Below are 115,343 nucleotides of genomic sequence, written 5' to 3'. Positions count from 1 at the left end.
TTACCATCCGGGCGTACTGACTAATTTCAGTGAAGATGGCTGTATGGCCGACATCACCAAGAAATTGGGCTACCGTTTTGAAATGAAATCGGGAACTTACCCACAGACTGCGGCTTCAGGTGCCAATTTCACCTTCTCGTTCAAACTCTACAACCGCGGTTTCGCCACACCTTACAACGAAAGAAAAGCATACCTCGTACTCAAGAATACAGTGACCAACCAAGTCGTTTCGGTACAATTGGCTGCCGATCCGAGACAATGGTTCGGCCCGAATGAAATCACGGTAAATGAAACGGTACAGTTGCCGGCCAACCTGGCTGCAGGCAGTTACAAATTGTACCTAAGCCTTCCGGATGCCGCACCATCATTGGCCACCAGACCAGAATATGCGGTACAGATGGCCAACCAATCCATGTGGGAAGCCACCACCGGATACAACAACCTGAACCATACCTTGACGGTTACCACTACGCTTGGCGTGGCAGAAAACACCAAATTGAACCTGACCGTTTATCCGGTTCCAACCGCAGAAACATTGACCGTTGAAATGGAAGGCATCGGCGATTTCTCGACCAAAGTCTACAACGCCATCGGCCAGGACGTAAAAGTTTCTTCGAATGCCGAATTGAACAAGGTGGTTTTTGAAACTTCGCATTTGAGCGACGGAATTTATTTTGTGGAATTCACCAAAGGCAACATCCGCGACGTCAGGAAATTTGTCGTGCAGCACTAAGAAAAACATTTAGTTAGTTATATCAGAGAAAAGGGACGATACGTTTGGTATCGTCCATTTTTGGTTAGAAGCCCTTTTTCCCTATTTTCTCCTAACTTTTTTCTTGAGGTTGTATTTGACTCCGAGCTGTACCGAGTTCGAATAGTATTTGTCTTGGGCAAAGAATTCGAAGTTCAGTATCAAGGCCGTATAATCAAACAATTGGTATTGTACAGTTCCGGAATAACGTTGGAAGCTCTTGCTGTAATCGTCAAGGAAATAAGCGCCTTCGAGTCGGGTCTTGAAATCACCCAGTCCATACGCCCAGCCCAATCCGGCTCCGCCATAGAGTCTTTCCTTGATCATCCAATACGGATAACCGATGGACTGCTCAAGCGATCCCTGTGAGTATTGGCCCTCGAGATACGGGATGAACTTGGATTTTTTCTCCTCTCCACCATCCCATTCCAGTCGCAAAGTGGCGGCGGCATCAAGCGCATCGTCGTATTCGTTGATCGTATAGCTCCAGTCGCTGATTTTTTGGAAATGCGTCCTTCTTGCATTCGGATCGCTTTCGGCCGGACGCTCATTGTTCACCGGCGGTTGTACTGTAACGGTATCGATTGACAACAGGCCATTCGTGTAATAGTTTCCTTCCACGGTAATACTCGCGTGGATTTTCTTGAAGAAATAACGGTCATGCGTCAAGCTCAATCGCGCATCGTAAATGTTCTGGTTCATCCCCGCTGCAGTTTCCACTGGGAAAATATTGAACTCAGCCGAACTGTAATGCTTGTTTTTCGCACGGCTCGCCCCCAATCCGAATTGGTAATACGGCTTGGCGTTGTTGTCCATTTCAAAACGGGCACGCGACCAATATTGGATGCGCCCTTCCACATCCGGATTGTCGTAATTCTGGAATTTGTATTCAAGTCCTTTTAACGAATTGTCCTTGTTGCTTTTGTAATTATCCCTGATGATATCCAGTTTATAATATTGGCTGTACGTCAAACCAAGCGAGTGGATATTGCCTTTCTTGTCATAATGATTGTAAGAAATACGGTTCTTGAACATCTGTGGATCGGCCTGGTTGGTTTCGATTGAACTGTCCAGATCGAGGAAATCCCCACGGGTCAAACGATCTTGCTTGACCAGTGTTTTGAGGATGTTCGGATAGAACAATTCCGAATGGTTGTTGATCAAATCCTGCTGCAATTCTGGTTTTTCAAATACCACATCGGTGTTGAGTGTTTTGCGCAACTCCTCTTTCTCCGGGCTTTCCGGTAATGAATTGGCCAAAACCCACGCATCCTTGAAACGGCCCAATTCATGGTAAACCGAAGCCATCAAAGCCTTGGCCTTGTAATCTTCCGGATGTTCAGCGATGTACGCCAGGTAATCTTCTTCCAATTGTTTCCAGTCCTTGAGTTCGATGAGCCAGTTCATTTTGGTCTCAAAATCAATATCCTTGGCAAAAGCCGACCATTCGTAAGCCTTGCGGAAATTGTTGTCGTCGGCAAACAGCCATACGATCTGTGTCGCGATTTCTTCCCCAAAATCACCCGAGGCTTTCTTGTCGCTGAGTTCCTGTCGCGCCGCCGGCGGATCGTATTGCAGCAAATGCTGGATGTAATTCTTGTAATTGGCCTGCGAAGTATCGAGCGAGAGCAATTGCTTGAGCGCATTGCGGATGTTCTCCTGGTTTTCGTCGGTATAGAAATTGGCCACATAACTGTTGAGCAAATCCTTGTCGTTTGGTGTGACGAGCATTTGCGCACGCATCCATTTCTCCTTGGTCATGTCGTTCGGGTAACCGATTACACGGTCGAGTTCCTTCGAATACATTACGTTTTCGGCAGTCGGGTATTTCATCACGTGCTCATCGAGCATTTTCCAGACTTCTTCTCCCCGATCTTCCCAAGACAAATATTTGGCATATTTGTTCCAGGCCACCGAATCGATTTTCGGTTCGTTGAGCATCCTTTTCTTCAAGGCCGCCAATTCGAGCTTGAGTTTGGCTTCGGAATCGTCCACCCACATCTGCCCGGTCGCATATTTGTTGACCAAATCCTTGTATTTGATAAAATCGGCTTTGACCATGGCCAAAAGTTTGGCGTTCTCGGCTTTTTTCTCGGGCGCTTTGTACAACAAGTCGATCGAAGTAAGCCTTTGCTTGTTCGTGTAAGCCGAATAGAGGTAACCGTCCATGAAAGGCGTTTTCGAATACAAGGCGTTCTGGCCTTTGAGTTGGGCTTCGATTTTGCCCGCATTCTGAGGGCTTCCGTACATGAACCAGTATTGCTTTCCATTGTCATCGGGACTGATTTCGCTTACGCTGTACAAACCGTCCTTGGCTTTGTGCGTGTAACGCGAGGCCCGCCACTTGATGGTCAGCTTGCCGCCTTCCCCACCGGTCACGAAACGCAATTGCGGGAAAGTCGTCGTCATTTCCTGCAGGTATTTGCGGAATTCCGGGAACATCGCCTTGTCTTTTCCTTTGGTTTTGTACCAACCGTAAGACAAACGGTTGCGCAGGTCAAAGTGTCCGGCGCTCGCATTGGCAGTCGCTGGAATCTGGAAAACGTCGTCCGGGTGCACGAAGTGGTTCCAGATACCGGTTAGCAAATATTCCGAATGCAGGATGTATTTTTCCTCGTTGTTCATGTAAAAACCGCTCGAAATCCTCGGATAATCGAACATATCCTTATTGAATGGATCGTAATCGAATTCACGCGCGCCGCCTTCGTGCAATTCACCCATGTAAAGGCTGCACATGTATTTGATCGACGGCATGCCTTTCTTCAAGGCATTGACGCCTTTGTTGTCGATGATGTTGGACGGCGGAACGTAGGTCACCGGCATCGGGCCGAAGTTTCCGGCTTCCCATTTCTTCTGTACCGATTTGAGTGCGAGCCCAATGAATTCCTGATTCTTCCAATCTTTGACGGTAAATTCGACGTGGTCGTACCCGTGCAACGACAATTCGTGTCCGTTCTTGGCCACGTCGCGCATGAGCCAGTCGCTGATCGGTTCTACCTTGTCCTTGGTTTTGATTTTGGTCGAGTTCCATTGGTCGAACACAAACGGCGGTACGGTCTTGTTCTTGTAATCGAACGCGATCATCGCCGAGTATTTGAGGTTGAACTCCTTGGCGAGTTTTTTCATATCGGGCCACCAAACCTTGGTCACATAGTCGTTCATGTTCAGGTTCATCTCCGATGCGATCGGCTCGGCCTTGATGTTGTACAAAGGCGAAGGAAAATCGTCGAGGAACATCGTGCTCACGTTCGCAATCGGATACGGAATGCCTTCCAAACCTTTGAGCACACCTGCAAAGATGAATCCGCGGTCTTGCTTGGAGGCGTAAACCGAAGTGTTGTACAAAATGACACGCCCCTTCCCTATGCTATTCTCCACAACCGCAGGGTATTTCGGGTTGTTGTAGGCGGTCGCCAAAATCTTTACTTTACTCGAAAAATTCTGTCCTGAAAAACCATAAAACGGAACCGTTTCGTAGTTCGACAAATTCTTGATCGTCGGCAACATCGGTGTGATGTAACGGTACCCCATCGATTTGGTATCGGTATCGAATTCTGCATCGGGCTTGAAACCGTACAGATAAGCCATACGGTGGTCTTCCGAAGCAAACGGCAAAAACAAAGTTCCGCCATTGGCCACAAAGTCGAGCAATTTGGACACGGCCGCATCACTGAGTTTCTTAGTGTCGAGCAAACTCACGATACGCGTCGTTGGAGACGGTGCCACGAAAGACTTGATGTTGGTCGCACGGAAAGGCATTTTGGTATAGTCACAGGCTTTCTGGATGTTCGCACAATATGCCTTGCTCTGTACGTGGTTGTCGAGCAGGAATTCCACGACAGGGGTTCCACTCATGCCCACTTCGGCATAACGGATGAATTCACCTTCACCTTTGGGGTTGTCATCGGCATCGTCATTGAGCAAATCGCCCACATTCTTGAGGTCTGACCAATCGTCGAGTCCTTCGCATCCAGCCATACTGAGGACCAGCAGCGCCGCCACGAATGTCCTGAAGTATTTGTTAGTATGTAATTGAATCTTTGTCATAACCTAGAATATTAGATCAGTAATTTTGCTTTCTCCCGGCTCGTTGACGACTTCATAGACCTTGAGGATTTTGCTGTCGTAGAAAAGCGTGATTTTGCGGCCTCTTTGGCGCAGCAGCTCGAGTTCTTTTTTGAGCTCGGCCGAGAGGTATTTGTTCTCCGAGAAAATGTTCTTTTCTGCTTTGCTGTTTTCGTTGAGCACAAATACCAATACGCTTTTGGTCAAGGCATACTGAGGGTTTTTGATTAAAAATTTAGGGTCTTTCTTATTCTTGAAATACACCGAATCGACTTTCGCATAATCCTCCAGGAAATAATCGTAATTCATGAAGAAATGCTTGTTCGTACTGATGACCTGCGTGGCCGGGTCGTTGACGATCGAATACGAAAACGGGAAATACGTTTTGGTAATCTTGTCGTAGGCATCGAGGATGTGCTTCGGTGTCTGGTCCGATTCGGTGAGCTTGTTGATGTTGTTCTGCTGGTAATAAATCGAGGCATAAATCAACCCACCGATCAACAAAATGGCCGTATATGGTGTGAATCTTTCGAGTTTATACAACGCCAGGTTGAAGAAACGAATGACCAAGGCCGCATTCAATCCGAAGATTACCGGCAAGAAAACCGCCAGGGAATTGTTGATCATGTCACGGTCGATCCACTGGTTGTGCACCGTGGTCAGGAATACGAGGAAATTGAAGAACAGGAAAAACACGATCGTCGAACTCCAGTTTTCCCTTTTCACGATCAGGAACAACAGGATCAAGACCGCCCCGCCCAAAGTGCTGTACTGGAAGTAACGGATCAGTTCCTCGTACGGCAAAATCAACTGCGGCACATAGGTATAAGAGGTCACCGACAACAAATTGGTGTGGAAAAACTCCCAGAAATCGGCCTTGAGGTAGTAACACGAAATCGTGTACACGAGGAATAAAATGCCTAGTGCCGTGAGGTAAGCCCCAATGGCAATCAGGTTGAGTACCTTAACCTTGAATCGGCTGAATACCAAACCGATGATCAAAAACGGCGGCAACAACAAACAAAGCGTAAAGAAGTCGACGAGTCCGACGGCACAGAATGCCAATACGAAACTCAGGAAATAACTCAGCTTCCCGGTCTTAAGCAATTCCGGTCTCAAGTAAAAAACCATGACCGGGAGTCCGAACGTGAGCGCCATAAAAGTCGGATCGTTCTCCAGCAGATAATACACGTTCAACGGTGTCAATACATACACCAAGGCGAACGAGAACGAACCGATGATCGGCGCAAGGAATTTCGAAGGCGTCAATTTGTTGATGAGCCAGAAAATCACGACGGCGAGCAATGTGGCCTCGAGGATTGAAATTACCTGGAGCGCGATCTCTGGGCTGACGTCGGTGATTTTCCCGTACAGGTTGACAAATGCAAATTCGCCATCCACGGTCACTTCGTTGTAGAACCAACGCTGGAAATCGAACTGGATTACTTTGTCCAAGTCGGCGATCCACGCATCGGACAGCGAATAATTGTCGTAACGGATAAAATAATAACGGCTGATGAATGTGATGCCGCCGATCAAAATGGTCAGCACCAGGATCAAGGCGTTGTTTTTCTTCTTGCCCTTTTTCTTGCCGCTGATCGAAATCCAGTACCAAAACGACTTCTTGTTTTCTACATTGCGCAGGAATTGCAAAAGCGAAGCCTTGATGTGCATGTTGAAATATTCGCGCGGTCTCCTGAGGTTACTGATGCCGATCAGGTCGATCCCGATAATCACGATCAACAAGGTAAATACGTTGAAAAGGTTGTAGGCATTGACCTGTACGAGCGCGAAAACGATGACCAAAATGGCACTTCCGTACTTGAACCAGTTGTTGGTGATGAAGTCCAAAAAGCTGACCGAACGCTTCACATTGACAAATTTCCTGTTCAGATAATACAGGAAAAGCACGATGAAGCCGAGCCTGATGAAACCTAATAATATGGAACTTTCTAAAAACATCCTATTTCAATTTGGGCAAAGTCTGCAGGTCGATATTTCCGATGAAATACTGGAAACCCGAAGGCTTGATCCGGTCAATGATTTTGTCGTTTAATTTTTTGGTGTCGGCGTATTCGATCAGGATTACCGGAACCTTATACGTCGTATTGATGGTCTTGAGCCGCGCCATCGTTTCCTCGAATTGCTTCTGGTCGCGCAGCGCATACTTCTTGTCCTTGAAATTGTAAAGGCTCGCCACCGATTCGATTGCGATGCCGTCTACATAATCGGACGTCTCCCCGATCAAATCCAGTGCGGCGTTTTGCAGGAACAGGTTCTTCGGATACTTCTCGCGGATGTTGCGCAGCAGGGTCACGAGTTCCTTTCGCTGGTCTTTTTGCGGTCCGTGGATCGTGTAATTGTCGATATTGTCGAGGAACATGCCGTCGTAGCCTTTGGCCAAGGTCTTGTCGATGATGCTCATCAAAACCGTCACGGTCTTTTCTTCCCTGAGGTTCAGGTAATAGCTGTTCCAGATTTCATTCTTGCCCAGGGTCACGTTCTTGAGTTGCTTGTAATGCGCCGCATGTGCGTTGACTTCACCCAGGCTGATGTAGGCAAAAACCTTCTCGTTCTGTTCCTTGATGATCTTGATGTCCTTTTCCGAATAGTGTTTGGATTCGAGGATTACATAGCCATAGCCCTTGATCGATTCGGCACTCAATTTCCCATAGCAGACCAGGACGGTGTTCTTCTTGACACCGGTCGCGAAGAAATTCGTAACCAAAACCGAAGGCAGGATATAAAGGAAGAAATTAATAAGCCGCATAATAATAGTAATCCAGGTTTTTGAAATAATTGATATTCGCCCGCACGGTCAGCGCCACGAAAAGCAACGCTCCGCAAAGCATTCCCACAACGCTGTACTCATAAGCAAAAAATCGACTTAAAACAAAACCTACTACCAGATTGAGCATGCAGGCATACATGATCGCTTTGAGCGGCTTGATGGCCTGCCCCAGCGTAAAAAGGTACAAAGCGTTTAACATTCCCCAGGCCAGCAGCATGTAACCGAGTCCACCGATCAGGCAAACCTTGATGCTGAGCCTCAAAAGCGGTTCCTTAAACTGTCCTTCAAATCCCCATGATGCATTGATGATGAAGTAGATGAACAGGAAAGCCAGGGCGCTGGTCACAAACAACAGTAAAATCTGCTGCCAGTACATCTTGCGCAACGAATTGTTGAACACTTCCGGGGTATTGTGGCTTGTATTTTTTTGTCCAATGTCGATAAATCTTGTGAATGACGCGATGCTGTATTCGAGAACACCGGCGAGTAATAAAAAGACCAAAATAGCCAAATCCATTCCCAATTCATAATTTTTTTCAAAATAGACCAAAAAAGGCAGCGGGCCATTGGCTCCTGAAGACCAAGCCAATATGCGGTCGATAAAGATAAAAATGTAGATAAAAATACCGTAAAAGAAATATTGGTAGTTGTGGTACAAGATCACCGGAACCTTGATTTTATGGTTCGTCTGCGATTTGTTTTTCTTGATCAGTCGGTTGAAATACAACACCAGGAACAACTTTGAAATGACAATGGCCACCCCGATGCCTACCCAGTGTGTGATGTAAACCATCAAACCCAGTGACTGTTTGAGGAAAATGGCTACTGCGGTACCTGCCAAAACAGCCACGGTGATCACCCAACGCTGTTTGATCGTATGCAACGGTGCCAAAAGCAACAACAGTAACCCGATCAGGAATGCATAGGCGAAAACGACAAACAATACTTCGTAAGGATACAGGTGAAAAAAGAAATTCGCGATGAAAATCACACCCAACACCAAGAAAATGGACAAAATCCCCACTTTGTGCAGGTAATTGATCGTTTGCTTGGTCATCTGGTAATCTTCGTAATTCCAGTAAAAGGATGCCTGGCGGCCAATCACCTGAACAAATCCACCGGTTGCGATGAGTCCGACGATCACCCCCAGAACGACCGCAGTCGACTGGATCTGGTTAAAACCCACATACGTCCACAAGGAATATCCAAAAAGGACAATCGCGGCGATCTGGATCAAGACCGGCAAAAGATGGAAAATACCAAGCGAATAATATTCGGCGAAGATTTTGGTCTTGACGCGAAGGTAATCCGAAACCTGGATGGTCTTGGGCTGGGTCGCGTCGACTTCTCTTTCCTTGGCGTTCTTGACGCCGAGATGGACCGGATCGGTGGTCAATTCGTAGTAAACCAAATCGGCCAGATCTTGTATAGATAGGAATCCAAAGTCCTGCATAGTATCCTTTTCGCGGATACCGAAGGATTCGATCGTGGCCGCAACAACCTGGCTGCTTACGGGCTTACCGATCTTGTCTTTAGTATTCTCTATTAAAGACTTAATGTTTTTGTAGTGATTTTCCATAGTAGATTGGGGTTTCTAGTTTTGGTGTATTGTGTGGGCTTTACGAGGCCTCCATAGCTTCTTGTAAGTTGGTATTGAGGTAAATAGGTTCTACAATTTGTGCTTTTCTGTTGATTACGTAATCGTAGGCAATTTCGTATTCTTTGATGAATTTATCAATAGTAAAATTATCGATTACTTTTTTTCTCGCATACGCGCCCATTTCTTTTCTCATGGATTCGTTTTGCAACAAGGTCACCACGCTCTGTCCGAGTGCTTCGTGGTCTCTTGGCTTGCAGATGAATCCGCATTTCTCGTCCAAGGCTTCGGTTACACCACCTACATCGGTAGCCACTACCGGGATGCCGCAGCTCATCGATTCCAATACGGTGTATGGGAAACCTTCAGAAATCGAAGTCAAGATAGAAATATCGCCTTCGCAGAACAACTGGTGCGGCTTGTCGTGGTATCCGGCCAGGAAGAAATTGCTTTCCAAGCCCAATTCCTTGATCAGGTTTTCGCACTCCTTGGTGTATTCCGGCACGGCATTGTTGTCGCCATACACGAGGTATTTTACATTCGGGATGGTTCTTTTGGCCACGGCGCAAGAGCGGATCATGGTCAAGACGTCCTTCAATTCGAAAATTCGGGCAGCCGCGACAACGGTTGGCGTATTTTGCAAATGCGCCGGCTTGGCCATCGGCACGAACAATTCGTGGTCGATTCCGTTATAGATCACATCGATCTTGCTTGGATTGGCACCGTACATCTTTTCCCATGACATGTTGAACTTGTTCACAGACAAGATGATATCGGCTTTGTAATAAACCAATTTGGTAATCGCTTCCGAGAAACGGATCAGCAAATTCTTCAAGAAAAACGAATATTCAGAAGAATTGATCGCAATCAAACGCTCGCGGATGAACACCCCATGCTCAGTCGCAATGATCGGTGTCCCGTGCTTATATTTGTTGACCAATGCTGGAATCACCGGAAAACCAGACAAAGTCAGGTGTGAAATGTCCACTTTCGGTACTTCGATCGAAATCGGCAACAAGAAACGGTAGATCCATCTCATTCCCACGGTCAAGTCGTATAAAGTCGCTTCGTAGTGGTTGTCTTCGGCAACGATGTCAGTGACCATGTCGCAGAAGGTTTTCCATACTGCTTTGCTTCGCATTGTTTTTTTGTAATCGTGCTTTTGGAAGAAGTTCCACATTTCGAAGATCACATCGTCCATTTCCTCCACATCTACATTGTTGGTGAAGATGTTGTTGACGAGTTTTCTGAAAATCGGAAGAAATTGCTCCACTACGGCTTGGTCGTCTTCCTGCTCCTTGCGGTTGACGCTCTTGTAGAATTTTTTGCCGTAGCTCAAGATTTCCTGTGGCTCCAGTGGCGACCACAACGGAACCTGGATCACGTTCTTTACGTTATCGCTGAGTTCGTATTTGGATTTGGATTCAAAATCGGCATTGATCGAATAAAGCGAGTAATTGACATTCTTCACTTTATTGCATAACATGTGTGCCCATGTAGAAACGCCTCCGCCGTTGAACGGATAAGTTCCTTCTAAAATTAACATTACATCGTACTTCTGTTCCATAATCCTGATGTGTTTTAGTTCACGCTCAAATAGTTCAATAAAAAATTTGTAATCATTTATCAAATCCATTTAGTGTGGTGGTATCGAAAAAGAGAGGCATTTTGTTCTCTTTTTTGTCAAACTAAATAGCAGCTTTAAAAATTAAATTCTGACGTTTTTTAAAGTTGATTTACAGGACAAAGATATTTTCAATGGTTATAACCACAAAAAAAAAGCCTCTAAATCAGTTGTAAACACTCATATTTCCGATGAAATGCACATTTTTGCGCAGAACGACTACGCACAAAAAAAATGTTAAAATAAATTTGGAGAGTACGTCGATAAAATGATGTATTTCATCGAGTTGAACAAAAAACGTTCGTCGATTAAAAGTGCTTTTCGCGGAATTTCTTCCCAATCAGGAGAATCAGTTTGGTCTTGTAGTCTTCGATCAACCAAAGGCGGTAATTTTTGCTCGAATTGCTCAGGCAGGTCACGTATTTTTTGACACGGCTTTCGATGTCGTCGTTGAGTTCCTTGGCCAACTGCTTGGCGCCCTGCAAATCCTCGCTATTGTCCACGCACATCTGCGCATGCTGGTCGAGCGATTTCTCAAAAACCACCTTCGAACGCAGGTTCTGCGCCATCGCGATTTTGTGTTCTTCCTCTACATCGAAAGACACATCGGCGGTTTTGGCAAACTTCGCGCGCAACTCGGCCGGCATCTGGTACTTGAAATGCAATTCGATCTCGGCGTCATCGCGCAAACTCTCGAGATAGAATTCGGGCGCTTTGAAGATGTGCTGCCAATCGACCGGCGCATCCCAAAGCCCGAAACGGGCGGCATTGTTGCCCAAATCGATTACAATGAATTTGTCCTTGCCCGGCAATTTGCGCGAACCACGGCCAATCATCTGGAAATACAGCGTAAGCGACTTGGTCGCGCGGTTCAGGATGATGCTTTCCACGGTCGGTTCATCGAATCCGGTCGTCAAAATCCCCACCGAGGTCAGGATGGCATCAGGCGTTTTCTTGAACCAGTGCAGGATTTCCTTGCGGTCCTCGGCCGAACTGGTGTTGTCAAGGTGCCGGATCGGAAAACCGGCTTCGCGAAACGTATCGTAAACGTATAAAGAAGTATTGATCCCGTTGTTGAAAATGAGCGTTTTCTTCCCAAGCGATTTCTCGGTGTAGGCATGCAGCAATTTCTCCTGCATGATCATGTTCGAATACAGATCATCCGAAGATTTTACGGTATAATCGCCATTGATGCCGACTTTCAAAGAAGTCAGGCCCACATCGTAACTGTAAGTCGTCGCCTCGGCGAGGAATCCTTTTTCGATGAGCGAACGGATGGTGTCGCCCACGATGAGTTCGTCGTAATTCTGGTTCATCGGCAGCTTGATGTTCGAACTCAGCGGCGTAGCGGTCACGCCGAGGATAAAAGAATTCTTGAACGAATTGAGCAATTTGCGGAACGAATTGTAATGCGCCTCGTCGATGATGACCAAACCGATGTTGTCCAGGTGCAGTTTCTCGTCGTTGATGCGGTTCTTGAGCGTTTCGACCATCGCCACGAAGCACGAATAATCGTTCTGGTCGGGCAATTCCTTGACCTTGCTGTTGATGATTTTGTTCTTGACATCGAAACCGGTCAGCATTTTGGAAGTCTGCTTGCACAATTCGATCCGGTGTGTCAAAACCACCACTTTTTTGTCGTGTTTGGACAGATAGCGGCGTACAATCTCGGAGAAAATCACCGTCTTTCCACCGCCTGTCGGCAATTGGTACAGCAAATGATGGTTCGGCGCAGCATTGTCCAGACGCTTAAAAATAGCGTCAATATCGCCCTGCTGGTAGCCGTAAAGCTCCTTCCTCTCCTCTATTTCCAGTTCCAGATCTCGGTTTTGCATGACGATTTTTAGAATTTTGCAAAAGTACGTCTAAAAAGCAGTTGTCCGACATTTGGAAAGTTAAATTTAAGATTTCACTACAACGATTGCGTTTCCGGCCGATTTTTGGCGAAACATTGGCAATTGAGGCGATGGCATTTTCCTACGAAATCGTAATTTTGAAACTACTTCCCTCTACTATGCTTACTTACGACACTCTTTCGATCGGTGAAGCCACCCAACTGCAAAATGAAATGCGCGAACATATCGTGTTGCAACCCTTGCAAAAGGAAATTAAAACCATAGCGGGTGCCGACATTTCCTTCAATAAATACGAAACAAAAGTCTACGCCGGAATTGTCGTTTTGGATTATCCACAAATGACGGTCAAACATTACGCCTTGGCCGAATTCGAAACTACCTTTCCTTATGTTTCGGGCTATCTCGCTTTTCGGGAAATCCCAGCCTTGTTGCAAGCCTGGCAATTGCTGCCGCAGAAACCCGATGTCGTGGTACTCGATGGGCAAGGCATTACCCATCCGCGCAGAATGGGCATCGCGTCGCATTTCGGGGTGCTCGAAAATTGGCCTACCATCGGCTGCGCCAAAAGCATGTTGTTCGGGAAATTCGACCCATTGGAAGAAAGCAAATTTAGCACGCAGCCCATTTACGGCAAAGGCGAATTGATGGGCCATGCCTTGCGCACCAAAGACAAGGTGCAGCCGGTCTACGTCTCGCCTGGCCATCTGGTCACCGCCGAACAAAGCCTCGAAATCATCAAGCATTGCGTAGGCAAATACCGCATTCCCGAACCCACGCGGCGCGCACATGAAAAAGTCAATGAATTCCGTACCGGAAAATTAAAAGCCGGATTCCATTTGGGAAATGAGCATCCGACTTTGTTTGGTTAGGCCGCCTGAATATCGTTCTTTTCGACCGTCTGCGGCAGAATGCGAATCGCAATATCGATGTTAGGTTATGTTGGTTCAGGCTACTTGGGCACCGGTATTTGGTTTTTCCTTGGCATCGAGCATTTTGAGCGCGATTTCGATATAGCTCGTGTGCTGCGATTCGCTTAAGACCGAAGAATCAAAGCGCATGATGTTCTTGACATTGTCAAGCGCCTTGGCAAAAATCAGCCTCGGATTTCTGAGCTCGCTTTTCTTGAACGAACCGCCGCTGAGCTTCAATGAAATGATCGCGCAGTCTTCCAGATTGCTGTTTTCGAATTCGGCTTTTCCGGTGGACTGGATTTCCTTGAAATAGCCGTTGCGCAACAATTCGGCGATTACTTTGCGCATGATCTTGATCTTGTTCCAGTTGTCTTTGTAGACCAACAACAGCGAAACATCGGGAATCATCAACGTCAGGGTCAAATTCAACTTTTCCATCTCTCAAAATTTTATACCTTAAAATTGGAGATTAAAAGCAAGCGGTACTTTATAATTTAAGCGCCGACTGTTCTACAATTCCTGCAATCGCATTACGCGAAGTCAAGTTTTTCAAGGGTTCGCGCGAAATCATCGCTGTTCTCCCACCGCTGTTTTTGGGTTTCCAGCACAATGGCCGAAAGCCGTGGTTTGAAGTCGGGAACCACACCATTGGCAATCGCATAATTGACCGCCTGCTCGAACGAATTGTGCATACTTTTGTAAAAAGACGCATACCGCATTTCCCGCCGGGCCGCGTATTTCTGCGCGACTTCTATCGCAAACAACATCACGTCGGCAACGGCAAACGGATCGACGCCAAGCAGCAGGAAATGCTTGATGATTTTTTGTGCGGTCGAACGCCGGAGTTTGGCTCGCTTGGTCTTGACGGGGAAGTATTCGTTTGAGATTTTGGCCTTGGCCTCGCCCACCAGCTTGTCTTCTTTGGGGTTGAAAATGAAATCATAATAGGTCTTGACTTCACTGAATTTATCGTAAAGTTCGAGAAGTTGCTCCTCGATCTGCTCCTTGTCTAAACCAGACAGGTATTTTTTTAAATCGCGTTTGCTCATACGGTAAAAATATCGGCAAAAGTACGTGCTATTTTGGTGCAAAAACCGAAGTGTTTCCCTAATTTTGCAGCACGCACGATTTGCCATTCAAACCTAAAAATACAAATTATAATGCTTCGGATTTTTAAAATTGTCGCCTTGCTCGAAGGCGTTTCCTACCTGGCGCTGTTTGCCAACATGTTATTGATTAAACCCAACAACATCGATTTGTACAAAACCTTGCTTTTCCCGGTCGGGATGGCGCACGGGCTTTTGTTCATCGGTTATATCATTTTGGCCATCATGCTCAAGATTGAACTCAACTGGGATTGGAAGAAATTCGGCATCATCCTGATCGCTTCGGTTTTGCCTTTCGGTACTTTTTATATAGAGCAGAAATACCTCAAAAATGCATAAAACGCTTGAGAAAATATTCGGCTGGTGCTATCCGCTGTTCCGCAAAATGGGACTCGGAGACACCATTGCCGCCTACTCAAGCCTGATCATCAACATCATCATCCTGGCCTTTTTGGCGTACTGGATCTACATCATTTTCAGAATGATACTCGTCACGGCGATGGTCATCGTGGCGCGCAGGACCAAGACGCGCTTCGACGATTTGCTCGTGTCGAACAAAACGGCGAAATACATTGCGCATTTAATTCCGCTGCTGTTCATCTACAAATCGGTTCCGGTGATCCTCGATGCCTATGTGTATTGGGAAACGGTGTTCGGCAAACTCGTCGGCATCTACATTATATTATTGAGCCTTTGGATTGTGCGGACGATTTTCAATGCACTGCGCGACCACCTCAAACAGATCCCCAAATACAGCGACAAGCCGATCGACAGTTACATCCAGGTCGTGATGATTGTCCTTTGGATGATCGGGATTTTCGTGATCATTTCGGAATTGTTCAACGTCAAGCCGAATACACTTTTTGCTACATTTGGAGCGATTTCGGCGATCATCATCTTGATTTTCCGCGATACGATTTTGGGTTTCGTGGCCAGCGTACAGGTTTCATTGAACGACATGGTGCGCATCGGCGACTGGATCACGTTCGATAAATTCGGTGCCGACGGCGATGTGATCGAAATCAACCTGGCCACCGTCAAGGTCCGCAATTTCGACAACACCACGACGACGATTCCAACTTACAGCATGATTTCGGATTCGTTCCGCAACTGGCGCGGCATGCTCAATTCGGATGGGCGCCGCATCAAGCGTTACGTCAACATCAAGACCAAAAGCATCCGTTTCCTTGACGAGGCCGAACTGGAAAAAATGAAGAAAATCCAATTGCTTACATCTTATATAGAGGAACGCCAGCGCGAGATCAACAAATTCAACGATGCGCACGACATCGACAAATCGATCCCGATCAATGGGCGCAACATGACCAATTTTGGCCTGTTCCGCAAATACATCACGCAGTATTTGCAGAACCATCCCGCGCTCAACAAGGACATGTTGCTGTTGTGCCGCCAATTGCAGCCCACGCAATATGGGATTCCGCTTGAAATCTATACGTTTACGAGCGACAAGCGTTTCGAGAATTACGAATACATCATGGCCGATATTTTCGACCACATCTTTGCGGCCGTCGGTTATTTTGATTTGGAAATTTTCGAACTGCCGAGCGAAGGCAAGAAAGCTTTTGATAATTAGTCAATGTACCAATTAGAAAATGAGACAATATGATTCCGAACGTCATATCCTAATTTTCTAATTATCTAATTTTCTAATTGGCTAATTTTCTAATTGCCCCATTAATCCTTACTCTCAATTTTCCGGAAACGGTCATCTAACTTTTCCAATTGGGTTTTTCCATGTGGTTTGGGTTTGCCTTCGTCATCGAGTCCTACCATCGTAATCGAATCGATCGTGATGATGCGTTCGCGCGTCATGATGTTGCGCACCTCGCATTTGAGCGTGATCGAGGTGTTCCCGAATTTGACCGCATCGATGCCGATCTCAATAATGTCGCCCTGTCGGGCCGAACTCCTGAAATTGATTTCGGACATGTGCTTGGTGACAATCCTTGTATTTTCGAGTTGGATGATCGAGAACAGCGCGAGCTCCTCGTCGATCCAGGCCAATAGTTTCCCGCCGAACAACGTACCATTCGGATTGAGGTCTTCGGGTTTGACCCATTTTCTGGTGTGGAAAAGCATGTTCATCTTTTGGTCAAGGCATAACTGATGATTTCATCGTGATCGAAGGCGAGCTGCGGCAATTGATTCACCGAAAACCATTGCGCATCGGCGGCATCGTCGCCTGCCTGAGCGGCCAATTTTTCATCGGTGACCACATACAGGTAAGCCACCGAAACGGTATGCCCACGCGGGTCGCGGTGTGGTTTCCCGAACGTTTTGAGTTGATCGAGGTGACGCACATTGATGCCGGTTTCTTCGGCCAATTCGCGTCGTGCGGCATCGGCCAGGTCTTCATTCTCATCGACAAAACCGCCCGGCAAGGCCCAGCTTTCGCGAAAAGGTTCGTTCTTTCTTTGGATCAAAAGGACTTCGCCTCCGGAGATGTTCTGCCGCAGCAGCACAATGTCGACAGTGACAAATATTTTGGGAGTTCTCATGGGAAATTGAATATTATTTTGGAATGTTTATAAAATACCGATTAAAAGCGCATTTATTCCGTTAAAGGTTGAATTTTAAATCTAAACTATTATATTTGCAAAGACTAAATGTAAAAAAATTACAGCGACCATCGTATAATTCCTGACCTAATTATGAAAAAAAATTTACTATTATTATCATTTTCGCTACTGACTTTTGCGACTGTTTCTGCCCAGGACAACAGTAAGAAAGACGACAAAAAGGACGCTAGCGATGCGGTAATTGAGCACAACACGTACAACAAATGGACGGTTGAGGCGGTTGCCGGACAAAGTAAAGGAACCAAGCCATACAGTACAGGATATTATTCCAGCAACCCTGATAAAGTTTTGGGGTCGTTCAACTTCAACTCTTTCGGATTGGGCGTTCGCTATATGTTTAGCCCTAAATTCGGTTTGAAGCTCGATGGAGTCTACGAAAAATTCGAAAACAACGAAAAAACCGACAGCAAACCCTTTGAGACCCAACAATTGCGTTTCGGAATCCAGGGTGTGATCAATGCGGCGCGTTTGTTCAACATCGAAGAACAAATTGGCCGTTTGGGACTTTTGATCCACGGTGGTTTTTCTTATGCGCGTTTTACGCCCAAACTCGATTCTGGGATCGATCCAGATTTGAACCAGGTGGGCGAATCAGGTGGTGTATCCAACGTAGACCGTACCGAAAACAACCTCGGGGTCATGTTCGGTGTTTCTCCAGAATTCCGTGTAACGAAAAGAATTTCGATCATTGGCGACTTCACTACGGTGGCCAACTTCCGCCAGCACTTTGCTTGGGACGGACACTATTCCAAACAAGACAACAACTTGGCCGGTCAATTGGTCAGCGGTTCTATCGGACTCACCTACTCTTTCGGAAGCGAAGACCTTCACGGAGACTGGGCGATCATCGAAGACAAACGCCTCGATGAAATCGACGAACTCGATAAACGCATCGGTGACCTCGAGAGCATGATGAACGATGCCGATAAAGACGGCGTACCGGATTACCTCGACGTAGAAAACAACTCGATTGCCGGTGTGGCGGTGGATACCAAAGGAAGAATGGTCGACATCAACAAAAATGGTATTCCGGATGAGTTAGAAAGCTTCCTCCAAACCAATTATGCAACAAAAGAAACCGTTACACAGGCTGCAGCCAGCGCGAACGAAGAAATGATCAAACGCTTGATCAACGAAGGTTATGTAACGACTTATTTCGACACCAACAAAACCAAGCCAACCAATGTTTCTACGGAAGGCATCGACTTTATGTTGACTTACCTCAGAAACAACCCGTCGGCATCCATCGACATCATTGGAAATGCGGATGAAATCGGCAAGACCGAATACAATAACAATTTGGCCAACAAACGTGCGGAAAGCGTCAAAGCGATCTTGGTTAAAGCCGGCATCAATCCTAACCGCCTCAACGTAGTCTCTAAAGGAGAAGACACTTCGGTAGATAAAGACTCAGACGGCGCTAGAAAATTAGTAAGACGCGTTACTTTCAAAGTCAAATAATTAACAACGCATTCTTGATAAGTATAAATCATCCCCTGTCAGTCGGCAGGGGATTTTTTTTAACTTTAAAATAAAAATGGAAACAAGAGATGTTTTTATCCGAGACTTCCGCGGTGAAACTTTAGGAAACATTACCGCCCAATCTTCCTCCGAAGAGATTTTCCAGAACCAAACCCTGCGCCCCATCCTCAAACTGCAGAACGATTTGTTCCTTGCGGTTTTTGCCAACCAGATCAGCAAGCACAAAAATGACTTCTACAAGCTTTCTGTCGAAAAGAAACTGCACTATATAGAGAATGTGATCCAGAAAGACATCAAGTTCCGAAACGCGCTCAAAGGAATGGTCATCAGCCTGTTCAGCCTCGACGAATACGCCGAATACATCCAGAATTCCTCAAGCCTCAATAAACGCATGATGAATATGCTCATCGAGCGGCTCAAAAGCCAGGTACAACTGTTTGAAATGCCGGAAGAATGATTTTCCGGCATTCTTTTTTTGACAAAATGCTAACCAGCGCCTTTATTTAAAGGATTAATTACAATTTTGTTAATATATCCATCTTATTGTATAGATAACAATAAATATTCATCAAATCGCCAATAAAACAACGAAGTTCGCGATATTTTTATTATAATTGTTAGATAATAAAGATTTCATGAAAGAAGAATACTTCAAATGGTACTCGCATAATTTGAGCGGGGAAACCGAGATGTTGATTTTTGGGCATGCGGGCTATCCGGTGATCGTCTTCCCCACCTCGATGGGGAGTTACCACGAAAACAAAGACATGGGATTGATCGAATCGGCGCGCTGGTTTATCGAACAAGGCTTGATCAAGATTTATTGTCCGTCGAGCATCGACAAGGAAAGTTTCTACAACAAGAAAATCCATCCCGTACACCGCATCCAGAACCACGTGTGGTACGACAAGATGATTTGCCACGAAATCGTCGAAAAAATCAGGAACAATACCGGTTCGGGAAAAGTCGCCGTGGCCGGATGCAGTTTCGGCGGTTACCATGCAGCCAACTTTGCGTTCCGCCATCCCGGTTACGTCAGCCATTTGTTTTCGATGAGCGGCGCCTTCAGCATCAAGAGTTTTATGGATGGTTTCCACAACGACGACGTTTATTTCAACAGCCCTGAAGATTATTTATTTGGGCTCGAAGACCGCGAACTCTGGAATATGGACATCGTCCTGGGCACATCCGATGGCGACATCTGCCTGCACGACAACCTGAACATGAGCAAAATCCTGAGCCATAAACATGTCGACCATTGGCTCGACATCCGACAGGGGCAGCACGACTGGCCGGTTTGGAAAGGCATGTTCCCGCATTATTTATCACGAATCAAATTCTAATCACTGTCAACTATAAACTAAAAGAAATGAAGAAAATCGGAATATTATTCGGCATGGAAGACACCTACCCGCAAGCGTTCATCGACAGGGTCAATTCCAAAAACGAAAAAGGCATCATTGCCGAGGCGGTCACGATTGACAAGGTCGTACAGAACAGAGGCGGCGAATATGCCGTGATCATCGACCGCATTTCGCAGGACGTGCCGTTCTACCGCGCCTACCTCAAGAATATGGCATTGACCGGAACCAACGTCATCAACAACCCATTTTGGTGGAGCGCCGACGACAAATTCTTCAACAACTGCCTGGCCGATGTGTTGGGCGTGCCGTTACCGAATACGGTCATTTTGCCTTCGGCCGAGCATCCTACCGATACGACTTCGAAATCGTTCCGCAACCTCAAATTCCCGATGGATTGGGACGCCATGTTCGAATACGTTGGTTTTCCAGCCTATATGAAACCCTATGCAGGCGGCGGCTGGAAAAACGTCTACCGACTCGAAAACAAGGAAGAATTCTGGGACAAGCACCGCGAAACCGGACAGCTTGTGATGTTGTTGCAGGAAGAAATTGTTTTTGAGGAATATTTCCGCGTGTATTGCCTCGGGAGAAAAGCCGTACGCATCATGCCGTACGAGCCGCGTAATCCGCACCATTTACGGTATGTAGTCGAAAATCCGACGAAAGACAAAAAGTTATTGGCCACGGTTAAAGATTATACCTTGAAATTGTGTGAAGGCTTGGGCTACGATTTCAATACGGTTGAGTTTGCGGTCCGCGACGGAATCCCCTATGCGATCGATTTCGGAAATCCGGCGCCGGATGCCGAGGTGACTTCGGTGGGCGAGGAAAATTTCGAATGGGTCGTCGAAGAATCGGCGAAAATGGCGATTGCCATGGCCAAGAAACACAAGCCTGGAAAAATGAACCTGACCTGGGGAACGTTTATGCAGGATTCGGTGGCACAAATGAATAAGTAATTAGGGAATGAGAAAATTAGAAAATTAGAAAATTCACACAGTACAGGAATTACCTAATTGTCTAATTGTCTAATTGACACATTAACAATATGAGAAAATTACCCGTTTTCACACTCGGTGTAGAAGAAGAATACCAAATTATTGATCCCGAAACTCGCGATCTGCGGTCGCATTTGTCCAAGATTGTCGATGGCGCCAAGGTGTTCCTCAACGAACAGGTCAAGGCCGAAATGCACCAGTCGGTCGTAGAGGTCGGCACCAACATCTGCAACAATGTCAAGGAAGCCAACGATGAACTGGTTTTCCTGCGACGCCAGATTGTCGATTTGGCGCAAAAACAAAACCTGATCGTGGGCGGCGCCGGGACGCATCCGTTCTCGAAATGGCAGGACCAGCCCATCACCGATGACCCGCGCTACCACAACATCGTCAACGAGTTGCAGGATGCGGCGCGTTCGAACTTGATTTTCGGGATGCATTGCCACGTTGGGATTGAGAACCGTGAGATTGGCTTGCAATTGATGAACCAGGCGTGTTATTTCCTGCCGCATATTTTCGCATTGTCTACGAATTCGCCTTTTTGGGAAGGAAGACAAACGGGCTACAAATCGTTCCGCACCAAGGTTTTTGATAAATTTCCGCGAACTGGCTTACCTGAATATTTCGATCACGTTGCATCGTATGACAATTACCTCGAGACTTTGGTCAAGACGAATTGCATCGATAACCCAAAGAAAATCTGGTGGGATTTGCGCCTGCATCCGTTTTACAACACGATTGAATTCCGCATTTGCGATATGAGCCTGACCGTTGAAGAAACGATGTGCATCGTCGCGATTATCCAGGCGATTGTGGCCAAATTGTACAAACTGACGATGCAGAACACGAGTTTCAACATTTACCGATTGGCATTGATCAAAGAGAATAAATTCCGCGCCGCACGTTACGGCATCGACAACCACATGATCGATTTCGGTTTGCAGAAGGAAGTCGAAACCAAATGCCTGATTGTCGAATTGCTCGATTTCATTGATGATGTCGTCGATGAACTCGGCAGCCGCGAACAGATTTCGTATGTACACCAAATCATGAAAAACGGTACGGGCGCCGACAAGCAATTGGCGGTTTTTGAACGCACGGGCGATTTAAGAAGCGTAGTCGATTTCATCACCGGCGAATTCACCAAAGGGTTATAGTTACAAATAATTAATATCTTTGTAACCGAAATTTAACCTACTAACATTACAGCAGATGAGCCAATACCCTATCAAGCTTGCCATCCTGGACATGTACAACGGCGAACCCAATCAAGGGATGCGCTGTATCATTGACATCATCGGACGTTTCAACCACATGCTCGAGTTCAAGATTTTTGACGTGCGCGGCCAATCGGAGTTTCCCAAAATAGAGGAATACGACATCTATATTTCGACCGGAGGTCCCGGCAATCCATTGATCGGCGACGGCAAATGGGATTTGAAATACTATGACTTCATCGACGCTTTGGTCAAATGGAACGATACAAAAGAAATCAAGAAGCATGTGCTGTTCATCTGCCATTCGTTCCAGATGGCGTGCAAACACTTCGGATTGGCCGAAATCACCAAACGCAACGACACCTCATTTGGCGTGATGGCCGTACACAAAACCGTAGCCGGGCAGGAAGATCCATTGTTCAGCGGACTTAACGACCCGTATTATGCAGTCGATTCGCGCGATTACCAAGTGGTGCAACCGAATTTAAAAGTGTTCGCCGATAAAGGCGCGACCATCCTGTCGCTCGAAAAAATCCGCGACCATGTGAAGTACGAAAGGGCCATCATGGCGGTGCGTTTCAACGATTATTTTGTGGGGACACAATTCCATCCCGAAGCCGACCCGATTAGCTTTATTGCCAACCTCAGAAAAAAAGAAACACGCGAGAAAATCCGTGCAATGAAAGGCAAACGCAAATTCCGCGACATGCTCGAGGCGCTGCTCGACAACGATACGATTTACAAGACCAATGAGACGTTGATCCCGAATTTTCTCAGGATTGCCATCAACGATTTGATCCAGACGAGAAAAATCCTTTCAAATTAGACCGCTGCGCTGCAAGACCACTCCGTTTCGAGAACCAAGACCGCTGCGCTGCAAGAGAAAAGACATTCATCATTCACCACTCTTAATTCACAATTCCTATGGTTCCAAAACTCCGCCAAGCGTTCAACAGCCATTTTTCTGAACAACGATACCAATGGATGCAGGACGACATCGCCGCGGATTTTGATTACCGGCCGACTTTCCGTATCGGCGAAACGCCGTTTATTATTTCAAAGGAATTGCAGGCGCAACTGATCGAAGGTTGTGAACAGGTAATCCAACTGATCCAGCGCCCAGATTTCAAGCCACTCACCGAAAAATCTTTGGAACTCAACACCAAAGTCCCGAACGAAGACGCGCACACGACTTTTCTCGCGATTGATTTCGGCATCTGCGAAGAAAACGGCGAAACCGTCCCGAAACTGATTGAAGTGCAAGGATTTCCCTCGTTGTTCAATTACCAATACAACCTGTATTACAAATTCCTCAAGTATTACCCGTTCCTGACGGAGACCACACCGTTTCTAGGCGGACTCAATTACCGCGATTATCTGACGGTTCTTGAAAACGCCATTTGCAATGGTCATCCAAAGGAAAATGTCATTTTGCTCGAGATTGAACCCGAGAAACAAAACACCAAGATCGATTTCTATTACTGCCGACGCGACATCGGGATTCCGATTGTGTGCGTGACAGAATTGACCAAAAAAGGGAAACAACTGTTCTACAAAAATGAAAACGGCGAAGAAATTCTGGTCAAGAGGATTTACAACCGCGTCATTTTCGACGAACTGGAATTGCGCAAGGATTTGAATCTGAAATTTAGCTTTAGTGACGAACTCGATGTGGAATGGGCCGGGCATCCGAACTGGTTTTTCAGGATCAGCAAATACATACTGCCGATGCTCAAGGGCAAATATTTTATCGAAACAACTTTGCTTTCTGATTTAGACAAAATACCGCAAGACCTTGAAAAATACGTTCTTAAGCCTTTGTTTTCCTTTTCAGGAAGCGGAGTGGTTTTCCACGTCAAAAAAGAAGACATCGAAGCCGTCAAGGAAAAGGATTTGTACATCCTGCAGAAGAAAGTCCACTACCAACCCATCGTGCAATCACCCGACGGAAAAGTCAAGGCCGAAGTCCGTATACTTTACATTTGGGAAAAAGGAAAAGACCATCCAACACCGGTGAGCAACCTCGTTCGTTTGAGCCGCGGCGAAATGATCGGCGTCAAATACAATAAGGACAAGGATTGGGTCGGCGGTACGCTTGGCCTATTTGAAAAGAATTAGATAATTAGAAAATTAAATAACGTTCACAATTCGGTCATTTTCTAATTTTCTAATTGGCACATTAATGCAGATGCTTCACTTCTGGTTGCGCAGCCACCGTAGCAAAATCCCTTACCAAACGATCGGCGTAATTATCAAGCAATTCCAGTACTTTTTCGTGCTTGTCCGAATTGACGATCAGTCCCGCATGGTAATCCAATGGCACGCGAAAACACACTTCATTATCGTCAAAACAAGACAGATCCGGATTTTCGAATTTGGATAAGGTCAGTACAATTCCGGCGTAATCCTTTTTGACTTTGGGCAATTTGTAATCGATTCCTTTGGCCAAGGCGTTTTCAATAGCCGCCCATTCGGCCCAAAGGTTGATTCCGGAAGCCGCGGCGACCATTTCGGCCAAATGCGCCCCACCCACCCGCGAAGAAGTTTCGAGGAAATAAATGCGCCCGTTTTCCTTGCACTTGATGTATTCGGAATGCGCAGCGCCGTGTTTGAGCCCGAATCCCTTGATGACTTCCTCGTTGATTTTCTTGATGGCCTTGTCGTCTTCGGAATTGTACGGAATATTGGCGCTTCGGAAAATACCGCCGCCCTGCGAAATTTCCATCGGTGTGGCCAAGTAACGCGAAGTGATGCTAAAGATGATTTTCCCGTTCAGGATCAAACTGTCGCAATGGTACACATCGCCTGGACGGAATTGCTCCACCAAATATTTAAATCGGTTGTTCCCCATTTCATTGATGTGCATCCACAGACTTTCCTTGTCATAAACTTTGATAATCCCGTTGGCCGAAGCCTCCGAGCGCGGTTTCAACACCCAGGGCGGCGCAACCGTATCGGCGAATGTATTGATGTCGTGGTCGTTGAACAGCGAACAGAATTGCGGATTCGAGATACCACAACTTTTGGCACGCATGCGCATGGCCAGTTTGTCCCTGAAATAACGTCCAGTGGTTTGCCCCATACCCGGAATTCGCAGGTTTTCGCGTAAGTATGTTGCCTTTTCGACATCGAAATCATCAAGCGCCACGACGGCATCGACCTGCGTCGATTTCATGAGGTTGCTCACGCCCAGCAGCAGGTGTTCCAGGTTCCAATCGGTGTCCTGTCCTTCCATATAAAACACTTCGTCTAGGTATTCGAACGGCCAGGGCTTGTCGCGCAGTTTCTCGGTCGTAACCAGAAAAACAGTATTGCCCAATTGCTTGAGGTTGATCAGGAAATCATTCCCTTTAAAAAAGTTCGAAATACAAACGAAGGTTTTCTGTTGGTCCATAACTTAAAGATTTTCAATAAATTTAGTCAATAAATGTACACCATAAGCGGTTGCATGTTTGCTTTTTGCAAATTCGTCATCGCCAAAAGCCACGCCTGCAATGTCGAGGTGTGCCCAAGCCTTGTGGTCTTCGGTAAAATATTCGAGGAATTTGGCCGCGGTAATTGCTCCGGCCAACGGTTTGCCACTCCAGTTCTTGACATCGGCGATGTCGCTTTCGATATCGGGTTTGTAGGCATCCCAAAGCGGCAATGGCCAGGACTTCTCTCCTATTTCATTGCCGGCCTGCGTGATTTTCTGCACCATCTCATCGTTGTTCGAAAACAAGGCGGCGCATTCATAACCAAAAGTCCCTACGGCGCTTCCGGTCAAGGTCGCCAAATCGACTACCACTTCGGGTTTGTAATTCTTGATCAGGTACGATAAGCCATCGGCCAGGATCAAACGGCCTTCGGCATCGGTATCGATAATTTCGATTGTACTGCCATTGTAGCTTCCGATCACGTCGCTCGGCAAAAAGGAATTCGCATCGACTGCGCTTTCACAGGCCGGGACAATCGCGGTGACCTTGACGGGCAGTTTCAAATCGGCGATCAATTGCATCGCACCCAAAACCGCGGCTCCTCCGGCCATGTCGCTTTTCATGTGCACCATCGCGGCGACCTTGATGTTGAGTCCGCCGGTATCGAAGGTGATGCCTTTGCCGACCAAGCCCACATGTTTGGTTTTGGGGTTGGCATTTTCAGACGTATACTGCATGATGATGAATTGCGGTTCATGCTGGCTGCCTTTCCCGACGGCCAAAAAAGCATCGAGCCCCTTTTCCCTACAGGCTTCCCTGCCTAAAACTTCGGTCTTAAAACCGTACTGTTTTCCGGTTTCGGTTGCCCAATTGGCCAAGTATTTTGGTGTAGCCACATTCGGAGGCGAATCGACCAGGCGCAAGGTTTCACTTTGGGCTTTGGCAATCTTGATTCCTTTCCCGGCAGTGGCGGCCACGTCTTTTTTGGCAAACAATTGCAGGGCAAACCCTTCATTCAGGAAAGGATGCTTTTCATTTTTCTTGAAATGTCCGAGGTCGTAAGTCCCGAGATACAAGCCCGAAATCATCGCTTCGGTCTGGGCCGCAGAGCAATTGGCAGGAACCACCAAAGCCGTATTCGCGGCAAATACCTCCTTTTGCTTGGCTGAAATCCGGCGAAAAATAGTCCCCAATGCTTTATAGTCGGGCGCCTTGCCGATCCCGATAAAAACATGCGTACAATCGTATTTTTCAACCAGGTAAACCGTGTCTTTTTTTCCGTAGAAAACTTTGGACGGCACTGAAACGCCGTGAAATTCGGTCGGCAACAGATGCTGTGCGCTGGTTTCAAACACCGGAATCAATAAAGTTCCCGTGAAATGGTCGAGGGTGTGTATGTTTGTTGTGGTCATCAGTCTTTGGTATTAAAATAGAGCCATTCGATTGCTTTCGGAAATTCGTCGCTCCAGTAGGTTTCGTTGTGCTTGCCTTCGTTGTTGATGCTCAGCTTGATCTTCATCTTGTCGGAAATAAATTCATTCTTGAGCAGGTTGTTCTTGAATTGCTTGACGTGCTTGATCATCGTCGCGCTTTCGTCCCCGCCGGCATACAGGTAAATCTTGGTGTCGGCCGGTTCGGAAAAATCGACGCCGCTAAAATCTATTTTGGGCACCACCCAAAGCGAAGGCGAGAAAATCATCAGTTTACCGTATACTTCCGGATACAGCAATCCACTGAAGATGCTCACGAGTCCGCCCATCGAACTGCCACCGATGCCGGTGTGTTCGCGTTCGGGTTTGGTGCGGAATTTCTTGTCTACGAACGGCTTTAAAGTATCGGTGATGAAGCGGATGTATTTTTTTCCCTGGCCCACGCCGAGCACGGTCTTGCCGACATTGTATTCCTTGATTCGGTCCTGTTCGGCATGTTCGACCGCGATGATGATGATCTTACCGATTTTGTATTCGGACATCACGGCGAGCTTTTTATCGATTTCCCAATTGCCGAACTGCGCATTTTCGTTGAACAGGTTCTGTGCATCCTGCAAATACAGCACAGGATAATGCTCGGAAGATTGGTCGTAATCATGCGGCAAAAGCGCCCATATCTTGCGTTTCTTGTTGAGTTGCGGCATCTCGAATTCATCCGAAATGAGTTGGATCTGCGGCAGGAAATTTTTCCTAAACGGCAGCCAGTTCTTGCGCCAACGTTCCACGTGTTCCTTGCGGATGCCTTTGTGTTGGCGGCACGAACGGTTTTCGGTCCGGTTGCCGTATTGGTCGATCTCGACCTCGCTCCAGTCGCCCTTGGTGAATTTGTACAGCAGTTCGTCAGGGTAATTGAAATCTGCGGCGAATTTGTAATGGTACAAACCGTTGCCGATCTTTTCCATTTCATAACGCTTGTCCTGGGTGTGCCACTGGTTGAAATTGCCCGAGAGGTAAACGGGGCGCGCGTCGTCGTCGTCAGTAGTGAGCAGGATATTGAGCTGCGGCTCGGTCAAATCGGTCACATCCGGCACTATGGTATTCTTTTGGGCATTCATCTAATTAAAAAACGGGTTGGGTAAATATAGTCGATTGACTCTTGAAATAAAAGCAAAGTGGTGCCAATTCATTCAGAATTAGCGATTTTTGAAAAATGGATGCGATTTATTGGAAAAAACGAAATTATCCCTTGCGTACCGCGCGCAATTTGGCAATGTACTGTTGTGGCGTCTCGTTGTTGTAAGTACCGAGTTGGCCCACGATTTTCGCATTTTTGTTGATCATCACGAGCAACGGGAAAAAACCATCCTTGTTGTATTTTTCCACAATCAGCAGGTTTTCTTCGAGGTTGGAATCGTTCGACTGGAAATCCTGCTTGACCAGTATGAAGTTCTCATCGGCAAAGCTTTGGAATTCGGCCGACTGCAGCACTTTCTTGTCAAGGTTTGCGCAGCTCTCGCAATTGTCCGGTACCGAGAAAAACAGCAACACTTCCTTACCCGATGCCGAGGCTTCCTTGAGCGCTTCATTGAGGTTCGTTTTCCATTCCTGCGAATAGCCAGCCACACTGCCTGCCAGCAATAGCAATACAATACTTACATTTTTCATAGCGCGTAGATTTGGAGATAAATGTATCAAAATAATCGGAACGGCAAGCGCAAATCGGTGGAAAAATACGAACCGTTCTCCATAAAAAAAGCAGCCCTTTCAGACTGCTTCCTTTCGTATAAAATAGTGTAATTATTGGCGTTGGAAAACGTAGCGTTTCACTTTGCTTACGCCGTTTACGGTAACGGTTTTCTCGAAGTAGAATTTGTTGTTGGCTTCGGTAAAGGTCACGTTGATCGATTCGTTGCTGTCGGAATACGTCAGGTGGTAAGTGTTCAAGCCTGATTTTACCCAGTAAGCCAATTTTTGGGTCGTCAAGGTGCAAGTTGCTGCCATCAAGCGATCACCATCTTCGTCATCGTCATCGTCGTCATCGTCGTCATCGTCGTCATCGTCGTCATCATCGTCATCATCATCGTCATCATCGTCATCATCGTCGTCATCATCGTCGTCATCATCGTCATCATCATCGTCATCATCATCGTCATCGTCATCATCATCGTCATCGTCGTCACTTCCGGTATAGACTTCATGCGTCAATTGCTGCGCGCCGAAGATGTACGTTTCTTCTTTTTCGCACGAACTGAGGTTTCTTTCGACCCCGTCGGTCATTTCGGCCACGAGTTTCCAGGTTCCGATGATCGATTCTGTGGCATTGTACGTTACGATGTCATCGTCGTTCTTGTTACAGCTAAATGTAAAGACAAGAACCAAAAGCAAAAGGGTTATTTTCTTCATTTTGTTTATAATTGGTTTTAAATTGATACTCTTTATTGGACAAATTTGAGCCCGACCGTGACAATATTCGCGCTGAGCTTGTCGTTGCGCTCGTAATGGTTGTAGCGCAGGTCTACATTCTTGAGTCCCATGCGCAGTAGCCTGATCGGTGTCATCGCATCCGAATAACCGATGCCCGCACCGTATTGGTGGCTGTCGAAAGCCGACAAATCGTAATCCGAAGTGTAATAAGTCTCAAACGAATAATGCCTGTCGATCGGCTTGAAATAATCGGCTGCCGATTGCGTATAAAAACGGTACATCGGGAACACGGTGAACAAAGAAGTCAGCTTGACCGGCACTTCGATGTTGGCCGTATGCGAGACGATTCCCCAGTCGTCGCTGTAGAAACGGTAATAGGTACGCAAGGTCATCACATCGTTCAGGTAGTAATTCAAACGCGCACCGATCGGGAATTTGACGCGTGTATCGGGCAAGCGTTCCACATCATCCGCCAGACGGAAAACGCCCGTGTTCTTTTTGGTTTCATACACCGGAATGTCGCGTGTCTGTCCAATGTAGTAATTGCCTTTGTCGGCGAAATAAATGCGGTGGTACGGCGTGGACAGCAAACCTTCCTGGTAAAGCAAATCGGCGAAAACCGAGACCTGCAATTTTTGGGTCAGAATCTGTGAAAAACCAAGTGAAAAGGCGTACGAATTGCGCTTTACATTGGTGTGCTCCTTGAATTTGACCGGGCGGTAATCGGTGTTGGTTTCCCCGAACTGGTTCACGACGGTCACGCCCGAGAAATAACCTGCATTGAGGAAATTGTCGCCATTGAGTGAATACTCGTGCAGTTCGGTCGGGTAAATCGGTTTCCATTTGTCGAGATAAGCACTGGCCTTGATATTCAACTCCGAATTCTTCTGGTTGAACAGCCATGCATAACCCGCGCCGAAACCCAGTGAAGTATAATCGTATTCGCTCGAATAATACACGTTGGCATTCCAGATGCGGTTGCGGTCATCCGAGCTGTGGCTGTAGGTCATGCCATAAGTCGTCAGCACATCTTTCTTCGACGCACCCGTCGATTCGAGCCAAGGCGTTCCTACCGGCGTTTTCTTGGCCGTGTTGCCATAATCGTCATCGTCGTCATCGTCATCATCGGCTTCGTATTGGCCACGCGTACTGTAATTCTTCCAAAAGCCCCTCGAGGCTCCGGTCGTGCTCGGGTTGGCGACATTGCCATTCTGGAACGGATTGATGTTGCTCGAAGAAGCCGAAGTGTAAGCCGAAAGCCCCAAATCGAGCGTCAACACGTCATCGTCGTTGAGCGGAATCGCAATGACGAGATTCGCCGCTTTGTCGTCGAGCTTTTCGGTACCGATCCCGCCGTTGACCGCAGAATGACTGCCATCCTGCCTGTAATAGGAAGCGATGAAATCGACCTCGGTGGTTTCGAGCACGCGTTTTTTGAATACGGCCGTCGAATCGGTCTGCTGTGCCGAAACCGTAAAAATGGATGCGAATAAAAAGAACAGGGCTTTTTTCATGATCAGTTGCAACCACAGCCTCCGCCTGTCTTTCCGCCATTGGCACCCGAAGCCGCCTCGCGGTACACCTGGAAATTGGTTTCGTGTCTTTCTGCCGTCTTGGCCGAAAGCTTCATCTCTGGATCGTTAAGGTATTGTTTTTCATATTCCTTGACATTGGCACAAGAAGCCGCCGTCAGCACAGAAAAAGCAAAAAATAGGCGCGTAATGTTATTCACTTTTGAATGTTTTTAAATCGATGTTTTTGGATGTCGTCACTTTTCCGTTGTCGTCGACCATCACACAGCGGATGCCGGGCAACTGGTTGACGAGGTTCATACCTACCTCCTGGCCCATGACGATGATCGCCGTCGAAAGCCCGTTGGCCAGTTCGGCACTGGGCGCAAAAACGGTCACGCTCGAAAGTCCGCTGGCCGGATAACCGGTTCGCGTATCGATGATGTGCGAGTAGCGTTTGCCGTTGAGCACCACGAATTTCTCGTACGTTCCCGAAGTCACCACCGCATTGTCCTCGAGCGGAAAATAGCCAAATACCTTGTCCTTGTCCATCGGGTTGGTAATGCCGACCGTCCAGGGCTGGCCATCGGGTTGCTTGCCCCAGGTATTCATGTCGCCAGAAGCGTTGACGATTCCTGCAATGACGCCTTTTTGTCGCATCAACTCCTTGGTTTTATCAGCGGCGTAACCTTTGCCGATCGAGCCAAAACCGATGCGCATACCCGGCAGCTTTAAGAATATGGTTTGGTTTTCTTTGTCGAGGATGATATTCTTATAGCCTACTTTCGCTACCGATTGCTTGACCGCTTCAGGCGAAGGCATTTGGGTCATCGTGCCGTCGAATTTCCAGATTTTTTCCATCGAGGCCCAACTGATGTCAAAGGCGCCGTCGGTCAGTTTGGAGAATTCGATGCCGCGCGCGGTCAAATCAAACAACTCCTTGTCTACCTTGACTGGCTTGATGCCGGCATTGCGGTTGATTTCGGAAACCTGTGTCGCCGGGATCCATTCGGAAATGAGGTTTTCGATCCGGGTAATTTCGGTGACTGCCGTATCGATGTAAGCCTCGGCTGATGCTTCATCCTTGGCCACCATGGTGATGTCGAAACGGCTGCCCATGAGTTTGACGACGCGTTTGCGCGCCACCTGAGCCATAGCCAACGTGCCGTAAAGCAACACCAAGATGACGATCGTTTTTTTCATGAACCGGTTTTCGCAAAAGATTGGAGTTCGGCGATGTAGGCTTCGGCCGCAAGGTCTTTGTAAGCGGTCCGGCCCAGGATTTTGCCGTTGCTGTCCAGCACAAGCACGAACGGAAAATTGCCTTCGCGGTTGTATTTCTCGGCGAGTTGTTCGTTCTGAATCCTTACATTTTCAGGCAAGGCGTGCGCTTTCTTCTTTGGAAAATCGGCTTTGACCAGAATCCAGTTTCGTGCAGCCGCCGAACGGAAAGCCCCGGTAGCAAATACATTCTTTTCGAGCTTGATGCAGGGCGCGCACCAATCCGATCCCGAAAAAACCAGTAAAATATTTTTGTGTTGCGCCTTGGCTTCTACCTGGGCGGCGGCCAAATCGGTTGTCCATTCCTGTGCCTGGGCAGTGAATGCAAACAGCAATGCAAGGGCTTGAAATAAAAGTTTCACTTGTTAAAATTTTCACAAAAGTATATCTTAAGATTATTTAGAACAAATAAAAATAAGATAAATTTTAAGAAATTTTCAACTTGCTGAAAATCAGAAAATAAGATTACAACATGCCGTGGTATTTGCGTAAGAACCACTCGGTTGCGAGTGAAATCGCAATTAAAACGAGCAGCCAAACCCAATCCACCAAAGGTGATTTTTTAACGATTGCTTTTTGAATGGCTTTGTAGTTTTCGTTTTCAAGTAGGCTTTTGATCAATTCATCCGTTTGGTTCGGCATAAAGACTTTGCCTTGCGTTTGCGTCGCCAATTGATTTAGTTTTGCCAAATCAGGATTGACAAATTGCTTCTCGATATCGAAATCCAGAATTTCAAAATAACCGTTGTAAATCGTTTTGGAATTGAGCTCCTGAACCCTGAAATTGTACTGTCCGGCAGCCAGCCCATCTAGATTCACCTTATAAGAATTGCTGCCTTTGAGCAGGTCGTAATTCTTGGTTTGTTTCGTATGCTTGTTCGTTACCGAAATCGCCAGTCTCGCCTTCTCGTCAAATTCATAATTCTTGTTGAAGTATTGGGCGTTGATCTCGATCGCTTCTCCCGAGTTGTAAAAGCTTTCATGGTTCACGACCAGTGACTTCCTTGCATTGTTGGAAGCCAGGAATTGGATGATCTTGTCGGCAAACAGATCGAATTTCTCGAATGATTTATTGTCGACGTGGGTTTGCAGGCGCCACTTCCAAATGTTCTCCCCTAGCAGGAACGCGGTTCTCTTGCCCTGGTTTTCCGAAAAAGCCAGCAAAGGCGCGTTGGTAGAAATATTCCTGATCCTCGAGGACAACAACACCTCCATATTGCCTTTGACGTTGACCGTCCCGAAGGCATTGAGCAGCGGCGGCAGGTTTTCGAAACCGATGTTGTCGAGTGCAAAAAGGTTGAATTGCGAATCGAATTCGGCCAGGTAATCCTCGCTTTGCGCGCTCATGCGAAAAACGAGCTGGTCCTGGTTCATGTTCAGGAACTGGAAATCGGTATTGATCCCGGTGATGACAAACGTATTGACCCCGGCTGTTTTGGCCTTATCGAAAACCGATTTGAAATCGGCGTTGGGTTGGTACAAAATCAAAACATTATAATCAGATAACGAATTGATTTCACGTGGTTTGACTATCGTTACCTTTCGTTGTGGATTGCTTTCGATCGACCGTTTCAAGGCCGCAATATCGGGATGCGCAATCGAGGATACAATCGCAATTTCGGTCTTCTGGTCGATGACTTCCACGGCAAAATTCTTGACGTTGTTGTAGCTGTTCTTCTCGCTTTCCTTGGATTGGATCGTAGCTTTGAAAACCTGCAACCCGATTTTATCCGCCGGGAGCAAAACCGAAATGACGGCCGATTTCTTTGAAGGTGAAAACGCGACGGACTGCTTGTTGTAAACCGTGCCGCCCTGTACAATGCTGAAATCGGCGTTGATGCTTTTGGTTCCCGAATATTGCAGGAATACCTCGACTGGAAACTTGTTCTTGTGAAACGCGTATTTATTGACGTTGAGCTGGCTGATGCGCAAATCCAGAAAAGTCGTCGTATCGCCTACCACCAAAGGAAAAACCTTGTTGTTCGGATCAAACCCGTAGACGTAATCGTTACCCGAGGTTTGGTTGCCGTCGGTAATCAGGACCGTCGGGAACGTCTTGTTCTTGTGGATGCTTTTGAGGTTTTTGGCTGCCAGGTCGATGTTGGTCTGGTGCCCTTTGAAATCGAATTGGGCCGACGCCTCGAATTCGGAATCGAATTGGTACGACTGAACATCGAATTTCTCTTGGAGTTCTTTATTGGTGGCCAGCTTTTGATAAACGTCCAATGCGGCTTGATTGGCCTTGAGATCGACAATCGACGCGGAATTGTCCATGACGATTGGCAAAGGCGTTTTCTGGACTTCGTAGGTACTTCTGGAGACAATCGGGTTGATCAGCAAAAGTAAAATCCCGAAAATGGTCACAAAACGCAACAAAGCCAGCCACAGGTTTATTTTGTTCCTGTGCCCGGCCCTGTAAAAATATTGGTAAAATGACAATCCTGCTGCTACGACCAGCGAAAGGAGGATAAACAGGATGGTGGATGTTGTCATTATTTAATTCAAAATTCGTTATTCAATATTCGACATTCGAAATTCTTCAAATCGAACATTGCGTTTCAAAATGCTGTTTTGGATGATAGCCCCTAGCCCGGATAGAAGCGGTTATCCTTTTACGGTGCAGCGATAGCGGAGCTGTAAAAGGTAAAAGCGGATAGCCGGAATATGCTTCAAAAAAATATCGAATGTCGATTAACGAACAACGAATTTTGAAGTTTTACGTCAGCATACCGCCGTCTACGTTCATGACCTGCCCGGTCACATACGCACTCATGTCGGAAGCCAGGAACAAGCAGGCATTGGCGACATCTTCGGTCGTGCCTCCGCGTTTGAGCGGAATGCTGTCCCTCCAGCCCTGCACCACATCTTCGTTGAGTTTGCCCGTCATTTCGGTCTCGATGAAGCCCGGCGCAATCGCGTTGCAACGGATGTTCCTGGAACCCAATTCGAGCGCCACCGATTTGGTGAAACCGATCACACCGGCTTTGGAAGCCGCATAATTGGTTTGCCCGGCGTTGCCCTTCACCCCTACCACCGAACTCATGTTGATGATCGAGCCAGCGCGGTTTTTGAGCATGGTTTTTTGTACGGCCTTGGTCATGTTGAACACCGATTTGAGGTTGACGTCGATGACCTGGTCGAAATCTTCCTCGGACATGCGCATGAGCAGGTTGTCTTTGGTGATTCCGGCATTGTTGATCAGGATGTCGATGGTTCCGAATTCGGCAAGCACGTCATCGATTAATTGGTGGGCCTGCTCGTAATCGGCGGCATTGGATTGGTAGCCTTTGGCCTTGATGCCCGCGCCGTTGAGCTCATTTTCGAGTTCCTGGGCAGAAGCGGCCGACGAACTGTAGGTGAATGCAATGTTGGCGCCGTGTTTGGCGAAAACTTCGGCAATTCCCCTCCCGATTCCACGGCTTGCACCGGTGATGATCGCCACTTTTCCTTCTAAAATCTTCATATTGAGTTGGTTTGTTAGTTTTTGCTGTTTTTGAAGCTTCAAATATAGCAATATTTGGTTGCAATGGAAACACAGCTACAGGAACTTTTAACATGATCGGCATGCATAATTTCAAATTTCAGGTGTACCTTTAAAGGGCAAAAAAGAAGTTATGTGCGCGCATTTAAAAAAGGAATTGCTGACGGCAAGGAAACAGGTCCCGCAAGAAAAAGTACTTTCGGAAGTGGCGGCGATCCTGGCCGAACACGAGCAACGACGGCTTGCGATTTTGGAGACACTCCACGGCGGAAATTCGGATGTGGTGAATGCCCTAGACTTTGACCTGCTGGAAAGCGACCGCATTTTTTCGCTCGACAACATCAAGAAAGTCTGTATCGATTATCGTTTGCGGTTTCTGGAGAGCGGCCGGTTCAAGAACGGTTTTCCCGAGGAAGCGCTGGCCGAAATCCGAAAGCTCGAAAACCAGCACGGTACGCGTTTGGCCCATTTCAAGATCATGGCGCCAACCAAGGCTTTCAAACTGGACAACTACGATGACCCGCTGCTGTTTGTCCCGATCGGCAACCATTACTTCTACCTCGTACACCAATGGGGCAACGACATCAATCCGTGGCGCAAATGGAAAGTGCTGCCGTTTCGCAATTTGGGCTGGTTTACGGTCTTTTGCGTATTACTGAGTTTGGCATTGACCTGGATGATTCCGCTCAACCAATTGGGCAAGCAGGTCCACATGGCCTCGGTAATCGTATTCCTGTTCCTGTTCAAGTCGGTTTTTGCCGTGGCGATGTACGGTTTTTTCATGCGCGGACGCAGTTTTAGTTCGTCGATGTGGAACAGCCGGTTTTACAACCAATAACTCCGCGCGCAATATACGGTTGGTTCTTGGCAATCATTTTCTCGAATATGCTTATATTTGTTTGAGTCAATCTATTAAAAAACAGCCGATTATGAAAGCAAACTACCTTCTACTACTTTTGATTGCCGCCCCTTTTACTATCTTGAATGCCCAAACCGTTGGCTTGAACCAACACGATCCGCAAAGCCTCGACGATGGCTATGTCTTATTTGCCCCGCTGTCAAGCACGACCACTTACCTGATCGACAAATGCGGCCGACAAGTCAAAAACTGGAGCAGTGCCTACACACCCGGTTGTTCCACCTATATCCTGCCCGATGGCACCCTATTGCGCACAGGCAAAGCCAACAACCCGATCTTTACCGCAGGCGGTACCGGCGGCATCATTGAGAAGATCGACTGGGATGGCAATGTCATTTGGACCTACACGGTATCGGATGCGACCAAATGCCAACACCACGACGTCAAGGCCATGCCCAATGGCAACATATTGCTGATTGCCTGGGATTCCAGACCTCAGGCCGAAGCCATTGCTGCCGGACGCGATCCCAATGCTGTTCCCGAAAATTTATGGAGCGAGCAAATTCTCGAGATACAACCTGTCGGCGCCACAGGCGGAAATGTGGTCTGGGAATGGCACCTTTGGGACCATCTTGTCCAGGATTTTGACGATACCAAATCGAATTACGGAAGTGTCATCGATAACCCGCAGTTGGTCAACATCAATTACAATGCATGGCCGCAATCGGATTGGATCCACCTGAATTCCATCGACTACAACCCCGTACTGGATCAAATCGTACTCAGTTCCTTTAGCTGTAGCGAGATCTGGATCATTGACCACAGCACCTCGACAGCCGAAGCGGCAAGCCACAGCGGAGGAAATTCAGGCAAAGGCGGCGATTTGCTGTACCGCTATGGCAATCCGGCAGTTTACAATGGCAGCACCGCAGGCACCGTGCTCTTCAACGGGCAGCACAACGCCCATTGGATACAAAATGGTCTTCCGTTTGCCAACCAGATCATCATCCACAACAATGGCAACGGCAGGATTGGCGGCAATTATTCTTCTATTGAAATCATCAACCCGCCTTCGGATGGATTCACCTACAACATGACCCTTCCGATCGCACCGGCTGCAAGCTCCTGGTCCTACAACAACGGGAATCCCGACAATTACTATGCGCCCTTTATCTCAGGGGCAGAACAATTGCCCAACGGAAATGTATTGATTTGCAATGGTCCAGCGGGTATTTTTTTCGAAGTGAGCACATCGGGCGAAACGGTATGGAAATACACCAATCCAGTCAATGGCTCGGGGGTGGTTACCCAAGGTGAAACCCCAATCGATACTTTTACCTTCAGGTGCAGTTATTACCCATTCGATTACAGCGGTTTTGATGGCCATACACTGACGGCGGGAAATATCATCGAAAACGCCAACATCATATCCGAGAATTGTACCCTGAACCTGAAAGTGGCCGATTATACCGCAGATGCCGGTGTGTCGGTTTACCCCAACCCGGCCAACGACATCCTGAACATCAACTGGCCCAATCCTCCCGCAAATGGAACTATAAGCCTGACCAACAGTCTAGGGCAAACGGTGTATGCCGCCAGAATGAATTCCAGCCCCTTTTCGATCGACACCAATGCATTTGCCACAGGGTTGTATTACCTGAAAATCAGTGCCGACGGCAGTCAATTTGACAAGAAAATAATAATCGAGTAGCGCAATAAAAAAAGCCCTGCGAGATGCAAGGCTTTTTTTATTTTAAGACAACGGAAAAATTATCCCATCACTTCTTTTACTTTCTTACCGATCTCAGCCGGCGAATCCACTACGTGGATGCCATTTTCGCGCATGATGCGTTTTTTGGCTTCGGCCGTATCGTCAGAACCACCCACGATGGCTCCGGCGTGTCCCATTGTTCTTCCTTTCGGAGCGGTTTCTCCTGCAATGAATCCGATGACTGGTTTGCGGTTGCCATCGGCCTTGATCCATTTTGCGGCATCGGCTTCAAGTTGGCCACCGATTTCACCGATCATCACGATGCATTTGGTTTCCGGATCGTTCATGAGCATTTCAACAGCCGCTTTGGTAGTGGTCCCGATGATTGGGTCACCACCAATTCCGATGGCTGTGGTGATTCCCATTCCTTGTTTCACAACCTGATCGGCTGCTTCATAAGTCAAAGTTCCCGATTTGGAAACGATTCCAACGGTTCCTTTCTTGAAAACGAAGCCCGGCATGATGCCTACTTTTGCTTCTTCCGGTGTAATGACACCTGGGCAGTTTGGCCCGATCAATACGCAATTTCTTCCTTTGATGTAATCATTGGCTTTAATCATATCGGCTACCGGAATCCCTTCAGTAATGGTGATGATTACCTTGATTCCTGCATCGGCGGCTTCCATGATCGCATCGGCAGCAAAGGCCGGCGGTACAAAAATAATTGTCGTATCGGCGCCCGCTTTTTCCACGGCGTCTTTGACGGTGTTGAAAACCGGACGGTTCAAATGCTCGGTCCCGCCTTTTCCTGGCGTCACACCACCAACGACGTTGGTTCCGTACTCGATCATTTGCGAAGCGTGGAAGGTTCCTTCACTTCCGGTAAAACCCTGAACAATAATTTTTGAATCTTTATTGACTAAAACACTCATGATTTATTTTTTATGTTGTTTTTAAAATTGCTATGCAAAAATAAGGTTTTAGTTAGAATATCTACCACCTTTCCCAAAAGAATTATTCAATTTCGCGAACGTCTGATTCGCGGTACGGATAATCGAATAAAATGTAGGTAATGTCGTCCTTGCGCTGCTTTTCCGAACAGCGTTGCTTGAAGGCTTTGTAGGCATGTTCGGCCGGATACATCGGCACTTTCAACTCCTTGAACGACCAATTGATCACGCTCACGGTCACGTTTCCTGGGCCGCACGGATTTTTGGATGCCGCATAAGGCCGCAGCATTTTGGGTTTGTGGTTTTCATCGTAACAGGCATAGATTTTTTCAACCTTACCCGAATACAACGAAAACGACAGGTAGTCGTCCCAGAGCCCGACGAAGTTCAACAACGGACAGATGCCAATCAGCACCAAGACGGCCTTATTGAAAACCGGACGGACAATCGCTTTGGTAAGAACAACCGGCTGCTTGTAAAAAACAGTCCAGACGAGCAAAATCATCGCGATGTTCCAAGGCCAGACCACTTCGTTGAAATTGATTCCCAACGGCCCGAGCATGTACAACAACGCCAAATGCATCCCGAAGCACAAATACACAAAAGGTCTTTTGTTCTTGAAAAACAATAATCCGACGCCCACTGCGCATTCGACCGCCGCCAAAAAATAACCCGAATAAAACAGTAATCCCGATTGGCCAGGCACCAAATTCAGCAACCTCCTGAGAATATTCTCCCAGATTTCCGACAAAAATGCTTCGTTGAATTTGTGCAAACCGCTAAAAAAATAAGTCAAAGCCAACAAGGCACCAAAGATTTCGAGAAAGGCTTTGGGATTCCTGTAATAGTAAACGAAGAAAACCAATGTCAACAGGTATTGGTATTCCCAAGGCTGCCAACGCATCTGGTCGAAAATACAAGCGACCAATTCTACGGCAATAGCCACGAAATACAATATTTTTTTATACGGAAACAACACCAGCCCCAAGATGGCCGTGACCGATAAAACACATAAAACCAACGACGCAGTCGCCGGCAAAACAGGAAGAAAATCAAAAATGGGAAGTTCCGGAAACAAACGACCGGTCGGAAGCCACAGTTTCCAACTGATGACTTTGGATACCAGCCACGCCAAACAGCTAATCCTGATTATGGCAGTTTCTTTGGGTCCGGCTGTCATTACGCAATTTAGCTCAATTGGCTCATTTGGAAACCACGGAAAAGCTTGTCGTCCTTGAGTTCCCAGATGACAAAGAAATGCGCCAAAAGCATTTCCTCACGTGGGTTTTCGACAGTTTTGATGAAGTGGGAATATCGTACACAAACCTGGTTGCCGTCCTGCACCATATGGCTCACGCGCGCTTTGGAGCGGATGTACGAACGTTCCATTTGCGAAGTCAAATCGATGATGTCCTTGTATTTGAGTTGGAGAAAACCCTTGCTGCTGTTCCAGTCGAGGATTACCTCGGGATGCAGGTAATTCTTCATGATTTCGCTGTTGATCAGCGCATCGGATTTGTAAAATTCCTGTACGATTTTTTTGGCCGACATTTTATTTGAGTTTGTTTAGTATCTCGGGAATCTTCTTGATGTTCGCGAGCTGTTTGAGTTTTTCACGTGATTCTTCGATTGGCGTACCAAAATAAGTTTTGCCGCCCTCGACCGATTTGGTCACACCGGTCTGTCCCATGACGACCGCCTTCGACCCAATGGTAATGCCGCTCGTCGTACCGACCTGGCCCCAAAGCGTCACTTCGTCCTCAATGACCACACAGCCCGCGATTCCGGTCTGCGAAGCGATTAGGCATTTTTTGCCGATAACCGTGTCGTGGCCTACATGGACCTGGTTGTCGATTTTGGTTCCGGCACCAATAGTCGTGTCACCGGTCACGCCTTTGTCGATCGTACACAAAGCACCGATACCGACGTTGTCTTCGATGACCACGCGCCCACCCGACAGCAACTGGTCGAATCCTTCAGGACGTTTTTTGTAATAGAATGCATCGGCGCCCAAAACAGTCCCGGCGTGGACGATGACATTGTCGCCAATGATCGTGTTGTCGTAAATCGCACAGTTCGAATGGATGATGCAATTCTTCCCGATGCGCACATGATGCCCGACAAAGGTATTGGGCTGGATCATCGTGCCTTCGCCAATGACAGCCAGCTCAGAAATCGCCGCGCTCGCATAACGGAACGGACGGAAATGATGCGTCAGTTTATTGAAATCGCGGAACGGATCGTCCGAAATGAGCAGTGCTTTCCCTTCGGGACATTCCACTTCCTTGTTGATCAGGATAATTGTCGCCGCCGACTGCAATGCCTTGTCGTAATATTTCGGATGGTCGACAAACACAATATCGCCGGGCTCTACGACATGAATTTCATTCATACCATGAACCGGAAAATTGTTGTCGCCTACGTAAGGGCAATTGATCAGCGCAGCGATTTCCTGCAGCGGAAAAACCTTTGGGAATTTCATTTCAATTAGAAAATGTGAAAATTAGAAAATTAGAAAATGAGCGCAACAAAGGCATTATCTCATTTTCTAATTGACCAATTATCTAATTATTACTCTTTTACGCGCTCCATGTATTTTCCGGTAGCAGTTTCGATCTTGATCCTGTCGCCTTCGTTGATGAACAATGGAACGTTGATGTTTGCTCCCGTTTCAACCGTAGCCGATTTGGTCGCGTTGGTGGCGGTGTTTCCTTTTACTCCTGGCTCTGCATAAGTCACTTCGAGGATGACCGATGCCGGCATGTCCACAGACAAAGGCAAATCGGTTTCGGTGTTGATCTGTACCATAACCTCCGAACCTTCTTTCATCAATTCAGGCGCGTCGAGCGCATTCTTGTTGATCGTGATCTGCTCGAAAGTCTCCGTGTTCATAAAGTTGAACTGATCACCCTCGGCGTATAAATATTGGAATTTATGCGTCTCCACCCGGATTTCCTCAATCTTGTGCCCGGCAGAAAAAGTGTTGTCGATTACTTTCCCGTTGGTCACGCTTTTGAGTTTGGTACGAACGAAAGCTGGGCCTTTACCCGGTTTTACGTGAAGAAATTCGATAATCTTGTAGATGTCGTGGTTGAACTTGATGCACAATCCATTTTTAATATCTGATGTAGATGCCATTATTGTTATTTGTTAATTTGTTTAATCGTTTAATCGGGAAAACCGTCGACTACTTCTATTTTTATGTTCTTGATGTCTTGCAGCTAAATGATCTTTGCCTCTAGCAGCGAAGCGGTCTTTCTTCTAATAATTTCCAGTATAGCCTTTCATCACGCCGCGTGACGAATTGCGGATGAAATCGAGGATCTCGTCGCGCTCCGGTGTCGCTTCCATTTCGGCTTCGATGATACTCACGGCCTGCGAAGTGTTGTAATTTTTCTGGTACAGGATTCTGTAAATGTCTTGTACTTCGCGAATTTTCTCGGTCGAGAAACCACGTCTGCGGAGCCCAACCGAATTGATCCCGACATACGACAAAGGCTCTTTCGCAGCCTTGGTATACGGCGGTACATCTTTCCTGACGAGCGATCCACCCGAAACCATCGCATGATCCCCGATGTGGATGAACTGGTGTACAGCCGCCAAACCGCCAATCACGGCATGGTTGCCGATCACCACGTGTCCGGCCAAGGCCACTCCGTTGACGATGATCGAATTGTTCCCGATCACGCAATCGTGCGCCACGTGGGCATAGGCCATGATGAGGCAATTGTTCCCAACGACAGTCTGACCCGATGCCACGGTACCGCGGTTGATGGTCACGCATTCGCGGATTGTACAGTTGTCACCGATGATGGCCAGCGATTCCTCACCACCAAATTTCAAATCCTGCGGAACCGCCGAAATAACGGCTCCCGGAAAAATATTACAGTTCTTCCCTATTCGTGCACCTTCCATGATGGTCACGTTCGATCCGATCCAGGTTCCGTCACCGATCACCACATTGTTGTGGATGGTCGTAAACGGCTCGATCACGACATTCTTGGCGATTTTGGCGCCGGGGTGCACATAAGCTAAAGGTTGATTCATATATCTTGTTTAATCGGTTAATTGTTTAACCGTTTAATCGTTCTTCGGTTCACCGGTTAAACGATTCAACGGTTAAACAAAATTATTGGTTTTTGGCAATCTGCGCCATCAATTCGGCTTCGGCCACCAATTTTCCGTTGGCGTACGCATTGGCCTGCATGTGGCAGATTCCACGTCTGATTGGTGAAATCAAGTCGCATTTGAATACGAGCGAATCGCCCGGCAATACTTTGTGCTTGAATTTCACATTGTCTATTTTCATGAAATACGTCAGGTAATTTTCTGGATCCGGAACCGTGCTCAAAATGAGGATTCCGCCCGTTTGCGCCATCGCCTCGATGATCAAGACGCCCGGCATGACTGGTGCGCCCGGGAAGTGGCCCACGAAAAACGGTTCGTTCATCGTCACGTTTTTCAAACCAACAACATGCGAATCCGACAATTCGAAGATTTTATCCACGAGCAAGAACGGCGGACGGTGCGGCAACATCGACATGATCTTGTGGATGTCCATGAGCGGCTCCTGGTTCAAATCGTACACCGGAACCTGGTTTCTTTGTTCGATCTTGATGATCTTGGCCATTTTCTTGGCAAACTGGGTGTTGACGAAATGGCCCGGTTTATTGGCTATGATTTTCCCTTTGATGCGGGTGCCGATCAAAGCCAAATCGCCTACCACATCAAGCAGCTTGTGGCGTGCGGCTTCGTTTGGATAATGCAAGGTCAGGTTGTCGAGGATGCCATTGGGCTTGACTGAAATCTTGTCCTTGCCAAAAGCGGTGCGCAGGTTTTCCATCGTGCTCGGTGAAATTTCCTTGTCGACATAAACAATGGCATTGTTGAGATCGCCGCCTTTGATGAGCCCGTTTTCGAGCAACGATTCGAGTTCGTGCAAAAAGCTGAATGTACGCGCATCGGCAATTTCCGACTTGAATTCGGAGATATTTTTCATTGTCGCGTTCTGCGTGCCCAAAACTTTCGTACCAAAATCGACCATCGTCGTTACTTGGTAGTCGTCGCTCGGCATGACCAGGATTTCGCTTCCGGTGGCTTCATCGGTGAATGAAATGACTTCTTTGACGACATAGTATTTTCTTTCGGCTTCTTGCTCGACGATTCCAGCTTTTTCAATCGCCTCGACGAAATATTTCGAAGAACCGTCCATGATCGGCGGCTCGGAAGCATCGAGTTCGATGATCACATTGTCCACGTCACAACCGACGAAAGCGGCCAATACGTGCTCTGAAGTCTGGATTTTGACGCCCAATTTCTCGAGGTTGGTCCCGCGTTGGGTGTTCACCACATAATTGGCGTCGGCTTCGATGATCGGCTGTCCTTCGAGGTCAACCCGTACAAAGGTAAATCCGTTGTTTACCGGTGCCGGCTTGAAAGTCATGTTTACTTCCTTTCCGGTGTGCAATCCGACTCCGGTCAGGGAAATCTCATTCTTTATGGTCGTTTGTTTAACCATTGCTTATTTATTTTGGTTTATTGTTTTTTTCAATTCCTCGAGTTCGGCGATGATTTTCGGCAGGTTGCGGAAATGCACGTACGATTTGTTGTAGTCGCCATAACCGAAAGCCGGGCTTCCCTGGATGACTTCGTCGTCCTTGATGTTCTTGCCGATTCCGGACTGTGCCTGGATCTTGACATTGTTGCCGATGGTCAAATGTCCGGCGATGCCAACCTGTCCGCCGATGACGCAATGCTGCCCGATCTTGGTCGAACCTGCCACACCGGTCTGTGCCGCAATGACAGTGTGCTCCCCGATCTCGACATTGTGCGCGATCTGGATCTGGTTGTCGAGCTTGACGCCTTTGCGGATGATGGTCGAGCCCATGGTCGCGCGATCGATGGTCGTTCCGGCACCGATATCGACTGAATCCTCGAGAATCACGTTGCCGATCTGCGGCACCTTATTGTAGCTGCCTTCCTTGTTCGGTGCAAAACCAAAACCGTCCGCCCCGATGATGACCCCGGAATGGATGACGCAATCGTTCCCGATTACCGTATCCGAGTAAATCTTGGCCCCGGCGAAAATCGTTACGTTGTTGCCGATCACGACATTGTCGCCGATGTAGACGTTCGGATAAATCTTGACATGGTTGCCCATCTTGACATTGGCCCCAACATAACTGAAACTGCCGAGGTAAAAACCTTCGCCATAATTCACGTTGTTGGAGATGACCGTATGCGCCTCGATGCCGTTCTTGCTCGCCTTGCGCGCCTGGTCGTAAAATTCGAGCAGTTTGGAAAACGACATATAGGCGTCTTCGACCTTGATCAAGGTTGTCGTGATGTCGGATTCAGGCACAAACGAACTGTTGACGATCGTAATAGTGGCCTGTGTCGAATAGATAAAATGCGTGTATTTTGGGTTGGCCAGAAACGTCAGCGAGCCGTCGCTTCCCTCCTCGATCTTGGAAAGCTTGTAGACTTCGGCATTGGGATTTCCGACGACTTCGCCTTCTAAAATGCCTGCTATTTGTTCTGCTGTAAACTTCATTGTGCGTGTTTAAAATGTTCCGCTGAAAATGGAACTGCCGACAAAAATATAAAAATTTGACGATGCGCGTTAATTTTCTTTGAGGTGTTTTGGAAAACAGATGTAATATTTGGTGACGGGCTTCGAGAGCGCTTTCAGATTCAATTGGTCCGAGGCTTCGACCACGTCCTCGATCGATTTGTCTTTCTTTAAAATATGGATCGGTTCGGCGGTTTTGTTGTACGCCTGGTTCTTAATTTTTCCCTTGAAGATGAAATAGGATGCGTCGGCCATCGACACCTCGCCTTTCTTGATGAGGTCTTCGATCAGTTTCGTGATTTCTTCCTTGGCGAATTTTTCGCTGCTGAGTTTGATTTTCAATAAATCTCGGTTGATGATCATCTTGCAGAGTTTGCTCAAAATCACATCGTCCTGGTGCTGCCACGATTTGAGTGCGCCTACAATGTCGAAATCGTCGAGCTGTGCGAATTGGTCGAGCACATTGTCGTTGAAATCTTCGCGCTCGATCTTGTTTTTCATGAAGAAACGCAACGGTTCGCTACACGGCAACACAACTCCTTTTTGTGTGAGTTCTTTGGCGCGTTTGAGTACTTTGGTCAAAATCAATTCGGCCACTAAAGAGGTTTTGTGCAGATAAGCCTGCCAATACATCAGGCGGCGCGCCATCAGGAATTTCTCGATCGAATAGATGCCTTTTTCTTCCAAGACCAACACATCGTCGACCACGTTCATCATCTGGATCAAGCGGTCCGAATTGATGTTGCCCTCGGCCACGCCCGTGTAAAAACTGTCGCGTTTGAGGTAATCCATACGATCCATGTCGAGTTGGCTCGAAATCAATTGCAACATAAATTTTCTATTATAATCACCTTTAAAGACTTTAATAGCAAGCGACAATTTCCCGTCGAAATCGGCGTTGAGTTTGTCCATAAACAACAACGAGATCGCTTCGTGGTTGACGTTCTCGACGATGCTGTGTTCCATCGCGTGCGAAAACGGCCCATGCCCGATGTCGTGCAGCAGGATCGCGATGTAGAGTGCATTTTCCTCGTCTGGCGAAATCGAAACGCCTTTGAAACGCAACACCTCAATGGCTTTCTGCATGATGTGCATGCAGCCCAACGCATGGTGAAATCGCGTGTGGTGCGCGCCCGGATAAACCAGGTACGACAAACCCATTTGGGAAATTCGGCGCAAACGCTGGAAATAAGGATGCTGGATCAGGTCGTAAATGAGCGGATTGGGAATCGTGATGAATCCGTAGATCGGATCGTTTAATATCTTGAGTTTGTTGATTTGTGACACTTTCAGAATTTTGGATAACAAAGATAGCAAATAATTCAAGGCCGCTGCAACTCAAAATATTATAACATTAACACCGTAAACTATAAGGAAAACCTTTATAAAATCGAGCAACTTTACACCTTGGATAATTGTGCGCCCGATTAGGATTTTAGGCCGAATTGGATTACATTAGTTAAAAAAACAAACAGACTTGGATTATAAAAAGTACATCAGGAAAACTGCAAAGGTATTGCTTTGGATTATCGGCTCGTTGATCGGGCTTTTTCTTCTCGTAGTTTTGCTGATCCAGGTGCCGGCCATCCAGAATGTCATCAAGAACAAAGCCGTCACTTATCTCGAAGGAAAAATACACACCAAGGTCGTGATCGGCCGGATTGAAATCGGGTTGCCCAAAAAAGTCATCCTCGAGGATTTCTATTTCGAAGACCAACAAAAAGACACTTTGCTCGCCGGGGAAAAACTTGCCGTCGACATCAGCCTGTTCAAACTCATCAGCAACGAGGTCGAAATCAATTCGGTCGACCTCAAGGGCATCACGGCCAATGTGTCGCGCAACCAAGATTCGGTGTTCAATTTCGATTACATCATCCAGGCGTTTGCCTCCAAGGAAGAAAAGGAAGAACCTTCGCAGCCGATGAAGATTTCAGTCAAAAAAATCAACCTCGACCGCGTACACGCCAAGTTTGACGATAAAATCTCGAAGAACGACCTCAAGGTTTACCTCGCGCATTTCGATACGCAAATCGACCAATTCGATCTCGACAAACTCGAATTCGATGTCCCGAAAATCAAGCTCGACGGACTCGACCTCAAACTCAAGCAAGGCCAACTCGTACAAGAAGTCGCGGTAAAAACACGCGAAGTCACCGATTCTTTGGCACAGCAACCCAACCTCAAACTCAAGCTCGGCACGATCGATTTGAACAAAATCAAGATCGGTTACGACAACGAAGGCACCAAAATGAACACCGGCGTGGCGTTCCACAAAATGCTCATCCGCGTCAACAACCTTGACATCCAGAAACAAATCATCGATCTGGAAAGCCTTGACATCCGCTCGCTCAAAGGCGCGTTGACCGTCGGCAAATTCGAGCGCGCACTGGCCCAAAAAGTCGCCAATGCCAAACAGGAACCCGAAACTGCGCCTGGAATGCCATGGAAAATCAAGCTCAATCAAGCCGATTTCAAACGGGTCGCTTTCCGCTACAACGATCAGAATGCCGCGCCGGTCCAAAAAGGCATCGATTACCAACACCTCGACATCAAGAACCTCAATCTCGTGGGTGAAAAATTCGGGTATGATGGCCAAACCGCTGCGGGAAATATTTATGCATTTACCGTTCAGGATAAAAGCGGACTCGACATCCAATCGCTCAAGACCGAATTTTATTACGGCCAGAAAAATGCCTACCTCAAAAAACTGTATTTAAAAACGCCGCAAACGTTGCTCAAAGATCAAATTATTGTAGGTTATCCGTCGATTGAATCGTTGGGCAAAGACATCGGTGCGCTCGATGTCAATGCCAATGTTTCGGGCAGCCACATCGGGTTCAAGGACATCTTGATTTTTGTACCGGCGCTGGCCGACACCAACCCGTTCAAAAGTAATCCCGACGCCATCATGCAGATCGACAGCCGCATCACGGGCAAAGTCGGCAACCTGCAGATCCCGAAACTGCAGATCAGCGGCATCGGCAATACGGTGGTCAACGCCAGCGGACGCATCATCGGTTTACCGGATGCAGAAAAGGCTTATTTCAACCTGGCAATCCACAACATCCAGTCGACGGCACGTGACATCCAGAATTTTGTCCCGAAGGGCACGATTCCGAACAACATCCAACTGCCTTCGCAGCTTGCATTGAATGGGACTTTTGTCGGCTATATCAATGATTTCGATACGAATTTGAATTTGCGCAGCAGTTTCGGCAATGCCAAGGTCAAGGCACAATTCGACCAACGCCGCAAGAACCAAGAAAAATACAAGGCCGATGTCGACATCCAAAATTTCAACGTCGGTAAATTGCTCAAAAATGATACGATCGGCCGTGTGACACTCAAGGCAAAAGTAAGCGGGACCGGACTCGATCCCAAAACGGCCAATGCCGTGGTCAAAGGCCATGTCTACAAAGCCGAATACAACAATTACACCTTCCGTGACTTGGTTCTTAACGGCAACATCCAGCACGGCGAGTTCGTGGCCGAAGCCAAAATGAAAGACCCGAACCTGACTTTTGACCTGGCCTCGAGCGGTGATTTCGGCGGCAAATATCCCGCGGTCAAGCTTAAATTGAACATGGACATCGCAGACCTCGAAAAGCTCAACCTGCATGCCGGTCCGATGAAAATACGTGGAAACGTAGATGCTGATATTCAAACCTTGGACGCGGATTACTTAAATGGAAATCTCAGTTTGCACCACATCATGTTTGCCAATGAAAATGGCGAATTCATCCTTGACTCGATCAATGTCGAATCGACCGCGATGGACAACCAGAATGCCATCTCGCTGCGTTCGCAATTTGCCGACGCCGATGTAGTCGGAAGGTTCCAGGTGACCAAAGTCGGGACTGCGCTGATGAATTCGGTCGCGAAATACTACAATACCAGTCCGAAAAAGGCACTGGCCAAAACCGATCCGCAACAATTCGACTATGCGATCAAGGTCAAGCCAAGTCCGCTCCTGCTGCGTATGATTCCCGATCTCAAGGAACTCGATTCGATTGCGATTGCCGGTCATTACAATTCGGTGGGCGACACCATTGTGATGAACGCCCTGATCCCGAAACTGGCCTACGCCGACAATACGATTACCAATGCCGTGGTCAACATCGGGACCGAAAACGAAAGCCTGGTCTATGCGGTGATCGTAGACGACATCCACAATCCTTCGTTCCAATTGCCGTATGCAAGCGTTTCGGGTTCGGTCAAGGACAATACGGTCGCTTATGTGCTGCAGACGCGCGACGCCAAGGATGTCGAGCGCTATTTGATTGCCGGAATCCTCAAGGCCGAAAACAACCAGACCATCATCCATTTGGTTCCCGATGGCTTGCGGCTCAATTATGACAATTGGACGGTCAATCCCGAAAATGAGGTGCGGCTCGGCGAATCGGTTTATGTCAACCAATTCGAATTGGGCAAAGACGGCAGTTCGATTAAAATCCAATCGCAATCTGAAGCGCCCGATGCGCCAATGGCCGTCGATTTCAAGGAATTCAAGATCGAAACGATCACGAGCATGGTGCAACAGGATTCGTTGCTTTTGGGCGGACGCATCAACGGGAACGCCATCCTCAAAAACCTGCAAAAATCCCCGACTTTTACCGCCGATATGAACATCGACGATTTCAGTTATAAAAAAGACACGGTCGGCAACATCAACATCAAGGTCAACAACGAAATCGCCAATACCTATGACGCCAAAGTCGCGATTACAGGCAACGGCAACCAGGTCAACCTCGACGGGATTTACCGTTCGGACAACAGCAGTTTCGACCTCAATCTCGACATGCAGCATCTCGAAATGAAAAGCATCCAACCGTTTACGGCCGGAAACCTGCGTAAAAGCAGCGGTTACGTCAACGGCAAACTCAAGGTAACCGGAACCGTCGACGACCCGAATGTCATCGGCGAGGTCAAGTTCAACGACGGGGCGTTTACGGTCGTACCGATCAATTCGGCTTTCCATCTGATCAACGACAAGATTTTGTTTACCGAGAATGGAATCGTATTCGAGAAATTCTCGCTCTCGGATGAAAACGACAACGAACTGATCGTCATCGGCCACATCGACACGCCCAACTACCGCGATTATGCGTTCAACCTGAACATCAATGCCGACAATTTCCGTGCGATGAATTCGAAGGAAAAAGATAACGATTTGTATTACGGACAAGTGTTCCTGGACACCAAACTGCGTGTGCGCGGCGATTTGAACAAACCGGTTATCGACGGCAACATCAAGCTCAACGGAGACACCAAGCTGACCGTCGTGCTGCCTTCTTCGAACCCATCGATCGAAGACCGTGAAGGCATCGTCGAGTTCATCGACCAGGACAACGACGACCTCAAGAAAATCCAGATCGCGAACGATTCGCTGGGCAAAACCAAGTTCAGGGGCATCGACGCCTCGGTCAACATCGAGATCGACAAGGAAGCCGAGCTCAACCTGATCATCGACAAAGGCAACGGCGATTACCTCAAACTCAAAGGCGAAGCGCGACTCACCGGTGGCATCGACCCATCGGGAAAAACCACGCTGACCGGGCGTTACGAATTCCAGGAAGGAACCTATGAGATGACGTTCAACGTACTCAAACGCAAATTCGAGATCAAACAGGGCAGTTATATTTTATGGACCGGCGAACCGACGCAGGCCGACGTGAACATCACCGCGATCTACAAATCGAATACGGCCCCGATTGATTTGGTGGGCGACCAACTTGGTGGCGTACCCGATGAAGTGCGCAACCAATACAAACAACGCATTCCGTTTGAAACCAACCTGATCATGAAAGGCGCGCTGCTCAAACCCGAAATCACGTTTGACATCCAGCTTGAGGAGGGCAACAACTCGGTTTCTACGACCGTCACCAACACCACCGAAACCAAACTGGCCCAATTGCGCCAGGATCCGTCGGAGCTCAACAAACAGGTTTTTGCCCTGCTCCTGCTCAACCGTTTCATCAGCGAGAACCCGTTTGCGAGTGAAGCCGGCGGGACTTCGGCCGAATCGTTTGCCAGACAGAGCGCGAGCAAATTGTTGTCGCAACAGCTCAATAACCTGGCGGCCGATCTGATCCAGGGCGTCGAGATCAATTTTGACCTCGAATCGACCGACGATTACACTTCGGGATCCAAACAAAACCGTACCGATTTGAATGTGGGCGTCTCGAGAAGATTTATGAATGACCGATTGAAAGTGACCGTCGGCAGTTCGTTTGGGCTTGAAGGCCAGCAACAGGCCGGTGAAGAAACCACCAATATTGCGGGCGATCTCGCCGCCGATTACCAACTGACCAAGGACGGTCGTTACCGTGTGCGCGTGTACCGCAAAAACCAGTACCAGGTCGCGCTGCAGGGACAAGTCATCGAAACCGGCGTGGGCTTTATCATTACGATGGATTACAACAAATTCCGCGAATTGTTCCACCGCTCTGAAAAGGAAAGAGAAATCGAGGCCGAACTCAAGGCCAAAAAGGAAAAAGCCAAAGCACAAAAAGCAAAAGACCAGAAATGATGAAAACATCCCATTTTATATACGGCTTATCTGCGTTGCTTTTTATGTATTCTTGCAGCAACACCAAATATTTGGCCGAGGGCGAACTGCTGTACACCGGCGCCGATGTAAAAGTCGATGCGAAGGAACTGCCCAAAAAACAACGCAAGGAACTCGAAAAACAGATCAATGATTTGCCGCGTCCGATCCCGAACAAAAAGATTTTGGGGTTGCGCCCGAAACTCTACATCTACAACAATACAAAAGAACCCAAGAAAGACAAAGGGTTCCGGCATTGGCTCAAATACAAAGTCGGCGAACCGCCGGTGACCTTCGCCAAGGTCGACCTCAAATACAACGCCGACGTAATCCAGAGTTTTGCCGAAAACAAAGGCTATTTCCAGGCATTGACCACTTCCGACTCTACGCGAAGCGGCAAGAAAGCCTCGGCGCAATACGTCATCAAACCCGGAAAACAGTGGAAAATTCGCAAGGTCATTTACCCATCCGATTCGACGAGCCAACTCGACAAAGCCATTACGCGCACCCTCGGAAAAAGTGGCAAGCGCGGCTTACTCAAACCAGGCGATCCGTATGACCTAGATGTGATCAAGGCCGAGCGCGAACGCATCGACGGACGACTCAAGGAACGTGGCTATTATTTCTTCAGTGCCGATTACCTCAAGATCCAGGTCGACAGTACGGTGGGGAAATACGAGGTCGATCTGCTGGTCAAAGTCAAGGACGAAACGCCCGAAAATGCGCGCGAGACTTATAAAATCAACAACATCATCGTCTACCCGAATTATTCAATCACCAAGGAAAATAAAATCACCAAACCCGATTCAATCCAAGTATATAAAGACCTTACGATCATCGATACGGCCGAGACGTTCAATCCGCGCATTTACGACCGGACGCTGTATTTCCACAAAGGCGATTTGTACAACCGCAGCGACCACAATTTGTCATTGAATCGATTGGTCAACCTTGGGACTTTTAAGTTTGTCAAGAACCAGTTCAAGGTGTCGAACAAATTCGAAAACACGCTCGACGCCTACTATTATTTAACGCCGCTTCCGAAGAAATCAATCCGTTTCGAAATACTCGGCAAAACCAACACGGCCAATTACAGCGGTAGCGAGATCAACGTCAACTGGAGCAACCGCAATACTTTCAAAGGCGCGGAATTGTTGACCATTTCGGCTTTCGGCGGTATGGAAATCCAGGTTTCGGGACAAAACAAAGGCTACAATGTGTACCGCGTCGGGGGCGAAACGAGTTTGTATTGGCCAAGGATCATCGCACCGTTCAAGTTTGAGACTTCGGGCGGATTTGTCCCCAAGACCAAGGTGACCATTGGGTATGAATTCCAAAAAAGAATCAAGCTGTACGGGCTCAATACGTTCAGGGGTTCGTTCGGCTACCAGTTCAAGGAAAATGTGCGCAAGGAGCATTTGCTCAATGTGACCGAAATTACCTATGTGAGCCCGACCAATGTTTCCGAACTGTACAAACAGCAAATGGCCGCCGTCCCGGCTTTGGAAAAAGTCATCGAAAAACAATTGATTTTCGGGCCGACCTATACGTATACCTACACCAATACGATGCAGAAGCGCAAAAAACATACGTTTTATTTCGAAGGCAATCTCGAGGAATCGGCCATGATTACGGGATTGGTTACCGGCGCCAACATCAAGAAGGGCGATACGATCAGCGTACTCAACGTCCCGTTCAGCCAATTCGTCAAAGCCGAAGCCGATTTCAGGCATTACATGAAAGTGGGCGAAAATTCCCAGATCGCGAGCCGTGTCATTGTGGGCGCCGGCGTGCCGTTTGGCAATTCGCGCGATCTGCCGTTCATCAAGCAATTCTTCAGCGGTGGCGCGAGCAGCCTCAGGGCGTTCAGGGCACGCGCCGTCGGACCTGGAACGTTCAAGCCCGAAGTCGACGAGAATACCTTTCTTCCCGACCAATCGGGTGATCTCAAATTTGAATTCAACACCGAGTTCCGGACCAAACTCGTCAGCGTCATCAACGGCGCCCTATTTGTAGATGCCGGAAATGTGTGGCTCTTTAATGACAATCCCGAAAAACCGGGCGGGAAATTCTCGGGCGATTTTCTCAACGAACTGGCCGTGGGAGCCGGAGCCGGATTGCGCATCGATATTTCGATCCTGATTTTGCGGCTTGATTTTGCCTTTCCGTTGCGCAAACCTTACCTGGCCGACGGGCAGCGATGGGTCATGGACAAGATCGAATTTGGCAGCGGCAGTTGGAAACGCGAAAATTTGATTTTCAACCTGGCGATTGGTTATCCTTTTTAATTCCTAAATTGCTATTCGTTTCAATTTGGATTGTTGAATTTTAGCTTCGCTCTCCCGAAATGCGGGACGGCCTTTGCTTCGCCTGTTCGCTTCGCTCGGGTGGGCGTTTCCCTTCGGGCAGTCGGCTTCCAGCCTCGTGTCCCTTCGGGCCGCGCTCTCGCCTGCACGCGGTGCCTGGCTCGATCGCTAACGCGGACGCCGTTCCATCACCAACATTTGTAATCGTATGAAAATCATCACCTGGAATTGCAATATGGTCTTCCGCAAAAAAGCCGGGTACATCCTCGCGCACCGGCCCGATATTTTGGTCGTCCCCGAATGCGAGCATCCCGACAAGCTGAAATTTCCCGATGGCATTCCCTTACCGACCGATGTGATCTGGCATGGCGACAATGCACACAAGGGGCTGGGTGTTTTCTCGTACAGCGATTATCGTTTCAAACTGCTCGATTGCCACAACCCCGCCTTCAAGAACATTTTACCGATTCAGGTGTCCAATGGGAAAATCGATTTCCTCTTGTTTGCCGTCTGGGCCAACAACCCGCAGGACAAAGAAGGCGCTTATGTGACACAGGTCTGGAAGGCTTTTCACCATTATGAAAATTTGCTGGCCGGTAAGGATTCGATATGGATCGGTGATTTCAACAGCAACACGATCTGGGACAAGCCGCGACGCGAGGGCAATCATTCGGCCTTGGTCAAAAAACTCGAAACGCATCAGGTTTTCAGTACTTACCATACTTTCCACCATCAGGTTCAGGGCCAGGAAACCGATCCTACCTTTTTCCTGTACCGACACCGGGACAAATCCTATCACATGGATTATTGTTTTGCATCGGCTGCCTTGCTTCAAAAATTAAAGCAGGTTGAAATTGGTGCCTACGAGCATTGGTCGATGTACAGCGACCACAAACCTTTGATTGCAGAATTCGATCTATAAAAAAAGCCCCTCCGTTTCCGAAGGGGCTTTCTATTAAAGATAATTTAGATTTTATCTCTTGATCACGCGAAGCGTCTTCACGACATTATCCTGCGTCACAATCACATTGTACACGCCCGATGGATAGTTCGATCCGATTTTCTCCACGCTCAGGTCCTCGAGCTTGACTTCCCTCGACTCGATCAACTTGCCGAGCATGTCGTACACCATCAACTGCACGTTGCCCTTGTTCGATGTCGTGACATCGATGCCAAAGTCGGCAGTGAATGGGTTCGGCATCGCCTGGGCCCTGAACAGATCAGATGAGGTCTGTCCTGTTCCCGCAGCCACCTTGGCCGTTCCGCCTGGGGCCGTGATCTCGCAGGCATCACCGAACGGCGACCAGGTACCGGTAGTCATCACCGCAACACGTACGGTATACAGTGCGCCGGCCGTGAAGGCTGAAGACGGAACTGCATTGAAGACGAAGTAGTTGGTACTTCTGTCGATCGTGGTCGATGCGTTGTCTGACTGTCTGGTGATCTGGAAGCGGTACTGGGTAGCACCCGATACGCTCGTGGCGGCAATGGTCTGTGTTCCGGAAGTCGCAACACCACCACAGTTCACCAGTGAAGGCACCGCTGGAGAGGAAACCTCGCATGGAGATCCGTATCCGCCATAGGTTCCCGTGGTCTTCACGGCCACCTCGATGCGATAGGTCGTACCGTAGTTGTAACGGGTCAGCATCTGAAGGCTGAACCAGTTCTGCGTACGGTCGATCGTCTGCACCGCGTTAGGGCCAGAAACGTCGGTCAGGTTGGTCACGCGAAAACGGTATCCGGTAACGCCCTGGATGCTCGTGGTCGCGATCAAGGTATTGATCTTAGGCAATGTGATGCCACACTGCGAAGGAGATACCGCCGCCGCTCCGCCTTCCTCGAGGATGGCTGGGGTAGACACGAAACAGTTCGGGCCGTAGTAGCCCAGCCACACGCCGTTGCGCTGCAGTTCGATCGCGATGGTATACGTGGTCGCATACGCATACGATGGGAACTGAGGCATGGTGAAGTGCGGCACGTTGGTCTCTATGGTCTGTACCTGTGCTCCGTTGGTCGCACGGATTCTCCATCTGGTGATGGTCGAGGCCGGTGCGATCGTCTGGATACCGATCAGTGAACCGATAGAGGTCAAGGTCGCCCCGCAAGAGGCCGCCAATAACTGGGTCACCAGTTGGTTGCCCTCGTCGAGGTTGCCGTCGCAGTTGTCGTCCACTCCGTTGTACAATACCTCGGCATGGCCTGGGTTGATCGCAGCAACGGCGTCGTTACAGTCGCCGCCTACGGCTGCACGGCCAGATGGTTGTGTACATGCCAGGATGGTTGGCAAAGTAGAATCGCCGTATCCGTCACCGTCAGCATCCACATACCAAGGAGTGGCAATGGCTACCGTTACAGTAACCGAAGCTGAAGTCGTACAAGTAGCGGCACTCGTAGCCGTTGCCATATAAGGCGTGGTCGAGGCTGGTTTGGCGTACACTACATTTGTAGCTGTTCCTGTATAAGGAACCAATCCGGCAGCATCGGTAAACAATCCTGCTGTTGGCGACCAGGTAACCGGAGCCACTTCTTCACAGGCTACTGTACGTGCCCTGTTTACGGCATCGGATCCGCAAGAAACAGAAGTCAAATGGGTGTAAACCCTCACCTCGCCTGATGAATCAGATACCCAAACCACCGTTCCCAAAGCAGAAGCCAAGACGGTAGTACCGGCAGCGTTGCTAACCGTTACTTTATCGCCAGCCAAGGCAGAGGTAAATGTGTATCGGGTGTTGGCGTTCACTGCTACTACCGAGTATTCCCCGGCAAAACAGTTGGCTGCCATTACTTCGGCCGGTCCGCCGCATGTTGGTACGAATGTACCCGAAGGCCATTGTCCGTTCGGCGCAGTCAAACAGCCGCCCGCAGTTCCTGAAACGCCAGTCTGGCTAGCGGTCAGCATCACCGGTGCGTCTGAAGTACAAGATGTTGCAGATGAAGGACTGATGGCAATAGCCACAGGCAAAGGATTCACGGTCACGGTATAAGGAACCGCATTGGCACATCCTGTAGAAGTGTTCGTAGCCGTCAAAATATACTCGGTGGTAATCGAAGGATTGAAAATATATCCTGAAGTCGGATTACCGCTCACCCCTGCTGGAGGCGACCAAACATAAGTATCAAAATCGGCTACAGTAGACGTAACTGTCACCGGAACTGTTGTCGATTGGCCAACGCAGATTGCAGTACTGCTTCCGCTGATGGTCAATGCAGGCGGTGCATTTACCGTAGCAACAACCGCGCTTCTAGCAGAAGTACATCCTACAGAGATATTCCAGTCATAGAAATAATACCTCGTTCCTGTTGGAGAGAGGTTGTTTCCATCGATGGTGTTTCCAGTAATCGAGAAACCGTTTGATGAAGCAGGATAAGGATAAGTCGCTGCCCCACGGTTCAATCCGATGACCTCATAGAACAATGACCAACCGGTTGATCCGGCAGGAACGGTAAAGCCCAGCGGTACTGTTTTCAATACCGTGGTACTGATTTCGCCCGCAGCGATGGTAATGTTTCTGCTGTCAACTGTAGTGCCTGCAGTATTTCTCAACGAAATGGTCATGGTTCCCGCAGTCGAAGGGTAGATCTTCACACTGTTGATCGTAGATTCAGAAACCGACGCAAAGTACATTCCGAAACCGGCGATAGCGGCCGAAAGGTTGATGGCCGGATCTGAAGCCGTACCGAGATTGAAATCGGTGCCGCCCAAAACATTGGCTACATAATACGTAGTGGTTCCGTTGATGATCGGCGTGGTAAAGTTTGGACCTGTATACAAGGCCGTACCACCCGAAGCGGCATCATACCATTTCAGGTCGCCCGAAGCGGCAGTAGCAGACAATGCGACTGTACCGGTTCCGCAACGCGTTCCCGGTGTAGTTGAAACGACTGCCGGATTGTTTATACCGATTGTCACCGAATTCGAATCGCTGAATCCGCCACCATTTTCACAAGTTACCCTCAAGAAATAAGTTTCAGGAGCCGACAATACCGGCGTTGTGTACGTTGGATTGGTTGCCAAAGCGATCGGTCCGCCTGAATTGTGCCACTGCAAGCTGATGCCTGCCAAACCGGTTGAATAACCTGTGGCGGTTAAGGTTGCCGAACCAGAAACACAAACATTGGCGAGGTTCGATGCAATCGTGCCCGCTGTCGGCGTACCGGTACATCCCGGAGGCGGTACCAAAGTCAAGATGTAATCTTCGGCCTCTCCCCAAGATGAGTTGCCCGCACCACAGAATTGGGTTGATGTATTGCCCGGAGAAGTATCCGAGGAACGAAGTCTGAGACGGACGTTTCCTGTTGCGGCACTTATTGGAATCAACCAGTTGGTGGTCAAATTGACTTGTGTAGATGCTCCTGCATTTGGCGAAGCGCCGATGTATTCTGCTGCCGTAAAGACACCATCGTTGTTGTAATCGGCCCAGGCTGAAATATAGCAACTGCTGAATGTTCCACCCCTTACCGAAAGCGTATAGACGCTTCCTTTGGTCAAGGTTGCCGTTGTAGTTCCCGATTGGGGGAATACAGTATAATAAGGACTTGCCGCACCTGTAGAAGTGCTGTTGAGCGTGGTCGTTGGAATGGTTACATTCGAAATGTAATCGCCTTCCACGGTTCCGTCCGCATAGGTTGGCGCACAGAAATTGGCAATGCTCAATTGTGCCCCGTTCGAATTGACCGAACAGCCAACCGGTGAAGAAACCACCGCCCTGTAATAACGGGCATTGCTGGCCACAGCCGCACCTGAAGTGCTTACCGTCAAGCTCGCGGTAGTCGCATTGGTGTAAGTCACCCCTGCCGGCGTACCATTGACCACGTTGCTGTATGGTCCACCCACGGCCGTTGCGTATTGCCATTGGTAAACCGGTGAACTGGCAGCAGTCGACACTGTAAACGAAGCGCTGTTACCCGCCACAACCGAAGCATTGGTCGGCTGTCCGCTCACTGTTGGGTTGTTGATGAGCAATTGTGCACCTTGTGAAGGCATGCTCGCGCAAGGCGCCGTTGCATTGACCATTGCACGGTACAGGTAATTGCCTGCCGGCGGAGTCGCCACGGTAGTATTGACCGTCAAATTAGCAGACAAGGCACCTGAATAGGTTGCCCCTACTGGTGTTCCGTTGACAACAGGATTCCAGCTTCCACCACCATTGGTAGATAATTGCCATTGGTAAGAAGCGATTCCTCCTGTAGCGGCCACGCTGAATACCGAAGCACCACCTGAATAACAAACCGTTTGCGCCGATGGATCGGTATTGATCGCCACCGATTGTACAACAGTCAAAGTCGCTGCATTGGATTCAGCCATGCCGTTGCCGGTTACTTTACACCTGTATCTCCAGCCGCTCATGCTCGGCGTAACCCCAGACAGCAATAAAGTTGCCGAATCTACACCAGAATAAACACCCGCATTGGAAAGATTCTGCCAGTTATCCCCTCCTTGGTCTTCCTGCCATTGGTAGACAGTCACATCTGGAGAAGCGACAACAGTAAAGCTGGCTTCGCCGCTTCCTGAATCACAAACAGTAGCATTTACAGGCTGCTCAACGATTCCGGTTTCCCCGACCACCAAGATGGCAAGGTCAGAAATTACCGTGTTACAAGCACCCGTAACCACACACTGGTAGAAGTAGTCATTGAAAGACGCAGGCACGTCGGTCAATGACAAGGTGGCCTCATTGGCCCCATCGTAAATTCCGCCGTCAACCACATCCACGAAAGTATCTCCAGTCCCATCGGTATTGACTTGCCATTGGTAAGTCAGGTTTGGTGTACCGGTACCTGTGGCCACTACCGAGAAGGAAGTATTGCCACCGATTGTTGTCGTTTGTGTAGGCGTACTCGAAGTGATTTCGACCGGTTCGTTTACCTGCAAGGCATAAGTCACTACAGTTGTACATCCGGTCACGCCGTCGGTCACGGTGTAAGAAATCAACACACTACCCTCCATAACCGGGGTTACCACACCCGAAGAACTCACGGTAGCCACATCGAGGTCAGATGAACTCCAGGTTCCCGTTGGTGTGATGTTGGACAAAGTGATGGTATCCGGCAAACAAACGCTGTCTGCTCCACCAGGCGCCGTGATGTCGGCCACCGTTGGCGGATCGTTTACCTCAAACTCCGTTGCGCTGGCACCCGAAGTAATCGCGCTGTACACGGTAAACAAGCCGGTTGCAGGGCTATCGGAAAGCGTCACGGTGATTTGTGTATCGCTGTCGATCACGAAATCCTGTTCAATACCGCCGAGTTGTACGCTGGTGGCTCCGGTAAAGTTGGAACCGCTGAGGACTACTTGCGAATTCAAGACCGTATCCGAACAACCTTTTTCAGGAGAGAAACTGTCCACTACGATTGGCGGCGGTGTCAAGCTCCAGCTAATGCTGTAAGAACCCGAACCAGTCGAATAGCCGTCTTGCACGTAATACAATGTCATCGGTGAACCCGAAGTATTGGTATAAGTCATCGGTGCCGTGTTCGGATCATCGCCGCAGGTCACCTGGGTAAGGCTACCGCAAGCACCTGTATACAAGGCACGTCCGGAATCATAGGCATCTGCCGTATCGGCAATGGTCAACGTATAAGTCGCCGGAACGGTAATCGTATAGAAGACATCCGGTCCGCCTGACAGCGCCACGCATGATGGCAAAATATTGTCGGCCAAACCAGAAGTGGATCCGGTCACCGGTGAAGTCAACGCATCGAGCGAGATGGCTGTCGTACAGATGTCTCCCGGAGGTACTTCGGTGGTAAAGCTGAACTCGGCACAACCGGTCGCCATTCCGAAACTGTTTTTTGGAACGATGCTCCAGTAATAGGTAGTACCGGTCAAGACGTTGGTGATGTTTACCTGGTCTCCACCGATCGTACCCAAATTGGTCAATACGCCCGGCGCAGTGCCCCAATACACATCATAAGAAGTTGCACCCGGAGATGGTGCCCAGTCGAGTGAAATTTGCGGCACACCGGCCACGACAGTCACAGGAACGTTGGTTTGCCCGTTGGTTGGACTGAGCAAAGCAGAACAAGCCGGAGCTGTAAAAATAAACGGTCCGGTCCACAAGCTCACGCCATCCACCAAACCACAATTCGCTCTTACATAGAATTCATAAACTGCACCAGCGGTCAATCCTGAAGCCGGATAAGTGGTAGAACCCCAAGTTGTTCCTGAAGTCGGAACCCCAGAACCCGCCAATTGCACGGCCACTTCCCAAGAAGTCTCCGCACAACCAATCGTCCAATGCAAATCGGCACTTGTGGCCGTTACATTGCTAGCGCCGAGCGCCGATGGCTGCGGACAAGCGGCCGCTTCGGTAATGGTGATGATGTAATCCTCGATTTCACCATATTGGTTGACCGTACAAGGTGTTACCTGAGCACCCGAAGTCGCCTGAACACCGCCTACATCATACATTGCCCTTACACGTAAACGGTGCGGTCCTGTTGGTGGATTACAAGCAATCGCAATAGGAAAAGAAGCCGACGAACCCAATTGGCCCGCTACACCACTACCCGTTACGAGTCCCAGCGAGTAGCCGATGCGTTCGGTCGCGTTGTCGAAGAAACCGTCATCGTTGTAATCGATCCATGCGGCGTAAGCCTCCGAATATTGTCCCGCAAAAACGGTACAGCTATAGGCAGAACCCGCCTGAAGTTCGGTAGTCAATGCACCATTGCTGGTGTAATCAGAATAACCGGCACCCGCACTAGGACAGCCGGTACCCGAATTGTTATCGAGCGTATTCAATTGTACCCGGGCGATTACGTCGCCATCGGTACAACCAAAGGAACTCGTCGGTACACAATATACAATATTGGCATTGGTCGTAAACGAACGCTCCAAGCATCCAATGGCATCACCATTCGGATTCTTGGCAACGATTTTCCAATAATAAGTGGTGTTCGCCGCCAAAGCCGGAGCGAAATTGTAAGTCAAAGCGGTAGTCGTGCTTGCGTAATAGGCCGGTGAAGGCGATGTCCCGAAATACAGATCGTACCCCGTCGCGCCGTTTGCCGCCGCCCAGGACAGGGTCACATTTCGGTTGACTGTTGCCAAATCGGCAGGGGAAGAAAGCACGGCACAATCCGGCGGTGAAGTATTGAGTGTCACCGCGACATTGTCGATCCCGAGGTCGGTCACGCCCCAGTCGCCTACGCCTTCAAATCGGATAACCGTAGTGGCCGAAGTGGAAGCGCCCAGAATAATGGTCTTGGTCGCCCAGGTTGCCTGAATCGTATAAGTAGCCAAGGCCGCGCCGAAAGTAGCACCGCCGTCAGAAGACATATAAACCCTCAATTGGTCAGGCGTGGCATTGGCGTCCACGTTGATGTAATCGAAAGCCAATTGCTTCAATCCCGGGGTAGAAAAATCGACATGGTAATCGAGATAACCCACAGAACCGGCCGTACAACCGTAAGTATGCCAACGTGCCGTACCGCCCGAAGCCGGTGCCGCAACCGTATAACCGCCAAAGGTTGGGTCAGACCATCCTACCGATGAGGTGACCACATCGTTCCTTCTCCAGGCGCGGTCGCCGTAAACCGGCCAAGACCGCCAGTTGGCAGTGTTTGGCAAATCGGCAGTGGCATTCCCGTTGGGCCAAGGCGTCGTATTGAAATTCTCCGTGGCTGGAATGCTCGCATAAGTGGGAGCGCCCAATGCCGCAGCCGGTGGGGTAAACGTAAAAATCCTTCCCGAGACCGGAGCCGCCGGGTTGGTCGTATTCGAAGTAAACCGGAGTGTGGAAGTAGAAGCCGCAGTTCCCGCCGTAGCCTGGCTCGTCGGGGTTGTCCATGCGGCAGAAGTCGTTCCGGCGAGATTGCGCCAATCGTAAAAGCTCGCACCGCGCAAACCTACCTGAGGGAATGGCGTTGTGGCAGTAGTGGCCGTACAAGTCCCATAAACAAATGTAATGACATTGGTGGACTGCGTCAGACGGATCTGGAAATTGATTCGGTCTGCCGTATTCCCCGTCCGGGCCATATCGGCGTATTGGATCACGAAATCACTTCCATCAGCGCCATAACGAATCGAAGGCGTTCCGGTCGAAGCAACAAGGTCGCATCCAAATCCTGAAATCGTACCATCCATCTTGTTTGTGGCCGTACCGGAGCTACTGGTTTGTGAAATCGGGGTAATTACACCGACAGCAGGAAGATCAGTGCCGAGCACGATGTATCCGTTGTTGGATATCACAATGCTTGTGTAATTTTTGTGGTTGTACCGGAAGGTAAAACCCAGTGGAATTTGAGAGGAGAGCGCATTGGTGGTTACCGTAGCGCCACTCTGCCATACGGTGCCTGTAATCGGGGTATAAGTCCCGTTGCTACCGGCAAAGGTATAGCTTGATACTTGGGCTTGCGTGCCGATTCCTGTCAACAGACAGAGCAGCACCATCAACCCCGTAAGCCCCGTTCGGGCTTTGCCGACGGTATGCAACAGGGCGTCACATAGGCAGTCGACCTCTCTTTTGAGCCAGGTATCCCTACCACAGCCCAAATAATAGGAGTGTTTGATCATAAATAAATTGAATTGAGTTAATAATACTCTCTCAATTTACTCAAATTCCCTTTATGCTTTTTTTAACAATTCATTCAAATCGTTAAAGTGCTGTATTTTTTCGATGAAATGTGTTAATTGTTTAGACGTAGTTTAAAAATTACCTATTTTTATTACAAATCATAAAATGAAAAATGTTGCTTTTGAACCAAAAGCCAAAAACTATTCCCTTGCTTTTCACCATATTAGGAAATCCAAAAGCGCAGGATCCGATCAATATTTTTTGGGATACGGCAAATAGATGAAAAACGAAGCGCCTTTCCCCTGCTCGCTTTGTGCCGTAATGAAACCCGAATGGTTTTCGATGATTTTCTTGCACAACGCCAAACCTATTCCGGTTCCCGAATAACTCATCCGGTCGTTGAGGCGTTGGAAAATCGTAAAGATCTTGCCCAAGTATTTCTGCTCAAAACCAATCCCTTCGTCGCTGAACACCATTTCGAGGTACTGGTTGTCCGGCGACAGGTTCGATTCGAATGGAATCTGGGCCAGCGAAAGGATTCTTGAAGTAATCGTAATCTTTGGCGCCGATTCGGCAAACTTGAGCGAGTTGCCGATCAAATTCGAAAACAATTGATTGATCTGCAACGGAATGGCCTCGACGACCGGCAATGGTTCGTAACGCACCACCGCCTGCTTCTCCTCGATCAGCAATTCAAAATCGACCAGCACATTTTCGAGTATGGCGCTGAGATCGACCACCTCTACCTGCTGGTCGCTGCGTGAAAGACGGCTATAATTCAGCACGGCCTTGATCAACTCGCTCATGCGTTCGGCGGTAAGGTTCATTTTCGACAGGTATTTCTGTGCAGCTTCCTCATTGTTGATGTTCTGCTCGAGCAACCCCGTAAACATCTGAATTTTGCGCAGCGGCTCCTGCAAATCGTGCGAGGCCACATAGGCGAACTGCTCGAGTTCCTTGTTCTGGAATTCCAGTTCGGAATTGTATTTCTGCATTTTGTCCTCGGCCATTTTGCGTTCGGTAAGGTCGCGCGTCACCTTCGAAAAACCAATGATGTTGTTGTCCTTGTCGTGCAGGGCCGTAATGGCCACACTGCCCCAAAAGGTCGTCCCGTCCTTGCGAACGCGATACCCTTCGTTCATGGCACGGCCCGTATCCACGGCTTCCTGCAGCAAACGGTCCGGGAGTTTGGAGTCAAGGTCTTCCTGGCGGTAAAAAATCCTAAAATTCTTGCCCAGGATTTCCTGCTCATTATACCCTTTTATCTTCTGTGCGCCTTTGTTCCAGTTCAGGATCGTGCCGTCCTTGTCAAGCATGATGATGACATAATCCTGGACTTCATCGGTCATCCTTTGGTAACGTTCCTCGCTTTCGCGCAGTTCGCGGTTCCTGACCTGTAGCACACGGGTACGCTGCTCGACTTTTTCTTCGAGTATCTGCGACTGGATTTTGTGTTCGGTGATGTCGAGCGTCGTGCCGTACATCTTGGCCGGCTCATGGTTGCCGTCGTAAATGACCTTGCCGTTGAACCGGATCCAATGTTCGGAACCATCGCGCCAGATCACACGCGCCTCATAAAACAAAACACCGGTCTCAAGCGCTTTTTGGTGCGCCTCCAGCCGCAATTGGCGGTCATCTGGATGGATGCGTTCCTTGAAATCGGGATGTTTCGGATTTTCATCCGGTTCATAGCCGAACATGTGCGCCAGGCGATCGGAAAAAATAAATTCCGACTGGACGATATCCCATTCGAAATGCCCCATTTCAGCAGCTTCTATGGCCAATTTCTGGCGCGTTTCACTGACTTCGATGCGACGGCGCACCTCCACCTGTTCGGTGATTTCATCAGCCAGCGCCATGATTCCCGAAATACTGCCGTCTTCATCGTGCAACGGTTCGAAAACAAATTTGACGAATATCTTCTCGGGCACGCCGTTGCGCACCAATTCGATCGATTGTTCCTGGGCCGAAAACGTCTGTCCCGTGGTAAAAACGGTTTCGAGCAATTGTTCATACCCTTGTGCCTGGGCATCGGGCATGCCTTCGAAAACGGGTTTGTTCATGACCTGGCTTGCGCTTTTGCCCCACAATTCGAGCATTTTCGCATTGGCCATTTCCACGATAAATTCGGATCCGCGGAAAATGCAAATCGCAATCGGTGCCTGCTGAAAAAGGCTGTGCAACTGTGTATCGATATGGTTCCTGCTTTTCGAAAGACGGATCTGCGACTGTACGCGCGCAAACAATTCCTTGGCCGAAAACGGCTTGACCAGATAATCATCGGCGCCCAAATCATAACCCTCGATGCGCGATTCTTCTCCAGCCCTGGCCGAAAGCAACAACACCGGAATGCGTTTGGTCTGCGGGTCATTCTTTAGAATCTTAAGCATCTCGATTCCGTCCATGACCGGCATCATCACGTCGCTCAACACCAAGTCAGGTGCCGAAGCAGCGATGCTTTGAAGCGCTTCCTTGCCGTTCGAGGCCATCGAGACGCGGTAGTCTTTTTCGAGTAATTTCCCGATGTATTCCTGCATGTCGGCATTGTCATCAACGACCAATATTTTGGGTTTTCGGTTTTCTTGATCGGCGGAACGCTTTGTTTTTGATTTGAGCATGATCTGCGCTTCCTCGGTAAAAACATTGGGCAAGATCGCCTCCTGCAAGGCAGTTTCCTTTTGGATTTCGGATTCGGACAAATGGGCTTTCCCTACCGGAATACTTACCGTAAATGTCGTTCCTTGTCCTAAAGCACTCTCGGCCGTGATCGTCCCGTGGTGCAGCTTGACGAGTTCCTTGACCAGCGAAAGTCCGATTCCAGTCCCTTCATAACTGCGGCCATTGGCATTTTTGACCCTATGGAAGCGCTCAAAGAGCCGTGGCATTTCATTTTCGGGAATCCCGATACCGGTATCCTTGACCTGGAGCACAGCCTGGCCATCAGCTTCGGTGAGCGACACGGCGATTTTACCGTGATGGGTATATTTGAAGGCATTCGACATGAGGTTGAGCACAATTTTCTCCCACATGTCTTTGTCTACATAAACTGGCGATGGCACATGGGTTTCGACTTCGAGTTGCAATCCGGCATTTTCGGTAACCGAACGGAATGAACTCACGAGATTGGCCGTAAACCCGGCCAGGCAGACCGGCTGGAACTGCGCCTGCATCCTACCCGACTCAATCCGGCTGAAATCGAGCAATGAATTGACCAAACGCAGCAGGCGCATGGCATTGCGGTGCGTGATGCTGATGTTTTCTTTGTCGGTGGCCGAATAGGAATCGTTGTTCTTGAGCATTTCTTCCAAAGGCCCGAGCATCAAGGTAAGCGGCGTACGGAATTCGTGGCTGATGTTGCTGAAGAAAATGGTTTTGGCCTTGTCGATTTCGGCCAGCGATTCCGCACGCTTGCGCTCCTGCTTGAATGCATAGGCATTGGTGAGCGCGGTGGCAATCTGGTCGGCGACCAGGGTAAAGAAACTCAGGTATTTTTCATCGGGCAAGCGGTACGGGTTCAAGCCCACGCACATCATCGCAAACGGAAATTCGTGGTTGCTTTGGGTGATCGGAATCAACAAGGCTTTATCGGGAGAATCCTGCCAAAACCCAGACGGCAATTCGCCAAAACGCTTCCTGATGTGGTCGACCTGCTGGACGGTTCCGGTTTGCAACGCCAGCTTGAGTTCGTACAATTCCATGCCGCGGTCTTCCATGTCGATCGATAGCGGCGCCATCGGTTCGGGCATTTGGTCGGGAATTTTGTTGACCAGGCGAAGCTGTTTTCCATCGTCGCTGACCTCATACAATACGACAAACGGAAAGTCCTGCGGATTCTCACGCAAGGCTTCCAGCGCACGATTGTAAATTTCATCGTTGGTCTTGAGGTCGATGATGTTCTTGGCAAGTTCCTTGAGCGTATGGAGCTGGCGTTCGCCAATGATGCGTTGCGTATCGTCGGTGTTGGCGCAAATGATGCCTTGCGTCGTGCCGTCGTCGCCCGGGACCGGACTGTACGAAAAAGTATAATAGGTTTCCTCGGTGTAACCGTTGCGTTCCATGAGCAACAACAAGGCTTCATCATAAGTCCCGGTATTTTCATTCATCACGACCGACGCCCTCGCGCCTGCCTCATGCCAGATTTCCTTCCAGACTTCCGAAGCCGGCTGTCCCAGGGCTTCGGGATGTTTGCCGCCCACGATCGAGATGTAGGCGTCGTTGTAGATATTGATCAGCTCCGGTCCCCACCACACGAACATCGGTTGCTGCGAAGTGAGCACGATCCGCACACAGGTCTTGAGGCTTTGCGGCCAAAGTGCAGGATGTCCCAAAGGCGTTTGGGTCCAGTCCTTTTCCCGGATCAGCGCCCCCATAAGTCCGCCGCCCTCGAGAAACAATTCTGTGGTCAGGGTATTCTTTTGCATCATTAAATCACTATTCGTCTGAGCAATTGCTCGAGCGCGTTCATGCTGGTGGGTTTGATCAGGAATTCCTTGGCTCCCATTTGGAGCACCTCGTCAATGAGCTTTGGGGCGCCCGAGGTCGAATACAGGTAAACCGGCACCTGATCGAGCCGGTCAATCTCGCGGATGGCGGCCAGGCATTGCTTGCCATCCATCAGCGGCATATTCATATCGATAAAAATATAGTCGGGAACCATTTCTGGCGAAGCGACCAACTGGTCGATGGCTTCGGTTCCGTCTTTGGCAAATAGGCATTCGATTTCGGGATTGATGTTTTGCAAGGCGGTGCAAAAAAAATCCCTGTCGTCCTCATCATCGTCAATAAAAAAACATCTTTTTGGAGTAGACATAGTATGTGGTGTGGCAATTGGGCATTATCAGTCGGTATAGCGTGCAAATAAAATGGCCTTTCCCAATAGCATTTTATTGAAAAAAGCCAGTTGATAACTCAGCGTTTGAAAAAATCGGCAAGCACCCATTTGAATCGCCAGAAAGACAACTTACCCGTTATCCGTATTTTCGAGGCAATTCCTTTGATGGGGTTATAATTACTCATTCTGCATCAGTTATAGTTCAAGGCAAATTTCGCTTTTTACGCCGCGGTGAGCCTTACAGAATTACACGCTGTGTGTTACATGATTAGCACATTTGGGCAATAATATAAACTTTAACCAAAGTCGTATAAGCCACTTACACCCAACGGCCCCGAAATTTGTCAGATAAAAACCAACCTTATGAAAGCACTCTGGAAAGGCGGCATCAGCTTCGGGCTTGTCAACATCCCGGTCAAGTTGTACAGCGGCGCGATGACCCACCGCATCGATCTCGACATGATCCGCAAGAAAGACCACTGCGCCATCGAATACGTGCGCGTATGCAAGAAAGACGGCAAGGAAGTGCCCTGGGACGAGATCGCCAAAGGATACCGCAAGGAAAATGGCGATTACATCGTGCTGGACAAAGATGAAATCGCCAAGGCCATGCCCGAAAAGACCCAAACGATCGACATTTTCGAATTTGTTTTGGAAGACGAAATTCCGTCGCAATACCTCGAGAAACCCTATCTGGTCGAACCCGAAAAGGCAGCCGCCAAAACCTATTCGTTGTTGCGTGCGGCCCTGAAAAAGTCAGGAAAAGTCGGTTTGTGCAAATTCATCCTGCGGCAATCCGAGCATTTGGGGATTTTAAAAGCAGAAGACAATGCGATATTGCTGATCCAGATTCGGTTCGACCAGGATTTGCGCGATCCTTCCGAAATCAAGTTGCCCAAAGGCGTCACGATCCAAAAGAAAGAGCTCGATATGGCGCTGACGATCATCGACCAGCTCACCGATAAATTTGAACCCGGGAAATACAAAGACACCTACAAAGACGAACTGCTCAAGCTCATCCAGAAAAAATCGAAGCAGCCCGCCAAGAAATTGCCGGTTACCGCCCAGCGCCGCAAAGCGAAAACCAAGGAAAAGGGCGACGATCTGCTCGAGCAACTCAAGGCCAGCCTCCAAGCGATGAAAAACTAAGCCATGACATTAGCGAAGTACAACCAGAAACGGGATTTCAAGAAAACCGCCGAACCCAAAGGCATCCCAAAAACCTCCAAAGGGCAATTGCGCTTTGTAGTGCAAAAACATGCGGCCTCGCACCTGCACTACGATTTCCGTTTGGAGATTGGTGGCGTTTTGGTGAGTTGGGCGATTCCGAAAGGTCCGTCCGCCAATCCTTCCGACAAGCGTCTGGCGATGCACGTCGAGGACCACCCGATGGATTACATCGATTTTGAAGGAACGATTCCCAAAGGCGAATACGGCGGCGGAACCGTCATGGTCTGGGACATCGGCACTTATGAACCCGAAGGCGAAATTGCATTGGGCAGGCAAAACGCCGAGATGAAAAAACAGCACAAAGCGGGATCGATCAAGATTGTATTGCACGGCAAAAAACTCAAAGGTTCCTGGGCATTGGTCGAAATGCATGGCCGTGGCGAAAACCAATGGCTGCTGATCAAACACAAGGATGAATTTTCGGGAACCGACATCGACTACAATCCGTACTCGATCCTGACCAAGCGCGATTTCGAGGCGATTGCCAAAGGAAACGACGAATGGAAAAGCAACCGCTTGCAAAAAGTAAAAACTTCGGATACAAAAGCCGAAACCCCCAAAGGCGAACAGATCCAAAGCAAATCCAATCGCGTTTTTAGAAACCATTCCGCCAATGGATCCGATGAATTCTCCGCGGATGATTTGGCCGAAGCCAAAAAACGCAAAAGATTCCCTTCGGGTTGGCGACCACAATTGGCCACACTCACAGATGAACCTTTCGACAATCCGGAATGGCTTTTTGAAAACAAATGGGATGGCTATCGTGCATTGGCCAAAATCAAAAACAATATGGTCGAATTGGTCTCACGCAACGGCATTTCGTTCAATCAGAAATACCCAGAAATTGTCCAAACGCTTCAAGAAATTAATAGCGACATGATTCTCGATGGCGAAATTGTAGTCGAGGATTCGAAAGGAAAAAGTCATTTCCAGTGGTTGCAGCATTTGGACGATAATCCGAAGCGCGGCAACTTGAAGTTTTACGTCTTCGATATTTTGTATTTTCAAGGGTTTGATTTGCGGGCACTCGAATTGATCCAAAGAAAAAAAATCCTAAAGGCCGTTTTACCGAAAGAAAAGAACATCGTCTATTCCGAACATATTTTGGAACATGGCATTAAATTATTCAAAACCATCGAGAACAAAGGCGGTGAAGGTTTGATCGCCAAGAAAATCCATTCAACCTACCACACCGACAAACGATCGAAGGACTGGCTCAAGATCAAAACCCAGCAACAACAGGAAATGGTCATCGGCGGTTTTACCGAACCCAGCGGCAGCCGGACGGGAATCGGCGCCTTGTTGTGCGGCTATTACGACGGAAAGGATTTGGTTTATACGGGCAAAGTCGGCTCTGGCTATACCGAAGCGATGCTCGAGGAATTGCGGCAGAAATTGGACAAACTCGAACGCAAGACCTGCCCGTTTTCTACGATTCCGAAAGAGAAAAACGTCCATTGGGTGAAACCGGAAATGATCGCACAGGTCAAATTTTCAGAAATCACCGAATCGGGCAGCATGCGGCATCCGGTGTATTTGGGTTTGCGCGAAGACAAGAAATCAGCCGCAGTGCAATTGGAAAAACCGATGATTGAATCGAATGACATCGGAAAAACGCAAACCAAAAAGAAAATGGCCAAAGATTCTAAAAGCAAAACAGAAAACGAAAATGGATTCGGGCGTGTCACCTTTACCAACACCGACAAAATATACTTTCCCAACCAAAAGATCACCAAGGGCGACGTCATTGCCTATTACGACCGCATTGCCGATTACATCCTTCCCTACCTCAAGGACCGACCGGAATCGCTGCGGCGTACCCCCGACGGCCTCAAAAGCGAAGGATTTTTTCAAAAGAATGTAGCCGGTACAGTCCCGAAATGGATCAAGACACGCAAAATCAAATCGGGATCGAAAGCCGAATCGATCGAATATTTGCTGTGCCAGGACAAAGAGACCTTACTGTTTCTGGCCAATTACGGCTGCATCGAACTCAATCCGTGGAGCAGCCGTGTGGGCTCGCTCAACCATCCGGATCACATCATCTTTGACCTGGATCCCAAAGGCGCACCGATCAAGAATATCGTAGCGACCGCAATCAAACTAAAAGAAATACTGGACTCGCTTAAAGTTCCGGCTTATGTCAAGACTTCGGGCGGAAACGGGCTACATGTGTTCATTCCGGTCGAGCCCAAATACACCTATGACCAAACCCGCGAATTTTCGCATTTAGTGAGCCAGATGGTGCACCGCGACCTGCCCAAAATCACGAGCCTCGAGCGCATGCCCGACAAACGCAAAGGCAAGGTCTACCTCGATTTCCTGCAAAACGGCAAAGGCAAAACCATGGCGAGTATTTATTCGCTCAGGCCACGCGAAGGTGCCGGCGTGAGTACGCCGCTCCAGTGGGATGAGGTCAATGACAAGCTCGATCTTAAAAAATTCAACATCAAAACGCTTCCGAAGCGACTCGAAGAAAAAGGCGACCTGTGGAAAGACTTCTTTAGGGACGCGATCGACCTGAAACAAATCCTCCAGCAGCTCGGCGATTAGAAAATGTGGTAGCCTGCGGTAAATTTGAAATGTCCGTTGTACAATTCGTTATTGCCCCAATAATCGCCGTATTCGATGACCGGCTGCAAACCGCTGTATCCGCCGAGTTCAAAAAACCAATCCTTTACGGTAAAGCCTACGCCCAGATTGACGCCCACTTCTGCTTTCTTGCTGGCCTCGAAATCGCAATTGCAGGTATTGTTGACCAATACGCCCACTTGCGGGCCCACGAGCAAATAAATGCGGTTCCAGAATTTGAAATCGAGCGAAGCGTTGATGTAATTGAGACGGATGTCGAAGTTGGAATAGCTGTTTTGATACGGGCCATATTGGTGGGATATATTTTCCCCAAACTGCGCATACCCTAATTTGGGACGGAAACTGATGGTATGGTTGAGCGGGATGTTGTAAAGCACCCCGAAATGTGGCTTGACCCCCGAATCGAACGACATCGTCCCCAACGGTTTGTTTTCGGAGAAAAAGGAATTGCTGACCCCAAAATATACGGCAAATCGTTTGGGTTTGACCGGTTGTTCTTGTGCAAAAGTATGCAGCGACAATGCAAGCGCCGCCATGAGGAGAATTTTGTTCATGTTATTCAGTTTGTTTGGTTTGGCCGACTAAAATAAACTTTTTGTTAAAAACTATTGCAGGATTTCCGCAACCTTTTTGAAAGTCTGTCATCTCCAAATACAAACCATTGAAAACAAACGCATTGATGATGAAAAAAATTACACTGACTTTCTTTTTGCTCTTGGCATTCGCGCTGCACGCGCAGACATTCGAATGGCTCAAGACTCCGCCGATTACCTTTAGCTCCAACCCGGACATGATCGGTTATGCGACGGCGCACGATCCTTCGGGGAATGTCTATCTTTCTGGCTTCAAGGAAAATTCGTTCAACTACAGCGAAATTTTTGGCGATGTGTTCTACAACAAATACGATGACCAGGGCAACCTGCAGTTTTCAAAGACTTTTACCGGACACGTCACGGTGTACGACATGGTTTCCGATTTTGAGGGAAACATCATTGTCGTGGCGGGATTCGTCAATCTTTTCTCGGTCGATGATTGGGCAATCGATACCGTCGAGCAAGGCATCCAGAACCTCATTCTCAAATTCGACGCCAGCGGTGCGTTGCTCTGGCACAGACAGATGACGATCGACGATTCGTTCGAATGCCGCGCACATACTGCAACCGTTGATACCACTGGAAATGTATATATTGGCTATTACGACTTTATGCATTCCTTCATCAAAAAGTTATCCCCTGACGGCGATACCCTAATGACCATCACGCAAGCCAATGCGCGTTCCGTGCAATCGATCAGCATCGACAACCAAGGAAACATCTATGCCGCCGGTTCCTGTGCCGACCCGGGCGCTACCTTTGCCGGCGTTACCGTTTCGCCTTCGCTGCTGTACAATACGTTTATCGTCAAATATTCAGCAGAAGGGACCTACCAATGGGTGCGTTATGTAGAAGACATCACCTGCCCGGAGCCGCAAGTCGTGGCACACAGCCCGGATGAGGTGTATTTCTGCTCCTACCTGTTTGACAACTACAGCTTCGACGGCATCCCGACCGAAGGCCCGCAGACCATGTTCTCGGATATTTTCATCACCAAACTCAATGCTTCCGGAATTTTTCAATGGGTGCGCGAAGTGCCCGGCAGCGGTTATATCAATACCGGAAACCGACGATTTCTTTCGGGAGATGCCGATGGCAATATTTATTTCGCGGGTTCGATGCGCGGCACGATCAATTGGAATACCGAGATGACCACCATAAGCAACGGATTCAGCAACGAAGCGATTGTTTTGAAATACAATCCACAGGGCGATTTGTTGTTGGCCAAAACCGCTGGCGGAGCCTCAAACGATCGTTTCGATGCCGTTTCGGTCAATGCACAAGGCGATATTTTCCTGGCCGGTATGTCCAACGGCACCGCTTCTTTCGACGGCATCCAGCATGAGGTGGCGCAATTCCAGAATTGGCCGTTCCTGGCCAAAATGACGATGAATACTTTTTCGACTGCCGAACAAGAATTGCAGCAGCTAGTCCTTTACCCCAATCCGGCTTCGGATTACCTTTACATTTCGAACACGGCCCAAACGTTTGCCGGCAGTATTTTCAATGTACTCGGACAAAACGTATCGGATTTCGAAATCAATACCACACATCCTGTTTCGGTGGCATCGCTTCCGAAGGGCACCTACTTAATTAAGCTCAATCAGTCCCGGACGATCAAGTTCGTCAAGAACTGATTGAAGAAAGCCTCCTGATACCGGAGGCTTTTTTTATCGCTTGATCGAAAAGTGCGATTTGTATTTGCGCCATTCGGGCAAGCCGTGCAGGTCCATTTCCTGGTAATCGACACTGAACCAGTAATCCTCGGACGGCATCGGCTTTCCGTTGTAGCTTCCATCCCAGCCTTGCTCGGCCGGACTGATCTGCTTGAGCAGTTTGCCATAACGGTCGTAGATGTAAATGCGTGCGTTGGGCTGGTTGCTGAGCCTGAAAATATTCCACGTGTCGTGGTAGCCGTCGTTGTTGGGCGTAAAGAATTTGGGGTAATCGAGAATCAGGATTTCCTTGGCCAGGTCGGTGCACTGGTTGGCATCGGTGACTTTAATCGTATGAGTTCCCGGACTCAGGTTCGTGTAGACATTGCCGTATTCAAACGGCCCGTTGTCGATGCTGAACAGGTACGGCCCCGTCCCGCCCTGCACAATCAATGTCAGCGATGGATTGTCGCTGAAATCGTTGCCCAGGTACGCGATGAAATTATCGGGCGTGAATGCCTGCCGGACCTCCGCAGAAACTTCGGGCGACCGGCAACCGGTATGGATATTGGTGGCGACCACCGAATAAGTCCCGATTTGATCCGCCTCATAGGCATTCCCGGTTTCCGAAGCCATACGCGCGGTATCCCTGTACCATTCGAAACTGTAATCGGAAGCATTGAGCCCGGTTTCCAAAGTGTAATTCCAAAACGTATTTCCTTCCGCATCGACGCAAATATAACCGTCAGCCAGTTGCGGGTCTGGCAATGCATTGATGGTGATTGTGGTGGTCGCCTTCACCGAATCGCATCCGGCCGAGGCAGGCGTCGCATAAGTCACCGTATAGGTTCCCGCCGCACTTTTGGAAGGATCGATTGTCCCTGTAACCCCATCGATAGCCAATCCGAATGGCGCGTTATAAACACCGCCAAAATACGCATTGGTACCTGTCAACAAAGCGGGCACCGAGGTGATGTCTTTGCAATAAGCTGCATCCGGGTAACGGATGTCAGCCATCGGCACCGCCGTAATCGTCACCGTAGTCGTGACTGCCGGGACGGTGCAATTGTCGGCCGTGGTCGGAATCGCATAGGTTACCGTATACGTCCCCGGCAAACTGCTGCGCGGCAGGATGGCCCCGGTTGTGGGATTGATGGCCAAACCTACAGTCGAGCTGAATGTTCCGCCCAGATAATCATTGGTTCCGGTTAAAATTACCGGAACGGCGGAAAGGATCGCTGTACAATACGGGCTTTGCGGATACGAAATCGCTGCCGTTGGTGCAGGAAACACCGTAACATTATGGTTCACGATACTCGCACACCCGATACCATTGGAAATGCTAAAACTCACGTTGTAGGTTCCTACCGACGGGAAAGTGTGCCTGGGGTTTTCTTCGGTTGATGTGGTGCCATCGCCAAAATCCCACATAAAAGTATCCAAAACCGTATGCGGTGGCGCAACCGAAGTATTCGAAAACTGGGCATTGTCGTAACAGGTATTCGCAATGGCAAAATCGGCGATCGGATCGGCGATACTCAAAACGGTAGAAATATTGACGATGCAACCGGTCACCGACCGCAACTGGCAGGTATAAGTTTGTCCGCCTACCGGGTTGTTCACATTGATCGATTGGGTGGTTTCGCCCGTATTCCACAGGTATTCAAAACCGATCGGCGCCGTCAATAATGCATGGAGCGAACCCGAACAATAGGTCGAGCTGATTTGCAATGGCGAACAATAGGCATCGACATAGGCATAGCCGAAATGACCGCCCGGCGTACAATCGCCCGTGACGAATTCGATCGATAAGGTTTGTCCCATATAAGCGCTGAGATCAAGGCCGACCGTCGTCCAGTCTTTGTAGACGATCCCGTTGCAATTGTGGAATCCGGGAAGACTGCTGCTGGCCACAACGGTGTATTCCCCGCAGACCGGATCGATCAATTGCCCCATGGCATCGACCACACGGATCTGGAAACGCGGCTGTTCGATGGCCGGGTGCCCGGGATCTTCCAACACTACCGCATATTTGTAGATGAACAAGGCACTCGATGGCGAAACGGTGATCGAATACGTCAGTTTTTCGGCCTCGGCCCCAATTTGCGCGTTCCCAACACGCGCCGAATACAGTCCGCCCGGTGCAACAACGTGCACATTATCGCAGGTGTTGGGGTCGGTACCGTTTCCCGACATGATCGTATGCCGGCCCGGGACGATTCCCGAAGGCGCCGTCACGACTGGGCAACAAGTTCCGGTCTCCCCTTTCCAACCGTTGAAATTTCCCGCCTCAAAATCTGAATTCTCACAAGATGAAACTGCCTGGGAACTGGCATTCCCGGCAGCTAAGAGTAAAATCAGGTTTATGGCGATTATGATATTATTGGGCAATATAGATTTAAAGGGGCTAAAAAGCCCCTTTACTGGCGCAGATTGACGTGGCATTTCTAATCTGTTTATGAAAACTGATGCAAGTATCTAAAAAAAAAGGCAGACCCAAATCAATTTTTTGGCTTATTCGATAGAATTGTCCAAAAAGTCGTTCATCGGCTTTAATGTTCTGGAAATGTTACAGTTTCGCTTGAATTATCAACAAAAAACAAACATTTCTGAACTTAAAAAATCATCCGGCAAAAAACCGTTCAATTAAAAAAAATGATTACTTTTCGCCAACCTTAAAATTGTACCTTATGGAATTCGAACAAATCCAACAAACGCTGGTCGCCAACGCCACAGATGTCGAGAAAGCTGGCTTTTACAAAAAAACCTATCTGCACGTGGCCTTGGCTTTATTGGCATTTATCGTGGTGGAAACGATTATGATACAAACTGTTCCCGTTGAATGGATCGCGGCGATGTTTGACGGAAAATTCATGTGGTTGTTCATCATCGGGTTGTTCTGGCTCGGCAGCGTGATTTCGACCAAAATGTCGTTCGCCCCTTCGCGCAACCAACAATACCTCGGGCTTGGATTGTATGTGATTTTGGAGGCGATTATTTTCCTTCCGATGATTTACATCGCAGCTTCTTACACTGGTGCAGAAATATTGCTGCAGGCCGCTTTGCTGACTTTGGCGATGTTTGCCGGACTCACGGCGGTGGTTTTCCTGACCCGGACCGATTTTTCTTTCCTTAGGACGGCCTTGATCGTAGGTGGTTTCATTTCCCTCGGCCTTATTGCAGCCGGTGCCATTTTTGGTTTCAATCTCGGACTCTGGTTTTCGGTGGGCATGGTTGTGCTGGCTTCGGGCAGCATCCTGTACCAAACCAGCCAGATCAAGGACAATTACGGAACCGAGCAATATGTGGGCGCGGCGCTTCAATTGTTCGCCTCGGTGATGCTGCTGTTCTGGTACATCCTCAGAATTTTGATGAGCCGAAGAAACTAATCTTCAAAAACAATAATCAAGAAAGCCGGATTAGAGTCCGGCTTTCTTTGTTTTCAACTTTGGCGGTGTTATTTTTTTTGCTGTAAGCCTTTCAATAACTCATAGGAACGCAACCTTGCCGCATGATCATAGACCGGGCTTGTGACCATCAATTCGTCCGCACCGGTCACATCGAGGAAACGCTGCAGTTCCATCGCGACTTTTTCGGGACCACCCACAAAGGAGAATCGGATCATTTGCTGTAAGGCCGCTTCTTCCAACGGGTCCATGAAATTCTCATCGGGATTAACGGGCGGCCCCAGTTTCTGGCGTTTACCTGTAAGGATCCCCAGAAACAGTTTCTTGAACGAAGTGGCCAATTTTGCCGCCTCGGCATCCGAATCAGCCGCAATGACATTGACGCAGGGCATGACATAAGGAACCTGCAACTGCGCCGATGGCCTGAAGTTTTTGCGGTAAATCGCAATCGCATCAAAAAGTTGCGCCGGTGCAAAATGGCTCGCAAACGCATACGGCAGTCCGAGTGAAGCCGCGATATAAGCACTGTCGGTGCTCGAACCTAGAATCCAGATCGGGATATCGAGTCCTTCGCCCGGAATGGCACGCACGGCGCTCGTTTTGTTTTCAGCCGAAAGAAATTGCTGCAACTCCTTGACATTGCCTTCGAAATCCATGACCGCAGCCATGTCCCGGCGCAATGCATTGGCGGTCAATTGGTCGGTTCCCGGCGCGCGCCCAAGCCCCATATCGATCCGACCGGGAAACAAGGTAGCCAGTGTCCCGAATTGTTCGGCCACGATGAGCGGCGCATGGTTGGGCAACATGATGCCACCCGACCCGACGCGCAGGGTTTGGGTTTGCGAGGCAATGTGCGCAATCAAAACCACCGTCGCCGTGGAAGCAACGCCTTCCATGTTGTGGTGTTCGGCCAACCAATAACGGTTAAAGCCTAATTTTTCAGTGTGTTGGGCCAACGAAACGCTATGGCCGAAAGCGTCTTTTGGGGTTTTGTCCTGTGGCACCATGGCCAGGTCGAGTACGGACAAAGGGATATTTTGGAGGAGGTTCATTTGAGGTAATTTTTGCTAGTTGCAAAATTACGATGGTCACGACCTAGAATCCTTCAATTTGAAATAGTTTTAATCGATGACTGGATTGGTTTTTCTGGTAAAATTTCTAAAATGAAGGCATTCAAATTATTGTATTTACTCTCAATATCATCAAACGCCTCTTTCGCCTTTTTGAAGTCTTTTTGCTTGCGTTCATATTCAGTATCAATATCTTTGATCTTATTTTTAGCATCTTCTACTTTGGTATCCAGTTCGGCCAATGTATTTTTCAGCTTGCTTTTTCGCAATGCTCTTTTTGCCAGTCTGGCAATTATATAAAGTAGCTGTTTCAATAACTGGTTGACTGCCGAATATAAAAATTTAGCCATTAATTTGGCTTCTGGGTCTATTGTCACAAGCCAGCCCTTGACCTTTTCACCTATTCTTACAAAGAAATCTGCTTCATGTTCTGACGCCAGCCTAGAGGCTTCGACTTCATTCTGGAAACCCAAAGCCCGTCTGTACTTCAACATACAAAAGGTGTAAATTACCCATGTGCACATAAAGCAAAAATGAAATCGGAGCGGATATTGTTCCCTAGCCAAGTATTTTATTTTATGCTCTTGAGTACCGATTGAATTGTAATACCACAAAGTCCAACCTAAGAAGATGAATGCCAATGAAGATCCGACAAGCAAAATCCTGTAATAGACATACCAGTTTTTGAATTCAATATTTTTGCGAAATCTGTAGAAAAGGAATATTTTACGCAGTTCGAAAATCATCAAGACAATAGATACCGTAATTGCAGAATACAGCAATCCCAGAAAATTAATGACACCGAGTTTGTCATTATTGTAATCTGTAATATTTAATGAAATGAAGCCAATGAAAAGCAGGAAGGAAATTATCGTATCGGCAGCGAGGTCAAAATAGTCATACGATTCGGTTGTTGAGGCTAAATAACTGAACAAAAAGTCTATGCTGAAATAGCACACAAAAATAAAACCGAGTAAAAAATGTTCTTCAAATACCACCAATTTCACAAGCCAACTGAAACCTTCCCATCCGTGCCTGGACCATACTTCAACAATATTGGCCACAAAAGGCGAAAAAGTAGACATTAATTGCTCGAGAAAGGCACCAAGCACACCTGGGTAGATCAGCATGTGCATCCATTCCTTTTTGATGTTCATCGGTCGAAAAAGTGCTGCGTTCTCGGGTGATTGATTATTGGCTTTGATCTTGTTGATCCGTATCCAAAATACAATAATGATAACGACCGTTATAACAAGAAAAGGGATTTCAATCTCTTCCCATTTCAGGCACATCCGGTGTCGCTGCTCCAATTTCTCAATATAATCTATCCCTCCCTTCCCTTCGTGATTGTATAGAATGCGGGCTACCGAATGCTCAACTGACAATGGCTCCCGAATTGTTTTCTCGCAAAGACATTGCCTTTTGCTTACCGGACGGTTATCAGCATTCAACGGCTGGGCCAATGCAAACACGAAAATTCCAAGCCAAAAAAAAGCTGCCTTTTTGCCCCACATCCCGTCTTTATTTTTTAACCTTAATCCTGCGTTTCATCTCCAAATACTTGTCTTCCCCATTCACCGTGCTGGCGATCAGCTCCGCATTGTTCCAGTACAAGGCAATGAGCCGGTTGAGTTCTTCGAACCGCTTGATTTCATCGGGGTGCGTCTTGGTGCTTTTGGCTTTGTAATCGTCGGTTTTCCATTTCACGAAAATCGAGGAAGGTTTCTTGGCGTTTGCGTCGTTGTCCGGGTTTGACATTTCCTCTGCCCAAGTATCTGCGAGTTGTACACCTTCTTCTACCTTGGTCTTGACGCCATAACGGTCAAAAATATTCTTCCAGACAATCGGCGCTTCCCTAGGATCATAACCCGCCTGTACCATCAGGCAAAGCCCCACGCGATCGGCCAGGAACTCCTGATCAACCGAAAAGTCCGACGATCTTTTGTCGGCGTAGCTCGAAGACAAATCCAACAGGTTGTCCTTGGCCACTGCGTTCGATTCGTTCTTGGCCTCGGTCCGCTCCTGCTGCTCCTCGCTCACATGGCCGCGCCCGCTCTTTAGGTTTTCGCCATTTCTGCGGATGCTTATCGCATTGACGACCCCTTTGCCGATGTTGCCCAAAGTGAGTTTGTTTTTTTCCTTTTTATCGGTCTTGGCCGCATCTTCGGCCTGATGCTCGTAAATCGCATGCGCAATCTCATGCCCCAGTACGGTGGCCAACTGCGCCTCGTTTTCGAGATTCTTGAGCAAGCCCGTACAGATGTAGGCCAAGCCGTTGGCCCTGACATAAGCCAGCAAATCGGGGTTGTCCACGACGATAAAAATAAAGTTGATTTTCTTTTTGATGTGTGCCGGAACCAACTTGAGCCCGACGCCGCTCACGTAATCCTGCAAGGCCGCATCGGCCGTGATTTTCCCCAAGCCCGGGACTGCGCTGCCGAAAAGCGTCTTGCGTTTGTTTTTGTCGATCCACAACGGATACAGTTTGTCGTAATTGTCTTTCTCTACTTCGAGCGCGGTCTTGTCATAACTGGTTTCTTCTTCGGGGGTGATCGTAAACCTGTCGGCCAAAAAATACCCGTCGGGATTGTATTTTCCGCCCACATCGGCAAAATCACCCTCGGCGATCTTGGTGAAACCTTCATACGAATGGCCTTCGAAACCGCCTTTGCCCGTAATGGTCTTGCCCTCCTTGAGCTTGACCTTATTGCCGTTGACGTAGGCAAATTCTCCTTTGATCAGGTCGATGCGCCCTTCTATGGGTTTGACTTTGATGCTGATGATCGTGATTTTATTGATCTGCTTGTATTTGGCCTCACGGAAATATTCGCCTTCAACCAGGATTTCATCGCTGCTCTTGAGGTCATTTATCGTGAGTTTGTCCTTGTTTTCATTGGTCACCTGCGGATCCTTGAGTTCGAGCGTTTCGCTGTTGATCTCGTAAACGATTTCTTTTTTCTTGTCCTTTTTCTTGCCTTCTTCATCGGGAACAAAATTGACCAGGATCAGTTTCTGCTCGTAATCGATGTTTTGCACAAACCCGCGCTTGGAGAAATTGACCGGAATATCGGCCTGTGCCAAGGCAAAAAAAGGAAACAAACCGCAAACAAGGAACTGGAATTTTGCAATACAATTTTTCATACCGTAGTTATTTAGTTGAGAATGAGTTGGTGCATCAGCATATAATCTTCGAGGAGCAGGTCCTGCATTTCCTTGCTCAGGGCCGCAATGTCTTTCTTGAAAGCCGCCAGTGCGTCGCGTTCTTTTTGGGCTTCTGCGGCAGAGAGTTGAAAAAAAGTGCGGTTGATGCGTTTCTTCTTTTCCATGCTGGAATACAGGAACCAGTCGTAGCCGCCCGGTTTTTCGATAACCAGATCGAGGGTTCCGTTTGGGGTGGCCGGACTGTTGTAAACCGTATCGCGGGTCTGGCTATTGACGACCATCAGCCGCGCATTGGGAATCGACTTTTTTAGATCCCATTGCAGCTTGACATTTTTGGGAACGATACGGGCGGAATCTTCGGGCGAGTGGTTTTCGTCCTCGGTAAGCGCGGCCTTGTTCTTTTTGTTCAAACCGCGTGTCCCTGCCGGGGTAGCCCCAGCCGATTGGTATTCGAGTTCGGTCAATTTGTGGAAGTTGTTCATGAAATGCGCAAACCCCTGCACCATATTGTTCTTGACGTTCTTGAACATCGTATCGTAATTCATCGTGTTTTGCCCAGGGTCTTTCTTTTCATAGAACTTGGTCTTGGTAAAAAGGACAAACCGGGAGTGCTGGTCATAGTCCAGTCCTGCATTCTTGGGCACCGCATAACGGAAACCGTGTTCGAGCGCGGGATAATCGGGGTTGACGAACCGTACGTCGCCTTTGTAGACAATGATAAAAAGCTCCTCGCTGTGTGCGCTAAAGACACAGCAGACCATCAGGCAAAGGGTACAAATTATTTTTCTCATGGGATGTTGGTATTGGTGGCTGAATTTTGTTCGGTTTCAGATTCAGGTTCGGTTTCCGTTTCGGGTGGTTGTGGTGTTTGATCCGGTATGGCGGCGTGTTTCTTCTTGTCCATGTGGTCGTAAAAATGAAAGGCAAATACCTTGAATTCGATCAGCAACGCGATGCACAGCAAAAGCAATCCGGGGTGAAAATGCACGCCCACGTCCATCAAAGCAACAGATAACCTTATGACACCCAAAATGCTTAAAATCAAAAAGGTAACATCGACCAATAGTTCCAGCCAAATGGGCTTCAACCGCTTGATCTGCAGCAATCCGAACAAAAACCAGAACGTAAGAAAACCGACTACCACCAAATGCAATACTCCGCTGACGTCGAACAATTTGCTGTTGTCGGCCAACGTCTGGATGGCATTGGCATGGACCACCACGCCCGGCATGACGGGCAGCCGGTTGACCAAGTCAAAATCGACCGGAACACGGTGCTTATCGGTAAGGTCTTCGACATTGTACATGTTGTCTTTCCCCAAATGCCCGATCAGCACCAAGGGATGCGCTGAAACATATTCGGCAAGGGCCGCATCAGAAATAACGCTATCGAGTATATCACGGGCTTCAAGCGCCGGAAAATCATGCCGGTCATCTCCTATCACTTTTGGGTCGCGCAGATTGTAGAAGCCGCCCGCCTTGCTGCTGTACTTGATCCAGAAAATAGAATCGGCCGGGCGCTCCGCCATTTTGGGCAACATCGCCCATGCAAAGGAATGGACCGTTACCTTGTCGTTTTCTGACCCTGCCAGAGGCAATTTGTAGTAATTGAAATAGGTACGCACCGATTCACGGTCCTTGCGGGGCAGGTTGATGTATCCTTGCTGGTTTTTGGGCACTTCGGTAAAAATGGTCGGGTATTGTCCATCGACACCAAAAACCACCTTGTGTTTGATGATGGCTTCTTCCAGGCTATCGGCATCGGCCTGACCACCTTGGGGAATATCGACGAAATAATGGTCTATCCCTATTTTGTCCGCTTGGGCCGCAGCCAGTTTTTCGATCAGTCGGGTCAATTTTGGACGAAACGTTGCGCCCCTTTCCAATGAGCCCGAATTGATCAGCAATACTTCTTTCCGGGAGGAATAGGTCGGCGGTTTTTCGTATTGGTAATGAATATCGGTAAAATCAAGGTCCTCGATGGCCAGGTCTTTGATGCGGTACAGTTCCACCGGCAATGCGTGCAATACCTGCTCAAATGCGTAGGCAAACGGTACAAACACGATAAAGACAATGATCAATCGCTTCCAATTTACAGGCTCCTTGTCAAACCAATCTTCTTTTTTGAATTGTATTTTCATCCGATTTTTTTTAAGCAATACCGACCAAGCCCAACAAAACCATACGGAAACACAACAAGATATGGCCTTCATGGGCCAAAGGTCCTGAACACATGATAGTCTGTTTGGTTATAACGACAGCAGGCCATGAAGGCTACGCAATGCGTGCTTTCTGCATGACAGCGATGCTGTTTATTCTTGCTTGGGCGGACCTACGGAAATTGTCTGGCTGCTTTCTTTCCGGGTGAACTGCTTCGGGGGCATGAAGCTAATCCGCTAATGATGTGGTGATTGGACGAAGATATAAAAAAAAACATAGAATGTTAATTTATGTTAATTTTTTTTACCCATGCTCCGACTAGGGAAAACACTATTGCAAAATATCCAAATACCAAAACACAAAAAAACCCGCAAAAAAGCGGGTCTTTGCGTCTTTATTTGATGGGTGGTCCGGAAGGCATCGGCTTGTCATCGTTTTTGGTGTATTGGTCCCCGTCGTGGTTTTCGGCATCCGTACCATCTGGCGCGCTGTAGCCTGATTGGCCCTGCACATTGGATTTGGATGGAACAGTTTTTTTGCCGGCAGGGGAATTTTGGACCGTATTGGCCGTCGATTCATCGGTAGCCTGCGCCTGGTCCGTAGTGGTCGTGTCCATCTCTTTCTCTTTGGAATCGGTAGTGGAATAAGCCGGGATGGTATTTTCTTTCTTTTGGCAGCTTTCGCAAGAGGCGAACAAGTTGGTGACCAGTAGAGCCAATAGCGTCGTTCTAAAAATTTTCGTTTTCATAGCGTTAGGATTTAGTTTTTTTCGGCAATCAGTTGAACAAAACCATGGTCTGTATTTTTTGGCTGTTGAAGACAAACAGATCGGCCTCGGGGTTGAGTTCCCAATGCGTCGGTTGCTCTGTCCAATAATGGATGTGGTACATCTTGTACCCTTCCGGAAAAGGCGACGTCCCTGGAAATCCTTGAAAAAAAGCCTTTTCGTCGGTTCCCTCCCCGCCCTTGGCCTGTATGAGTTCCCAGCCTTCGATCAGGTGCATGCGGTGGGCCTGGGCGTAGTCGTAAACCACTTCCTTGTCAAGGTGTTCGGGATAAAAAAAAGTCATGTAATTGTCCTCGACCAAATGGTGTGTTTCTGGGCTGCGGACCCAATTGTGGGCACTGAGGTCGAATTCTTTGGATATTTCGGTATACGTGCCGTTCTCGAACAGCATCAGGCTGTGGACTTTCATGGCATAGCAATTTAAAATTAGACATGAACACGTTGGTTATTCAAAGGTCGGCCGAAAATGGAAGAAAATCGTTACAGGATTCTGGATGGGATTTACAGGATTTGCCATGAATGACCTAAATCGCTCTTAGTGAACCAGCCAAAACAATATATCTTGTCAAAAAACTGACCTTACCGCTGATTGTCGGCAATCGATTTCCTATTTTTACTTCTTACTAACCCAACAAAACGATAATCATGAACAACAAAACCCTATTGATTGTACTCCTGGTCCTCAACGCGATAGTCCTGCTTGGCCAGGTTTGGCCCGAAGGCGCACCGCCTTTTGCACGAATGGTCAACATTGTGTTTTTGGTATTGAGTTTTATATTTTTTGTGTCGGTTTTGCGGAAAAAGTAAAGTCCTGCCAAAGGCAATGCCCATAAATACACAAGAGCAAGATTATCGCAAACTCCATACGCCAGACCAAAATTAGCGCAATGCAATACTATTTTTCATATTTTAAGTTTTAAAGGGTTATTGTGTTGTAATTGTATTCTTTCCGAATTACCGGCGAACAGGGACATCCTATCGGCAAAAGCCTTTTTGCTCATTTGTAATACAAATCTTTATTTTATTTCCGGTAATGGCATTTGGTCGGCAATGATTGTATTTTGTCGATTGCATGGTTTGATTCTCAGATGTTTTTTTACATTTAAAGAAACAATTCTGCTGGCTTCCACAAAGACGTCAAAAATGCAAATCCTATTTTCTCGGACGATTGATTCAGATTCCGAATGTCAAGGATGTGCTACAATACCATCGTGCCGGTCAGCCTTCGTGTTCCAGATTTGATTATGAAAGTCCAATCGACGTTTATTTGTTTGCAACTATTTTATATTTTGTTCAATACTTAATCATTCCCTACTATGAAAATCGAAAATTTGGATTTCGATGCCTATAACAATCGTATCGATCCTGAATATTACGATAATTTACTCAAGCACATATCGGCCATCTTATCGCTAAAAGACAAGAAAACGGAAACAGAAATCAACCAATGGAAAGAAAAATACACCATCGCACACGAAAGTGATGACGTGAAGACATTCGATAATGTCGACTACAAACACACGTTACACATCGACTTTATTGGCTTGGCAGCTTCTACTTTTTTAATCGGCAACGAAGCCGCCAAATTGAAGTATCCCAATACGGTCAAGGATGCTTTCAAATCGATTTGCAAGGAGAATTTCACAGATGCGCTTAAGGACAATCAAGTTTCGCTGCGCATCCGTTTCATTTTTCCTTATTTGTATTCAAATTTTTCATTCGGTTTGATGGAATGCATGAAATCGAAAAAAGGCGGCGGTTCAATCAAAAACCGAAAAACGAGTTATAATTTTGATGTAGAAGAAGGTTTGGACAAAACCAACTACAAAAACTCAAGGCTCTGGATGAAAGAAATCGAAGCGCTTGAAAAAATTGAAGAAATCATCGCACAAAACAAAAGCCTGGTAGTCACTGAACACAACAAAGCTTCCCATACGCTTCAGGTTCGGTTCACCACGCTCCCCATCAATATGTGTACGGTGATGATTGGCAACCTATCCTACAATGACCCTTATCTTTTTACCAAACAAAAGGAGCAGTTCAAAGACGGGCATTTCTTTTTTCCGGTGATCGAAACCAGCATGGAAGGCCGCGCGAGTTCGCTGCATGTTAATATCGCCAAATCCTTCGATTATTATTGGGCCAATGAACTGACGTTGTTTTGTGGTGATTCAACCGATTTTAAACCCATTACCGGCGAAAATAAGCTCACCATCATCAAGAAACCGCAAGAAGTACTCGACACCCATTTCATGCGACGGATCGAACGCACCATGCACCATATTAAAAAAGCCGGCGAACCAATCAATATTGAAAGCGAACAGATCGCGCCTTGGCTGGCCAACCTCAAAGAGCGGTTTCGGGCCAATTGCAGTCACAGCGAATACATACTGGGGGAAAAATTCCAGTACAAAACAACTGAACCTAAAACTACGGCGTCGCCCACTGTCGCCCAATCTGAAAATTCCATCGCAATTGGTTTTCGCCAGACGGAAGATGAAAGCGGAGAATATTTTTTCAAGCTTAAAGCCGATGGTCTTGATTTCAAAGAATTTAAGTTCAAAAAGAGATATAAAGCCGGTGAAAATAATCGGTTGCTCGTCATTACCTATAAGATTTTGCTGCATTACTGCCTTGTAGCGAAAGGAATTCTCAAGAAAGGAAGCATGTTTGAAATGGGAGGCATCGATTTTGAAACCAAAAGAACCCAGATGAGAAATGATCTTTTAAAATTGCTCCCCAGAGAGGATTATCCCAAAGCCGACTGGACATTCTTTGAAAAATGTATCATGGAATGCCATGGAAAAAATGCGACCCTCAAAATTCAAAACATAAACATCGTTTATAATTTGGAGGATGACTTTAAAATGTTCCGCATTTTACAATACGGCAAAAAAGTAAAAAACAGGACTGAAAAATACATCGATGTACTACCCCAAGTTGATTTGGATACCACAAAATTCAAGTAATTTTTTTTGCCAGAGTTTTGGTAAAATTTTGGCAAAATTCTGGTAAAACTTTGTACAAAATTTTGCCAGAATTTTGAATTTATTGGTTAAATATTTCTGAAAATTGTTTGTAATCAAGCAGTTACAAATTCAAGGAATCGTTTTAATTTTGGAATCTAATACCACCAAAAAAAAACTTTTCTATGAATTATTTTTACTTACTGTGGGGGATCATTGCCAGATGGTTGTCCAACATCAGAACCTTCTATGCGTTCTTGACTTTGGAGTATGTTCACAATGCTCATTTTATCCTATCGATTGGTTTGAATATTATGCAGACCATGATGTGGATTTTGGTTATTCCACTTAGTTATAAGCTGGAGAGAAAAGTAGAAAATGTGCGCGTCGAGCATGGCGTGGATTTAAGGAAAAATGTACTTTGGATGAAATTGATTCTCATTGGTATTGCCTTTATGGATCCAATGCATCAATTATTGCATGCTTATGTAGCCGATTACTATTTCTGTGTGTTTATGAATTTTCTATTTGCTGTTTTTATTACGAATGCCATTATCATCTCAAGGCATTTCGATGTATAAGTGTAGGAAAGAAAAAAGCCCCTCGCATTGGGGCTTTTCAGATTTCAATATTGCTTTTAAGCTACGGACATTTAACCAATCGGACATAATGCCGTAGCCTTTGTCGAGCAAATAACGGATTACTTTTTTTACCAGTTCTTTGATAAAAATTCCACCGGGAATGAATTGCAGAATGTATTCTACAATCTTGTCGAAAATCTCGGAAGCGGTTGATCCTGTTTTCAAAAACTTGCAGAAGTATTCTTTGATTTTTGTCCAAAGACCGCTACCGAAATAATGGTAAGAAGCCGTTGTCAATTGCATCATTTTGTAATCTTCCTGTGCGAACATCGCCGATGAAAAAGCTTCGTGGGCTTGCTGGTACATCATGGCCAAGGCTTCCTCTACCTCCGCTTCGGTAGGAATAGATTCTGTTGACGGCCCAAGCAATATGTCGGCTTTGTCATTGAAAAGGTCGATCGTTTCCAATTGTAAGTTTTGTGCATACATAATTATTGCGTTTTTAAGGTTAACTTTTCAAAAGTATTTGGCATCGGCAACTTATTTTAGTCAAAACACTATCGCACAGGGTTTCTTTCCCTAGGCAACCATAGCATATAATATTGTTACGGAACGTTAGATGCGGTGATTTTCGGTCTTATGAAAGGCAGCCCTCAGAAAACTTAAATAACAATTCGCTCGTATTGACCAATAAACCATTCATTTCAAACAATTTAACTATAAAATTGTTACTTTAGTCTTCTACCACAAGATTAGTCAAAACACTAATTCGCCATAGGGTTTTTACTGTTGTTGTCACGCATACATGTGCCATTTTTGTAAAGAATATTAACCCTATAAATATTTTTATTATGAAAAATCCAATTGTATTGATGGCAGTGTATTCTCTTCCGAACAATGAAGAAGTACCAGAAAGCAACTACCTTTGGGAAGGTCTCTTATCGAGTGAACTTTCTGAAGTAAAAGACATCGCCACGGTAGTGATTACCAAACCGGAAGATGAAACCGATTATGAAGACTGGCGCAACGAAGTGGTGGCCTCTGTCGGTCAACCCAATCGAAACCTCACTTATGGTTACGATACCGAGGGTAAACTCGTGTTTGTCAACCTCCTTAAAATTGAAAACGACGAAGACCACCAGAAGAAAGTCAAATGGCTCAAGAAATACCAGGACATGATTGACTATGTGCTTACAGGTCTGTACACCGAAGCGGCCCATTCTATTGCACATCCCGAAGAAGTTCCCAATTTATTCCCTGCACCAGACGTACTCGTGATGCCGCGCAGAAATGATTACAACGAAATTCAAGTCGGTGACCTCAAAGAACTCATTGACGCGTCACTCGCCTCCAGGGTTCCGCCCATTGTTCCTAGATTCGATACCGATCGCTACGATAATTATGTAGAAATTGAAGAAACAGGCGGCAATTTGGTTGTCAGTACACACCCTGATTTCCCTACAGGCCGTTTGCTGTTTTCGATTCCATTTCTCAGAAGTATCATCAGGACACATGACTTGGACAATTCAGATGTTTTGGTCATTGGGATGGCAACCTTCAAGGGCAAACAATTCCAATACATTTGGGTAAAAGGAACGACCAGTTTCTACAATTACTCGAATGAGCCTAGGTAAATCCAGATCTGCCATGGACCTAGACCAATTTTTAACCCTAACCCTTTAATTTATGAGAAAAATAATTCTATTGATGGTAATTTGCGCAATTACAATTTCATGCAACGAAAAACAAAGTCTCCTCAATTCGATCTGGAATAAGACAATCAGCACCGAGAAATTATTACAAACCTCGAAAAACAGCACGTTACTTTCGACTGTCGTCATCAAATCCAGCGATGTTACCGAGAAGTGGAAAAATACAGTCACTTTCAACAATCTGGAAAATCGAAAGCTGATTTACATGTACTATCTGGACGACTATTGCTACATCGACCTGTCTTTAATCATAGATGAAGACGACCAAGCCACTTGGCTCATGCAGAACAAAGACATCATTGATTATGAACGCACGAAACCTTATGTAGAACAGTCGCATCGGATACCACATCCAGAAGTGATTCCGATGTTGTATGGTTTAAAAGACAGCGATTTCAAACCGGTAAAAGTAGCCGACTTAATATCTGCCGTTGGAACTGACATCAAATACCCGAATTACATTCAATTTGATCTCACCGGACCAGATGCAGTGCCATTGAACGTTACAAAATACGGTAGTAGTTTGCCCGATATTTTTTCAGAGGTCACGATTGAAGCCATCATCAAAGCCAACATGCTTGGACCTTCTGATAAAATTGGCATCGCCATTGTCAACCTTCCTCGCAAATTTGCCTATCTCAAAGTATTCAAGACCGGGGCGATTTACGATTATTCCAACGAACCGCGTTAATCCATTTCCAAATCTACCATGCTTAACTTCATCAATCCCATCAAAGTCATTGTCCTATTTTCATTCGTATTTGCACTGCTGCGGCTCAATTGGCGCAATAAAAATCATTTGTACCTGATCTTGATTTTGGCCGTGTGCCTCATCACCGAATGCGTCAATTCGGTCCTTTCGCTATTGGATCTTTCCAACGGATTGGCCATCAGCATCAGTATCATTTTTCACGATTGCTTCTGGATTTTATTGCTGAGGCGAAATTTATCGTATCAACTCACGGCAACGGCAGGGCTCGGCTTGTTTTTGCTCTTTGCTGCCGGTCAACTCATTCTGATGGAAAGTGCTTTTGCCTTTCGTTATTATTCGTATACCATCGGTGCGTTTATTTACATTGTGTTGTTTCTCAACGAGAATTTCCACCAACTCAAGAAAGAGAATCTTTCGTTCTTTTTCTCTAACACTTACCTGCTGCTGTTTGCACCGGTATTGTTTTTTATCGATCTGAGCCTGTTGTTCGGATTTGAAAACCGTTCGTTGACATCGACTAAAATTTTCCATGGCATCAAATTCTATGACTTTGTAATTTATTTTGTAAACGTCGTATATTATTCATTGATAAACGTTTACATTTATCGTGAGAAAAAAATGAAGACATGGGCGATATCGTAATCGGGATTGTTATTGGCATGATATTCATTTCCCTTGTCTTGTCCTTTTGTGTTGTATTGATTCGCCTGTATTTTATAAAAATCAAAAACTACACTTCCCTGCTCTACCAAAAAGACCTCGACTTCCAAAAGGCGCTCAATCTTACAATCATTGAAACCCAGGAACAGGTACTCAACAACATATCGCAGGACCTTCACGACGATGCCGGCCAACAACTCACCTACATCAATTTGCAGCTCGAAAACCTCAAGCTAGATTCCGAAGAACTGCAGCAAACCCTTACGCCGGTCTCCGAATCGGTGGCCAATCTTTCGCAATCAATCCGCAACATCAGCCATGCGCTCAACAACCAATTGCTGATGCAACAGGATTTGTTCAAGGCCATGCAAGCCGAAAGCAAACGATTGCAGCACAACGGCAAAATCAACATCACCTTTTCGATCAAGGGAAAAAACCGGGAAACCTTTACGCTCAATGAGAAGATCTTTATCTATCGGATCTTCCAGGAAGCGCTGAACAATTGCTTCAAGCACGCCAAGGCTTCCAAAATTGACATCCATATCCAAAATTCCCCAGGATTCTCGATGGTTCTATCCGATGACGGCATTGGGTTCGAACCCAAAAATGCAGGCGACAAGATAAGCCTCGGGATCAAAAGCATGAAACAACGCGCCGAAATCATCAACTACACACTCGATATCGAATCGGCACCAATGAAAGGAACCACAGTCAAACTTTTTGAAAACCAAACCAACTGACCATGGAAAAAACGACAATCGGCATCATCGACGACCACAAAATCGTCCGGCAGGGACTCAAGGAACTGCTGCAAAAAATCAGCAATTTCAAAGTGACACATGAATTCGAAAACGGCGTCGCGTTTCTGGAGGCGCTTCCATTAACGGATGCCCCCGACCTGTACATCCTCGACTACTCGATGCCCGACATGAATGGCGTCGAAGTACTGCGCGCGCTCGAAGAAAAAGAAAACGAATACAAGGTGCTGCTGCTCACCCAGCATTTCGACGAACAGATCATCGACGCGGCCTACCATCATGGCGCACGTGGTTTCCTGCACAAGAATTGCACGGCGCACGACCTCAAGTTCGCGATCGACAACATCGTCAAAATCGGTTACAACAACGTTTCGGAAATCCTCAAGCGCATGCGCCATTACGAAGAACCGGCCGACAAGAAAAATGAAATTGCCTTGTCGAACCGCGAACAGGAATTCCTCAGATTGGTGTGCGATGAAAACGAATACACTTACGACCAGATGGCCGACATCATGGGGCTTTCGGTCAAATCCATCGAGGCTTACCGGACGGCTTTGTTCGACCGATACGGCATCAAATCGAAAGTGGGTTTGGTGTTGTTTTCGTTCAAGCACCGGTTGACGCCGCCGTTTATTTAATGAAAATGAGGGCTGTATAAAAAATAAAGCCGATGTTTGAACATCGGCTTTATTAATTTTTCTGATTATTAATTGTTAATGATCAATTATTAATTCAAATTGTGGGTAATACTGGGTTCGAACCAGTGACCCCTACCTTGTCGAGGTAGTGCTCTGAACCAGCTGAGCTAATCACCCTTCGCTTGCAAATGTAAGCCGATGTTTTAAAATAGTCAAATAAAATGGGTAAAAAATTTGCGCAACAAAAAAGCCGGCCAATCTTTCGACTAGCCGACTCTCCTGACTAAATAAAAATTATTAAAGCATCAATGGATGGCTTTTCTGGTAACCACCACGTTATCTGTCATTTGTATCTTAAAAACCAAAACCTGGTTGGCGGCCTCGAGCGGGATATTGATTTCAGAAGCCTGAATGTCGCCTACGGTTTTGAGCAATCGGCCGCGCACATCATAAACCTGTACCTGTTTCATTTGGGCCTTTCCAGAATTGATGGTGAACCCGGTTTTGTCTTTGTAAAGCACAACCGAATTCGAAGTCCACTGCTCATGGTTCGTGCCAAGCGGATTGGTATAAACGATTTCAAAACGCGATTCAAATGTGCCTGCTTCGGATGCAAAATCATAGGCGCCCGATTTGAGGTCGTGTAAAGCCGATGTCAAATTATCGCGCAGCCAAATTTCCTGGTCGGCGGCAAACAACCCATCGGTATGGTCGATGGCAATCGTGTAGGCCCCGGCAGTGGCAGCGGCAAATCCGAGCGGCACCACATCGGATGGATCGAACGGGAACGGACGGCCCTGGATCACATAATGTTCCTCATTGGCCAACGAATACAAAGCCAAATCGCTGTCGTTGAAATATTTCCCGTCGATTCCGAAGTCATTGCCCAAAGTCGCCCCTTTCGATATAGCCTACCAGCGTTTGCGAATAAGCCCCGGTCGCATTGGTGGCATTGAGCCAGATGCGGTGTTGTTCTACTGTCTGCACCATGCGGAAGAACTGGTCGGCATTGTCACCCGAACGCTGTGCATTGGTAAACTGCACCTGGGTTCCCGTTGGTAAGGCTTCCACAAAGAATCCCTGTCCGGTGCGCAAAATACCGTTCGGATCGTAGGTTTCGGCTTCGCCATTGTCGACAAATCCACCCAGCGGTGTCCATGAACAATAACTTGGGCTCAATTCGTTGTTGGTCTTTCTCCAGAAATACAACGTTCCGGTGATCTGACTGCTGTTGGCATTGACAAAAGCCGTGGCATCGACCGGCGACGGATACGGATTTCCGATCAGGTTGAATCGCTGGCCCGCACCGATGTTTTCCAAAGGCATCTGGACCGTACCGTTGTTCGGCACACCCGTAAAAATACCCGTCCAGATGGTCGGTGTGGTCGGCTGGGTGTTCTTGATGCGGATCAAATAACCCTTGGCCGTATCAAAATTGGTCGCACCCGGCGATAGCAAAGCGTTGTACAGATTGGTCGACGTATTGTAAATGTAAAAACGATTCGTCAAGGTCAGCGGTGAAAAAGCCAGTAGGTTCTGGTTGGCCACCGGCGAAGACCAGGCGGTGTAATCGAGTCGCATGAGTGCATTGGTGTTGCGTTTGACGACAATGTTTCCGCTGTTGGCGACATTCTCGGTCTGGATCAGGTTGGCATTGTTTTCCAAGGTGAAGCTGCCGCTCAACACATCGATTTTTCCGTTGAGCCTTACATCAAATCCCGACGGAATATTGACCACCGCGTTGTTCGAAACCGTCAGCGTACAGGCCGATAAATCTGAAGCCGCCGTAAAATTCCCGGTGATGAATACCGTGGTAGCCGCATCGGGAACGCCGTTGTTCCAGGCCGTTCCGTTCCAGGTGCTCGAGCGCACTTCGATCACACCTGCTGTAGAATAGGTTTCCGTACAGCTTCCGTTTTGTACCACGGCGCGGAAGTAAGTCGTCGCCAGAAGCGGCCCGATCGAGGCCCCGGTCAAGATATCGGTGGTGTTTCCAATGTTGGTCGGCGCAGTAAACGCCAGATCGGATGAACTTTGCCATTGCACGACTTGTCCGGTGTATCCCGTGAGTTGCAAATCATTGGCATTGGTCCCGAAACATACCGACTGGCTTGGCGTCACGGTTCCACCTACAGAAGGCGTCAAGACCGTCACTGCTGCCATGTCGGTCGCGGTGATTCCGTTGGCATCCTTGACCGTCAAGGTATAATTTTGCGTCCCGACCGTTGCCGTCGGTGGATTGGCCGTGGATGCGTTGCCCAATCCCGGTGACCAAGTATAGGTGAACGGCGCATCGCCTGCGGTGATATTGGCAGTCAGCGTGACCGGTTGGTTTTGGCAGAAGGAACCGAATCCAGAAATCATCGTCGAGAACGCGGCGCCTTTAATTCCTGTAAAATAAGAGGCTTGGTTATTGGTCAATGGAGCCGAAGCTGCATTGAGCGTATTTCCTGAAAGTGCCGCATAACGTACCCACGGGTTGCTCGATTGGCTGAACGTACCATTCAATTGTGCGGCCGCAATATCGGCTTCGTTGCCTACAATATCCGCCGCAACATAAGTCGAAGTCACGGTAGCCACGGCAGCGGTAATCCCCGATGGGCGCACCGTCCAATAGCGGCTGATGTAGTTGTCCGTAGACGAATTGTTCGGATGCTTGGCATCGGTGACCGAAACCGCCACATAGGCACTGGCAAATGTACCTGCGGTCACGTTGACCGAAATCGGTGAATATTCGGCCACCATGGTTTTGTCTCCAATCGGGAAGGTATACGATCCTGTACCGGTGTAGGTACGGCGCACTTCCCCGCCCCCGTCGGCGACAATCATGCTCGTGGCCGAGAAAGTTCCCGCTACGGCATTGGTACCCAAAGTCAGGATCCTATTGGAAATGTTGAGGTTTCCTGAAGTCAATGTCAACGTACCGTCGACACCGGCATTGGCAGCCAATACCAGTTCGCCCGTAGGCTTGTTGATGGTCAGGTCTCCGAATGTCGGGGCCGAAGTTCCAGAAATGGTTTGTGTGTCGAAACCGTTGATGAGAACCGTTTTGGCGGTAAAATCAACCGGCTGGTTCAAGGTAAGGTTTCCGGTCACGCCCACCGACGCTGGGAAAATCGCGCCCGTTCCGTTGATGATCAAATTATTGTAGCCCGGCAAGGCCCCATTGGGAACCGGAATCGTCTGGTTCGTCCCGTTGAATTCAACGGTGTTGTCGATGGCTCCGGTCAACAGGTTACCGTTGCGCACAAATGCTCCCGAAACGCGCATGATATTGTTGGTAATCGGACGCAAACCGGCTCCGGTATTGATCGTCACGTTGTTGAATTGGGTCGTTCCGGCAATGGTCGTATCGAGGTTTGTGAAAATGACACGGCTCGTTCCTGTACCCGGATTGAAGGTTCCGTTGTTGAGCCACGCACCCGCGCCGTTGTTGAGCGTGAATTGCGAATCGTTGGGTGCATTCAGGATTCCGCCGGCCTCGATATTGAGTGAGCCGAGCAAAACGGTCGGGTTCAGGATCGGGTCGTTGGGCGTGGTCGCCGCATCGGGAATGTAAACGATCGTATTGTCGGATGGCGTGGCGTTCGGCGTCCAGTTGGCTGCCGTGGTCCACGAGGTGCTTACCGAACCGTTCCAAGTCAGTGAACTGGCTTCCGATTCATCCAGCGTCAACAAAACCTGGTCGAAAACCGACGCGAAATACAAGCCCACATTGACATTGGTGAGTTCGACGAAATTTTCGGTCGTGCTGAAATTCGAACGCCCCTGTTCCAAAACGGTATTGGTCGAAACGATCCGTGCCCAGTCCACGAGTTTGATCTCATTGTTGCCATTGAGTTCCGAATCGAGGTAATGCGCCTTGATGACCGCCTTGGTGTTGGCCCCGCCGCTCTGGATGAAATCGTATTGGCGGTTGATCGCGCCCGTCCTCCAGCTTGGCGCTGTTCCGATGACAATTTTGAGGCTCATCGACGTCGGCAATGTCCCGATGTTCGGAAACAAGATCGAAGTCGTCGCATGACCAAAAGTGTACAAGATGTTCGGGAGGATGCTCGTACGTGTCACCACACCGGTCACATCGCCTGCTCCTGTATTGGTCCCATCGTTGCCCAGGGTCAGCGCAAAACTGCCCATGTTCAAACTGCCTACCGTGGCCGACGGATTGTTCGATGGCAGGTTCAAGATTCCGTTGACCGTCAAGGCGCCGCCCGCAGTCGTTCCTCCGGTCGCACTGGCCGTGACATTGTTATAGGTTCCCACAGGAATCGTCTGGGCCGTGGCCGCGCTGTTGAAATGCAGGATTCCGGTACCGTTCCAGGTTTTACCCGAAGGGATTGGAAGTGCCGTCGTATTTTGGGTCCGGATGGTTCCGTTGTTGCTGACCGCCGTCAGTGTTCCGGTCAAAGCATTGGTTCCGAAGTCAAGTGTTTCTCCATTGTTGACCACGAGCGCCCCATTGACCGCCACCGGATTGGCTACCGTAACGGTGTTGGAGGCTGTCGTTGCGACCGTGAAATTGTTCAATAAGTTGGTCGTCCCGGGGGTCGTCTGGTCAAAACTCAGCGATGGACTCACCGCGCCTGCGATGGTCAGGTTACTGGTTGCAGTTCCTTTGATGCCACCGGTTACTGTATTGGTTACCGACCCGTTGAGCGCAAGCGTCCGGCCATTGATGTCGAGTTTACCGGCGTTGAACGTCAGGTTGCCCGAAACGGTCGTATCACCCGAAAGTGTTGTATTTCCATTGACCACAAACGACTCGGCCGTACCGGTGAATGGCGCAAAAACCGAAGTCGGATTGGCCACCGCCACGATATCGTCGAGCGCAAATTCGTCAAAATCGACCGAGCCCGAAACCGTCGCACCCGACCAACGCAAATAATAATAATTGTTGTTGGCGATGTTGAGCCCGGTCAAGGTCACCACACGGTAATGCGCCTTCCATTCCGGTGCTACATCGGCAGTCGTCGGGGAAGTCAGGTTGAGTCCGGCCACCGCGGTATAAGTTGCATTGTCCGCTGAATGACTAAAGTTGAAGCTGCTCGAGGCCGCCTGGTCGTTGTATACATAGACTTTGTATCCGATGCTCAATGAAGTCACCGCAGCCCCGGTCTGGTTCTGGAAACGCAACGTAATGGTTCCCGGTGCAAAATCGCCGGTAGCCGGCTGGATGCCCAAGGAGCGGTCTCCGGCTGGTGTATCGAACGCGTAAACACCGCCATCGGTGACGCCACCTTCAGAAACGCCGCTGTCGTAATCGCCGTCTTCTGCCGAAGTCCCGCCAAAAGCAATGTTGCCGTCGCTGAATCCGGCAATGGCCCAAGCATTGGAGTTCAAGGAACCCGAGCTATTGGTCGGTGCCAAACCATCGGCCTGGAACGCGTCGAGATTGACGCCATCGACTGTTGTGTCAAAATTGATGGTATTGACGGTATTGGCCGTATAAATCTGCCAGCCCACCGGTGCGTTGAGCGTCGTCCTGTTTCCGGTCGCCGGTGTAGTGGTCAAATAATTTTCGATTCCGGTCGTACCGTTGAATTCGTAAACCGCCACATGATAGGTACTCGCGGCCGAAAGTCCCGTAACGGTTACCGTGTTGGAAGTTCCGCCGTACACGACATAGTTTCCGGTACCGATTTCAGAACCGCTTCCAAAAGCCGTTTGCGCGACATAAGAAATCCCATCTACTGGGGCCGAATTGACCGCCGATCCCGATTTGACGAGCACCATTCGGTTGCTGCCATTTCCGTTGGCCCAGTTGACCGTAAATGAAGTCGAGGTGACATTGGTAAAAGTCACTGTCGTGGCCTGGGTCGTTGGTTGTGCCGACAAGACCGTTCCTGTTACGGCCACCTGCTTGGTCGTTCCTCCTGTGGTCGTATGGTCAATATTCCCCGAATAAATTCCCGCCGGTGCGCTGGCTTTCAACCGCACATATACGGTAACCGGCTGTCCCACGAGGACATTGCCTGTTCGTGTCAGCGTCAATGAATTGAAGAAAGTCGTTCCATTGGTCGACACCTCGAAATTGGTTGGGGCCGTTACGCCTACATCGGCCAAAAGGTTGGCACCGCTAACGGTATAGGTCGAGGCGGCAGAAGCCGTACCGGTAACGGTGTTAAATGCAGGCAGTGAGCTCGACGAAACCGTTATGGCCGGTACGCCCGCGGGGTCTATAATGAACGGCAACGCATTCGAGACGCCGCTTCCGTTGGCAACCGTTATCGAGGCTGTTCCCGACGAAGTGATATCGGCGGCGGTAATGGCTGCGGTCAATTGCGTGGCCGAAACAAAGGTCGTGGCCCGGTTGCTGCCGTTCCAGCGCACCACACTGGTGCCGCTTACAAAATTGGCACCGTTGACCGTCAAAGTGAAAGCACCGGTTCCGGCGACTTTCGAAGACGGTGAAAGCGAAGCCAGCGATGGAAGTGTTACCGCGACTTTGATATTGTCAAAAAATGAGGTCTGTGTGGCACTGACGCCGCCATTCCAATAGGCTCCCAGCATCGGCAATGCCGTTGAGGTGTAGGTATTGTTGACCAAGGTTCCCTGCGAAGTCAAACTCCCGGTCAATGGATCTTGGAAAGCGGTTGTGCCGTCGTTGCGCACAAACAGTTGCCAGGTATTGGTCGATGGCGTATACGTGACGCGGACACTCAAATACTGGTTTCCGAAATCGGTCAATCCGGTCGTATTGGAGGAAATCATCGTCGTATAAGTTCTGAGTCCCGAGGAATAGCGTACAAGCCGCACCGGATCGGTCGAACCCGAATTCCCGAGAATGACGGCATAACCTGTTCCCGCCGTGTTGGTCGTCCCGGTAGTTCCGGCAAGAACCAATGCCATTCCATAATTGGTGGTATTGAATCCGCCAGGATTGGTACGCATTTGCCTGAAATTGAAAGACCAGCTCACGAGACCCGGATTCGATGCCAGCGTGGTGTTGTAAGGCGCGGCGAAATTGGCCGTGTTGGTGTAGGCCATTCCCCAACCGTAGTTGTTCGCGGTTCCTCCGGCATCATTGGTCATGGTAAGATTCCCGCCATTGATGCGCGCACCGAAGTCGGAGCCGCTTCGCGAAAAACTCCAAACCGGGCTGGTACCAATCGGGCCGGCTACAGCCGTAAAGGCCGTTCCCGCAGAAGTTGTAAAATCGTCACTGAAGACATTGGTCTGCGCTTTGGCAGTGTTTCCCAATAGCAGTAAAGCAAGAAATGCCCAGCCGTAGAAACAGGGTAGAATTCTTTTCATAGTCAGTAGGTTTTAATAGTAAATGCCTTTGGGGAAAGCATTTATACCTGCAAAAGTAATTCAGGTTGCGTGCCGTTCGTCGATTAATGTGTTAAAATTTCACTTTTTATTCTCAAAATGAGAATTTTTAACATTACAGTTTAAGTTTCCCATGGGCCATTCGCTCCATTTCCATTGGAAAAAAAATTAGTAATTTGCGCGCACAATGAAACGCATCCTCGACAACATCAAAAAGACCCTCAATCCGACGCCGGAAGCTTTTGACGCGCTTTCCAAGGCGATGGAAATCGTTACCCTTGACAAAAACGATTACTTCCTCAAGGCCGGTCAAATCTGCTCATCGGTCGGTTTTATCGAAAAAGGCAGCATGCGTTTGTTTCAAAGCTCGCCCGAGAAGGAAGTCTGCAGCGATTTCTTTTTTGAAAATTCATTCATCGGGTCTTTTGCCAGTTTTTTGTCGCAGCAACCCTCTTTGGTAAACATTTGCGCAATCGAACCTTGCGAATTGTTGGTCATGCATTTTGACGATGTGATGCGGCTGACCAAGGAACATCCATCGCTGAGGCGTTTGGCCGACATCATCGTACAGGAGCAATTCCTGCGTGCCGAAAAGCGCGAGGCCGCCTTACTGCTGCACTCCCCAGAGGAACGCTTCCGCAAGATACTCGAGGAGCATCCCAAACTTTTCAAACGCATCCCTTTGCATTATGTAGCCAGTTATCTGGCCATCACCCCCGAAACCCTAAGTCGTTACCGCAATAAACTGGTGTAATTTGATTTACTTGATTTGAATCAATTGCGGGCAAAAATCCTTGCTGTTACTTTGCCAACGAAATCATTAATCATTTAAATCACCATGAGTCAATCAAAAAACGAACAGATCATCGTACTGTCTGATCTGATGCACATCAGGGTCGCCCCTGAGGAAACCGGACATACTTATGCCGTCGTGGAAGACATCGTTCCACCGTTGGCCGGCCCGCCGCCACACACACATCCTGACGAAGAAGTATTTTATATCGTGGAGGGCGAATTCGAATTCATCCTCAACGACCTGGCCAATCCGATGCCTGCCAAGGCCGGAAGTGTGATCCATGTGCCATCGATGGCTTTGCACACTTATAGAAATGTGGGGAACAAGCCTGGGAAACTGCTAGCGATATTGACGCCGGGCGATCTGGTACAGTATTTCCGTGCCATCTCCTCGCCGGTAGATCCTGACAATTTACCCGATTTGACACAGGTGCCGGATTTCTCCAAATTAGACCTGACCAAAGTATTTGCGCTCGCCCCGGAGCATAAAGTCAATTTTATCCTGCCCGATGTACCACAAAATTAGTATTTTAGCAAGCTAATAAACCGGTGACATGATTATAGTTGACCTGATCCGAAACAACGAAGGGAACATTTACGCCAAGCTGAGCTACCATCAGGAAAAAAATTACCTGATCATGAAATGGATTGGCCCCTGTTCGAATGAAGAAATGAAAAATGCCTCGATGCGCATGTTTCAATGGCAGCAATCGACGGGCATGAAAGCCAAATGCCGGTTTCATTTGCACGACACCAAAGAAATAGAGGGCGCCTGGGCCGATGCCGAGTTGGTGCAATGGATCAGCAATTATTTCTTTTCGATCAATTACGAATGCGGACTGCGTTACAACATCAGCATCGTGTCACCTGATTTATTTTCCAAACTTTCCTCTCAGGAATTGCAGCGCACCTTCAGCAAAGTGCCAACGATGCTTTGCGAAACGCTTTCGCAGGCCGAGGCCATCGTGATGCAGCAATATGCGGAAATGAGTTTCTAAAATCAATTGATTTATTGGGGTACATTCTCTGAAATTATTCGGATCGATTTCTTATGTCTAAAATTCATCAATCATCAATCTTCATCAATCATGAACAAAATCATCTACTACCTCACCGCAGCCATCGCTGCATTGGTCTTTGCCGCGTGCGAAACCAAAGTCAAGAAGGAATACACTTCGGTTCCTGAAAACAGCAAAGAAGCTTCGATCAAAAGAGGCGAATACCTCGTGGGCATCATGGATTGCCATTCGTGCCACACCCCAAAAATCATGACCGAAAAAGGTCCGGCTCCCGATCCGACGCGCTTGCTCAGCGGCTACAATCCCAATGTACCACTGCCCCAACCCATCGAAAAGAACACGGGCTGGGTGTTGTTTGCACCCGATGTGACGGCAGCTTCAGGACCTTGGGGCACATCTTATGCGGCCAACCTTACTTCGGATGCGACCGGAATCGGCGATTGGAGTTTTGAACAATTCCGCAAAGCGATGACCGAAGGCAAATACCGTGGTATCGACGGCAGCCGTCCATTGATGCCGCCCATGCCTTGGCAAGCCTATAAATCTTTAAAGCCTGAAGACCTGCGGGCCCTGTTCGATTATTTGCAATCGACCCAACCGGTGAAAAACATTGTACCTGCCTACCAACCACCGGGAGCATAAAATATTGTTAGGGTTCTTTTTTGAAGGCGTCCTTTTACCAATGCATCTTTCTTCTTCATTGTGATGCGGTAAATGGGCGCCTCTTTTTTTGCTATTGACCGATGGGCTGGTTGAAGATGCTGTAGTTGAGTCCGAGAATCGAGAAGAATCCCGCCTTGGACAAGACCGGGTCTTCAAATGACTTTCCGATGCTCAGGTTCACGCTGATTTCCCTTGCGATACTATAAGCCAGTTGCGCGGCAAGTCGATAGGTGAGTTTTTTCTCGACACGCCGGATCGGTTGGCCCAGGATATTCACTTCCGGGATTTCCATGCGGTACCAACGCGCCATCGCCTCGACCGAAAGATTGAAATCCTTTTCCATCCGCAGATAGCTCAATCCCAGATCGGTGTTCACGGCAGTGGTATCGGTGGTGTTGAAAAAAACACGCCCCGTCAGGGTGAATGCGTTGTTCTCGTTTGTATAATTGTTCAGGTTCATCCACAAACCGGCCTTGCGCAGCGCCTGGTTTCCGCTTGTGGCAAATTTGGACGCCCCGGCGGCTTCCAGGCTCAGACCCAATCTTTTGCCTTCGAGCGCCACGAGTTTTTGAGCCAACGCCATGCGGTCTTTTTGGTACGAATCGATCAGGGCCTCGCAGAATTTGGCGACGTTGACAAACTTCTTTTCCGAGAGTTCAAGCGCTCTTTGCCGCAAATCCAGTATCTGTTCATCGCTGATGTTTTGGGACATTTTCATGGCTTCAAGGTTGGCAACGATGGCTTCGATGGCTTCGGCGACGGTCTCGTCTTCCTTTTCGGCGGCAATGAGCCCCATCATGGTTTCGAGGGTTTTGAGGTCGGTTTCTACTTTGTCGAACTGGGGCGTCAGCCTACCCTGGAACAATTGGAACCGGAAACCAACACCGAGGTTGTTTTCATTGGTCACCGTATCTTTTACCATGGCCGCGGAGATGGCCAGCGATTGTAGGAAATTTTGCATCGGCCGGGCATAAAGGTACTGTTCGCGCGTCAAGGCCGGACGGTTTTTAAGCCAGTACGGCAAGACTTCGATCCCGACATCCATGATGAGTTTGCCGTCCTTGTCGAACGAATTGAGCAAATCCGATGACAATTTCTTGACCGAAGCGGGCCGCATCACCGAAGACGGTTCATGGTCGAGGATGCTAAAGGCCGGCGTATTGGGAATCGTCAAATCCTGCGACCACGCCCCCAAACCGAACAGTAGCAAAACCAACTTAAAGAGGAATTCTTTTTTCATTCGCGCTTCATTTTGACCTTGATGATGTAACAGGCCGTATCCCAATCGTTCGGGAGTTCTTCGGCATAGAAATAATCGGCTGTATGGGCACCTTGCTTGAGGCTAAGGGTCGCGTTGGTCCAATTGGTCTGGGCGAGTTTGTCCTGTATGGTCACGATAACCTTGAGTTGCTTGTCTACACATTCATCAGACATGCCGCCGGAGACCACTTCGTTGGCGCCTAAAATCTTGTTCTCCTTGAAAACGACATAACTTCCGCCCTGCCCGTTGCCCGTAACGACACTAATGAGGATTTCGGCTTGTTCCTGATCGAGGAGGAATTGCTCCTTTTTGTTATAATATTGGGTTGCCATAATGCATTTTTTTGCTTGAATACCATCTTTCGGCCCCTGGCATTGGCCTATTCCAAATCTGATCAAATGTGGTATTGAAAAGGAAATCCATTACGAATGTACTGAATAATTTTTGCTTTTACCGGTTTTGTCAAAGCCGATCCGATTACGGGTAATTTCTATTTTCGAAGGAATCCCACAGCCAAATCATGCAACAAATTTGAATTTTGATGTAAATCGGTTGGTGTCTTGTTGGAATAAATTTGTTAGAGATTCTCCTGAATACTAATTAAAAAAGCAGATTATGAAAACGAAGCAACAACGAAAAGACAGTGCGCTTTTATCCAAAAAAAATTCAAGGATAGACCACTCCGGGACCGACCCGAACCGATATGGCGGCTATTATTCGCAACAGGAAGCCGAGCATCTGGCCAGTATTGCTAAAAATGACAACAAACACAGCCTTATTCCAGGGTTGGAAGCCAATGTGAGTCCGCTCGAACGCATGATCATGGTGGCTGCAGGATCTTTTCTTTTGTACCGTTCCTTGTCGGGCAAAAAGAAAAACATCGGCCAGGGAATTGCCGGCGGGACGATGCTGGCCCGTGGCATCAGCGGTTACTGCCCGGTATACGACCTGACCAATAACGAAGGCGGAAAACTCAAAAGTTCGAACGTCAACATCCGCACTTCGATCACAATCGATAAACCTGTCGACGAAGTATACACTTTTTGGAGAACACTCGAAAACCTCCCGAAATTCATGAAACACCTCGAAAGCGTCAGGCAGACCAACAAGATCACGTCGGAATGGAAAGCCAAGGGACCGGCCGGAATTGGCAGCCTGAGCTGGAAATCGCAAATCCTGATGGACGAAAAAAACAAGATGCTCAGTTGGCATTCGTTGCCCGAATCGACGATCGACAATGCCGGTAAGGTCTATTTCAAGGACCTCGGCGACCGCACTGAACTCGACGTGACCATTTCATACCATGCGCCCTTAGGTGTTGCCGGCGAAACGGCCGCCAAATTGCTCAATCCGCTTTTCGAGCGAATGGTCAAAAAAGACATCGAAAGCCTGAAAACCTATCTGGAATCGGGCGAAAACCCAAAATAATACACCACAACTACACGCTGCTTTTTGAGAAAGACACCGGATCATCTCCCCCTAGAGTGTCCGGTGTTTTTTATGCAGCCCAAACAAGCGCCATGAAAAATCCGTTTACCAAATCAAACGCCAAGCAAACCTTCGAAAATACTGAAGCACACCTTCAACGGATTCCTCGAAGACCGTGCGCTCAAATTGAGTGCGGCCCTGTCCTATTACACCATCTTTTCATTGGCTCCATTACTATTGCTGATGATTTCGTTGGCCGGTGTTTTCTTCGGGCGCGATGCGATCCAAGGGCATGTGTTTTCGGAGATCAACGGTTTGATCGGCAATGAGGCGGCGCGGCAGATTCAGGACATCATCCGCAACATGGAACTTTCGGGCAAAACCAATACGACGATCGTTATCGGTGCGGTGACCTTGGTGATCGGTGCAACAAGCGTATTCGGTGAAATCCAGGATTCGATCAACCTGATCTGGAAAGTCAAGGCCAAGCCCAAACGCGGCTGGGTCAAATTGCTCAAGGACCGGCTGCTTTCGTCCTCGCTGATCGTGGGACTGGGATTTTTATTGATCGTTTCGCTACTGGTCAACGGCGCGCTCATGGCACTCAACAACATCATCAAGGGTTATTTTCCCGACATGACCGTGTTTGTGTTCCAGGGCTGCAGTTTGCTGTTGAACTTTATGGTCATTACCCTATTGTTCGGTGTCATCTTTAAGGTATTGCCCGATGCCAAGATCGCATGGAAAGATGTACGCATGGGCGCATTTTTCACGGCCTGCCTGTTCATGCTGGGCCGTTACCTGATCGGGTTGTACATAGAAACGACAAGCACCGGTTCGGCTTATGGCGCGGCGGGCTCTTTAATCGTGATTCTCGTTTGGGTCTATTATACGGCGGCCATCCTTTATTTCGGGGCCGAATTCACGAAAGTGTACGCTGAATTCATCGGAGCCAAGATCGAACCCGCCGATTATGCGGTCTATGTCGAACAGCACGAACTCGAACGCACCGATGTCGATCTGCCGCCCAAACCCATCAAGGAAACCATTGACAACTAATATCAAAATCAAAACACCATGGAAACAAGATCCAACCGCGGCAGCGAAGACCAACCGCTCCGCCACAATCCTGACGAGGTCAGGCGCATCGAACCCGCAAAAGAAATCCATGCGCAGGACAAAATCCACATTGTGCAAAGCGGTTTCGGACGCGAACAAGGACAAACACCTGCCGACGAGCACATCGAGGAACGCATTTCGCAAATCGATGAGCAAACCAGAAACATCCGTGTCTATTTTTCGGAACACCTTGCAGAACCCGATAGTTCGGCCGGTTATATGAATGACGCCAGCTCGGCCGACCGCGATACCGGAAACGGCGACGACCATTGGGACGCGAACAGCAGCCGATCGGCAAGACACAAATAACCACATCCACTAACTAACCAGGACCAAAACATGAAAAAAAACAAAGGACCAATCATTTGGAGCTTGCTGTTTGCAGCCTTCGTTACCACAAGTTGCAACCGTTCGGAGGCCGATCCAAGAGCCAACATCAATGCGATAGCTTTACCTTCCAAGAAAATAAGCATTTCGATCAACAAACCCGAAAACGAGGTTTACCAATACACCTCGAATCCTCAAAATTTTCCCAAGTGGCTCGCCTCGGTCGATTCGGTGACCCAGCAATCGGATACGGTTTGGACTGCCGAGACAAACTTTGGCAACATCGAGATCGAGCTAAGCCCGGCCAACAATCTGGGCATCGTCGACCACATCGTCAAGTTGCCCAATGGCGCGGTGGTCAACAATCCGCTGCGGATCCTCAAAAGTGGTACGGGAAGCGAGGTGGTTTTTACCTTGTTCCACCTGCCCAACAAAACCGAGCAGGAATTTGACCAGGACGCCAAACTCGTCGAAGCCGATTTGAAGACCTTGAAGCAAATACTGGAAACCCAACAATCGGAAACGCTGGCGGGCGAGTAATTGGGCTGACGCATTTTCGACTGATTTTTAACGTCTTCCAAAAACCGGATTGGAATGCCAAATCTTTGGGCAATGCGCGCCAACTTTACAATAATTTTAAGAACAACCCGTTCAAATTATGTTAAATTGCCACCGAAAATACAACTGAAATTCTCCCTCTATGGACCAGATCAAAATACTTTGGGTCGATGATGAAATCGATTTGCTCAAACCCCACATCCTTTTCCTTGAAAAGAAAAATTACAACGTAACGACTTGCAACAATGGCCGCGATGCGGTCGATATTTTCGAGGAAGGCAATTTCGACATCGTGTTCCTCGACGAGAACATGCCCGGAATGAGCGGACTCGAGACGCTTTCGGAGATCAAGGAAAAGAAATCGGCCACGCCCGTGATCATGATCACCAAGAGCGAGGAAGAATACATCATGGAGGAAGCCATCGGTTTGAAGATCGCCGATTACCTGATCAAGCCAGTCAACCCGAACCAGATTTTGCTCAGCATCAAGAAAAGTCTCGACCATACGCGTCTGGTTTCTGAAAAGACCACGCTGGATTACCAGAAGGAATTCCGCAAGATCGCGATGGACATGGCCATGGTCAATTCGTTTGAGGAATGGATCGATGTCTACCGCAAACTGCTGTTCTGGGAACTCGAACTCGACGACATCATGGACCAAAGCATGATCGAAATCCTCGAATCGCAGAAGGTCGAGGCCAATTCGCAGTTCGGGAAATTCATCGAACGCAATTACGAGGATTGGTTCGAACCCAAAGCGGACAAACCTGTTTTATCGCACAACCTGTTCAAGGAACTCGTCGTTCCCGAACTCAAGAAGAAAGAACGCCCGGTACTTTTTGTCGTGATCGACAATTTGCGTTACGACCAATGGAAAGCATTCGAAAGCACCGTCAACAACCATTACCGCCTTGAAAAGGAGGTGCCGTATTATGCGATCCTGCCGACGGCTACGCAATATGCCCGGAACGCCATTTTCTCAGGATTGACGCCGGTGGAAATGGAAAAACAATTCCCGCAATATTGGAAAAATGACGTGGAAGACGGCGGCAAGAACTTGTACGAAGCCGAATTCCTGACCGCGCAACTCAAACGCCTCGGGCTCAACATCAAGCAGGATTATTTCAAGATCACGAACCTGGCCGGCGGCAAAAAACTCGCCGACAATTTCAAAGGACTGAAAGACAATGACTTGGTTACGGTGGTTTACAATTTCGTCGACATGCTCTCGCACGCCAAAACCGAAATGGATGTCGTCAAGGAACTAGCCTCGGATGACAAGGCGTATCGTTCGCTTACCGCAAGCTGGTTCAAGAATTCGCCTTTGCTTGAAATCATCCAACAGGCACAAAAATTGGGCTTCAAGCTCGTGTTGACGACCGATCACGGCACGATCAACGTCAAGAATCCATCAAAAGTAATCGGCGACAAGAACACGAGCCTCAACTTGCGTTACAAAACCGGACGCAGCCTCACGTATGAAGACCGCGATGTGTATGCCGTCAAGGATCCGAAGAAAATCGGTTTGCCGTCGATCAACATGAGCAGTTCGTACATTTTTGCCAAGAACGATTATTTCCTGGCTTACGTAAACAATTACAATCATTACGTGAGTTATTACCGCAACACCTACCAACACGGTGGGATTTCGTTAGAAGAAATGATTGTACCGTTTTTGGTGTTCAACCCTAAATAACCGATGCTGAACATGGAGCTGCAATTTTCACTCGATGAAATACATACCGCTGCGCGCAAAGTGCTCGAACAAAATCCGCAGAAAGTGATTCTTTTCAACGGACAGATGGGCGCCGGAAAGACCACTTTCATTAAATCGCTTGTAAAAGTGTTGGGTGTGGGCGACAACGCTTCGAGTCCGACTTTTTCTTTAGTTAACGAGTACAAAACTGTTGACAAACAGGTGATTTACCATTTTGACGTCTACCGGCTCAATTCGGAAAGCGAAGCCTATGACATGGGCATGGACGAATACCTGTACTCTGGTCATTGGTGCTTTATCGAATGGGCCGAAAAAATCCCGAACCTGATTCCGGAAGCGCATTCGGTTATCGACATCAAGACTTTACCGAATGGGCAACGCCAGTTGAATCTTCGGTAAAATAAACGCCCTATTTAAAATACATCCAAACAAAACATTGCTGTTTTGAATCTTTGGTACTTTAAAGGTTTTTTATAACTTTAGGCCACTAATTCAGAGCATCCCGAAATGTCATTAACTCCGTTTACCAAACAGCAACTGCTGCCGCAGGAAGAAAAGCTGGAAATCGCAAGACACAAGAGCGAACTTTTTATTGGCATTCCGAAGGAAACCAGTTACCAGGAACGCCGCATTTGCCTCACGCCCGATGCCGTCAACTCGCTCACTTCGCATGGGCATCGCGTCATGATCGAGGCCGGGGCCGGTGCCAGTTCGAGTTATTGCGACAAGGAATATGCCGATGCCGGAGCCGAAATCACGGCCGACACCAAAAAGGTACTCAGTTGCCCGATGCTGCTCAAGGTCGAGCCACTGACGATGGAGGAAATCAAGCTCGTCAACCCCGGAACCATTGTCATTTCGGCGATTCAACTCAAAACCAGAAAGAAAGAATACTTCGAGGCGCTGACCAAAAAGAAAGTCACCGCGCTCGCGTTTGAATACATCAAGGACGAGGATGGCTCCTATCCCGCCGTCAAATCATTGAGCGAGATTGCCGGGACCGCTTCGGTACTGGTCGCCGCAGAACTGATGATCAACAACGAATTCGGGAAAGGGCTTTTGCTCGGCAATATCACAGGCGTTCCGCCAACCGACGTGGTCATTCTCGGAGCGGGAACCGTTGGCGAATTTGCCGCCAAGACCGCGCTCGGACTCGGTGCACACGTCAAGGTTTTCGACAATTCGATCACCAAACTCCGGCGTTTGCAGAACAATTTGAACCAACGCATTTTCACATCCACGATCCAACCCAAATCATTGCTCAAGGCATTGCGCCGTTGTGATGTAGCCATTGGCGCGATGCGAGGAAAGGAACGTTGTCCGGTCGTGGTTACCGAAACGATGGTCGAACACATGAAACGCGGGGCCGTGATTGTCGATGTGAGCATTGACACCGGTGGCTGTTTCGAGACCTCGGAAGTCACTACGCATGAAAAGCCGACGTTCATCCGCCACAATGTGATCCATTATTGCGTGCCGAATATCCCGTCTCGTTATTCGAAGACCGCTTCGCTGTCGATCAGCAACATCATCACCCCTTACCTTTTGCAGATTGCAGAGGACGGCGGAATCGAAAGTGCGATCCGCATGAACAAAGGACTCAAGAACGGCGTGTACCTGTACCATGGAATCTTGACCAATAAAGCGATTGGCGACTGGTTCGGACTTTCGGACAGCGACATCAATTTGATTGTGTTTTAACGACAGATTCGCTTACCTTTGCGCCGAATTGAACATACAAATTTATCATGACTTTTAAATACCGTTTTGCCTATTATATGGTAGGCTTCGTGATCGGGATGTTTTTCGTGGCCGTCGTTTGGAGCGGAAAAGACACCCGCTGCAATTATTTCCCGAATGCCCGCGTCTTGAACGACCTGCGCAGCAAACCGTTCCATTATTCCGAAAAAGCGTCGGCTGTTTTGGCCGAAACGTGGATCGATACCGTAGACATCAAGAACACACTCGAGCACGGCGATGTCGATTTTGACCGCAGCAACAAGGAATTCGAAAACGGTAAAATCTATACCGTGGAAGGAAAAACGATTAAGCAGCAACCGATTACGCTCGAGTTCATCAACTATCCCAAAAAAGTGGTACTCAACAATATCACAAAAAATTAATTTTTATTGCCAAAGGGGTTGCATATACAAATTCTAGGCGTATATTTGCAGCCACCAATGAGGGCGATTAGCTCAGCTGGTTCAGAGCATCTGGTTTACACCCAGAGGGTCGGGGGTTCGAATCCCTCATCGCCCACAAGTTTAAAAACAAATGGTTTCAAAAGCCGATAAATCTTATGATTTATCGGCTTTTTGCTTTTAGGCATACTTCAAATTATTCATTCAATCTTATTTCTTAGGAGATAAAATCGAGACCCGAACAAATCAAAAAATTAGGGTCTCGCTAAAATCGCTTAAGCCTTGCAAACACTGGTATTGTCGAACCTATTCACTTACCCGTTTAAAATTTGAACATCTTGTTTGCAATTACTCAGAACAATAAATTGATTAGTAATTAAAAAGGTTACCGCCATGAAAACAAAAATCACTTTGCATTTCTATGCAAAAAAAACCAAAGCCAATGTTGCCGGACTTCTGCCAATTTATATCCGGCTAACTGTCGATGGAGAACGTCTCGAATTTAGTTCCAAAAAATTTATCGAAAAATCAAAATGGTCTGATGAATTGTCGAAAATGAAAGGCACTTCAGAGGAAGCCCGTTCAATTAATAACTATCTCGATTCTGTAAAATCACAGATAATTGATATTCAAATGACACTCACCCATAAAAGAGAAGCTTTAAATATCGAAAACTTCCGGAAGCGTCTGTTCGATGAAACAGATTCTCAACGAATGCTTTTACCAATTTACAGAGACCACAACAACCGGATTGAGGGATTGCTCGGAAACGGTTACGCGCCTGGCACATTAGAACGATTTAAAATTTCATTGAAACATCTTGAAGAATTCCTATTGTGGAAATTGAATGCAAAAGATATCGCGATTGATAAAATTGATTTCGCACTGATCACTGATTTCGAATTTTACTTAAGAAGCGAAAAGAACTGCAGCAATAATACCGCAGTGAAATACGTCCGCAATTTTAGAAAGATTATTAAAATTTGCCTGAGCAATGATTGGCTTGAAAAAGACCCATTTGTTAAGTATGACGGCAAAATGAAAGAAGTTGAAACGGAATTTCTAACCGAAGAAGAAATCCAAAGCATTTATTCAAAGAAGTTCCGCACACCAAGACTTGAACTGGTACGGGATATTTTTATCTTTTGCTGTTTTACCGGCTTAGCTTACGTTGATGTGAAAGGATTAAAACAAGACCATATCGGAATTGGCATCGACGGCCAAAAGTGGATATTTAAGAATCGACAAAAAACCGATACCAAATCAAAGATACCTTTGCTACCAATTCCTGAAGAATTGATTAAGAAATATGCGGCGCATCCAAAATGTTTAAATGAAGATAGGGTCCTACCTGTTCTTAGCAATCAAAAAATGAACGGCTATTTAAAGGAGATTGGTGACTTGTGTGAAATTACTAAAGAAATTACTTTTCACATGGCCAGACATACATTTGCAACTTCCGTGACACTCACAAATGGAGTTCCAATTGAAAGCGTTAGCAAAATGCTAGGTCATAAAAATATTCAGACTACTCAGCATTACGCTAGAGTTCTGGATAAAAAGGTAAGTGAGGACATGCAAAATTTAAGAATGAAGTTTAGTAGCAGCGGCGCTATGCTACAAGCTAATGGCTAGTATTCCCTATTTTAAAATACCTTTGCTTCAATGATAAATTTTGATTTAAGGATATTTATGGATAAGCAAATTATACAAATTGAGTCAGTAAATGTCAGTGAATTAACTGATATAATTTCAGACAAACTTATAGAAAAATTAGAGGCGAAGATTTCGTTTTTAATTCAAAAAAGTTCAGATGACGAGCTACTCACAAGAGAAGAAACGGCGAAGTTGCTAAAGATAAATGTCACAACTTTGTGGAATTGGACGAACAAAGGTAAATTGATTGCTTACGGAATCGGTAATAGAGTTTATTATAAAAGAGGTGAAATTATGAACGCCCTGATTGCTTATAAAAGTAAACTCTAACTGTCTCAAATTTCATCAGCCTCATCCATCCTTTTAACTAGCGTATCCCTCAAAGAATTCAAAAACTTAGTCTTCTCACTTTTCCGCGCGCGCATTTCAAAGAAAGTTCGATGGAACTGCCCTAAATCAATGTCGAAAGTTTCCTCAAAGAATTTGGCAGTTTCCTTCAAGTCCGTAGTACCATTATTGAAAACGCCTTCAGCGTGCAGCGCATATATCAATTCAATCAGTGCAACTTTCGAACCGGTCCACTTTTGAACCTGGCGATCCGAAATATTATAAGGCACCGGCTTACTGTCGAGCTTCGCAATTTCCGTCTCCAAATAAACTTGGATTAAATCATTGGCCATAATCTTTGCCACCTTGAAATCATGCGAAGTATTAAAGCGGTTATCAGCCTGGAAATAAAAACTGTCAAGAGTTAACTTAATGTCATATCGACCGCGAAGAAAATATTTGTCGTCAAGATAGATATTGCCAGTCCGGAAATATTTATAAAATTCAATGTTATCATTGAAGTAGGTTTTAAGCTTTGCCAATTCAGCGTGGTAATATTTTCGCAAATATTTCTGTCCACCGAAAGGTTTATTAGTTTCGATGTTGTACACTTCATTGTAGTAAATAAGCTTCGAAACAAACTGCGGTTTGATGTCCTTAAAAAATTGAATTTCTTCATCAGTATTCTGAAACTTAAATTTCACGAAATGAGTTTTAAGTTTCTCAAGAACTACGATCGATGCCTTAATAGAATCTTCAGCAACTTTAATCGAAATTTTTTCAGATTCGATTTCGGTTAACTGTACGAGTAATTCTTCCATAAGTTGGTTAGCAAAATTTCTCATATGAAAACTGGTAATGTTTGTTTGAGCCAAATCTATAATCAGAAGTTCTGATTTCCTACAACATGATTTTACAATTCAGCAATGTATCAATGTTAAAAATGCAAGCATTAATTAATCCTTTCAAATTCAAAAAGCAATAAATTACTAAATATCAAAGAATTACAAAATTTCGTGTAAATGAAGATGGATGGACAAGAACCGGTATTGCCACACTGGTTTTAAAGTGGTAATTTCATCGCCGATATCAGCCGAGCACTTTTTACACGCCAAAAACCTCCTAACCCAAACAAACTTCGACGTGATAAAAGCATGCAAATTTCATTTGTTGCTGTTGC

Annotated in this window: 91 protein-coding genes and 2 tRNA genes (2 of these 93 running past the window's edge); 44 read left to right on the top strand and 49 right to left on the bottom strand. The window is 47.8% G+C overall.

Annotated elements, in window-relative coordinates; translation table 11 throughout:
- A protein-coding gene (locus QM717_RS16630; RefSeq protein WP_415039166.1) for a DUF4832 domain-containing protein crosses the window boundary here: on the top strand, window positions 1-733 show its 3' end. It extends 908 nt beyond the left edge of the window; 733 of the gene's 1,641 nt are visible here — the last part of the coding sequence; its start codon lies off the left edge, out of view; the stop codon is at window positions 731-733.
- Window positions 734-814: 81 nt separating this feature from the next.
- On the opposite strand, the gene QM717_RS16625 is transcribed toward QM717_RS16630, so the two are convergent.
- From QM717_RS16625 to QM717_RS16600, 6 genes are all read right to left on the bottom strand, one after another.
- A complete protein-coding gene (locus QM717_RS16625) occupies window positions 815-4,798 on the bottom strand; it encodes a DUF2194 domain-containing protein (RefSeq protein ID WP_415039164.1) in 3,984 nt (1,327 codons plus the stop codon).
- A 3-nt stretch (window positions 4,799-4,801) separates the two neighbouring features.
- The gene (locus QM717_RS16620; protein ID WP_415039163.1) at window positions 4,802-6,778 is read right to left on the bottom strand and encodes a hypothetical protein; all 1,977 of its coding nucleotides are present in this window, start codon (window positions 6,776-6,778) and stop codon (window positions 4,802-4,804) included.
- Between the two features lies 1 nt (window position 6,779).
- Entirely contained in the window at window positions 6,780-7,586 is an 807-nt protein-coding gene (locus QM717_RS16615; protein WP_415039161.1) for an endo alpha-1,4 polygalactosaminidase, read from the bottom strand.
- Complete coding sequence (locus QM717_RS16610; RefSeq protein ID WP_415039159.1) at window positions 7,573-9,186, bottom strand: hypothetical protein; 1,614 nt, start codon at window positions 9,184-9,186, stop codon at window positions 7,573-7,575. Before QM717_RS16610 ends, QM717_RS16615 begins: the two co-directional genes overlap by 14 nt.
- 40 nt (window positions 9,187-9,226) lie before the next feature.
- On the bottom strand, window positions 9,227-10,771 hold the full coding sequence (gene pelF / locus QM717_RS16605; protein WP_415039157.1) for a GT4 family glycosyltransferase PelF: 1,545 nt from the start codon (window positions 10,769-10,771) through the stop codon (window positions 9,227-9,229).
- Between the two features lie 365 nt (window positions 10,772-11,136).
- Entirely contained in the window at window positions 11,137-12,663 is a 1,527-nt protein-coding gene (locus QM717_RS16600) for a DEAD/DEAH box helicase (RefSeq protein ID WP_415039155.1), read from the bottom strand.
- Between the two features lie 179 nt (window positions 12,664-12,842).
- Here QM717_RS16600 and nfi point away from each other — a divergent pair, with 179 nt between their 5' ends.
- Window positions 12,843-13,553 carry a deoxyribonuclease V gene (gene nfi, locus QM717_RS16595; protein WP_415039153.1) on the top strand — a complete coding sequence of 237 codons (711 nt, stop codon included), beginning with the start codon at window positions 12,843-12,845 and terminating at the stop codon, window positions 13,551-13,553.
- Between the two features lie 75 nt (window positions 13,554-13,628).
- Here nfi and QM717_RS16590 read toward each other — a convergent pair whose 3' ends face one another.
- Together QM717_RS16590 and QM717_RS16585 are read right to left on the bottom strand one after the other, a co-directional pair.
- Window positions 13,629-14,033 carry a hypothetical protein gene (locus QM717_RS16590; RefSeq protein WP_415039151.1) on the bottom strand — a complete coding sequence of 135 codons (405 nt, stop codon included), beginning with the start codon at window positions 14,031-14,033 and terminating at the stop codon, window positions 13,629-13,631.
- 92 nt (window positions 14,034-14,125) lie between these two features.
- Window positions 14,126-14,644, bottom strand: a complete 519-nt coding sequence (locus QM717_RS16585) for a DUF6155 family protein (protein ID WP_415039150.1) — start codon at window positions 14,642-14,644, stop codon at window positions 14,126-14,128.
- 111 nt (window positions 14,645-14,755) lie between these two features.
- Here QM717_RS16585 and QM717_RS16580 point away from each other — a divergent pair, with 111 nt between their 5' ends.
- Window positions 14,756-15,040: a DUF3817 domain-containing protein gene (locus QM717_RS16580; RefSeq protein ID WP_415039148.1), complete on the top strand. Its 285-nt coding sequence runs from the start codon at window positions 14,756-14,758 to the stop codon at window positions 15,038-15,040.
- The gene (locus tag QM717_RS16575; RefSeq protein ID WP_415039147.1) at window positions 15,033-16,295 is read left to right on the top strand and encodes a mechanosensitive ion channel family protein; all 1,263 of its coding nucleotides are present in this window, start codon (window positions 15,033-15,035) and stop codon (window positions 16,293-16,295) included. The genes QM717_RS16580 and QM717_RS16575 overlap by 8 nt, the downstream gene beginning before the upstream one ends.
- 101 nt (window positions 16,296-16,396) lie before the next feature.
- Here the strand turns inward: QM717_RS16575 and QM717_RS16570 are convergent, their stop codons facing one another.
- Window positions 16,397-16,801: an acyl-CoA thioesterase gene (locus tag QM717_RS16570; protein ID WP_415040160.1), complete on the bottom strand. Its 405-nt coding sequence runs from the start codon at window positions 16,799-16,801 to the stop codon at window positions 16,397-16,399.
- A 2-nt stretch (window positions 16,802-16,803) separates the two neighbouring features.
- Window positions 16,804-17,220, bottom strand: coding sequence for an NUDIX domain-containing protein (locus QM717_RS16565; protein ID WP_415039145.1), 417 nt, complete (start codon window positions 17,218-17,220; stop codon window positions 16,804-16,806).
- Window positions 17,221-17,373: 153 nt separating this feature from the next.
- Here QM717_RS16565 and QM717_RS16560 point away from each other — a divergent pair, with 153 nt between their 5' ends.
- From QM717_RS16560 to QM717_RS16530, 7 genes are all read left to right on the top strand, one after another.
- The gene (locus QM717_RS16560; protein WP_415039144.1) at window positions 17,374-18,762 is read left to right on the top strand and encodes an OmpA family protein; all 1,389 of its coding nucleotides are present in this window, start codon (window positions 17,374-17,376) and stop codon (window positions 18,760-18,762) included.
- Between the two features lie 76 nt (window positions 18,763-18,838).
- Window positions 18,839-19,240 (top strand): glyoxalase, encoded by a 402-nt coding sequence (locus QM717_RS16555; protein ID WP_415039142.1) that lies wholly within the window; start codon window positions 18,839-18,841, stop codon window positions 19,238-19,240.
- 178 nt (window positions 19,241-19,418) lie between these two features.
- Entirely contained in the window at window positions 19,419-20,126 is a 708-nt protein-coding gene (locus QM717_RS16550; protein ID WP_415039140.1) for an esterase family protein, read from the top strand.
- 26 nt (window positions 20,127-20,152) lie between these two features.
- Complete coding sequence (locus QM717_RS16545; protein ID WP_415039138.1) at window positions 20,153-21,106, top strand: ATP-grasp domain-containing protein; 954 nt, start codon at window positions 20,153-20,155, stop codon at window positions 21,104-21,106.
- An 89-nt stretch (window positions 21,107-21,195) separates the two neighbouring features.
- Window positions 21,196-22,302 carry a carboxylate-amine ligase gene (locus QM717_RS16540; RefSeq protein ID WP_415039137.1) on the top strand — a complete coding sequence of 369 codons (1,107 nt, stop codon included), beginning with the start codon at window positions 21,196-21,198 and terminating at the stop codon, window positions 22,300-22,302.
- A gap of 55 nt (window positions 22,303-22,357) precedes the next feature.
- A complete protein-coding gene (locus QM717_RS16535; protein ID WP_415039136.1) occupies window positions 22,358-23,188 on the top strand; it encodes a type 1 glutamine amidotransferase in 831 nt (276 codons plus the stop codon).
- A 98-nt stretch (window positions 23,189-23,286) separates the two neighbouring features.
- Window positions 23,287-24,480, top strand: a complete 1,194-nt coding sequence (locus QM717_RS16530; RefSeq protein WP_415039134.1) for a hypothetical protein — start codon at window positions 23,287-23,289, stop codon at window positions 24,478-24,480.
- Between the two features lie 61 nt (window positions 24,481-24,541).
- Here QM717_RS16530 and QM717_RS16525 read toward each other — a convergent pair whose 3' ends face one another.
- The 11 genes from QM717_RS16525 to fabG all read right to left on the bottom strand — a co-directional run bounded on the left by QM717_RS16525 (window position 24,542) and on the right by fabG (window position 35,887).
- A complete protein-coding gene (locus QM717_RS16525; RefSeq protein WP_415039133.1) occupies window positions 24,542-25,756 on the bottom strand; it encodes an ATP-grasp domain-containing protein in 1,215 nt (404 codons plus the stop codon).
- 3 nt (window positions 25,757-25,759) lie between these two features.
- Window positions 25,760-27,190: a leucyl aminopeptidase family protein gene (locus tag QM717_RS16520; RefSeq protein WP_415039131.1), complete on the bottom strand. Its 1,431-nt coding sequence runs from the start codon at window positions 27,188-27,190 to the stop codon at window positions 25,760-25,762.
- On the bottom strand, window positions 27,190-28,323 hold the full coding sequence (locus QM717_RS16515) for an alpha/beta hydrolase (protein WP_415039130.1): 1,134 nt from the start codon (window positions 28,321-28,323) through the stop codon (window positions 27,190-27,192). Before QM717_RS16515 ends, QM717_RS16520 begins: the two co-directional genes overlap by 1 nt.
- A gap of 124 nt (window positions 28,324-28,447) precedes the next feature.
- On the bottom strand, window positions 28,448-28,873 hold the full coding sequence (locus QM717_RS16510; protein ID WP_415039128.1) for a thioredoxin family protein: 426 nt from the start codon (window positions 28,871-28,873) through the stop codon (window positions 28,448-28,450).
- A gap of 132 nt (window positions 28,874-29,005) precedes the next feature.
- Entirely contained in the window at window positions 29,006-29,611 is a 606-nt protein-coding gene (locus QM717_RS16505; protein ID WP_415039126.1) for a lipocalin family protein, read from the bottom strand.
- Between the two features lie 32 nt (window positions 29,612-29,643).
- Complete coding sequence (locus QM717_RS16500; protein WP_415039124.1) at window positions 29,644-31,146, bottom strand: DUF3570 domain-containing protein; 1,503 nt, start codon at window positions 31,144-31,146, stop codon at window positions 29,644-29,646.
- 2 nt (window positions 31,147-31,148) lie between these two features.
- The gene (locus tag QM717_RS16495; RefSeq protein WP_415040158.1) at window positions 31,149-31,355 is read right to left on the bottom strand and encodes a DUF4266 domain-containing protein; all 207 of its coding nucleotides are present in this window, start codon (window positions 31,353-31,355) and stop codon (window positions 31,149-31,151) included.
- A 1-nt stretch (window position 31,356) separates the two neighbouring features.
- Complete coding sequence (locus QM717_RS16490; protein ID WP_415039122.1) at window positions 31,357-32,346, bottom strand: FAD:protein FMN transferase; 990 nt, start codon at window positions 32,344-32,346, stop codon at window positions 31,357-31,359.
- Window positions 32,343-32,786, bottom strand: a complete 444-nt coding sequence (locus QM717_RS16485) for a thioredoxin family protein (RefSeq protein WP_415039120.1) — start codon at window positions 32,784-32,786, stop codon at window positions 32,343-32,345. Before QM717_RS16485 ends, QM717_RS16490 begins: the two co-directional genes overlap by 4 nt.
- A 103-nt stretch (window positions 32,787-32,889) precedes the next feature.
- Window positions 32,890-34,917 (bottom strand): hypothetical protein, encoded by a 2,028-nt coding sequence (locus tag QM717_RS16480; protein WP_415039118.1) that lies wholly within the window; start codon window positions 34,915-34,917, stop codon window positions 32,890-32,892.
- Between the two features lie 223 nt (window positions 34,918-35,140).
- Window positions 35,141-35,887, bottom strand: a complete 747-nt coding sequence (fabG, locus tag QM717_RS16475; protein ID WP_415039117.1) for a 3-oxoacyl-[acyl-carrier-protein] reductase — start codon at window positions 35,885-35,887, stop codon at window positions 35,141-35,143.
- A 151-nt stretch (window positions 35,888-36,038) separates the two neighbouring features.
- Here fabG and QM717_RS16470 point away from each other — a divergent pair, with 151 nt between their 5' ends.
- Together QM717_RS16470 and QM717_RS16465 are read left to right on the top strand one after the other, a co-directional pair.
- Window positions 36,039-36,743, top strand: a complete 705-nt coding sequence (locus QM717_RS16470; protein WP_415039115.1) for a hypothetical protein — start codon at window positions 36,039-36,041, stop codon at window positions 36,741-36,743.
- Between the two features lie 91 nt (window positions 36,744-36,834).
- Window positions 36,835-38,475 carry an aryl-sulfate sulfotransferase gene (locus QM717_RS16465; RefSeq protein WP_415039113.1) on the top strand — a complete coding sequence of 547 codons (1,641 nt, stop codon included), beginning with the start codon at window positions 36,835-36,837 and terminating at the stop codon, window positions 38,473-38,475.
- A gap of 59 nt (window positions 38,476-38,534) precedes the next feature.
- Here the strand turns inward: QM717_RS16465 and sucD are convergent, their stop codons facing one another.
- The 9 genes from sucD to QM717_RS16420 form a co-directional block, all read right to left on the bottom strand.
- Window positions 38,535-39,407, bottom strand: coding sequence for a succinate--CoA ligase subunit alpha (gene sucD, locus QM717_RS16460; protein WP_415039111.1), 873 nt, complete (start codon window positions 39,405-39,407; stop codon window positions 38,535-38,537).
- 82 nt (window positions 39,408-39,489) lie between these two features.
- On the bottom strand, window positions 39,490-40,605 hold the full coding sequence (locus tag QM717_RS16455) for a hypothetical protein (protein ID WP_415039109.1): 1,116 nt from the start codon (window positions 40,603-40,605) through the stop codon (window positions 39,490-39,492).
- An 8-nt stretch (window positions 40,606-40,613) separates the two neighbouring features.
- Window positions 40,614-40,976, bottom strand: coding sequence for a nuclear transport factor 2 family protein (locus tag QM717_RS16450; RefSeq protein WP_415039108.1), 363 nt, complete (start codon window positions 40,974-40,976; stop codon window positions 40,614-40,616).
- Between the two features lies 1 nt (window position 40,977).
- Entirely contained in the window at window positions 40,978-41,907 is a 930-nt protein-coding gene (locus QM717_RS16445; RefSeq protein WP_415039106.1) for a UDP-3-O-(3-hydroxymyristoyl)glucosamine N-acyltransferase, read from the bottom strand.
- Between the two features lie 89 nt (window positions 41,908-41,996).
- On the bottom strand, window positions 41,997-42,563 hold the full coding sequence (gene efp, locus QM717_RS16440) for an elongation factor P (protein ID WP_415039105.1): 567 nt from the start codon (window positions 42,561-42,563) through the stop codon (window positions 41,997-41,999).
- Window positions 42,564-42,686: 123 nt separating this feature from the next.
- Window positions 42,687-43,472 carry an acyl-ACP--UDP-N-acetylglucosamine O-acyltransferase gene (gene lpxA / locus QM717_RS16435; protein WP_415039104.1) on the bottom strand — a complete coding sequence of 262 codons (786 nt, stop codon included), beginning with the start codon at window positions 43,470-43,472 and terminating at the stop codon, window positions 42,687-42,689.
- An 82-nt stretch (window positions 43,473-43,554) separates the two neighbouring features.
- Window positions 43,555-44,943 carry a bifunctional UDP-3-O-[3-hydroxymyristoyl] N-acetylglucosamine deacetylase/3-hydroxyacyl-ACP dehydratase gene (locus QM717_RS16430; RefSeq protein ID WP_415039103.1) on the bottom strand — a complete coding sequence of 463 codons (1,389 nt, stop codon included), beginning with the start codon at window positions 44,941-44,943 and terminating at the stop codon, window positions 43,555-43,557.
- A gap of 3 nt (window positions 44,944-44,946) precedes the next feature.
- Window positions 44,947-45,978 (bottom strand): UDP-3-O-(3-hydroxymyristoyl)glucosamine N-acyltransferase, encoded by a 1,032-nt coding sequence (lpxD, locus tag QM717_RS16425; RefSeq protein ID WP_415039101.1) that lies wholly within the window; start codon window positions 45,976-45,978, stop codon window positions 44,947-44,949.
- Window positions 45,979-46,047: 69 nt separating this feature from the next.
- Entirely contained in the window at window positions 46,048-47,283 is a 1,236-nt protein-coding gene (locus QM717_RS16420; protein WP_415039099.1) for an HD domain-containing protein, read from the bottom strand.
- 190 nt (window positions 47,284-47,473) lie between these two features.
- On the opposite strand from QM717_RS16420, the gene QM717_RS16415 reads away from it, so the two are divergent.
- The 3 genes from QM717_RS16415 to QM717_RS16405 all read left to right on the top strand — a co-directional run bounded on the left by QM717_RS16415 (window position 47,474) and on the right by QM717_RS16405 (window position 55,771).
- Window positions 47,474-52,525 (top strand): translocation/assembly module TamB domain-containing protein, encoded by a 5,052-nt coding sequence (locus QM717_RS16415; protein WP_415039097.1) that lies wholly within the window; start codon window positions 47,474-47,476, stop codon window positions 52,523-52,525.
- Window positions 52,522-54,831, top strand: coding sequence for a BamA/TamA family outer membrane protein (locus QM717_RS16410; protein ID WP_415039095.1), 2,310 nt, complete (start codon window positions 52,522-52,524; stop codon window positions 54,829-54,831). Before QM717_RS16415 ends, QM717_RS16410 begins: the two co-directional genes overlap by 4 nt.
- Before the next feature lie 226 nt (window positions 54,832-55,057).
- On the top strand, window positions 55,058-55,771 hold the full coding sequence (locus QM717_RS16405; RefSeq protein ID WP_415039093.1) for an endonuclease/exonuclease/phosphatase family protein: 714 nt from the start codon (window positions 55,058-55,060) through the stop codon (window positions 55,769-55,771).
- 51 nt (window positions 55,772-55,822) lie between these two features.
- Here the strand turns inward: QM717_RS16405 and QM717_RS16400 are convergent, their stop codons facing one another.
- From QM717_RS16400 to QM717_RS16390, 3 genes are all read right to left on the bottom strand, one after another.
- On the bottom strand, window positions 55,823-64,366 hold the full coding sequence (locus QM717_RS16400) for a GEVED domain-containing protein (RefSeq protein ID WP_415039092.1): 8,544 nt from the start codon (window positions 64,364-64,366) through the stop codon (window positions 55,823-55,825).
- Window positions 64,367-64,618: 252 nt separating this feature from the next.
- A complete protein-coding gene (locus QM717_RS16395) occupies window positions 64,619-68,791 on the bottom strand; it encodes an ATP-binding protein (RefSeq protein WP_415039091.1) in 4,173 nt (1,390 codons plus the stop codon).
- On the bottom strand, window positions 68,791-69,177 hold the full coding sequence (locus QM717_RS16390; RefSeq protein WP_415039090.1) for a response regulator: 387 nt from the start codon (window positions 69,175-69,177) through the stop codon (window positions 68,791-68,793). The genes QM717_RS16395 and QM717_RS16390 overlap by 1 nt, the downstream gene beginning before the upstream one ends.
- A gap of 384 nt (window positions 69,178-69,561) precedes the next feature.
- Between QM717_RS16390 and QM717_RS16385 the strand changes: the two genes are divergently transcribed.
- Both QM717_RS16385 and ligD read left to right on the top strand, forming a co-directional pair.
- A complete protein-coding gene (locus QM717_RS16385; protein ID WP_415039088.1) occupies window positions 69,562-70,347 on the top strand; it encodes a Ku protein in 786 nt (261 codons plus the stop codon).
- Window positions 70,348-70,350: 3 nt separating this feature from the next.
- Complete coding sequence (gene ligD / locus QM717_RS16380; protein ID WP_415039086.1) at window positions 70,351-72,981, top strand: DNA ligase D; 2,631 nt, start codon at window positions 70,351-70,353, stop codon at window positions 72,979-72,981.
- Here the strand turns inward: ligD and QM717_RS16375 are convergent.
- The gene (locus tag QM717_RS16375; RefSeq protein ID WP_415039085.1) at window positions 72,978-73,574 is read right to left on the bottom strand and encodes an outer membrane beta-barrel protein; all 597 of its coding nucleotides are present in this window, start codon (window positions 73,572-73,574) and stop codon (window positions 72,978-72,980) included. The genes ligD and QM717_RS16375 overlap by 4 nt on opposite strands.
- Window positions 73,575-73,702: 128 nt before the next feature.
- On the opposite strand from QM717_RS16375, the gene QM717_RS16370 reads away from it, so the two are divergent.
- Window positions 73,703-75,250 carry a T9SS type A sorting domain-containing protein gene (locus QM717_RS16370; protein WP_415039083.1) on the top strand — a complete coding sequence of 516 codons (1,548 nt, stop codon included), beginning with the start codon at window positions 73,703-73,705 and terminating at the stop codon, window positions 75,248-75,250.
- 33 nt (window positions 75,251-75,283) lie between these two features.
- On the opposite strand, the gene QM717_RS16365 is transcribed toward QM717_RS16370, so the two are convergent.
- Window positions 75,284-77,659: a T9SS type B sorting domain-containing protein gene (locus tag QM717_RS16365; RefSeq protein ID WP_415039081.1), complete on the bottom strand. Its 2,376-nt coding sequence runs from the start codon at window positions 77,657-77,659 to the stop codon at window positions 75,284-75,286.
- A gap of 299 nt (window positions 77,660-77,958) precedes the next feature.
- Here QM717_RS16365 and QM717_RS16360 point away from each other — a divergent pair, with 299 nt between their 5' ends.
- Complete coding sequence (locus QM717_RS16360) at window positions 77,959-78,657, top strand: Bax inhibitor-1 family protein (protein WP_415039079.1); 699 nt, start codon at window positions 77,959-77,961, stop codon at window positions 78,655-78,657.
- Window positions 78,658-78,725: 68 nt separating this feature from the next.
- Here the strand turns inward: QM717_RS16360 and QM717_RS16355 are convergent, their stop codons facing one another.
- The 7 genes from QM717_RS16355 to QM717_RS16325 all read right to left on the bottom strand — a co-directional run bounded on the left by QM717_RS16355 (window position 78,726) and on the right by QM717_RS16325 (window position 86,262).
- A complete protein-coding gene (locus QM717_RS16355; RefSeq protein ID WP_415039077.1) occupies window positions 78,726-79,727 on the bottom strand; it encodes an LLM class flavin-dependent oxidoreductase in 1,002 nt (333 codons plus the stop codon).
- A gap of 53 nt (window positions 79,728-79,780) precedes the next feature.
- Window positions 79,781-81,259: a hypothetical protein gene (locus QM717_RS16350; protein ID WP_415039075.1), complete on the bottom strand. Its 1,479-nt coding sequence runs from the start codon at window positions 81,257-81,259 to the stop codon at window positions 79,781-79,783.
- A gap of 7 nt (window positions 81,260-81,266) precedes the next feature.
- Window positions 81,267-82,886, bottom strand: coding sequence for a M48 family metalloprotease (locus QM717_RS16345; protein WP_415039073.1), 1,620 nt, complete (start codon window positions 82,884-82,886; stop codon window positions 81,267-81,269).
- An 11-nt stretch (window positions 82,887-82,897) separates the two neighbouring features.
- Complete coding sequence (locus QM717_RS16340) at window positions 82,898-83,698, bottom strand: hypothetical protein (protein WP_415039071.1); 801 nt, start codon at window positions 83,696-83,698, stop codon at window positions 82,898-82,900.
- Window positions 83,695-85,047: a CHASE2 domain-containing protein gene (locus tag QM717_RS16335; protein ID WP_415039069.1), complete on the bottom strand. Its 1,353-nt coding sequence runs from the start codon at window positions 85,045-85,047 to the stop codon at window positions 83,695-83,697. The genes QM717_RS16340 and QM717_RS16335 overlap by 4 nt, the downstream gene beginning before the upstream one ends.
- A gap of 413 nt (window positions 85,048-85,460) precedes the next feature.
- Complete coding sequence (locus tag QM717_RS16330; protein ID WP_415039067.1) at window positions 85,461-85,814, bottom strand: hypothetical protein; 354 nt, start codon at window positions 85,812-85,814, stop codon at window positions 85,461-85,463.
- A 28-nt stretch (window positions 85,815-85,842) separates the two neighbouring features.
- Window positions 85,843-86,262, bottom strand: a complete 420-nt coding sequence (locus tag QM717_RS16325; protein WP_415039065.1) for a hypothetical protein — start codon at window positions 86,260-86,262, stop codon at window positions 85,843-85,845.
- Between the two features lie 236 nt (window positions 86,263-86,498).
- On the opposite strand from QM717_RS16325, the gene QM717_RS16320 reads away from it, so the two are divergent.
- The 3 genes from QM717_RS16320 to QM717_RS16310 all read left to right on the top strand — a co-directional run bounded on the left by QM717_RS16320 (window position 86,499) and on the right by QM717_RS16310 (window position 89,400).
- A complete protein-coding gene (locus tag QM717_RS16320) occupies window positions 86,499-86,660 on the top strand; it encodes a hypothetical protein (protein ID WP_415039063.1) in 162 nt (53 codons plus the stop codon).
- Between the two features lie 509 nt (window positions 86,661-87,169).
- Complete coding sequence (locus tag QM717_RS16315) at window positions 87,170-88,822, top strand: hypothetical protein (RefSeq protein WP_415039061.1); 1,653 nt, start codon at window positions 87,170-87,172, stop codon at window positions 88,820-88,822.
- Between the two features lie 182 nt (window positions 88,823-89,004).
- Window positions 89,005-89,400, top strand: a complete 396-nt coding sequence (locus QM717_RS16310; protein WP_415039059.1) for a hypothetical protein — start codon at window positions 89,005-89,007, stop codon at window positions 89,398-89,400.
- On the opposite strand, the gene QM717_RS16305 is transcribed toward QM717_RS16310, so the two are convergent.
- The gene (locus QM717_RS16305) at window positions 89,380-89,889 is read right to left on the bottom strand and encodes a hypothetical protein (protein WP_415039058.1); all 510 of its coding nucleotides are present in this window, start codon (window positions 89,887-89,889) and stop codon (window positions 89,380-89,382) included. The genes QM717_RS16310 and QM717_RS16305 overlap by 21 nt on opposite strands.
- 362 nt (window positions 89,890-90,251) lie before the next feature.
- Between QM717_RS16305 and QM717_RS16300 the strand changes: the two genes are divergently transcribed.
- Genes QM717_RS16300 through QM717_RS16280 form a run of 5 tightly spaced genes read left to right on the top strand, consistent with a single transcriptional unit; the run spans window position 90,252 to window position 93,880 of the window.
- On the top strand, window positions 90,252-91,034 hold the full coding sequence (locus QM717_RS16300) for a hypothetical protein (RefSeq protein ID WP_415039057.1): 783 nt from the start codon (window positions 90,252-90,254) through the stop codon (window positions 91,032-91,034).
- Window positions 91,035-91,086: 52 nt separating this feature from the next.
- On the top strand, window positions 91,087-91,803 hold the full coding sequence (locus QM717_RS16295; RefSeq protein ID WP_415039055.1) for a hypothetical protein: 717 nt from the start codon (window positions 91,087-91,089) through the stop codon (window positions 91,801-91,803).
- Window positions 91,804-91,821: 18 nt separating this feature from the next.
- The gene (locus tag QM717_RS16290; RefSeq protein ID WP_415039053.1) at window positions 91,822-92,466 is read left to right on the top strand and encodes a hypothetical protein; all 645 of its coding nucleotides are present in this window, start codon (window positions 91,822-91,824) and stop codon (window positions 92,464-92,466) included.
- On the top strand, window positions 92,451-93,224 hold the full coding sequence (locus QM717_RS16285) for a sensor histidine kinase (RefSeq protein WP_415039051.1): 774 nt from the start codon (window positions 92,451-92,453) through the stop codon (window positions 93,222-93,224). Before QM717_RS16290 ends, QM717_RS16285 begins: the two co-directional genes overlap by 16 nt.
- Before the next feature lie 2 nt (window positions 93,225-93,226).
- On the top strand, window positions 93,227-93,880 hold the full coding sequence (locus tag QM717_RS16280; protein WP_415039049.1) for a response regulator: 654 nt from the start codon (window positions 93,227-93,229) through the stop codon (window positions 93,878-93,880).
- Window positions 93,881-93,982: 102 nt separating this feature from the next.
- Here the strand turns inward: QM717_RS16280 and QM717_RS16275 are convergent.
- From QM717_RS16275 to QM717_RS16265, 3 genes are all read right to left on the bottom strand, one after another.
- Window positions 93,983-94,057 (bottom strand) — tRNA-Val (locus tag QM717_RS16275).
- A 128-nt stretch (window positions 94,058-94,185) separates the two neighbouring features.
- Window positions 94,186-94,770 (bottom strand): hypothetical protein, encoded by a 585-nt coding sequence (locus tag QM717_RS16270; RefSeq protein WP_415039047.1) that lies wholly within the window; start codon window positions 94,768-94,770, stop codon window positions 94,186-94,188.
- On the bottom strand, window positions 94,760-101,134 hold the full coding sequence (locus tag QM717_RS16265) for a beta strand repeat-containing protein (protein WP_415039045.1): 6,375 nt from the start codon (window positions 101,132-101,134) through the stop codon (window positions 94,760-94,762). The genes QM717_RS16270 and QM717_RS16265 overlap by 11 nt, the downstream gene beginning before the upstream one ends.
- A gap of 205 nt (window positions 101,135-101,339) precedes the next feature.
- On the opposite strand from QM717_RS16265, the gene QM717_RS16260 reads away from it, so the two are divergent.
- The 4 genes from QM717_RS16260 (at window position 101,340) to QM717_RS16245 (ending at window position 103,608) form a co-directional block, all read left to right on the top strand.
- Window positions 101,340-101,906: a Crp/Fnr family transcriptional regulator gene (locus tag QM717_RS16260; RefSeq protein ID WP_415039043.1), complete on the top strand. Its 567-nt coding sequence runs from the start codon at window positions 101,340-101,342 to the stop codon at window positions 101,904-101,906.
- An 84-nt stretch (window positions 101,907-101,990) separates the two neighbouring features.
- On the top strand, window positions 101,991-102,473 hold the full coding sequence (locus QM717_RS16255; protein WP_415039042.1) for a cupin domain-containing protein: 483 nt from the start codon (window positions 101,991-101,993) through the stop codon (window positions 102,471-102,473).
- Between the two features lie 28 nt (window positions 102,474-102,501).
- A complete protein-coding gene (locus QM717_RS16250; protein WP_415039040.1) occupies window positions 102,502-102,945 on the top strand; it encodes a hypothetical protein in 444 nt (147 codons plus the stop codon).
- Between the two features lie 90 nt (window positions 102,946-103,035).
- Window positions 103,036-103,608, top strand: a complete 573-nt coding sequence (locus tag QM717_RS16245; protein WP_415039039.1) for a c-type cytochrome — start codon at window positions 103,036-103,038, stop codon at window positions 103,606-103,608.
- Between the two features lie 91 nt (window positions 103,609-103,699).
- On the opposite strand, the gene QM717_RS16240 is transcribed toward QM717_RS16245, so the two are convergent.
- Together QM717_RS16240 and QM717_RS16235 are read right to left on the bottom strand one after the other, a co-directional pair.
- A complete protein-coding gene (locus tag QM717_RS16240; RefSeq protein ID WP_415039037.1) occupies window positions 103,700-104,869 on the bottom strand; it encodes a hypothetical protein in 1,170 nt (389 codons plus the stop codon).
- Window positions 104,866-105,222 carry a hypothetical protein gene (locus QM717_RS16235; RefSeq protein ID WP_415039035.1) on the bottom strand — a complete coding sequence of 119 codons (357 nt, stop codon included), beginning with the start codon at window positions 105,220-105,222 and terminating at the stop codon, window positions 104,866-104,868. The genes QM717_RS16240 and QM717_RS16235 overlap by 4 nt, the downstream gene beginning before the upstream one ends.
- A gap of 283 nt (window positions 105,223-105,505) precedes the next feature.
- Between QM717_RS16235 and QM717_RS16230 the strand changes: the two genes are divergently transcribed.
- The 11 genes from QM717_RS16230 (at window position 105,506) to QM717_RS16180 (ending at window position 114,166) form a co-directional block, all read left to right on the top strand.
- Window positions 105,506-106,318, top strand: a complete 813-nt coding sequence (locus QM717_RS16230) for an SRPBCC family protein (RefSeq protein WP_415039033.1) — start codon at window positions 105,506-105,508, stop codon at window positions 106,316-106,318.
- A 99-nt stretch (window positions 106,319-106,417) separates the two neighbouring features.
- Window positions 106,418-107,377, top strand: coding sequence for a YihY/virulence factor BrkB family protein (locus tag QM717_RS16225; RefSeq protein WP_415040156.1), 960 nt, complete (start codon window positions 106,418-106,420; stop codon window positions 107,375-107,377).
- A gap of 18 nt (window positions 107,378-107,395) precedes the next feature.
- A complete protein-coding gene (locus QM717_RS16220) occupies window positions 107,396-107,746 on the top strand; it encodes a hypothetical protein (protein ID WP_415039031.1) in 351 nt (116 codons plus the stop codon).
- Window positions 107,747-107,776: 30 nt separating this feature from the next.
- Entirely contained in the window at window positions 107,777-108,304 is a 528-nt protein-coding gene (locus QM717_RS16215; protein WP_415039029.1) for a hypothetical protein, read from the top strand.
- A 160-nt stretch (window positions 108,305-108,464) separates the two neighbouring features.
- On the top strand, window positions 108,465-110,018 hold the full coding sequence (locus QM717_RS16210; RefSeq protein WP_415039028.1) for a response regulator: 1,554 nt from the start codon (window positions 108,465-108,467) through the stop codon (window positions 110,016-110,018).
- A 12-nt stretch (window positions 110,019-110,030) separates the two neighbouring features.
- Complete coding sequence (tsaE, locus tag QM717_RS16205) at window positions 110,031-110,438, top strand: tRNA (adenosine(37)-N6)-threonylcarbamoyltransferase complex ATPase subunit type 1 TsaE (RefSeq protein WP_415040154.1); 408 nt, start codon at window positions 110,031-110,033, stop codon at window positions 110,436-110,438.
- A gap of 108 nt (window positions 110,439-110,546) precedes the next feature.
- Window positions 110,547-111,740 carry an alanine dehydrogenase gene (locus tag QM717_RS16200; protein WP_415039026.1) on the top strand — a complete coding sequence of 398 codons (1,194 nt, stop codon included), beginning with the start codon at window positions 110,547-110,549 and terminating at the stop codon, window positions 111,738-111,740.
- A 47-nt stretch (window positions 111,741-111,787) separates the two neighbouring features.
- Window positions 111,788-112,162, top strand: a complete 375-nt coding sequence (locus QM717_RS16195; protein WP_415039024.1) for a DUF4258 domain-containing protein — start codon at window positions 111,788-111,790, stop codon at window positions 112,160-112,162.
- Window positions 112,163-112,223: 61 nt separating this feature from the next.
- A tRNA-Val gene (locus tag QM717_RS16190) sits at window positions 112,224-112,298 on the top strand.
- A 275-nt stretch (window positions 112,299-112,573) separates the two neighbouring features.
- Window positions 112,574-113,815 carry a site-specific integrase gene (locus QM717_RS16185; protein WP_415039022.1) on the top strand — a complete coding sequence of 414 codons (1,242 nt, stop codon included), beginning with the start codon at window positions 112,574-112,576 and terminating at the stop codon, window positions 113,813-113,815.
- A 57-nt stretch (window positions 113,816-113,872) separates the two neighbouring features.
- Entirely contained in the window at window positions 113,873-114,166 is a 294-nt protein-coding gene (locus QM717_RS16180; RefSeq protein ID WP_415039020.1) for a helix-turn-helix domain-containing protein, read from the top strand.
- Window positions 114,167-114,171: 5 nt separating this feature from the next.
- Here the strand turns inward: QM717_RS16180 and QM717_RS16175 are convergent, their stop codons facing one another.
- On the bottom strand, window positions 114,172-114,984 hold the full coding sequence (locus tag QM717_RS16175) for an RteC domain-containing protein (protein ID WP_415039018.1): 813 nt from the start codon (window positions 114,982-114,984) through the stop codon (window positions 114,172-114,174).
- A 211-nt stretch (window positions 114,985-115,195) separates the two neighbouring features.
- Here QM717_RS16175 and QM717_RS16170 point away from each other — a divergent pair, with 211 nt between their 5' ends.
- Window positions 115,196-115,343, top strand: the 5' end (the start) of a protein-coding gene (locus QM717_RS16170; protein ID WP_415039016.1) for a hypothetical protein. 1,661 nt of this gene lie beyond the right edge of the window; 148 of the gene's 1,809 nt are visible here — the first part of the coding sequence; its start codon is at window positions 115,196-115,198; the stop codon falls past the right edge of the window.

The sequence above is a fragment of the Flavobacterium sp. genome (assembly GCF_047602195.1).
Classification (GTDB): Bacteria; Bacteroidota; Bacteroidia; order Flavobacteriales; family Flavobacteriaceae; genus Flavobacterium.
This window is presented reverse-complemented; position numbering and strand designations above follow the sequence as displayed.

Excerpts from the sequence above, each read along its gene's own strand:
- QM717_RS16625 (WP_415039164.1), bottom strand. The coding sequence starts at position 4,798 with ATGACAAAGATTCAATTACATACTAACAAATACTTCAGGACATTCGTG.
- QM717_RS16620 (WP_415039163.1), bottom strand. The coding sequence starts at position 6,778 with ATGTTTTTAGAAAGTTCCATATTATTAGGTTTCATCAGGCTCGGCTTC.
- QM717_RS16615 (WP_415039161.1), bottom strand. The coding sequence starts at position 7,586 with ATGCGGCTTATTAATTTCTTCCTTTATATCCTGCCTTCGGTTTTGGTT.
- QM717_RS16610 (WP_415039159.1), bottom strand. The coding sequence starts at position 9,186 with ATGGAAAATCACTACAAAAACATTAAGTCTTTAATAGAGAATACTAAA.
- pelF (WP_415039157.1), bottom strand. The coding sequence starts at position 10,771 with ATGGAACAGAAGTACGATGTAATGTTAATTTTAGAAGGAACTTATCCG.
- QM717_RS16600 (WP_415039155.1), bottom strand. The coding sequence starts at position 12,663 with ATGCAAAACCGAGATCTGGAACTGGAAATAGAGGAGAGGAAGGAGCTT.
- nfi (WP_415039153.1), top strand. The coding sequence starts at position 12,843 with ATGCTTACTTACGACACTCTTTCGATCGGTGAAGCCACCCAACTGCAA.
- QM717_RS16590 (WP_415039151.1), bottom strand. The coding sequence starts at position 14,033 with ATGGAAAAGTTGAATTTGACCCTGACGTTGATGATTCCCGATGTTTCG.
- QM717_RS16585 (WP_415039150.1), bottom strand. The coding sequence starts at position 14,644 with ATGAGCAAACGCGATTTAAAAAAATACCTGTCTGGTTTAGACAAGGAG.
- QM717_RS16580 (WP_415039148.1), top strand. The coding sequence starts at position 14,756 with ATGCTTCGGATTTTTAAAATTGTCGCCTTGCTCGAAGGCGTTTCCTAC.
- QM717_RS16575 (WP_415039147.1), top strand. The coding sequence starts at position 15,033 with ATGCATAAAACGCTTGAGAAAATATTCGGCTGGTGCTATCCGCTGTTC.
- QM717_RS16570 (WP_415040160.1), bottom strand. The coding sequence starts at position 16,801 with ATGCTTTTCCACACCAGAAAATGGGTCAAACCCGAAGACCTCAATCCG.
- QM717_RS16565 (WP_415039145.1), bottom strand. The coding sequence starts at position 17,220 with ATGAGAACTCCCAAAATATTTGTCACTGTCGACATTGTGCTGCTGCGG.
- QM717_RS16560 (WP_415039144.1), top strand. The coding sequence starts at position 17,374 with ATGAAAAAAAATTTACTATTATTATCATTTTCGCTACTGACTTTTGCG.
- QM717_RS16555 (WP_415039142.1), top strand. The coding sequence starts at position 18,839 with ATGGAAACAAGAGATGTTTTTATCCGAGACTTCCGCGGTGAAACTTTA.
- QM717_RS16550 (WP_415039140.1), top strand. The coding sequence starts at position 19,419 with ATGAAAGAAGAATACTTCAAATGGTACTCGCATAATTTGAGCGGGGAA.
- QM717_RS16545 (WP_415039138.1), top strand. The coding sequence starts at position 20,153 with ATGAAGAAAATCGGAATATTATTCGGCATGGAAGACACCTACCCGCAA.
- QM717_RS16540 (WP_415039137.1), top strand. The coding sequence starts at position 21,196 with ATGAGAAAATTACCCGTTTTCACACTCGGTGTAGAAGAAGAATACCAA.
- QM717_RS16535 (WP_415039136.1), top strand. The coding sequence starts at position 22,358 with ATGAGCCAATACCCTATCAAGCTTGCCATCCTGGACATGTACAACGGC.
- QM717_RS16530 (WP_415039134.1), top strand. The coding sequence starts at position 23,287 with ATGGTTCCAAAACTCCGCCAAGCGTTCAACAGCCATTTTTCTGAACAA.
- QM717_RS16525 (WP_415039133.1), bottom strand. The coding sequence starts at position 25,756 with ATGGACCAACAGAAAACCTTCGTTTGTATTTCGAACTTTTTTAAAGGG.
- QM717_RS16520 (WP_415039131.1), bottom strand. The coding sequence starts at position 27,190 with ATGACCACAACAAACATACACACCCTCGACCATTTCACGGGAACTTTA.
- QM717_RS16515 (WP_415039130.1), bottom strand. The coding sequence starts at position 28,323 with ATGAATGCCCAAAAGAATACCATAGTGCCGGATGTGACCGATTTGACC.
- QM717_RS16510 (WP_415039128.1), bottom strand. The coding sequence starts at position 28,873 with ATGAAAAATGTAAGTATTGTATTGCTATTGCTGGCAGGCAGTGTGGCT.
- QM717_RS16505 (WP_415039126.1), bottom strand. The coding sequence starts at position 29,611 with ATGAAGAAAATAACCCTTTTGCTTTTGGTTCTTGTCTTTACATTTAGC.
- QM717_RS16500 (WP_415039124.1), bottom strand. The coding sequence starts at position 31,146 with ATGAAAAAAGCCCTGTTCTTTTTATTCGCATCCATTTTTACGGTTTCG.
- QM717_RS16490 (WP_415039122.1), bottom strand. The coding sequence starts at position 32,346 with ATGAAAAAAACGATCGTCATCTTGGTGTTGCTTTACGGCACGTTGGCT.
- QM717_RS16480 (WP_415039118.1), bottom strand. The coding sequence starts at position 34,917 with ATGACAACATCCACCATCCTGTTTATCCTCCTTTCGCTGGTCGTAGCA.
- fabG (WP_415039117.1), bottom strand. The coding sequence starts at position 35,887 with ATGAAGATTTTAGAAGGAAAAGTGGCGATCATCACCGGTGCAAGCCGT.
- QM717_RS16470 (WP_415039115.1), top strand. The coding sequence starts at position 36,039 with ATGTGCGCGCATTTAAAAAAGGAATTGCTGACGGCAAGGAAACAGGTC.
- QM717_RS16465 (WP_415039113.1), top strand. The coding sequence starts at position 36,835 with ATGAAAGCAAACTACCTTCTACTACTTTTGATTGCCGCCCCTTTTACT.
- sucD (WP_415039111.1), bottom strand. The coding sequence starts at position 39,407 with ATGAGTGTTTTAGTCAATAAAGATTCAAAAATTATTGTTCAGGGTTTT.
- QM717_RS16455 (WP_415039109.1), bottom strand. The coding sequence starts at position 40,605 with ATGACAGCCGGACCCAAAGAAACTGCCATAATCAGGATTAGCTGTTTG.
- QM717_RS16450 (WP_415039108.1), bottom strand. The coding sequence starts at position 40,976 with ATGTCGGCCAAAAAAATCGTACAGGAATTTTACAAATCCGATGCGCTG.
- QM717_RS16445 (WP_415039106.1), bottom strand. The coding sequence starts at position 41,907 with ATGAAATTCCCAAAGGTTTTTCCGCTGCAGGAAATCGCTGCGCTGATC.
- efp (WP_415039105.1), bottom strand. The coding sequence starts at position 42,563 with ATGGCATCTACATCAGATATTAAAAATGGATTGTGCATCAAGTTCAAC.
- lpxA (WP_415039104.1), bottom strand. The coding sequence starts at position 43,472 with ATGAATCAACCTTTAGCTTATGTGCACCCCGGCGCCAAAATCGCCAAG.
- QM717_RS16430 (WP_415039103.1), bottom strand. The coding sequence starts at position 44,943 with ATGGTTAAACAAACGACCATAAAGAATGAGATTTCCCTGACCGGAGTC.
- lpxD (WP_415039101.1), bottom strand. The coding sequence starts at position 45,978 with ATGAAGTTTACAGCAGAACAAATAGCAGGCATTTTAGAAGGCGAAGTC.
- QM717_RS16410 (WP_415039095.1), top strand. The coding sequence starts at position 52,522 with ATGATGAAAACATCCCATTTTATATACGGCTTATCTGCGTTGCTTTTT.
- QM717_RS16405 (WP_415039093.1), top strand. The coding sequence starts at position 55,058 with ATGAAAATCATCACCTGGAATTGCAATATGGTCTTCCGCAAAAAAGCC.
- QM717_RS16400 (WP_415039092.1), bottom strand. The coding sequence starts at position 64,366 with ATGATCAAACACTCCTATTATTTGGGCTGTGGTAGGGATACCTGGCTC.
- QM717_RS16395 (WP_415039091.1), bottom strand. The coding sequence starts at position 68,791 with ATGATGCAAAAGAATACCCTGACCACAGAATTGTTTCTCGAGGGCGGC.
- QM717_RS16390 (WP_415039090.1), bottom strand. The coding sequence starts at position 69,177 with ATGTCTACTCCAAAAAGATGTTTTTTTATTGACGATGATGAGGACGAC.
- QM717_RS16385 (WP_415039088.1), top strand. The coding sequence starts at position 69,562 with ATGAAAGCACTCTGGAAAGGCGGCATCAGCTTCGGGCTTGTCAACATC.
- ligD (WP_415039086.1), top strand. The coding sequence starts at position 70,351 with ATGACATTAGCGAAGTACAACCAGAAACGGGATTTCAAGAAAACCGCC.
- QM717_RS16375 (WP_415039085.1), bottom strand. The coding sequence starts at position 73,574 with ATGAACAAAATTCTCCTCATGGCGGCGCTTGCATTGTCGCTGCATACT.
- QM717_RS16370 (WP_415039083.1), top strand. The coding sequence starts at position 73,703 with ATGAAAAAAATTACACTGACTTTCTTTTTGCTCTTGGCATTCGCGCTG.
- QM717_RS16360 (WP_415039079.1), top strand. The coding sequence starts at position 77,959 with ATGGAATTCGAACAAATCCAACAAACGCTGGTCGCCAACGCCACAGAT.
- QM717_RS16355 (WP_415039077.1), bottom strand. The coding sequence starts at position 79,727 with ATGAACCTCCTCCAAAATATCCCTTTGTCCGTACTCGACCTGGCCATG.
- QM717_RS16350 (WP_415039075.1), bottom strand. The coding sequence starts at position 81,259 with ATGTGGGGCAAAAAGGCAGCTTTTTTTTGGCTTGGAATTTTCGTGTTT.
- QM717_RS16345 (WP_415039073.1), bottom strand. The coding sequence starts at position 82,886 with ATGAAAAATTGTATTGCAAAATTCCAGTTCCTTGTTTGCGGTTTGTTT.
- QM717_RS16340 (WP_415039071.1), bottom strand. The coding sequence starts at position 83,698 with ATGAGAAAAATAATTTGTACCCTTTGCCTGATGGTCTGCTGTGTCTTT.
- QM717_RS16335 (WP_415039069.1), bottom strand. The coding sequence starts at position 85,047 with ATGAAAATACAATTCAAAAAAGAAGATTGGTTTGACAAGGAGCCTGTA.
- QM717_RS16330 (WP_415039067.1), bottom strand. The coding sequence starts at position 85,814 with ATGAAAACGAAAATTTTTAGAACGACGCTATTGGCTCTACTGGTCACC.
- QM717_RS16325 (WP_415039065.1), bottom strand. The coding sequence starts at position 86,262 with ATGAAAGTCCACAGCCTGATGCTGTTCGAGAACGGCACGTATACCGAA.
- QM717_RS16320 (WP_415039063.1), top strand. The coding sequence starts at position 86,499 with ATGAACAACAAAACCCTATTGATTGTACTCCTGGTCCTCAACGCGATA.
- QM717_RS16315 (WP_415039061.1), top strand. The coding sequence starts at position 87,170 with ATGAAAATCGAAAATTTGGATTTCGATGCCTATAACAATCGTATCGAT.
- QM717_RS16310 (WP_415039059.1), top strand. The coding sequence starts at position 89,005 with ATGAATTATTTTTACTTACTGTGGGGGATCATTGCCAGATGGTTGTCC.
- QM717_RS16305 (WP_415039058.1), bottom strand. The coding sequence starts at position 89,889 with ATGTATGCACAAAACTTACAATTGGAAACGATCGACCTTTTCAATGAC.
- QM717_RS16300 (WP_415039057.1), top strand. The coding sequence starts at position 90,252 with ATGAAAAATCCAATTGTATTGATGGCAGTGTATTCTCTTCCGAACAAT.
- QM717_RS16295 (WP_415039055.1), top strand. The coding sequence starts at position 91,087 with ATGAGAAAAATAATTCTATTGATGGTAATTTGCGCAATTACAATTTCA.
- QM717_RS16290 (WP_415039053.1), top strand. The coding sequence starts at position 91,822 with ATGCTTAACTTCATCAATCCCATCAAAGTCATTGTCCTATTTTCATTC.
- QM717_RS16285 (WP_415039051.1), top strand. The coding sequence starts at position 92,451 with ATGGGCGATATCGTAATCGGGATTGTTATTGGCATGATATTCATTTCC.
- QM717_RS16280 (WP_415039049.1), top strand. The coding sequence starts at position 93,227 with ATGGAAAAAACGACAATCGGCATCATCGACGACCACAAAATCGTCCGG.
- QM717_RS16265 (WP_415039045.1), bottom strand. The coding sequence starts at position 101,134 with ATGAAAAGAATTCTACCCTGTTTCTACGGCTGGGCATTTCTTGCTTTA.
- QM717_RS16260 (WP_415039043.1), top strand. The coding sequence starts at position 101,340 with ATGAAACGCATCCTCGACAACATCAAAAAGACCCTCAATCCGACGCCG.
- QM717_RS16255 (WP_415039042.1), top strand. The coding sequence starts at position 101,991 with ATGAGTCAATCAAAAAACGAACAGATCATCGTACTGTCTGATCTGATG.
- QM717_RS16250 (WP_415039040.1), top strand. The coding sequence starts at position 102,502 with ATGATTATAGTTGACCTGATCCGAAACAACGAAGGGAACATTTACGCC.
- QM717_RS16245 (WP_415039039.1), top strand. The coding sequence starts at position 103,036 with ATGAACAAAATCATCTACTACCTCACCGCAGCCATCGCTGCATTGGTC.
- QM717_RS16240 (WP_415039037.1), bottom strand. The coding sequence starts at position 104,869 with ATGAAAAAAGAATTCCTCTTTAAGTTGGTTTTGCTACTGTTCGGTTTG.
- QM717_RS16235 (WP_415039035.1), bottom strand. The coding sequence starts at position 105,222 with ATGGCAACCCAATATTATAACAAAAAGGAGCAATTCCTCCTCGATCAG.
- QM717_RS16230 (WP_415039033.1), top strand. The coding sequence starts at position 105,506 with ATGAAAACGAAGCAACAACGAAAAGACAGTGCGCTTTTATCCAAAAAA.
- QM717_RS16220 (WP_415039031.1), top strand. The coding sequence starts at position 107,396 with ATGGAAACAAGATCCAACCGCGGCAGCGAAGACCAACCGCTCCGCCAC.
- QM717_RS16215 (WP_415039029.1), top strand. The coding sequence starts at position 107,777 with ATGAAAAAAAACAAAGGACCAATCATTTGGAGCTTGCTGTTTGCAGCC.
- QM717_RS16210 (WP_415039028.1), top strand. The coding sequence starts at position 108,465 with ATGGACCAGATCAAAATACTTTGGGTCGATGATGAAATCGATTTGCTC.
- tsaE (WP_415040154.1), top strand. The coding sequence starts at position 110,031 with ATGGAGCTGCAATTTTCACTCGATGAAATACATACCGCTGCGCGCAAA.
- QM717_RS16200 (WP_415039026.1), top strand. The coding sequence starts at position 110,547 with ATGTCATTAACTCCGTTTACCAAACAGCAACTGCTGCCGCAGGAAGAA.
- QM717_RS16195 (WP_415039024.1), top strand. The coding sequence starts at position 111,788 with ATGACTTTTAAATACCGTTTTGCCTATTATATGGTAGGCTTCGTGATC.
- QM717_RS16185 (WP_415039022.1), top strand. The coding sequence starts at position 112,574 with ATGAAAACAAAAATCACTTTGCATTTCTATGCAAAAAAAACCAAAGCC.
- QM717_RS16180 (WP_415039020.1), top strand. The coding sequence starts at position 113,873 with ATGGATAAGCAAATTATACAAATTGAGTCAGTAAATGTCAGTGAATTA.
- QM717_RS16175 (WP_415039018.1), bottom strand. The coding sequence starts at position 114,984 with ATGGAAGAATTACTCGTACAGTTAACCGAAATCGAATCTGAAAAAATT.